General features: G+C 46.2%; 124 protein-coding genes, 1 pseudogene, 2 riboswitches and 1 other annotated feature (1 of these 128 cut by a window edge). Of the genes and pseudogenes, 92 read left to right on the top strand and 33 right to left on the bottom strand.

Going from position 1 to position 111,941, the window contains the following annotated elements:
• From motB to flgL, 7 genes are all read left to right on the top strand, one after another.
• Positions 1-116, top strand: partial view of a flagellar motor protein MotB gene (gene motB, locus ACRC6Q_RS15520; protein ID WP_431467004.1) — the end only. Its footprint begins 649 nt before the window's first position; only the last 116 of its 765 coding nucleotides appear in the window; its start codon lies off the left edge, out of view; the stop codon is at positions 114-116.
• 10 nt (positions 117-126) lie between these two features.
• Positions 127-561: a flagellar basal body-associated FliL family protein gene (locus ACRC6Q_RS15515; protein WP_431466976.1), complete on the top strand. Its 435-nt coding sequence runs from the start codon at positions 127-129 to the stop codon at positions 559-561.
• A gap of 71 nt (positions 562-632) precedes the next feature.
• Positions 633-1,058, top strand: coding sequence for a flagellar protein (locus ACRC6Q_RS15510; RefSeq protein ID WP_431466975.1), 426 nt, complete (start codon positions 633-635; stop codon positions 1,056-1,058).
• A 33-nt stretch (positions 1,059-1,091) separates the two neighbouring features.
• Positions 1,092-1,361 (top strand): flagellar biosynthesis anti-sigma factor FlgM, encoded by a 270-nt coding sequence (locus tag ACRC6Q_RS15505; protein WP_431466974.1) that lies wholly within the window; start codon positions 1,092-1,094, stop codon positions 1,359-1,361.
• Positions 1,362-1,391: 30 nt separating this feature from the next.
• The gene (locus ACRC6Q_RS15500; RefSeq protein ID WP_431466973.1) at positions 1,392-1,877 is read left to right on the top strand and encodes a flagellar protein FlgN; all 486 of its coding nucleotides are present in this window, start codon (positions 1,392-1,394) and stop codon (positions 1,875-1,877) included.
• 25 nt (positions 1,878-1,902) lie between these two features.
• On the top strand, positions 1,903-3,165 hold the full coding sequence (gene flgK, locus ACRC6Q_RS15495) for a flagellar hook-associated protein FlgK (protein ID WP_431466972.1): 1,263 nt from the start codon (positions 1,903-1,905) through the stop codon (positions 3,163-3,165).
• A gap of 17 nt (positions 3,166-3,182) precedes the next feature.
• Complete coding sequence (gene flgL, locus ACRC6Q_RS15490; RefSeq protein ID WP_431466971.1) at positions 3,183-4,064, top strand: flagellar hook-associated protein FlgL; 882 nt, start codon at positions 3,183-3,185, stop codon at positions 4,062-4,064.
• Positions 4,065-4,459: 395 nt separating this feature from the next.
• Here flgL and ACRC6Q_RS15485 read toward each other — a convergent pair whose 3' ends face one another.
• Both ACRC6Q_RS15485 and ACRC6Q_RS15480 read right to left on the bottom strand, forming a co-directional pair.
• Positions 4,460-5,302 (bottom strand): flagellar hook-basal body protein, encoded by an 843-nt coding sequence (locus ACRC6Q_RS15485; RefSeq protein WP_431466970.1) that lies wholly within the window; start codon positions 5,300-5,302, stop codon positions 4,460-4,462.
• A 15-nt stretch (positions 5,303-5,317) separates the two neighbouring features.
• Positions 5,318-6,154: a flagellar hook-basal body protein gene (locus tag ACRC6Q_RS15480; RefSeq protein ID WP_431466969.1), complete on the bottom strand. Its 837-nt coding sequence runs from the start codon at positions 6,152-6,154 to the stop codon at positions 5,318-5,320.
• Between the two features lie 222 nt (positions 6,155-6,376).
• A riboswitch (cyclic di-GMP riboswitch) is annotated at positions 6,377-6,463 on the top strand.
• A gap of 82 nt (positions 6,464-6,545) precedes the next feature.
• Between ACRC6Q_RS15480 and flgB the strand changes: the two genes are divergently transcribed.
• From flgB to ACRC6Q_RS15330, 30 genes and pseudogenes are all read left to right on the top strand, one after another.
• A complete protein-coding gene (flgB, locus tag ACRC6Q_RS15475) occupies positions 6,546-6,947 on the top strand; it encodes a flagellar basal body rod protein FlgB (RefSeq protein ID WP_431466968.1) in 402 nt (133 codons plus the stop codon).
• Positions 6,948-6,952: 5 nt separating this feature from the next.
• Positions 6,953-7,408: a flagellar basal body rod protein FlgC gene (gene flgC / locus ACRC6Q_RS15470; protein WP_394121069.1), complete on the top strand. Its 456-nt coding sequence runs from the start codon at positions 6,953-6,955 to the stop codon at positions 7,406-7,408.
• Between the two features lie 105 nt (positions 7,409-7,513).
• Positions 7,514-7,810, top strand: a complete 297-nt coding sequence (gene fliE, locus ACRC6Q_RS15465) for a flagellar hook-basal body complex protein FliE (RefSeq protein WP_223642457.1) — start codon at positions 7,514-7,516, stop codon at positions 7,808-7,810.
• 25 nt (positions 7,811-7,835) lie between these two features.
• Complete coding sequence (gene fliF / locus ACRC6Q_RS15460) at positions 7,836-9,476, top strand: flagellar basal-body MS-ring/collar protein FliF (protein WP_431466967.1); 1,641 nt, start codon at positions 7,836-7,838, stop codon at positions 9,474-9,476.
• Between the two features lie 11 nt (positions 9,477-9,487).
• A complete protein-coding gene (gene fliG, locus ACRC6Q_RS15455) occupies positions 9,488-10,501 on the top strand; it encodes a flagellar motor switch protein FliG (protein WP_431466966.1) in 1,014 nt (337 codons plus the stop codon).
• Positions 10,494-11,291: a FliH/SctL family protein gene (locus tag ACRC6Q_RS15450; RefSeq protein WP_431466965.1), complete on the top strand. Its 798-nt coding sequence runs from the start codon at positions 10,494-10,496 to the stop codon at positions 11,289-11,291. Before fliG ends, ACRC6Q_RS15450 begins: the two co-directional genes overlap by 8 nt.
• Positions 11,272-12,588 (top strand): flagellar protein export ATPase FliI, encoded by a 1,317-nt coding sequence (gene fliI, locus ACRC6Q_RS15445; RefSeq protein ID WP_431466964.1) that lies wholly within the window; start codon positions 11,272-11,274, stop codon positions 12,586-12,588. Before ACRC6Q_RS15450 ends, fliI begins: the two co-directional genes overlap by 20 nt.
• On the top strand, positions 12,527-13,060 hold the full coding sequence (fliJ, locus tag ACRC6Q_RS15440) for a flagellar export protein FliJ (RefSeq protein ID WP_431466963.1): 534 nt from the start codon (positions 12,527-12,529) through the stop codon (positions 13,058-13,060). The genes fliI and fliJ overlap by 62 nt, the downstream gene beginning before the upstream one ends.
• Before the next feature lie 4 nt (positions 13,061-13,064).
• Positions 13,065-14,414 carry a flagellar hook-length control protein FliK gene (locus ACRC6Q_RS15435; RefSeq protein ID WP_431466962.1) on the top strand — a complete coding sequence of 450 codons (1,350 nt, stop codon included), beginning with the start codon at positions 13,065-13,067 and terminating at the stop codon, positions 14,412-14,414.
• A 16-nt stretch (positions 14,415-14,430) separates the two neighbouring features.
• Complete coding sequence (locus ACRC6Q_RS15430) at positions 14,431-14,892, top strand: flagellar hook capping FlgD N-terminal domain-containing protein (protein ID WP_431466961.1); 462 nt, start codon at positions 14,431-14,433, stop codon at positions 14,890-14,892.
• Between the two features lie 42 nt (positions 14,893-14,934).
• Positions 14,935-15,714, top strand: a complete 780-nt coding sequence (locus ACRC6Q_RS15425; RefSeq protein WP_431466960.1) for a flagellar hook-basal body complex protein — start codon at positions 14,935-14,937, stop codon at positions 15,712-15,714.
• Between the two features lie 50 nt (positions 15,715-15,764).
• The gene (locus ACRC6Q_RS15420) at positions 15,765-15,980 is read left to right on the top strand and encodes a flagellar FlbD family protein (protein ID WP_431466959.1); all 216 of its coding nucleotides are present in this window, start codon (positions 15,765-15,767) and stop codon (positions 15,978-15,980) included.
• 13 nt (positions 15,981-15,993) lie between these two features.
• On the top strand, positions 15,994-16,983 hold the full coding sequence (gene fliM / locus ACRC6Q_RS15415; RefSeq protein WP_431466958.1) for a flagellar motor switch protein FliM: 990 nt from the start codon (positions 15,994-15,996) through the stop codon (positions 16,981-16,983).
• Positions 16,973-18,016, top strand: coding sequence for a flagellar motor switch phosphatase FliY (gene fliY, locus ACRC6Q_RS15410; protein WP_431466957.1), 1,044 nt, complete (start codon positions 16,973-16,975; stop codon positions 18,014-18,016). Before fliM ends, fliY begins: the two co-directional genes overlap by 11 nt.
• Positions 18,017-18,042: 26 nt before the next feature.
• Positions 18,043-18,687, top strand: coding sequence for a flagellar biosynthetic protein FliO (locus ACRC6Q_RS15405; protein ID WP_431466956.1), 645 nt, complete (start codon positions 18,043-18,045; stop codon positions 18,685-18,687).
• A complete protein-coding gene (gene fliP / locus ACRC6Q_RS15400; RefSeq protein WP_298829702.1) occupies positions 18,684-19,373 on the top strand; it encodes a flagellar type III secretion system pore protein FliP in 690 nt (229 codons plus the stop codon). The genes ACRC6Q_RS15405 and fliP overlap by 4 nt, the downstream gene beginning before the upstream one ends.
• Positions 19,374-19,389: 16 nt before the next feature.
• Positions 19,390-19,659, top strand: a complete 270-nt coding sequence (gene fliQ / locus ACRC6Q_RS15395) for a flagellar biosynthesis protein FliQ (protein ID WP_142827577.1) — start codon at positions 19,390-19,392, stop codon at positions 19,657-19,659.
• A 6-nt stretch (positions 19,660-19,665) separates the two neighbouring features.
• Positions 19,666-20,445: a flagellar biosynthetic protein FliR gene (fliR, locus tag ACRC6Q_RS15390; RefSeq protein WP_298829697.1), complete on the top strand. Its 780-nt coding sequence runs from the start codon at positions 19,666-19,668 to the stop codon at positions 20,443-20,445.
• Entirely contained in the window at positions 20,446-21,534 is a 1,089-nt protein-coding gene (gene flhB / locus ACRC6Q_RS15385) for a flagellar biosynthesis protein FlhB (RefSeq protein WP_431466955.1), read from the top strand.
• A 22-nt stretch (positions 21,535-21,556) separates the two neighbouring features.
• Positions 21,557-23,596: a flagellar biosynthesis protein FlhA gene (gene flhA / locus ACRC6Q_RS15380; protein WP_431466954.1), complete on the top strand. Its 2,040-nt coding sequence runs from the start codon at positions 21,557-21,559 to the stop codon at positions 23,594-23,596.
• Entirely contained in the window at positions 23,593-24,702 is a 1,110-nt protein-coding gene (flhF, locus tag ACRC6Q_RS15375) for a flagellar biosynthesis protein FlhF (protein WP_431466953.1), read from the top strand. Before flhA ends, flhF begins: the two co-directional genes overlap by 4 nt.
• Complete coding sequence (locus tag ACRC6Q_RS15370; protein WP_431466952.1) at positions 24,695-25,564, top strand: MinD/ParA family protein; 870 nt, start codon at positions 24,695-24,697, stop codon at positions 25,562-25,564. The genes flhF and ACRC6Q_RS15370 overlap by 8 nt, the downstream gene beginning before the upstream one ends.
• Before the next feature lie 35 nt (positions 25,565-25,599).
• The gene (locus tag ACRC6Q_RS15365) at positions 25,600-26,358 is read left to right on the top strand and encodes a FliA/WhiG family RNA polymerase sigma factor (RefSeq protein WP_431466951.1); all 759 of its coding nucleotides are present in this window, start codon (positions 25,600-25,602) and stop codon (positions 26,356-26,358) included.
• Between the two features lie 30 nt (positions 26,359-26,388).
• On the top strand, positions 26,389-26,820 hold the full coding sequence (locus tag ACRC6Q_RS15360) for a DUF6115 domain-containing protein (RefSeq protein WP_431466950.1): 432 nt from the start codon (positions 26,389-26,391) through the stop codon (positions 26,818-26,820).
• Positions 26,821-27,258, top strand: a complete 438-nt coding sequence (locus ACRC6Q_RS15355) for a YaaR family protein (protein WP_431466949.1) — start codon at positions 26,821-26,823, stop codon at positions 27,256-27,258. It abuts the gene before it with no gap.
• A 20-nt stretch (positions 27,259-27,278) separates the two neighbouring features.
• Positions 27,279-27,629: a PilZ domain-containing protein gene (locus tag ACRC6Q_RS15350; RefSeq protein ID WP_431466948.1), complete on the top strand. Its 351-nt coding sequence runs from the start codon at positions 27,279-27,281 to the stop codon at positions 27,627-27,629.
• A gap of 152 nt (positions 27,630-27,781) precedes the next feature.
• Positions 27,782-28,555, top strand: coding sequence for a hypothetical protein (locus ACRC6Q_RS15345; protein ID WP_431466947.1), 774 nt, complete (start codon positions 27,782-27,784; stop codon positions 28,553-28,555).
• An 18-nt stretch (positions 28,556-28,573) separates the two neighbouring features.
• Positions 28,574-29,187 (top strand): annotated as a pseudogene (locus ACRC6Q_RS15340) (HAD family hydrolase).
• Between the two features lie 56 nt (positions 29,188-29,243).
• Positions 29,244-29,708: a hypothetical protein gene (locus ACRC6Q_RS15335; RefSeq protein ID WP_431466946.1), complete on the top strand. Its 465-nt coding sequence runs from the start codon at positions 29,244-29,246 to the stop codon at positions 29,706-29,708.
• Positions 29,709-29,809: 101 nt separating this feature from the next.
• A complete protein-coding gene (locus ACRC6Q_RS15330) occupies positions 29,810-30,439 on the top strand; it encodes an NUDIX hydrolase (protein ID WP_431466945.1) in 630 nt (209 codons plus the stop codon).
• 97 nt (positions 30,440-30,536) lie between these two features.
• Here the strand turns inward: ACRC6Q_RS15330 and ACRC6Q_RS15325 are convergent, their stop codons facing one another.
• Complete coding sequence (locus ACRC6Q_RS15325; RefSeq protein ID WP_298829670.1) at positions 30,537-30,908, bottom strand: DUF3899 domain-containing protein; 372 nt, start codon at positions 30,906-30,908, stop codon at positions 30,537-30,539.
• Positions 30,909-31,044: 136 nt separating this feature from the next.
• Between ACRC6Q_RS15325 and ACRC6Q_RS15320 the strand changes: the two genes are divergently transcribed.
• From ACRC6Q_RS15320 to ACRC6Q_RS15305, 4 genes are all read left to right on the top strand, one after another.
• Positions 31,045-32,688 carry a peptide ABC transporter substrate-binding protein gene (locus ACRC6Q_RS15320; RefSeq protein ID WP_431466944.1) on the top strand — a complete coding sequence of 548 codons (1,644 nt, stop codon included), beginning with the start codon at positions 31,045-31,047 and terminating at the stop codon, positions 32,686-32,688.
• Positions 32,689-32,958: 270 nt separating this feature from the next.
• Entirely contained in the window at positions 32,959-33,888 is a 930-nt protein-coding gene (locus tag ACRC6Q_RS15315; RefSeq protein ID WP_431466943.1) for an ABC transporter permease, read from the top strand.
• Entirely contained in the window at positions 33,885-34,943 is a 1,059-nt protein-coding gene (opp3C, locus tag ACRC6Q_RS15310) for an oligopeptide ABC transporter permease (RefSeq protein WP_431466942.1), read from the top strand. Before ACRC6Q_RS15315 ends, opp3C begins: the two co-directional genes overlap by 4 nt.
• A 13-nt stretch (positions 34,944-34,956) precedes the next feature.
• Positions 34,957-35,979 carry an ABC transporter ATP-binding protein gene (locus ACRC6Q_RS15305; protein WP_431466941.1) on the top strand — a complete coding sequence of 341 codons (1,023 nt, stop codon included), beginning with the start codon at positions 34,957-34,959 and terminating at the stop codon, positions 35,977-35,979.
• Positions 35,980-36,071: 92 nt separating this feature from the next.
• On the opposite strand, the gene ACRC6Q_RS15300 is transcribed toward ACRC6Q_RS15305, so the two are convergent.
• From ACRC6Q_RS15300 to ACRC6Q_RS15285, 4 genes are all read right to left on the bottom strand, one after another.
• A complete protein-coding gene (locus tag ACRC6Q_RS15300) occupies positions 36,072-36,842 on the bottom strand; it encodes a LamB/YcsF family protein (RefSeq protein WP_431466940.1) in 771 nt (256 codons plus the stop codon).
• A complete protein-coding gene (locus ACRC6Q_RS15295; RefSeq protein WP_431466939.1) occupies positions 36,839-37,819 on the bottom strand; it encodes a biotin-dependent carboxyltransferase family protein in 981 nt (326 codons plus the stop codon). Before ACRC6Q_RS15295 ends, ACRC6Q_RS15300 begins: the two co-directional genes overlap by 4 nt.
• A complete protein-coding gene (pxpB, locus tag ACRC6Q_RS15290; protein WP_431466938.1) occupies positions 37,803-38,501 on the bottom strand; it encodes a 5-oxoprolinase subunit PxpB in 699 nt (232 codons plus the stop codon). The genes ACRC6Q_RS15295 and pxpB overlap by 17 nt, the downstream gene beginning before the upstream one ends.
• A 265-nt stretch (positions 38,502-38,766) precedes the next feature.
• Positions 38,767-39,615, bottom strand: coding sequence for a transporter substrate-binding domain-containing protein (locus tag ACRC6Q_RS15285; RefSeq protein WP_223642534.1), 849 nt, complete (start codon positions 39,613-39,615; stop codon positions 38,767-38,769).
• A gap of 181 nt (positions 39,616-39,796) precedes the next feature.
• Between ACRC6Q_RS15285 and ACRC6Q_RS15280 the strand changes: the two genes are divergently transcribed.
• The 3 genes from ACRC6Q_RS15280 to ACRC6Q_RS15270 are packed head-to-tail and all read left to right on the top strand — an operon-like array spanning position 39,797 to position 42,954.
• The gene (locus ACRC6Q_RS15280) at positions 39,797-40,420 is read left to right on the top strand and encodes a TetR/AcrR family transcriptional regulator (protein ID WP_431466937.1); all 624 of its coding nucleotides are present in this window, start codon (positions 39,797-39,799) and stop codon (positions 40,418-40,420) included.
• Positions 40,421-40,432: 12 nt separating this feature from the next.
• Positions 40,433-41,350: an ABC transporter ATP-binding protein gene (locus tag ACRC6Q_RS15275; protein ID WP_431466936.1), complete on the top strand. Its 918-nt coding sequence runs from the start codon at positions 40,433-40,435 to the stop codon at positions 41,348-41,350.
• Positions 41,350-42,954, top strand: coding sequence for an ABC transporter permease (locus tag ACRC6Q_RS15270; protein WP_223642545.1), 1,605 nt, complete (start codon positions 41,350-41,352; stop codon positions 42,952-42,954). Before ACRC6Q_RS15275 ends, ACRC6Q_RS15270 begins: the two co-directional genes overlap by 1 nt.
• 570 nt (positions 42,955-43,524) lie before the next feature.
• On the opposite strand, the gene ACRC6Q_RS15265 is transcribed toward ACRC6Q_RS15270, so the two are convergent.
• Both ACRC6Q_RS15265 and ACRC6Q_RS15260 read right to left on the bottom strand, forming a co-directional pair.
• Positions 43,525-44,217 (bottom strand): LrgB family protein, encoded by a 693-nt coding sequence (locus ACRC6Q_RS15265; protein ID WP_223642548.1) that lies wholly within the window; start codon positions 44,215-44,217, stop codon positions 43,525-43,527.
• 2 nt (positions 44,218-44,219) lie between these two features.
• Positions 44,220-44,594: a CidA/LrgA family protein gene (locus tag ACRC6Q_RS15260; RefSeq protein ID WP_223642550.1), complete on the bottom strand. Its 375-nt coding sequence runs from the start codon at positions 44,592-44,594 to the stop codon at positions 44,220-44,222.
• Positions 44,595-45,068: 474 nt separating this feature from the next.
• Here ACRC6Q_RS15260 and brnQ point away from each other — a divergent pair, with 474 nt between their 5' ends.
• Positions 45,069-46,439, top strand: coding sequence for a branched-chain amino acid transport system II carrier protein (gene brnQ / locus ACRC6Q_RS15255; protein WP_223642551.1), 1,371 nt, complete (start codon positions 45,069-45,071; stop codon positions 46,437-46,439).
• 106 nt (positions 46,440-46,545) lie between these two features.
• Here the strand turns inward: brnQ and ACRC6Q_RS15250 are convergent, their stop codons facing one another.
• Positions 46,546-47,199 carry a GntR family transcriptional regulator gene (locus tag ACRC6Q_RS15250; protein WP_223642553.1) on the bottom strand — a complete coding sequence of 218 codons (654 nt, stop codon included), beginning with the start codon at positions 47,197-47,199 and terminating at the stop codon, positions 46,546-46,548.
• Between the two features lie 242 nt (positions 47,200-47,441).
• Here ACRC6Q_RS15250 and ACRC6Q_RS15245 point away from each other — a divergent pair, with 242 nt between their 5' ends.
• The gene (locus ACRC6Q_RS15245) at positions 47,442-47,798 is read left to right on the top strand and encodes an STAS/SEC14 domain-containing protein (RefSeq protein WP_223642555.1); all 357 of its coding nucleotides are present in this window, start codon (positions 47,442-47,444) and stop codon (positions 47,796-47,798) included.
• A 33-nt stretch (positions 47,799-47,831) separates the two neighbouring features.
• A complete protein-coding gene (locus tag ACRC6Q_RS15240) occupies positions 47,832-48,188 on the top strand; it encodes an STAS/SEC14 domain-containing protein (protein WP_223642557.1) in 357 nt (118 codons plus the stop codon).
• A gap of 214 nt (positions 48,189-48,402) precedes the next feature.
• On the opposite strand, the gene ACRC6Q_RS15235 is transcribed toward ACRC6Q_RS15240, so the two are convergent.
• Positions 48,403-48,603 (bottom strand): hypothetical protein, encoded by a 201-nt coding sequence (locus ACRC6Q_RS15235; RefSeq protein ID WP_223642559.1) that lies wholly within the window; start codon positions 48,601-48,603, stop codon positions 48,403-48,405.
• Between the two features lie 118 nt (positions 48,604-48,721).
• Between ACRC6Q_RS15235 and ACRC6Q_RS15230 the strand changes: the two genes are divergently transcribed.
• From ACRC6Q_RS15230 to ACRC6Q_RS15200, 7 genes are all read left to right on the top strand, one after another.
• Positions 48,722-49,915 carry a class I SAM-dependent rRNA methyltransferase gene (locus ACRC6Q_RS15230; RefSeq protein WP_431466935.1) on the top strand — a complete coding sequence of 398 codons (1,194 nt, stop codon included), beginning with the start codon at positions 48,722-48,724 and terminating at the stop codon, positions 49,913-49,915.
• 134 nt (positions 49,916-50,049) lie between these two features.
• Positions 50,050-50,361 carry a DUF3817 domain-containing protein gene (locus tag ACRC6Q_RS15225; protein ID WP_223642567.1) on the top strand — a complete coding sequence of 104 codons (312 nt, stop codon included), beginning with the start codon at positions 50,050-50,052 and terminating at the stop codon, positions 50,359-50,361.
• A gap of 132 nt (positions 50,362-50,493) precedes the next feature.
• Positions 50,494-51,711 carry an MFS transporter gene (locus ACRC6Q_RS15220; RefSeq protein WP_223642568.1) on the top strand — a complete coding sequence of 406 codons (1,218 nt, stop codon included), beginning with the start codon at positions 50,494-50,496 and terminating at the stop codon, positions 51,709-51,711.
• Between the two features lie 50 nt (positions 51,712-51,761).
• Positions 51,762-52,322 carry a GNAT family N-acetyltransferase gene (locus ACRC6Q_RS15215; protein ID WP_431466934.1) on the top strand — a complete coding sequence of 187 codons (561 nt, stop codon included), beginning with the start codon at positions 51,762-51,764 and terminating at the stop codon, positions 52,320-52,322.
• A 28-nt stretch (positions 52,323-52,350) separates the two neighbouring features.
• On the top strand, positions 52,351-54,096 hold the full coding sequence (locus ACRC6Q_RS15210; protein ID WP_431466933.1) for an ABC transporter ATP-binding protein: 1,746 nt from the start codon (positions 52,351-52,353) through the stop codon (positions 54,094-54,096).
• A gap of 62 nt (positions 54,097-54,158) precedes the next feature.
• Positions 54,159-54,920: a MerR family transcriptional regulator gene (locus tag ACRC6Q_RS15205; RefSeq protein WP_431466932.1), complete on the top strand. Its 762-nt coding sequence runs from the start codon at positions 54,159-54,161 to the stop codon at positions 54,918-54,920.
• A 744-nt stretch (positions 54,921-55,664) separates the two neighbouring features.
• Positions 55,665-56,504, top strand: coding sequence for an endonuclease/exonuclease/phosphatase family protein (locus tag ACRC6Q_RS15200; RefSeq protein WP_223642585.1), 840 nt, complete (start codon positions 55,665-55,667; stop codon positions 56,502-56,504).
• Between the two features lie 45 nt (positions 56,505-56,549).
• Here ACRC6Q_RS15200 and ACRC6Q_RS15195 read toward each other — a convergent pair whose 3' ends face one another.
• Complete coding sequence (locus ACRC6Q_RS15195) at positions 56,550-57,203, bottom strand: queuosine precursor transporter (RefSeq protein ID WP_431466931.1); 654 nt, start codon at positions 57,201-57,203, stop codon at positions 56,550-56,552.
• A gap of 12 nt (positions 57,204-57,215) precedes the next feature.
• Positions 57,216-57,710, bottom strand: coding sequence for a preQ(1) synthase (gene queF / locus ACRC6Q_RS15190; protein ID WP_298829616.1), 495 nt, complete (start codon positions 57,708-57,710; stop codon positions 57,216-57,218).
• A 97-nt stretch (positions 57,711-57,807) separates the two neighbouring features.
• Positions 57,808-57,855: riboswitch (PreQ1 riboswitch) on the bottom strand.
• A gap of 105 nt (positions 57,856-57,960) precedes the next feature.
• Here queF and ACRC6Q_RS15185 point away from each other — a divergent pair.
• The 5 genes from ACRC6Q_RS15185 to ACRC6Q_RS15165 all read left to right on the top strand — a co-directional run bounded on the left by ACRC6Q_RS15185 (position 57,961) and on the right by ACRC6Q_RS15165 (position 61,466).
• Positions 57,961-58,869: a cation diffusion facilitator family transporter gene (locus ACRC6Q_RS15185; RefSeq protein WP_431466930.1), complete on the top strand. Its 909-nt coding sequence runs from the start codon at positions 57,961-57,963 to the stop codon at positions 58,867-58,869.
• 151 nt (positions 58,870-59,020) lie between these two features.
• Positions 59,021-59,956 carry a phosphotransferase family protein gene (locus ACRC6Q_RS15180; RefSeq protein ID WP_431466929.1) on the top strand — a complete coding sequence of 312 codons (936 nt, stop codon included), beginning with the start codon at positions 59,021-59,023 and terminating at the stop codon, positions 59,954-59,956.
• A gap of 84 nt (positions 59,957-60,040) precedes the next feature.
• Positions 60,041-60,568, top strand: coding sequence for a TraR/DksA C4-type zinc finger protein (locus ACRC6Q_RS15175; RefSeq protein WP_431466928.1), 528 nt, complete (start codon positions 60,041-60,043; stop codon positions 60,566-60,568).
• A gap of 80 nt (positions 60,569-60,648) precedes the next feature.
• Positions 60,649-61,011: a DUF4440 domain-containing protein gene (locus ACRC6Q_RS15170; RefSeq protein ID WP_223642611.1), complete on the top strand. Its 363-nt coding sequence runs from the start codon at positions 60,649-60,651 to the stop codon at positions 61,009-61,011.
• Between the two features lie 56 nt (positions 61,012-61,067).
• The gene (locus ACRC6Q_RS15165; RefSeq protein WP_146558663.1) at positions 61,068-61,466 is read left to right on the top strand and encodes a thiol-disulfide oxidoreductase DCC family protein; all 399 of its coding nucleotides are present in this window, start codon (positions 61,068-61,070) and stop codon (positions 61,464-61,466) included.
• A gap of 136 nt (positions 61,467-61,602) precedes the next feature.
• Here the strand turns inward: ACRC6Q_RS15165 and ACRC6Q_RS15160 are convergent, their stop codons facing one another.
• Positions 61,603-62,793, bottom strand: coding sequence for a DUF3238 domain-containing protein (locus tag ACRC6Q_RS15160; protein WP_431466927.1), 1,191 nt, complete (start codon positions 62,791-62,793; stop codon positions 61,603-61,605).
• Between the two features lie 305 nt (positions 62,794-63,098).
• Here ACRC6Q_RS15160 and ACRC6Q_RS15155 point away from each other — a divergent pair, with 305 nt between their 5' ends.
• Positions 63,099-63,968 (top strand): STAS domain-containing protein, encoded by an 870-nt coding sequence (locus tag ACRC6Q_RS15155; RefSeq protein ID WP_223642627.1) that lies wholly within the window; start codon positions 63,099-63,101, stop codon positions 63,966-63,968.
• 68 nt (positions 63,969-64,036) lie between these two features.
• Here the strand turns inward: ACRC6Q_RS15155 and ACRC6Q_RS15150 are convergent, their stop codons facing one another.
• Positions 64,037-64,537, bottom strand: coding sequence for a metallophosphoesterase family protein (locus tag ACRC6Q_RS15150; RefSeq protein WP_223642630.1), 501 nt, complete (start codon positions 64,535-64,537; stop codon positions 64,037-64,039).
• Between the two features lie 139 nt (positions 64,538-64,676).
• Here ACRC6Q_RS15150 and ACRC6Q_RS15145 point away from each other — a divergent pair, with 139 nt between their 5' ends.
• From ACRC6Q_RS15145 to ACRC6Q_RS15125, 5 genes are all read left to right on the top strand, one after another.
• Positions 64,677-64,970 (top strand): hypothetical protein, encoded by a 294-nt coding sequence (locus ACRC6Q_RS15145; protein ID WP_431466926.1) that lies wholly within the window; start codon positions 64,677-64,679, stop codon positions 64,968-64,970.
• A 76-nt stretch (positions 64,971-65,046) separates the two neighbouring features.
• The gene (locus ACRC6Q_RS15140; RefSeq protein WP_431466925.1) at positions 65,047-65,583 is read left to right on the top strand and encodes a dihydrofolate reductase family protein; all 537 of its coding nucleotides are present in this window, start codon (positions 65,047-65,049) and stop codon (positions 65,581-65,583) included.
• Between the two features lie 269 nt (positions 65,584-65,852).
• A complete protein-coding gene (locus tag ACRC6Q_RS15135; RefSeq protein ID WP_431466924.1) occupies positions 65,853-66,476 on the top strand; it encodes a cell wall hydrolase in 624 nt (207 codons plus the stop codon).
• A 101-nt stretch (positions 66,477-66,577) separates the two neighbouring features.
• Entirely contained in the window at positions 66,578-66,925 is a 348-nt protein-coding gene (locus ACRC6Q_RS15130; RefSeq protein ID WP_431466923.1) for an ASCH domain-containing protein, read from the top strand.
• A gap of 7 nt (positions 66,926-66,932) precedes the next feature.
• Positions 66,933-67,364, top strand: coding sequence for a hypothetical protein (locus ACRC6Q_RS15125; protein ID WP_431466922.1), 432 nt, complete (start codon positions 66,933-66,935; stop codon positions 67,362-67,364).
• Positions 67,365-67,410: 46 nt separating this feature from the next.
• Here ACRC6Q_RS15125 and ACRC6Q_RS15120 read toward each other — a convergent pair whose 3' ends face one another.
• From ACRC6Q_RS15120 to ACRC6Q_RS15110, 3 genes are all read right to left on the bottom strand, one after another.
• The gene (locus tag ACRC6Q_RS15120) at positions 67,411-68,220 is read right to left on the bottom strand and encodes a carbohydrate ABC transporter permease (protein ID WP_431466921.1); all 810 of its coding nucleotides are present in this window, start codon (positions 68,218-68,220) and stop codon (positions 67,411-67,413) included.
• A gap of 484 nt (positions 68,221-68,704) precedes the next feature.
• Complete coding sequence (locus ACRC6Q_RS15115) at positions 68,705-69,580, bottom strand: carbohydrate ABC transporter permease (RefSeq protein WP_223642644.1); 876 nt, start codon at positions 69,578-69,580, stop codon at positions 68,705-68,707.
• 4 nt (positions 69,581-69,584) lie between these two features.
• Complete coding sequence (locus ACRC6Q_RS15110) at positions 69,585-70,844, bottom strand: ABC transporter substrate-binding protein (RefSeq protein ID WP_431466920.1); 1,260 nt, start codon at positions 70,842-70,844, stop codon at positions 69,585-69,587.
• Between the two features lie 214 nt (positions 70,845-71,058).
• Positions 71,059-71,271: a binding site (T-box leader), on the top strand.
• A 213-nt stretch (positions 71,272-71,484) separates the two neighbouring features.
• Here ACRC6Q_RS15110 and trpE point away from each other — a divergent pair.
• Together trpE and ACRC6Q_RS15100 are read left to right on the top strand one after the other, a co-directional pair.
• Positions 71,485-72,837, top strand: coding sequence for an anthranilate synthase component I (gene trpE / locus ACRC6Q_RS15105; protein WP_431466919.1), 1,353 nt, complete (start codon positions 71,485-71,487; stop codon positions 72,835-72,837).
• Entirely contained in the window at positions 72,834-73,427 is a 594-nt protein-coding gene (locus ACRC6Q_RS15100; RefSeq protein WP_223642650.1) for an anthranilate synthase component II, read from the top strand. Before trpE ends, ACRC6Q_RS15100 begins: the two co-directional genes overlap by 4 nt.
• An 83-nt stretch (positions 73,428-73,510) precedes the next feature.
• Here the strand turns inward: ACRC6Q_RS15100 and ACRC6Q_RS15095 are convergent, their stop codons facing one another.
• Positions 73,511-74,365, bottom strand: coding sequence for a dimethylarginine dimethylaminohydrolase family protein (locus tag ACRC6Q_RS15095; RefSeq protein ID WP_223642652.1), 855 nt, complete (start codon positions 74,363-74,365; stop codon positions 73,511-73,513).
• Positions 74,366-74,512: 147 nt separating this feature from the next.
• Here ACRC6Q_RS15095 and ACRC6Q_RS15090 point away from each other — a divergent pair, with 147 nt between their 5' ends.
• Positions 74,513-74,953, top strand: a complete 441-nt coding sequence (locus ACRC6Q_RS15090) for a GNAT family N-acetyltransferase (RefSeq protein WP_223642654.1) — start codon at positions 74,513-74,515, stop codon at positions 74,951-74,953.
• 43 nt (positions 74,954-74,996) lie between these two features.
• On the opposite strand, the gene ACRC6Q_RS15085 is transcribed toward ACRC6Q_RS15090, so the two are convergent.
• Complete coding sequence (locus ACRC6Q_RS15085; RefSeq protein WP_263298718.1) at positions 74,997-75,377, bottom strand: nucleotide excision repair endonuclease; 381 nt, start codon at positions 75,375-75,377, stop codon at positions 74,997-74,999.
• A gap of 94 nt (positions 75,378-75,471) precedes the next feature.
• The gene (locus ACRC6Q_RS15080) at positions 75,472-76,119 is read right to left on the bottom strand and encodes an SDR family oxidoreductase (protein WP_223642663.1); all 648 of its coding nucleotides are present in this window, start codon (positions 76,117-76,119) and stop codon (positions 75,472-75,474) included.
• A gap of 132 nt (positions 76,120-76,251) precedes the next feature.
• Here ACRC6Q_RS15080 and ACRC6Q_RS15075 point away from each other — a divergent pair, with 132 nt between their 5' ends.
• Entirely contained in the window at positions 76,252-76,533 is a 282-nt protein-coding gene (locus ACRC6Q_RS15075; protein ID WP_223642665.1) for a DUF6509 family protein, read from the top strand.
• Between the two features lie 43 nt (positions 76,534-76,576).
• Here ACRC6Q_RS15075 and ACRC6Q_RS15070 read toward each other — a convergent pair whose 3' ends face one another.
• Positions 76,577-77,311 (bottom strand): SurA N-terminal domain-containing protein, encoded by a 735-nt coding sequence (locus ACRC6Q_RS15070; RefSeq protein ID WP_223642667.1) that lies wholly within the window; start codon positions 77,309-77,311, stop codon positions 76,577-76,579.
• A 321-nt stretch (positions 77,312-77,632) separates the two neighbouring features.
• On the opposite strand from ACRC6Q_RS15070, the gene hisC reads away from it, so the two are divergent.
• Both hisC and ACRC6Q_RS15060 read left to right on the top strand, forming a co-directional pair.
• Entirely contained in the window at positions 77,633-78,742 is a 1,110-nt protein-coding gene (gene hisC, locus ACRC6Q_RS15065; protein ID WP_223642668.1) for a histidinol-phosphate transaminase, read from the top strand.
• A 183-nt stretch (positions 78,743-78,925) separates the two neighbouring features.
• Positions 78,926-79,834, top strand: a complete 909-nt coding sequence (locus tag ACRC6Q_RS15060; protein WP_223642670.1) for an NAD(P)/FAD-dependent oxidoreductase — start codon at positions 78,926-78,928, stop codon at positions 79,832-79,834.
• Between the two features lie 4 nt (positions 79,835-79,838).
• On the opposite strand, the gene ACRC6Q_RS15055 is transcribed toward ACRC6Q_RS15060, so the two are convergent.
• Positions 79,839-80,558: a TIGR02206 family membrane protein gene (locus ACRC6Q_RS15055; RefSeq protein WP_431466918.1), complete on the bottom strand. Its 720-nt coding sequence runs from the start codon at positions 80,556-80,558 to the stop codon at positions 79,839-79,841.
• A 170-nt stretch (positions 80,559-80,728) separates the two neighbouring features.
• On the opposite strand from ACRC6Q_RS15055, the gene ACRC6Q_RS15050 reads away from it, so the two are divergent.
• From ACRC6Q_RS15050 to ACRC6Q_RS15000, 11 genes are all read left to right on the top strand, one after another.
• Positions 80,729-81,028 (top strand): hypothetical protein, encoded by a 300-nt coding sequence (locus tag ACRC6Q_RS15050; protein WP_223642682.1) that lies wholly within the window; start codon positions 80,729-80,731, stop codon positions 81,026-81,028.
• A gap of 90 nt (positions 81,029-81,118) precedes the next feature.
• Entirely contained in the window at positions 81,119-81,487 is a 369-nt protein-coding gene (locus tag ACRC6Q_RS15045) for a nuclear transport factor 2 family protein (RefSeq protein ID WP_223642684.1), read from the top strand.
• 211 nt (positions 81,488-81,698) lie between these two features.
• Complete coding sequence (locus tag ACRC6Q_RS15040) at positions 81,699-82,703, top strand: LacI family DNA-binding transcriptional regulator (RefSeq protein ID WP_223642686.1); 1,005 nt, start codon at positions 81,699-81,701, stop codon at positions 82,701-82,703.
• A gap of 67 nt (positions 82,704-82,770) precedes the next feature.
• On the top strand, positions 82,771-83,811 hold the full coding sequence (gene allD / locus ACRC6Q_RS15035; RefSeq protein ID WP_223642688.1) for an ureidoglycolate dehydrogenase: 1,041 nt from the start codon (positions 82,771-82,773) through the stop codon (positions 83,809-83,811).
• Positions 83,808-84,809: a TRAP transporter substrate-binding protein gene (locus ACRC6Q_RS15030; RefSeq protein ID WP_223642690.1), complete on the top strand. Its 1,002-nt coding sequence runs from the start codon at positions 83,808-83,810 to the stop codon at positions 84,807-84,809. Before allD ends, ACRC6Q_RS15030 begins: the two co-directional genes overlap by 4 nt.
• Before the next feature lie 69 nt (positions 84,810-84,878).
• On the top strand, positions 84,879-85,376 hold the full coding sequence (locus tag ACRC6Q_RS15025) for a TRAP transporter small permease (RefSeq protein ID WP_223642692.1): 498 nt from the start codon (positions 84,879-84,881) through the stop codon (positions 85,374-85,376).
• Positions 85,373-86,647, top strand: coding sequence for a TRAP transporter large permease (locus tag ACRC6Q_RS15020; RefSeq protein WP_223642716.1), 1,275 nt, complete (start codon positions 85,373-85,375; stop codon positions 86,645-86,647). Before ACRC6Q_RS15025 ends, ACRC6Q_RS15020 begins: the two co-directional genes overlap by 4 nt.
• Before the next feature lie 12 nt (positions 86,648-86,659).
• Complete coding sequence (locus ACRC6Q_RS15015; RefSeq protein ID WP_223642694.1) at positions 86,660-87,679, top strand: zinc-binding alcohol dehydrogenase family protein; 1,020 nt, start codon at positions 86,660-86,662, stop codon at positions 87,677-87,679.
• Between the two features lie 12 nt (positions 87,680-87,691).
• On the top strand, positions 87,692-88,312 hold the full coding sequence (locus tag ACRC6Q_RS15010; RefSeq protein ID WP_223642696.1) for a bifunctional 2-keto-4-hydroxyglutarate aldolase/2-keto-3-deoxy-6-phosphogluconate aldolase: 621 nt from the start codon (positions 87,692-87,694) through the stop codon (positions 88,310-88,312).
• A gap of 14 nt (positions 88,313-88,326) precedes the next feature.
• The gene (gene uxuA, locus ACRC6Q_RS15005) at positions 88,327-89,385 is read left to right on the top strand and encodes a mannonate dehydratase (protein WP_223642698.1); all 1,059 of its coding nucleotides are present in this window, start codon (positions 88,327-88,329) and stop codon (positions 89,383-89,385) included.
• Between the two features lie 11 nt (positions 89,386-89,396).
• Positions 89,397-90,233, top strand: coding sequence for an SDR family oxidoreductase (locus tag ACRC6Q_RS15000; protein WP_223642700.1), 837 nt, complete (start codon positions 89,397-89,399; stop codon positions 90,231-90,233).
• A gap of 594 nt (positions 90,234-90,827) precedes the next feature.
• On the opposite strand, the gene ACRC6Q_RS14995 is transcribed toward ACRC6Q_RS15000, so the two are convergent.
• Genes ACRC6Q_RS14995 through ACRC6Q_RS14985 form a run of 3 tightly spaced genes read right to left on the bottom strand, consistent with a single transcriptional unit; the run spans position 90,828 to position 93,245 of the window.
• The gene (locus tag ACRC6Q_RS14995) at positions 90,828-91,400 is read right to left on the bottom strand and encodes a 5' nucleotidase, NT5C type (RefSeq protein ID WP_223637657.1); all 573 of its coding nucleotides are present in this window, start codon (positions 91,398-91,400) and stop codon (positions 90,828-90,830) included.
• Positions 91,397-92,497: a bifunctional diaminohydroxyphosphoribosylaminopyrimidine deaminase/5-amino-6-(5-phosphoribosylamino)uracil reductase RibD gene (ribD, locus tag ACRC6Q_RS14990; protein ID WP_223637654.1), complete on the bottom strand. Its 1,101-nt coding sequence runs from the start codon at positions 92,495-92,497 to the stop codon at positions 91,397-91,399. The genes ACRC6Q_RS14995 and ribD overlap by 4 nt, the downstream gene beginning before the upstream one ends.
• Positions 92,484-93,245, bottom strand: a complete 762-nt coding sequence (locus ACRC6Q_RS14985; protein WP_223637653.1) for a GTP cyclohydrolase II — start codon at positions 93,243-93,245, stop codon at positions 92,484-92,486. The genes ribD and ACRC6Q_RS14985 overlap by 14 nt, the downstream gene beginning before the upstream one ends.
• 250 nt (positions 93,246-93,495) lie before the next feature.
• Between ACRC6Q_RS14985 and ACRC6Q_RS14980 the strand changes: the two genes are divergently transcribed.
• From ACRC6Q_RS14980 to ACRC6Q_RS14970, 3 genes are all read left to right on the top strand, one after another.
• Positions 93,496-93,993: a ferritin gene (locus ACRC6Q_RS14980; RefSeq protein ID WP_146558589.1), complete on the top strand. Its 498-nt coding sequence runs from the start codon at positions 93,496-93,498 to the stop codon at positions 93,991-93,993.
• Positions 93,994-94,057: 64 nt separating this feature from the next.
• Entirely contained in the window at positions 94,058-94,789 is a 732-nt protein-coding gene (locus ACRC6Q_RS14975; protein ID WP_431466917.1) for an ABC transporter ATP-binding protein, read from the top strand.
• Positions 94,786-95,544, top strand: coding sequence for an ABC transporter permease (locus tag ACRC6Q_RS14970; protein ID WP_223637649.1), 759 nt, complete (start codon positions 94,786-94,788; stop codon positions 95,542-95,544). The genes ACRC6Q_RS14975 and ACRC6Q_RS14970 overlap by 4 nt, the downstream gene beginning before the upstream one ends.
• Positions 95,545-95,676: 132 nt before the next feature.
• Here ACRC6Q_RS14970 and ACRC6Q_RS14965 read toward each other — a convergent pair whose 3' ends face one another.
• Entirely contained in the window at positions 95,677-96,735 is a 1,059-nt protein-coding gene (locus tag ACRC6Q_RS14965) for a saccharopine dehydrogenase family protein (protein ID WP_223637646.1), read from the bottom strand.
• Positions 96,736-96,956: 221 nt separating this feature from the next.
• Between ACRC6Q_RS14965 and ACRC6Q_RS14960 the strand changes: the two genes are divergently transcribed.
• On the top strand, positions 96,957-97,958 hold the full coding sequence (locus ACRC6Q_RS14960; protein WP_223637644.1) for a S8 family peptidase: 1,002 nt from the start codon (positions 96,957-96,959) through the stop codon (positions 97,956-97,958).
• 162 nt (positions 97,959-98,120) lie between these two features.
• On the opposite strand, the gene ACRC6Q_RS14955 is transcribed toward ACRC6Q_RS14960, so the two are convergent.
• Positions 98,121-98,876: an alpha/beta fold hydrolase gene (locus tag ACRC6Q_RS14955; protein WP_223637627.1), complete on the bottom strand. Its 756-nt coding sequence runs from the start codon at positions 98,874-98,876 to the stop codon at positions 98,121-98,123.
• Between the two features lie 289 nt (positions 98,877-99,165).
• Between ACRC6Q_RS14955 and ACRC6Q_RS14950 the strand changes: the two genes are divergently transcribed.
• The 3 genes from ACRC6Q_RS14950 (at position 99,166) to coaW (ending at position 101,983) form a co-directional block, all read left to right on the top strand.
• Positions 99,166-99,348, top strand: a complete 183-nt coding sequence (locus tag ACRC6Q_RS14950; RefSeq protein ID WP_223637624.1) for a hypothetical protein — start codon at positions 99,166-99,168, stop codon at positions 99,346-99,348.
• Between the two features lie 116 nt (positions 99,349-99,464).
• Positions 99,465-100,895, top strand: coding sequence for a cardiolipin synthase (gene cls / locus ACRC6Q_RS14945; protein ID WP_431466916.1), 1,431 nt, complete (start codon positions 99,465-99,467; stop codon positions 100,893-100,895).
• A gap of 272 nt (positions 100,896-101,167) precedes the next feature.
• Complete coding sequence (gene coaW / locus ACRC6Q_RS14940) at positions 101,168-101,983, top strand: type II pantothenate kinase (protein WP_223637618.1); 816 nt, start codon at positions 101,168-101,170, stop codon at positions 101,981-101,983.
• Between the two features lie 71 nt (positions 101,984-102,054).
• Here the strand turns inward: coaW and ACRC6Q_RS14935 are convergent, their stop codons facing one another.
• The 3 genes from ACRC6Q_RS14935 to ACRC6Q_RS14925 all read right to left on the bottom strand — a co-directional run bounded on the left by ACRC6Q_RS14935 (position 102,055) and on the right by ACRC6Q_RS14925 (position 104,770).
• Positions 102,055-102,597: an MFS transporter gene (locus tag ACRC6Q_RS14935; protein ID WP_223637614.1), complete on the bottom strand. Its 543-nt coding sequence runs from the start codon at positions 102,595-102,597 to the stop codon at positions 102,055-102,057.
• Complete coding sequence (locus ACRC6Q_RS14930; protein ID WP_431467003.1) at positions 102,594-104,045, bottom strand: FAD-binding oxidoreductase; 1,452 nt, start codon at positions 104,043-104,045, stop codon at positions 102,594-102,596. The genes ACRC6Q_RS14935 and ACRC6Q_RS14930 overlap by 4 nt, the downstream gene beginning before the upstream one ends.
• Positions 104,046-104,212: 167 nt before the next feature.
• Complete coding sequence (locus ACRC6Q_RS14925; protein ID WP_431467002.1) at positions 104,213-104,770, bottom strand: nitroreductase family protein; 558 nt, start codon at positions 104,768-104,770, stop codon at positions 104,213-104,215.
• A gap of 156 nt (positions 104,771-104,926) precedes the next feature.
• On the opposite strand from ACRC6Q_RS14925, the gene ACRC6Q_RS14920 reads away from it, so the two are divergent.
• Positions 104,927-106,330 carry a protoporphyrinogen oxidase gene (locus tag ACRC6Q_RS14920; protein WP_223637608.1) on the top strand — a complete coding sequence of 468 codons (1,404 nt, stop codon included), beginning with the start codon at positions 104,927-104,929 and terminating at the stop codon, positions 106,328-106,330.
• A 104-nt stretch (positions 106,331-106,434) separates the two neighbouring features.
• Here ACRC6Q_RS14920 and katA read toward each other — a convergent pair whose 3' ends face one another.
• Complete coding sequence (katA, locus tag ACRC6Q_RS14915) at positions 106,435-107,901, bottom strand: catalase KatA (RefSeq protein ID WP_223637605.1); 1,467 nt, start codon at positions 107,899-107,901, stop codon at positions 106,435-106,437.
• Positions 107,902-108,371: 470 nt separating this feature from the next.
• A complete protein-coding gene (locus tag ACRC6Q_RS14910) occupies positions 108,372-109,421 on the bottom strand; it encodes a LysM peptidoglycan-binding domain-containing protein (RefSeq protein WP_223637602.1) in 1,050 nt (349 codons plus the stop codon).
• Positions 109,422-109,890: 469 nt separating this feature from the next.
• Here ACRC6Q_RS14910 and ACRC6Q_RS14905 point away from each other — a divergent pair, with 469 nt between their 5' ends.
• Together ACRC6Q_RS14905 and ACRC6Q_RS14900 are read left to right on the top strand one after the other, a co-directional pair.
• Positions 109,891-111,447 (top strand): fatty acid--CoA ligase, encoded by a 1,557-nt coding sequence (locus tag ACRC6Q_RS14905; protein ID WP_431466915.1) that lies wholly within the window; start codon positions 109,891-109,893, stop codon positions 111,445-111,447.
• Positions 111,448-111,522: 75 nt separating this feature from the next.
• Entirely contained in the window at positions 111,523-111,918 is a 396-nt protein-coding gene (locus ACRC6Q_RS14900; protein ID WP_223637706.1) for a hotdog fold thioesterase, read from the top strand.
• The last annotated feature ends 23 nt before the right edge of the window (positions 111,919-111,941 follow it).

Raw genomic sequence — 111,941 nt, 5'->3', positions numbered from 1 at the left:
CAACAGGCTATAGCGAGTACCATCCGATTGCGACGAACGACACACCTGAAGGGCGTGCGGAAAACCGCCGCGTCGAAGTGCTGATTTCACCTTACGAAAAAGAAACTGACGAATAAGAGGTGCACCATGCGAAAGATGGGGAAATTAGAGAAAATAATCAGCGTCATCATTATTGCAACAGTCATCGGCGGAGGAGCCGCATTTTATGTGGGGCAAAAAGATGCTGAAGCAGAAGAAGAAAAGCCGCTTAGCGCCGAAGAAATAGCGGAAATGAGTATTGATACCGATATCATTACAACTAATCTGGCGTCTCCCGGAAATTTCGGGATCGTCCAGTTCAATATCCTGTTAAGCGATAAGGATACAAAGGAAGAAGCTGAAAAGCGGACGGCTGAAGTGCGAGCCGCTGTCATTGCAACAGTTGCGAGCTTCAAGAAAGAAGAATTGGTAGGCGAAAGTGGGATCATAACACTTGAAGAAGAGCTTGCTGCACGCTTAGCCGAAGTTTTTGAAAAAGGTACGGTTAAACGGGTGCTCGTAACAGAATTTAAAGTACAATAATATGAAATTCCGCTAAACATTTTGGCGAAGTTGCCGATATAAATCTATAAGAGAAGATCAGGTGAGTGAATATGGGAGCAAATCAGCTGGATAATTGCCGGATTTGCGGTACATTATTCCTTAAGGACTACACTGACTATTGTTTGGACTGCTACAAAAAAATCGAGCAGGATTTCAAGGTAGTGAATGATTTTCTGAGAATCGAAAGCAATCGCTTTGCGGATATACAGGAAATCAGCCGAGGCACAACGATCTCCGTCAAACAGATTTCCGATTTTATTCGCGATGGGCGCATTTACGCGGACGACTTTCCGAATTTGGGTTACCCGTGCAAGCGTTGTGGTAAAGTGATCAAAAGACAGATATTGTGCGATGACTGCTACGAAGAGTTTTCGGCGGAAATCAATGTGACAATGAAAACCGATGAATTTATAGAAGCAACTGGAAGAAAACGGGAAAGACCGAAGATCAATGCGCAATACTGGAAAACACGTTAGTCGACTAAAACTAAACTAGAGGGCGGTGAAGGAATGAATATTGATAAAACGAATGGTTCTTCCTTTATTCAAGCTTATCAAAAATTGCAGGTGGCGCCGGTCGCTAAGATAAAGCCGCTGCAAAAAGAAGACGGGCTGGAAATCTCAAACCAGGCAAAGGCGATGTTCGAAAAAAATGCCAATGTCGATATTGAACGGCAGGAAAAGATCAAGCTTCTGAAAGCTCAGGTCCAATCGGGCGAATACGAAGTGAACAGCGACAAGGTAGCAGAACAAGTTTATAAATTCTGGTTTGAAAAATAGCATAGAGCACATGAAAAGGGAGGGTATCGGATGCTGAATTTAGTAGTAAACACGCTGGATGAATTGATCAGCATACAAAAACAGCTTATCCGTTATGCCGAACGCAAGCAGACGGTGTTGATCGAACGAAAAGTCGATGAACTGACAGAGCTTGTGAAAGAAGAAACGAAGCTGGTCAAACAGCTTGGCCAATTGGAAGACGAACGGCAGCAACTCGTGGCCGACGTACTGGAAGAGCATCCCGGCCTGACGTTCAGCCAGTTTGCAGAACAGATTCCGGATGAACAAGTAAAACAAGAGCTCCACTTACAATTGAAAACCTTACAAATGCTTTTGACCGAGCTTCAGGTGAAAAATAAAGTCAATGAAAAAATCCTGGAAGACTCGATGAGCTTTGTTCAACATATGATTACGCAAGTCACCAAATCGAAGCAGCAGCAGTTCAATTACCAGTCGCCGGCAGGGCAGCAAAAACCACAAACGAATAACCAGGGCTTTTTCGATACAAGAGCTTAAGGATTGTCAGAAAGTAGGGGAAATAATGGTTTCATCATTTCACGGATTAGAATTAGGGAAACGCGGATTATCCGTCGGCCAGGCAAGCATCGCCACGACTGGTCAGAACATTGCCAACGTCAATACGAAAGGCTATTCACGCCAGCAAGTGAACTCAAGTGCTTCGCCGTCTTTGGACGTCTGGACAAGCCAGGGCGCGAACACTGGCCAGCTCGGAACCGGCGTCAATCTCGATTCGATCACCCGTGTAAGAGACCGTTTTCTCGATCAGCAATTCCGGGACCATTCGGAAACACTCGGACAATGGCAGGCGAAACAGACCACATTGGACCGTTTGGAAACCATCGTCAACGAACCGAGCGACAGTGGATTGAACAGTGCAATGGACGGGTTGAAGAATGCGTGGCAGGATTTAGCCAACGAGCCGGATAGCTTGTCAGCGCAAGCAGTCGTCAAAGAACGCGCCCAAGGCTTTATCGAAGTGGCACAGTCCATGAACAAATCGATGGACAGCCTGAAAACGGAATTGGCGCAGCAGTCGGAAGCGGCAGTTGCAGAAGTGAACGGCTATTTAAAGCAAATTGCAGATTTGAATAAAAGCATCGTCCGTGACGGCAGCCAGTCAAACGACTTGAAGGATAAACGCGATGTGCTGGTGGAAGAGCTTTCAACCTTAATGTCCATTAAAGTCGAGGAGAAATCGAACGGCAGCTACACCATCAGCCTGTCTTCAAACAACCAGCCATTGGTCAGCGGCGAAAAAGTTTTTGAGATCGACCATAAAACCGGAGCTGGTGAAAATGAAATCTACGGCGGCAAATTGGCTGGGTTAAGTGAGTCGATGGATATCGCCAAAGATTATCAGGCAAACCTGAACAAAGTGGTTGCTGATTTTGCGGGAGCTAACAGCATGTCTACAACGGGTGGTAAAGATCAGGCTTTATTCATCGGCAATGCAGCTGACTTCAAGCTTTCAGAGCTGAAGGTCAATTACGAAGCGAGTCCTTTGGAGCAGCCGAAAGCAACAGGTGAAGCGGCGCAGAGTGATTTCCGGAAACTCGTCAGTCAGCTGGGTGCGCAAAGTCAGGCAGCGATCAACTCCGTTACGAATCACGGAGCAACTCTTCAAGCGACAGAAAACCGCAGACAATCAGTGACCGGTGTTTCCTTGGATGAGGAAATGGCCAATCTGATCAAATATCAGCATTCATACAATGCGGCAGCACGGTTAGTATCGATGACAGATCAAATGCTTGATACCATCATCAACCGTATGGCCGCCCGGTAAGTAGAGGGGGAAGCAAAATGAGAGTCACACAGCAGATGCTCAACCAAAATTCCATACGCAATATGAATCAGAACTTGAGCCGCTTTGAAAAAATCAACAACCAGGTGTCGACAGGGAAATTGCTTCACCGGCCATCGGATGATCCGAACGGCGTCAGCAAGGCGATGAACCTGAAAAGTACGATTGCAGCCAACGCTCAGTTCGAACGGAACACCAGCGAAGCGAAGTTGTGGATGGATGAAACAGACCAGCATATCGGCTCGATGACCGATGTTATGCAACGGGTTCGTGAGCTTGCGGTACAAGGCAATAACGGCAGCTTATCCGAGCATGACCGAACGTCGATTTCCGCTGAAGTGGAAGAATTGACCGAGCAGATGCGCCAATTAGCGAATGCCAAGGTCAATGGAAAGTCGTTGTTCAATGGCCAAAAAACAGGCGAAATTCCTTTCCCTGAAAAAGGAAGCTACGCTTTCAACAGCAGCGAACTGGCTGCGAGAACTTTCAATATCGGAGAAGGCATCAGCATTCAATCGAGTGTCTTACCGGATGAATTGTTCGGAACGGCAACAGATGACGAAAATCTGTTCAAAACCCTGCAAAGCATCTCCGTAAATTTGAAGGCTGGGACTTCCATCGATTTGGAAAAAATCGATGCCGGAATGGAGCGGCTGCTGAAAGTTTCAGCTGAAAACGGCGCACGCCAAAATCGTGTGGAAGCCGTCGAAAATCGTCTGCTCGACAGCAACCTGCAACTGAAAACGATGCTGTCGAAAGTTGAAGACATCGACTACGCAGAAGCGATCATCAAACTGACCAGCGAAGAAAGCGTCTACCAGGCAAGCCTCGCTGCATCCTCAAAAATAATTCAGCCAAGTTTGATGGACTTTTTGAGATAAGAAGCAAGTAAGTTTTAATATTCATTTGTTGCTGAAATTCCGCAAACCAGCTCCGCTTTCCTACGGCCTTGCGCCGAACTAACTCGGGCTAAACGCCCGAGTGGATTTCTTGTATGTCGTTGCACTGCTCCCGCGGGAGTCTCCGCTGGTTTGCTCCATATCTTAGTGATAATGTGAAAACTAAAATGTCCATTTAAGATAATAATACTTAGAAGAATGAGCGTAAGGCGGCGACTCCTGCGGAAAAGCGGAGTGATGAGACCCCGCAGGAGCTTGTGACGAGGAGGCTCAGCGCTTCGTCCGCGGAAAGCGTCCGCCTGAAGCGATTTCTTCAACATAGAAAAAGTTACATATCCTAAAAAAGCAGGCACCCCGCGGGGTGCCTGCTTTTTTCGTTATCCTTTGATTGTGTTGACCAAGCCCATCATGTCGTCTGCGTAGGAGATGGCTCTTCCTTGTGATTGAAACAAGCGCTGCGTCGCAATCAATTCGGTCATTTCATCTGATAACTCGACGTTGGATGCTTCGAGTGCACCTTGCTTAATGGCGATCGTTCCATCATTTGGCTGCGCCAAATTGATGAACTGCAAATTGCCATTGGCGAGTTGTTCAGCTTCCGTGCCCGTAAGGCGGAAAAGATTGCCGCCTATTTTTTCAAGTGAGTTCGGGCGGTTTACCTGAGCGATGCCAAGTGGGATTTCAGTCGCTTGTTTAGCGGGATCTTTGTAGGAGATTTCCAATGTTCCATTTCCAGTCAATTGGAAGCTGTCATAGTCATTGTCAAAAACGATCGGCTGGCTATCGGCTCCAAGAACTACATCGCCGTTAGCGGTAACCAAGCTCATTTGGTTTGAATTCGGGACCGGTTGCACCTGGAAAGAACCGTCTTTTGTGTAAAATGTATTGTTGTCAGACTCCACCCGGAAGTAAGCCGACTCGCCTTGAATCATAAAATCGAGGGGCCGGTCTGTTTGCCGGATAGAACCTTGCTCATTGCGTGTTGCTGTCTGCGACAGAATCGCTCCAGCGCCGATGCGCAAACCATACGGGGTCGTTCGTCCGACCTCATTTTGCGGACCAACTTGTTTTTCGATCGATTGCACTAGGGCATCCGAGAAACTGGCTTCCTGGCGTTTATAGCCGTTGGTGTTCACATTGGCGATATTATTGGCGATCAAATCGATTTTTTTCTGCAATTCACCCATGGTGTTGCTTGCAGTGTTCATCTGGATATTCACTTTTACACTTCCTCCTTACACGCGCCCGATTTCATTGACGGCTTTTTCCATGCTGCGATCGTAAGCTTGAATCACTTTTTGGTTTGATTCGAAGCCCCGGTAGGTCGTCATCATATCTGTCATGGTCTTAGTCAAGTCAACATTCGATTGTTCAATGAACCCCTGCTTGATAAAGCTATCGGTAGTATTCAGCAAGGCTACAGTATCAATGAATTGAGGCGTTTCTGCTGGATTCCCAGCCCACCGCAAAAGATTCTGTCCTTCTTTGACGAATTGTTCCGGACTTTCGGTGTGTCCAATCCAAAGGCGGGCTCCTTGCGTGCCATCTGCTAGAATGATTTGGCCATTGTCCTGTACGGTGAATTCTGTTGAGCCGACTTGAATGGGTTGCTGATTTTCACCTAAGACAGGAAAACCTTCACTGGTCGTCAGGACACCTTCAGCATTTACGGCGAAAGATCCATTTTTTGTATAGCGTACTTCATCATTACCGGCAGCTACTGCAAAAACCATGCTGCCTTTCTGTTGAGTTTCAGGATTCGTTGGAAGCAGTTCATCCAATAAGACCATATCCGTCAGATTTCCAGTTTCCTTCAAAGGACCTTGAAAAAAAGAGGGGATGCCTTCCTGAGCATATACTCCTGTGGTCAAAGTCCCAATATTATGTGGTACTATTGAACCTTTTTTACCGGCTTCAATCGCTTTAACCAACTGCTCCGGAAAAGCACGTAAGACCGTTTGATCTCCTTTAAATCCAGGGGTATTGGCGTTTGATAGGTTATTTGTCAATATTTGTTGCATCCTATTATTAGCCATCATCCCTGATGTAGCAGTGTATAATCCGCGAAACATGGGCTTTTCTCCTTCTTAGTAGCTTAATGGTAGTTATCGCGTAGCATAACATTTTAAATAGAATAAAAATAGAGACTTTTATATTAATATGGAAATAATATGATATTTTATTTTAAAAAAGAAAAATATACAAAATTGTATAAACATGATACTATCACTTTGTTATTATTTTTTGAATATAGTACGAAATGACGAGTTTAAAAATAGAATAGAGAATTATCATTGTGAAAACGGCAAATTTAATCGAAAGATAAAGACGCAAAGCCACGGGCCTAAATACATAGCGTACATGGCAGCCGGGTTACCAAAAATGGTAGATTTGATAAAAATCCACCTTTTTTAAGGGTGGGTTTTTATTAACTAATAATATGTTAAAAAAAGGAGTTTATTGATGAATATATTCCCTAAATCACTTGAGTCAATGCAGCAGGCTTTATCAGCTTCTACCTTAAGCCAGCGTGTCCATTCAGCGAATATCGCGAATGTCGATACCGCTAATTACAAAAGCAAAAAAGTCGATTTCCAAGCGGCTTTAGATACAGCAATGAACAACCAAAGTCTTTCCAGCTATAAGACAGATCCTCGCCATCTTTCGTTCAGTAATGAACTTTCCGCGACTAAAACTGAAGTTTTGACGAATAACTCCACCAAGTATAATAACAATGGCAATAATGTGGACATGGATGTAGAAATGGCAGAGTTGGCAAAAAATCAATTGTGGTATAACGCTGTAACTGAGCGGGTCAATGGCAAACTCAACAGTCTCAGCTCCGTTATTAATGGAGGGAGATAAAAAAGATGAGTTTATTCAATGGATTTAATATCAGTTCTTCGGGCCTGACAGCCAACCGGTTGCGCATGGACGTCGTATCTGCCAATATCGCAAATGCCAATACTAACCGCGCCGAATTGGTGGACGGCGAATGGATGCCATACCGCCGGAAAACAGTGGAACTGTCACAAAGTGGTGCCTCGCCTTTTGCCAATCAGCTGCAATCGGTAATCAATAAAGGAAATACGACAGTATCGGGCGTCAAGGTATCAGAAATCAGGGAAGACGAGACGCCATTCACGATGACTTATGATCCGGAGCATCCGGATGCCGGAGAAGACGGTTATGTCCGTTCATCCAATGTCGATCCATTGAAAGAAATGGTGGATTTGATGTCCGCTACCCGCTCCTACGAAGCCAACGTCACAGCGTTGAATGCTTCGAAAAGCATGTTCATGAAAGCGTTAGAGATTGGGAAGTAAATTAGTAATTCTCTTTTTGATATTCCGCAAAACAACTCCGCCTAAAACGGTAATTGAAAGTGAATACACCAATACAAAATTATATAGTTCATCAAGGAGGTCCCTATGGAAAAAATTAGCCAGATTCAGACGCCTTTCATCCAAAATCAATTGTTCGATAAAGTGAAACCCGAAACCAAAGTGGAAGGGTTCGGGGAAATATTCAAGGATGCGTTAAAAGAAGTAAGCAAAGCACAAAATGAATCAGATAAATTGACCAACCAATTGGTGACAGGAGAAGTTCAGGATGTACATGAAGTCATGATCGCTTCGCAAAAAGCCAGCTTGTCTTTGCAGATGACGATGCAGGTCCGCAACAAGGTTGTCGAGGCTTATCAAGAAGTGATGAGAATGCAAGTATGATGAGAACCGGCGGGATGATGAATAGATGAAAGAAAAGTTTTCGACATATAAAACAAAGTTGCGTGAGTCATGGACCAGTTTTTCTCCTGTAACAAAATGGTCTGTTATCGGCTCTTTTTTTATCACTTTGCTGATTTTGATCGTCTTCGTATATTTGAGCAATCGCTCCGATTTTTCGGTGCTGTATTCGAATTTGACGGCAGCAGAAGCGGGCGAAATCAAGACCGCGATCGAAGAACAGGCCATTCCGGTGGAAGTATCGGCCGACGGCAAAACAATCAGTGTACCGCAAGAGCACTTGGCTAATTTGAAAGTCAGTTTGGCTGCGGAAGGCATTCCGAAAAACGGCAACGTGAATTACGGCATATTCAGTGAAAACATGGGTCTCGGAATGACTGATCGCCATTTTGATGTGGTGGAGCGGGACGCTATGCAAAATGAGCTGGCGTATTTGATTGAACAGATTGATGGCGTGACGGAAGCGAATGTCATGATTACGCTCCCGAAGGAAAATGTTTGGATTACCGATGAAGAACAGACATCTACAGCTTCCATCGTCGTTAAAGGTGATCCGACATTCCAATTGGATCAGAAACAGATAAACGGACTGTATCACCTGATCAGCAAATCCGTTCCAAGTTTACCGGCTGAGCAGATTGTCATCATGGATCAGAATGGCCAGGTGTTTGAAGTACAGGATGCCAACCAGGCAGATACCAATCTGTCGGTTTACCAACAGCATCGTGAAATTCAAAAAGGCATCGAACAGGATATTCAGCGGGAGCTGCAACAAATGCTCGGTTTGCTTCTCGGCCAGGATAAAGTGGTCGTCTCTGTTATGACGAACATCGATTTCACGAAAGAAAAACGGGAAGAACAGTTGGTTGAACCCGTCGATATCGAGAACAATGAAGGCTTGGATATCAGTGTGGAACGGATTATCGAAACGTATTCAAGCGAAGGTACCATCATCGAAGATGCAGCAGGAACCGGTGAAACGGAAGTCGCCAATTACCCAGGGGTGGACGGCGCCGGCAACAGTGAGTCTGAACGGACGGAAGAACGGATCAACAGCGAAGTGAACCGGATCAACCGCCAAATTGAAATGAGTCCATACGTGATTGATGATATTACGATCAATGTCGGGGTGGAACCGCCAGTTCCTGAAAATCCAGCCAGTTTGACTCAGGAAAACGTTACGGATATCAGCAACCTATTGAAGAATGCAGTGAGTACTTCATTGAGTATGAATGAATTTGCTGCAACTGAGGCAGAACTGGAAGACCGGATTTCTGTTTTTGCAACAGAGTTCCAAGGACGTCCGGCAATTGAAGATGAAGAGCCGGAAACAACATTCTTTGCAGGAATACCGAATAATCTTCTGCTCGTAATCTGCGCAGCGATTGTACTCATCCTCATCATTATTGTTACAGTCCTATTGCTTCGCAGAAAGAAAAAAGAAGAAATTTTTGAGGAAGAATATGATTTTGGAGGGTTTGAGCAGGCGTTGGCCAAGTCAAACCAAGTAGATCTTGAAGAAGCGGAAATTGATTTGTCCGAATTCAGCAATCGATCGAATCCGAAACGAAAAACGATTGAGAAGCTTGCCAAAGGAAGACCAGAAGACTTCACTAAATTGTTGCGGTCATGGATGGCAGATGACTAGGAGAGTGGCCAATGGTTAAGAGTATGAAAGAGTTAACTGGAATTCAAAAAGTGGCTATCTTATTAGTCGGTTTAGGGCCGGATGTCTCGATTGAAATATTCAAGCAGCTGACAGAGCCGGAAATCGACCAATTGACGATGGAGATTTCCAATGTCCGACAGTTGAAGAACAGTCAAACGGAAAGTGTAATTGATGAATTTTATGAAATGATCCTAGCGCAGGATTATATGAATGAGGGCGGTTTAGGCTACGCGCGCAATATTCTTGAGCAGGCCTTGGGAAAAGAGAAAGCGATGGACACCATTAGCCGATTATCAAATAGGCTTCAGGTAAAACCATTCAGCTTTGCACGAAAAGCCGATCCAACCCAGATATTGAATATTCTCCAGCATGAACAGGCTCAGACGATTGCGTTGGTGCTTTCTTATCTGGATGCCAAGCAATCTTCTCAGATCCTGTCCCAGCTGCCGAGCGAAAAGCAAGCCGAAGTGGCGAGGCGGATTGCCTTGATGGAAAGTACTTCTCCAGACGTGATCCATCAAGTGGAGCAGATTCTGGAACGTAAGTTGACTGCCACAGGTACGCAGGACTATACGGCTACAGGCGGAGTGGAAGCGATTGTGCGTGTGTTGAGCAATGTCGACCGCGGAACGGAAAAATCCATTTTGACCGAACTTGAAAGCGGCAGCCCAGAGTTGGTTGCAGAAATCAAGAAGCGCATGTTCGTCTTCGAAGACATCGTCAATTTGGAAACCCGTTCTGTTCAGCGAATTGTCCGTGAAGTGAGCGACGCTGATCTGACATTCGCATTGAAAGTGGCGAGCGATGAAGTGAAAGACAGCATTTACCGCAATATGTCGACGCGAAGAGCGGAAGTTATCCGAGAAGAAATTGAAGTTTTGGGTCCAGTGAAGTTGAAAGATGTGGAAAATGCGCAAACCAATATTGTTGGGTTGATTCGCAGTCTGGAAGAAAAAGGGGAGATCAATGTATCCCGTGGAGAAGGGGATGAAATGATTGTCTAATATCATTCGTCTTCCACAGTTGCGCTCCACCGAAACGAAAGTTATCCGTACCCGGAAAATCGAGGCGAAAAAACCTGTTTTCAATGATCATGAATCGGATCCGAGACAGCAGCGTCAGCAGCTGATGGCAGAAATCACCCAATTGGAATCCCAGCGTGAGCAATTGCAGGCACAAATTTTAAACGACCAGCAGAATGCGCAGCGGGAAATCAGCGAGTGGTGGCAGGAAAAACAGCAGGAAGCGCAGCAGCATGCTGATGATTTGAGACAGGATTCAGAGCAGCAAGGCTTCCAAACCGGATTTGCGGAAGGTCTTCAACAGGCAGAACAGGCCAGTATTGAAAAACGCCTGGAAGTGACGCGTCTTTTGGAAATGGCCTATGAAGAAAAAGCGAAAATCATTCAGCAGGCAGAACCGTTTCTCTTATCGTTAAGTGTGACGATTGCCGAAAAAGTGATTCACAACGAACTAACCCAGGATACGCAGCAGTTGTTGCATATCATTCAACATGCATTAAAGCAGGTGGAGGAATCGGAAGACGTCACGATGCAGGTTTCTTCTGAAGACTACCCGGTCATCATTCCATTTCTGGAAGAACTGAAGACCTATATTAAAGCGGATTCGGAATTGAAACTGCTTCCGGTTGCCAACCTGACATCAGGCGGCTGCAGGATTCACACCGTGAGTGGCTCCTACGATGCAATGGTCGACAATCAACTGGATGAAATCAAAAATCAATTGCTCGCTTACTGTGAGGAGAAGACCAACGATGAACCTGTGGGAAGATGAATATTTGGAGTTATTGAGTGAAATCGAACCGATCCAAAAACACGGAAAAGTGATTCAGGTCATCGGTTTGACGATTGAGTCAAGAGGTCCAAATGCGAAAATCGGCGAGCTTTGTCTTCTTTATCCAAATCGCAACGAGCCACCGATTGAAGCGGAAGTGGTCGGCTTTAGAGAAAACCGGATTATGCTCATGCCACTGCAGGATCTTTCACAGGTCGGACCGGGATGTCTGGTAGTAGCAACAGGCGGACCACTCCAAATTAAAGTCGGTCCTTCGATTTTAGGGAAAGTCCTTGATGGCACCGGCATGCCGCTTGATGAAAGTTTATTGCCGCGTGGATTGAAAAAGTATTCGACCAATAATGCACCGCCCAATCCGTTGAAACGCCCACGGATCAATAAACCGCTTGAAGTCGGCGTCCGTGCGATTGACGGGTTGCTGACGGTGGGGCAAGGCCAGCGGGTCGGTGTCTTTGCCGGAAGCGGCGTCGGAAAAAGCACGTTGATGGGCATGATCGCCCGCAACACGGAAGCCGATATCAATGTCATTGCCTTAGTGGGTGAACGTGGCCGGGAAGTGCGTGATTTCATTGAACGCGACCTCGGTCCTGAAGGCTTGAAAAAATCGGTGGTAGTGGCTGCGACGTCGGACCAGACGCCGATGCAGCGCATTAAAGCGGCACTTACTGCAACAGCGATCGCCGAGTATTTCCGTGATCAAGGCAAGAATGTCATGTTGATGATGGATTCGGTCACGCGCTTTGCCATGGCACAGCGGGAAGTCGGGCTGGCGGTGGGGGAACCGCCGACCAGTAAAGGCTATACGCCGAGTGTATTTGCGCTGCTGCCCAAATTACTGGAACGCTCAGGCACCTCAAGCAAAGGCTCCATCACCGCTTTCTACACGGTGTTGGTGGACGGTGACGATATGAACGAACCGATTGCCGACGCGGTGCGCGGAATCTTGGATGGCCATATTGTATTGGACCGCAAGATTGCCCAAAAAGGACAATTTCCTGCCATCAATGTCATGGCCAGTGTCAGCCGCGTCATGCATGAAGTCGTCTCAGAAGAACACCAGCAGGCAGCCCGGGAATTTAAGCGCTTATTGGCGGCTTATGAAACTTCGGAAGACCTCATCAATATCGGGGCCTATAAAAGTGGTGCCAACAAAGAGATTGATGATGCCATACGGGCGTATCCGGTGATCAAGGAATACCTGCAGCAGGACGTATATGAAAAAGCCGAACTGGACCAAAGTATCGAACGGTTATCAGCACAATTTGGAGGCGTTTAAACTGACACAATTCAACTTTCGATTTCAAAAGATTTTGGATTTAAAAGAAAATGAAAAGGGCTTTGCGCAGATCCAAGTGGCTGAAGCCATTAAACAGCATGAAGTGGGGCACGAACGGAACAAAGCCATCCAAAACAAAATCAGTGATGTGGAACAATTGAAAAACGCCAAACAGCAGAGTGGCGTCAATATTTCGGAATTGAGGATGCTGGAAGAATATATCCATCAGCTTCAGGACCAGTCGCTTTCTTCTAAACGGGAACTGGAATATTTGCAGAAAAATGTTTCTGCGTCTCAGGGTGTATTGCAAAAGAAAGCGCAGGAAGAAAAGACCTGGGAAAACTTAAAGCAACAGAAGCTGGACCATTTTCAGGAAGAAAGCAAAGCGGCAGAACAAAGCTTTTTCGACGAAATGGCCAGCACACGCTTTTATCGCTTAGCCAAAGCAAATAGTTTAGCTGAAGGGAGTTAAGCGGATGGAGGCCTTGAAACTCTCGTTTCCAAAAACCATCAGCTTCATCGGAAAAACAGCTGTTTCACCGGTTCCAGACCAAGCCTTGTTTGCTTCTTTGATGAATTCATTAAGCGCAGAAGCAGAATTGGCGAGTGAAGAGCAGCCACCGGAATTGCTGGATAGCCTGGACAGTTTGTTGGCCCTTTTACAGGAATTGCCGGTTGAAGAGCAAACGGCTGAACAGCAGGAGCTTCAATATGCGGTCCTTCAATTGCAGGGAATCCAAGTCGAAAGTGAACAAGCTGGTTTTACAGCACGAAGTTTAACAGTTGGAACTGAAAAATTATTGACTGAAGCTGCGGACAAACTGATTGGGCTGTTGGAGAATATCCAACAGAAACTGCAGATTCTCTCCGGCAAATTTACTACAGAATTCGCAGACAGCCCTGTTTTTAAGGGGGCAGCAGAAAAGAATAGTCCAAATTTCAGCACCTTAACCCAAATTTCTAAACAGTTGGGTGAGTTGATCGGGATTCTTGAAAAGCAGGTACAAGCAACTTCGGGTCTTCAACAAGGAAAAGCGATCAGCCAAGAGCTGCCACCTTTGCCCCGGGTAGAAGAAGTCAAGCCTGTAAAGGAGTTGCCGAGATTTTTGGATGAAACGCTGAAACCGGTCAAGGAGCTTGTAAAAGTTCCTGTTGAAATCCAGGGGACGCCGCTAAGAACAGAGCCGGCAGAACTTCAGGCATCCCGGAATCTTGTGAACATGGAAGAACCTCAGTCTCCAAAAGCCCCGGTCGAAAGCAAAGCTCCTCAAGAGCCGACTCTGCAGCCCACTGTCAGCTTGATGGCTGAAGCTGGAAAAGCTGCTGGCAGTCAGGTCCGGACAGAAGCGAATGCATCACCTGTCACATTTGTCCGTCTCGCCAATCTTCTGGAGGACTTGGGTGGTATGCTGAAAAGTTCGATGCGTATGGCTGAGACCGCAGAAGGCATGAAAATGCGTGTGAATATTTTTCCTGAACATCTCGGCCATTTGGAAATCCTCCTGACATCAACGAACGGAAAACTAGCCGCTCAAATTATGGCGAGTACACCAATGGCAAAAGAAGCGCTCGAGCTTCAGCTGAATCAATTAAGGATTTCATTGGTCCAGCAAGGTGTGGCAGTCGAGAAAATCGAAGTGCTCCAGCAAAGTTCGCAGCAAGCTTTCAATCAGCAGCAGTCCAATACGGAACAACGATTTACTCAGCAACATAGAAATGGAAGCACAAAACAAGATAAAAATGGTTATTTGCAACAGGAAGAAGAAAAGACCGCTGAACGGCAGCCTTCAGTGGGCCGATTGATGAAAGTGGATTACACAGTTTAACAGAGAGGGTGTTTGGATGAACATCTCGACAGCAACAACCGGAACGGCTTCGACTTCGGCACAAGCGCCAGCCGCTAAAACAGGAGCAGCAAATGCACTTGGACAAGATGCGTTCCTGAAAATCCTGGTGACTCAAATGAAGCATCAGGATCCAATGGAACCGCTGAAAGACACAGAATTCATTGGCCAGATGGCTCAGTTTACGAGCCTGGAGCAATTAACCAACTTAAACAAAACCATGACACAATTCGTCAACAACCAAGGAACAGCTTCGCTGGCGGATTATGCACACTTAATCGGTACTTCGGTTAAATGGGAGTCGGAAACTGGCTCAGGTGAAGGAGTCGTCAAAGCCTTGTCCAGCAAGAACGGCGAATTGCTAGCGGAGCTTGAAGGGTCGGATATAAAAGTGCCGATCGAGTCGATTCAACGGATTGAAAAACAAACAGCAAGCGCAAATGAACAGGAAATCATCTGATCCATTACGGATAGCAGAAGATTCTTGAAAGGGGAAAATTAAATGTTACGTTCAATGTACTCGGGTGTGTCAGGTATGAAAAATTTCCAAACGAAATTGGATGTCATCGGGAATAATATTTCCAATGTCAATACCATCGGCTATAAGAAAAGCACGATCAACTTCCAGGATTTGCTTAGTCAAAACATGTCGAACAGCGGAAATAACCCAATGCAAGTTGGATTAGGATCCTCTACGTCATCCATCAACGTAGTCCATACACCAGGTTCATCGATGTCAACGGGTGTCGGAACGGACTTGACGATTATGGGCAAAGGATTCTTTGTAGTTGAAAACAATGGGGAACAGTATTTGACTCGTTCTGGAAATTTCATTGTTGATGATTCTGGAGAATTGATGACACCGCAAGGCTACAATGTTTTGAATAGCACAGGGCAGCCGATCAATATTCCAGCTGATACGTATTCTTCATTTGTCATTAACCGTGAAGGGCAGATTGTCGGGAAACGTGCAGATGATGGAAGTGAAGAAACAATTGCTGGAGGAACAGTAGGCATAGCAGCTCCAGCCAATCCAGAAGGACTTCGTAAATTTGGTGGGTCATTGTATCAGATGACTGCCAGCGCAGGTGAAAATTTGAATTTGGGCACAGCGACAGATGCCAAATCGGAAATCGGGTCCGGCATGCTTGAAATGTCCAACGTTGACTTAACGGAAGAGTTCACTGAAATGATTATTGCACAGCGCGGATTCCAAGCGAACTCACGGACGATTACTACTTCAGACGAAATTCTGCAGGAAGTCGTCAACCTGAAACGCTAATAGAGGGGGCTTAGGCTGAAGCAAAGCTGCTGCTTTGCCCGGCAACCGATATGATTCAATTAACCAGGTTAAACCAATCAGCTATCGTATTGAATGCAATTTATATCGAACGGTTGGAATCGACACCGGATACAGTGGTGACGTTAACGACCGGCAAGAAAGTCCATGTACTGGAAACCGTAGGGGAAGTTATGGACAAAGTGACCGGCTATTACCGGAAGCTGAACATTTTACCTCGTTTGCATGAGCCGAACTTGGACGAATGAGGGGGCAATCAAGTTGACAGATGTTTTATCAGAAGAAAATATTGAAACCATTCTTTCGGCGATGGGCCAGCAAGAGCCGAAAGCGAAAGCCATCGAAAAGAAAAAGAATGTCCAAACATACGACTTTAAAAAAGCTTTGCGTTTTTCGCAGGATCAAATCCGTACATTAACCCGAATTCACGAAAACTTTGCCCGCTTATTGACTTCCTATTTTTCAGCACAGCTTCGGACTTTTGTGCAGATTACGGTTACGGCGGTTGAGCAGGTTTCCTATCAGGAATTTATTCAAAACGTCGAAAAAAAATCGATTATGGGAATTTTCGAAGCAACACCGCTTCAAGGCAGTATGGTTATGGAATTTTCTCCGGAGGTTGCTTATGTGATGTTCGACCGTCTTCTCGGGGGACAAGGCAATATTCTGGAAAAAAACAGTGATTTGACTGAAATCGAAATCAGCGTCATCGAGCGTGTATTTGCAAAGTCCTTGGACTGCTTTCAGGAAGCTTGGTCGTCAGTGTTAAAGCTGTATCCGGAACTCAAGGAAATTGAAGTGAATCCCCAATTCCTGACCATGTCGCCGCCGAACGAAACAGTCATCCTGGTCAGTCTGCACACAAAAATCGGCAAGGGGGAAGGCATCATCAACATCTGTCTGCCCCATGTCGTACTGGAACAGATTTTGCCGAAGCTGTCAGCGAAGCATTGGCTGGCAAATCAAAAAAAATCCATTGAGACCCATGAAGTTGAGGCTCTTGAAGAAAAACTTCATGGCACCAAAATGGAAATCAAAGCGGTGCTTGGAAAATCAATGATTGAACTTGGAGATTTTCTGAACTTAAAAAGTGGAGACGTCATTCGCCTGAACGAGTCGTACGAAACGCAGGTTACACTTCAAGTGGATGATAAGCTGAAATTCTATGCACAGCCTGGGGTTTCAAAAGGCCGGATGGCTGTACAGGTTACAGAAGTATTAGCTCAAGGAGCCATACTCGATGACAACTAATCAACCATCTCCGGAAGAACTTGCAGGCTTACTGAATCATAAGAAGACAGGGGGAAAGGTGATGTCTGAAAGTTCATTATCCAAAATGGAAACAGAAGCATTCACGGAATTGCTGAACGCCTCATTGGGTGGGTCGGCAGTTGTGCTGTCCGCACTGCTGTCGGAACAGGTTTTCGTAACTGCCCCAGCTGTGGCTGTCATTGACAGAGAGAATATGTTTGCTTCGATCGCAACACCTTTTTACGTGGCACTGAGTGAATATGCGGGAGCGGCCAGTGGAATACAGGTCCTGGGCATTTCGAAGAAAGAGATAGATGCGGCACTTTTGACTGTATTGGACGATGCAACAGCAGAAAAAGAGTTTCAAGCTGTTCAGGAAATGATCGGCAAGATGTTCGACTCAGTGGCACAATCGATGTCGGCGCTTCTGGAAATGGATATCGCCCATTCCTTGTCCGGTATGGACATTGTTGAACAGGAGGACGTTTTCCCATTAGCCAACTTCACGAAAGAGCAAAGGTTCGCCGCAGCCGAATTCCAACTGAATATCGGGGGCAAGCAAACTGTCCGTTTTCAACTATGCGTTCCAGTTCAGCTGGCCAAACAACTGGCAGGTATACTGACCGAACCGTTGGACGAAGAAGAAATAGAGGAGATACGCGAAATGCCAAAGCAATCAGATAATCAGCCAACTGAATCTACAGCAACAACACCGACAGTACAGAATGTCCAGTTTTCAAGTTTTGATAATACCGAAACAGCGAAGTCAGAACCGAATAACCTGAACATGCTGTTGGACATTCCGCTTCAAGTAACCGTGGAGTTGGGCCGGACAAAACGCATGGTTAAAGATATATTGGAGATCTCACAGGGGTCCATCATTGAACTGGATAAATTAGCTGGGGAACCGGTCGATATTCTGATCAATAACAAGCTGATTGCAGTTGGGGAAGTCGTGGTTATCGATGAGAACTTCGGCGTTCGCGTAACGGATGTGCTGAGCACTGCCGAACGCATCTCGAAACTGCGTTAATGCCTGATAGAAGGAGTTTACCGAAATTGAACAAATCAATGTATGGAACCATCGCACTGCTTCTGGCAGTCCTGTTTTTCGGTGCACTGTCGGCGCCATCGCCTGTCCAAGCCAATCCGAATGTCGTGGAATGGCTGAACAATGAAGAACCGGCAGAAGAAACACCGGCAGATCCAGTGGAAGCTGCGCCCATAGAAGAAAAAAGCCTGGCTGGCATCATCGTTCAATTGGTGCTTTATACACTATTGATCGTAGCGATGATCTACGGCCTGATCAAATTCTTGGCAGCACGCCAGAAAAACCTCCAGCCCAACCAGGCAGTCAAACTGATGGGCGGAACACCACTTGGCAACAACAAGTCGCTGCAGCTCGTAAAAGTTGGAGGACAGATGTACCTGATCGGTGTCGGCGATGAAGTAACATTGATCAAAGAGTTTTCGGATGAAGCGGAAATCAGCGGCATTGAAAAAGACTTTGAACAGCAGCCGGCACTTTCCAAAAACCTGCTGGACTTTACGAAAAAGAAAATCGGCAGTTTTTCGAAAAGCCCACAAAAAAATGGGTTTGATCAGCTTTTCAAACAAAGCTTGAACAAACAAAAAGCCAAACAGCAAGCGATTGAAAATGAGCTTGGGCAAGAACAAAAAGATCAGGAAGGACGTCCGCTATGATTCCGGAAATTCTATCATCCATTAATATTCCGGGCATTGATTTTGGTGGGGAATCGCCTGAAGATGTTTCGACGACCCTGCAATTGTTCTTCCTGTTGACGGTCTTGTCACTGGCTCCGGGAATCCTGATCATGATGACCAGTTTTACACGGATCATCATCGTCCTGTCATTTGTCCGGACCGGGCTTGGCACACAGTCGATGCCGCCGAACCAGGTATTGGTCGGACTGGCACTGTTCCTGACATTTTTCATCATGTCGCCGATTGCGATGGAGATGAATGAAACGGCTTTGCAGCCCTATCTGGACGGTGAGCTGGAACAGCAGGAAGCTCTGGATACAGCCATCGTCCCATTAAAGGAATTTATGGCACAGAACACACGGGAAAAGGATTTGGCCTTGTTCTTCAAATATGCGGAACTCGAAAAGCCTGACAGCATTGAAGAAATTCCGTTGACTTCATTGATTCCGGCATTTGCCATCAGTGAACTGAAAACCGCTTTCCAAATCGGCTTTGTCATTTTTATTCCCTTTTTGATCATCGATATGGTCGTAGCCAGCACGCTCATGGCGATGGGGATGATGATGCTGCCGCCGGTCATGATCTCACTGCCGTTTAAAATTTTGCTGTTCGTCCTGGTGGATGGCTGGTATTTAATAATCGAATCGCTGCTTGTCAGCTTTTGACGAAGGGAAGAAAACGATGACTCCAGATATGGTGATCAAACTAGCAGAACAATCGATTTTTACCATTATCCTCATATCCGCTCCGATGCTGCTGATTGCATTAGCGGTCGGATTATTGGTCAGCGTCTTCCAGGCAATGACGCAAATCCAGGAGCAGACCTTGGCGTTCATCCCGAAAATACTGGCAGTCTTCATCTCGCTGGTGGTCTTTGGGCCGTGGATGCTGACCTTGCTGCTGGATTATACGAGAGATTTGTTTCAGCAGCTGCCAAGAATCATCGGGTAAGCGGGCATGGAAACGATTTTTGATATCCTGCCTTATTTTCTGCTGATGCTCATCCGTTTAACCAGTTTTTTCTTGATTGCACCGATTTTTTCGATGCGGGGCGTTCCAGCGCAATTCAAAATCGGTATCGCGGCTTTTCTGGCATTTGTCGCCGTATCGACTTTGCCGATGGGCGACACGATCCCGTTGGACTCTTCCTATCTGTTATTAATCATCAAAGAACTTGGCACCGGTTTGGCGCTCGGCTTTACAGCGGCCTTATTATTATATGCAGTTCAGATTGCCGGTGCTTTCATCGACTTTCAAATGGGTTTTTCCATGGCCAACGTCCTGGATCCGCAGACGGGGGCGCAAGTGCCGATTATCGGCCATTTCAAGTACATGATGGCGCTGTTGTTCCTGCTGACAGCCAACGGCCACCATTTGATGCTGGACGGCGTCATGCAGAGCCTCCGCGTGTTTCCAGTGGAGCGCTTGGCGATTTCGGTGAAAGCTGAAGACATCGCCCAGTTTATGACCGGCCTGTTTACGGAGATGTTCCTGATCGCCCTCCAGATTGCGTTGCCGATTGTGGGCGCTTTGTTCTTGGTGGACATTGCCCTTGGCATCCTGGCGAAAACGGTGCCGCAGCTGAATATTTTTGCTGTCGGCCTGCCATTGAAGATTTTTGTCGGTTTTATCATGCTTTTTCTGACCATGCCCGTGTTCTTCTACATCCTGCAGATTCTCTTCGAGAAAATCCTGGTGAGCATGGCTCAGTTGATCAGTTTATTAGGAGGAACGTAAGTGGTGAAAAGGTATCCGTTGGACCTGCAATTTTTTGCCGGTGAGAAAACCGAAAAAGCGACACCGCAAAAACGCCAGGAATCCAAGCGGAAGGGACAGGTAGCCAAAAGCCCTGAAGTTGCTGCAGCGATGATCATCCTCGGCGGCATCCTGCTGCTGAATTCCTTGGGCGGCTGGATGTTGGATCGGATTTTGGCCATTTACCGAATCCATTTCACTGAATATATTTCCTGGGAAATAACGCCGGCAACCATCCGCACATTGTTTGAACAGATGGCCATGAATGCTTTCTTGCTGATGCTGCCAATCATGCTGATCGGCGTAGTCTTCGGTTTTCTCGGAAACTTCATCCAGGTAGGTGCCATCTTTTCAACGGATCCCATCATGGCAAAGTTGGAGCGGATGGACCCAATCAAAGGGGCGAAGCGAATCTTCTCTGCCCGCGCCCTAGTGGAATTGGGGAAATCACTCTTGAAGATCGCCATTATCGGAGGCGCTGCCTTTGGCGTCCTGTGGCTGGGCAAGGACGAACTGTTTTCCCTGTCCCAGAAAAGCATCAGCCATTCCTTATCTTTTATCGGCTCCTTAGTGTTTCAGATGGGTTTGATTGCTGGACTCATTTTATTGTGTTTATCCATTCTCGATTATATCTATCAGAAGTACGAATTTGAAAAAGGCATACGGATGTCCAAACAGGATATCAAAGATGAATACAAAAAAGCGGAAGGCGATCCGCTGATCAAATCTAAAATAAAAGACAAGCAACGGCAAATGAGCATGAATCGGATGATTCAGGACCTGCCGGGCGCGGATGTGCTGATCACCAATCCGACGCATTATGCAATCGCCATCAAGTACGATGCCGAAACGATGGCGGCTCCGGTCATCATCGCAATGGGCAAAGATCATCTCGCTTTAAAGATTAAAGAAAAAGCAAAAGAACTTGGAATTGTGACGATGGAAAATAAGCCTCTAGCACGTGCGCTGTATGCCCAGGTTGAAATAGGGGATACGGTGCCAGAAGAACTGTTTCTGGCTGTGGCAGAGGTTTTAGCATATATTTACCGATTAAAAGGAAAAATCCGATGAACGGGAAAGAGGAGGGAACCGCGTGAAATTCAGAGATTATGCCATCATGGTAGCCGTCATAATGATTGTTGTGATGATGGTGATCCCTCTTCCGCCGCTCTTATTAGATGTACTGATCATGATCAATATCAGCCTTGCCTTAACAATCCTGTTAGTGGCGATGAATACAAAAGAACCGCTGCAATTCTCTATTTTCCCTACCTTGTTACTACTCACGACTCTATTCCGTTTAGGATTGAACGTCTCGACGACCCGTTCGATCCTGACCAACCAGACCGGCGGACAGGTTATTGAAACATTCGGTTCGTTCGTAGTCGGCGGCAGCGCCATTATCGGGATCCTGGTGTTTCTGATCCTGGTCATCATCCAGTTCCTGGTCATCACGAAAGGATCGGAGCGGGTAGCGGAAGTCGCTGCACGATTTACGCTCGATTCGATGCCCGGCAAGCAGATGAGCATCGACGCCGATCTCGGCGCCGGAATGATCTCGGACCAGGAAGCGAAAAGCCGACGTGAAAAAGTCAGCTCGGAAGCGGATTTCTATGGTGCCATGGATGGTGCCAGCAAATTCGTCAAAGGAGACGCGATTGCCGGCATCATCATCACCATCATCAATATCATCGGCGGCTTGCTGATCGGAGTGATGGTCCACGGATTGCCATTCGGAGAAGCGGCTCAGCTGTTTACCCTGCTGTCGATCGGAGACGGGCTGGTTTCCCAAATTCCAGCGCTGTTGATTTCCACCGCTATGGGTATTGTGGTGACACGTGCGGTATCCGACGGTAATTTAGGGTCGGATATCACCAAGCAGCTATTCGCGTATCCGAAGATGCTGTATATCGTTGCAGCTACGTTAGTGATGTTCGCCGTGTTCACACCGATCAGCCCGATGCTGGTCGTGCCGATTGCCGGGGTCATCGCTTATGGTGCTTTCCAGATGCAGAAAACCTTAAATTCAGAAGAAAAGCAGGATGTTGAAATCAGCAAGGACGTAAAAGAGCTGGAAGGGATGAAAAGCCCGGAAAGCGTCATCGACCTGTTGCATGTCGATGCCATCGAGTTTGAATTCGGTTACGGCCTGATTCCGATTGCCGATAAAAGCCAGGGCGGCGATCTGTTGGACCGCGTCATCATGATTCGCAGGCAATGTGCGATGGAGCTTGGCATCGTGGTGCCGGTCATCCGGATCCGCGACAATATCCAGCTGCAACCGAACGAATACGTCATCAAGATCAAAGGCAACCGGGTGGCCTCAGGAGACATCATGCTCGACCATTACCTGGCCATGAGCCCGGGTGTCGACGATGAAGCCGTGGAAGGTATCGAAACGGTCGAACCCGCTTTCGGCATGCCTGCGTTGTGGGTCAATGAAGACATGAAAGAAGAAGCTGAAATGGCAGGCTATGCCATTGTCGATCCACCGTCTGTCGTTTCGACTCATCTGACGGAAGTCATCAAGCGCCATGCCCATGAACTGATCGGCCGACAGGAAGTCAAGTCGCTGATCGAGAACGTGCGGGAAACTGCACCTGCAGTTGTGGAGGAATTGGTACCGCAGCTGATGACCATCGGCGAAGTGCAAAAAGTATTGATGAAGCTCCTGAAAGAAAAAGTATCGATCCGCAACTTACTGGTCATTTTGGAAACCTTGGCCGATTATTCCTCGCAGACAAAAGATACGGACCTGTTGACGGAATATGTTCGCCAGTCTTTATCACGTCAGATTACGCTGCAATACGCAACGCAAAGAGAGCCGCTTCAGGTCATTACGGCAGGAGCGAGCCTAGAGAAAAAGTTCGCCGACTCGGTACACCGGACGGAGCAGGGCAATTTCCTGTCCATCGATCCGGAATCCTCCCAGACGATTTTCCAGAAAATCACGGAACAGGCAGCACAGCTTCAGCAAACCGGCGTACAGCCGATTCTGCTGACATCTCCCGCCATCCGTATTTACATGAGGCAGTTCGTGGAGCGTTTTGCGCCAGACTTGCCGGTGCTGTCCTATAACGAACTGGAACCGGAAATTGAAATTCAAAGTGTTGGAGTGGTTAATATCTCATGAGGCTGAAAACATATATAGTGGGAACGATGACCGAAGCGATTCCGATGATCAAGCAGGATTTGGGCGCAGATGCCTTGATTCTGAATACGAAAAAAATAAAGACCGGCGGATTTTTAGGGTTCTTCCAAAAAGAAAAATTGGAAGTTACAGCCGCTATCGACCCTGTCGCGGCACCAAAACTGCAACAGGCAGAAGCACCAAAGACACAGCCGATTGCAAAGCCAAACAGAAACACCGATTCCTCAGCTGAACTGATTTCCGAATTAAAGAATATCAAGCAGTTCATGATGCAGCAGGTAAAAGCAGCAGATCTTCCAGAAGCCTTTCAATTGCTGAAAGACCGATTGGGTGCACAGGAAGTCGCACCGGATGTGCAGACAGACTTACTGGCAAAACTGATGGTGAAAGACGAATTGAACACTGACCCAACGTTAGAGAATGTATGGCGGCTGGCACGTGAAGAATTGATTTCCATATTCGAGCAAAATCAGCCGCAGCCAGTGGTGAAGAATCCGGAAGTCATCTGCTTTATCGGTCCGACCGGCGTGGGCAAGACGACAACCATCGCCAAGATTGCGGCGGATTATATGCTGACGAAAGATAAAAAAGTGGGGTTGATCACGGCAGACACGTTCCGTATTGCTGCCGTCGAACAATTGAAGACCTATGGCAGCATCCTGAATATTCCCGTCCGGGTGGTCGAAACCTCGGAAGATCTGACGGTCGCCATCAAGGACTTCCATGACTGCGACATCATTTTGATGGATACAGCAGGACGGAATTATCAGCAGACCCAGTATGTCGATGATTTGACCCGCTTATTGCCTGAAGGCAGCAAAGTCCAGATTCACCTGGTGCTGAGCCTGACTGCCAAATATGAAGACATGAAAAAGATCATCGAAAACTTCCAGTCCATCGCGATGGACGAGCTGTTGTTGACCAAAAAGGATGAAACCAGTTCTTCTGGGGCAATTGTCAATTTGATCCGTCATTACGGTATTCCGATTCGCCACATCGCCAACGGCCAAAACGTACCGGATGATATATTGGCGTTCACGCCTGAATTGGCAGCGGATTTCATTTTGGGGGAAGACCATCATGCTTGATCAGGCAAATCAGCTTCGTGAAAAGATGATGGGCAAGAAATCCGAAAAACCTGAACGGAAACCTGTTAAAAAGACTCGGGTTCTGGCGGTTACCAGTGGCAAAGGCGGAGTCGGGAAATCTAATTTCGCCTTGAATTTCGGATTGAGTCTGATTGAACAGAATAAAAAAGTATTGATTTTCGATGTCGACCTGGGCTTTGCCAATATCGATGTGCTGCTTGGCCGGACGCCTCGGGAAACGATCGCCACAATGATTGAAAAAGATCTGTCTGCACAGGACATCATCGAAGAAGGACCGAATGGGCTACTGTTCATTTCAGGCGGCAACGGCTTTAATGATCTGTTCCAAATGGATGATTTTAAACTGCAGAAGTTTTTCCGTGAGCTGAGTACACTTCAAGGCCAAGTAGATTACATCATCTTGGATACTGGAGCAGGCCTATCTTACGAAAATCTTCGCTTTATCTTGGCTGCTGATGACGTCATTCTCGTAACGACGCCTGAACCGACTTCAATCACGGATGCTTACTCTGTCGTCAAGATGGTCCATGGCAAAGATCCGAATGTCCATATGAAGCTGGTGGTCAATCAATGCATCAGCACAAAAGAAGGCCTGCGGACAGCTGATAACTTCAAGCAGGCAGCTGAGCAATTTTTGGGTAAAGAGATTGGAGCTTTGGGCTATATTCCAAGCGATTCCCATCTTCCAGATGCAGTAAAGCGGCAAAAGCCCCTCTTGCTGGCTTATCCGAACAGCGAAGCGGCAGAGGCAATCCGACGGGCGGCCAATGAGTTTCTCCAGTTGCGGGTGCCGTATAAATTAGGGCTTAAAGGGTTTATCATGAAAATCCTTTTTAAATAAGAGCGGTGTTTCCGCTTGGAAATGGTGGTGGAATCATGCTGAATCATAAATTATCCAAAGAAGAACTTAGCTGCTGGAGCGATTGGCAACAACATCGGGACCCGGAAGCTGGCGAATATCTGGTTGAACAGTATCTTCCTTTGGTGGATTACGTGATTCAACGGTTCATGATCAGTCTGCCCAAAACTGTGGAAAAAGACGATGTGCGCAGCTACGCTTATGAAGGGCTTCTTGATGCCTTGAGCAAGTTCAATATCGAGCGAGATTTGAAATTCGAAACCTATGCTTCCTGGCGTATCAAAGGCGCCATTATTGACGGGTTGCGGCACAGCGACTGGCTTCCGCGCTCTGTCAGGGATAAAGTAAAGAAAATTGAAAAGGCCTATCTTCTGCTCGAACAGGAGAATGATTCCGCGGTATCCGACGAGCAGGTCAGCTCTTACCTGGGCATCACCAAAGCCGAACTCAATAAAACTGTTTCTGAAGCCGCCTTGTCGACGATGATTTCGATGGACGATGAGCATTTTGAAGAACGGGGAACGCTTGGGAACTATTATACGGATTCTCCTGAACGCCACCTTTCAGAACAGATGACTAAAGAATCACTGGTGCGGGCAATTGACCGTCTACCGGAAAAAGAGAAAATCACTGTTTCTTTATGTTATTTCGAAGAAATGAAATTAACGGAAATCGCAGAAATCCTCAACGTCAGTGTATCAAGAGTGTCGCAGCTCCACTCAAAAGCGATGCTTCGACTGCATGCTTCGATTTTAGCTGTTCATGATAATTATTAAGCTTGAAAAAAGAAATAGAAGGCCAGGGTGATGACCATGGAATGGCTATTGATTGTGATCAGTATCGGCCTGTTGCTGCTGAATGTGGTAATGATGCTGACAGCCTCAAAAAAGAAAATGGATGAAGATCCAGCTGGAGTTCATGAAAGTATGGTGGAGTTCGTGGCACAGCTTGAAAAAGAAAATGATGAACTTTACGATAAATTAACCACCTATATAAAAAACAGTGAAGCACAGTTGGCAGAACGAATTGAACGCTTGGAAAAAAATCCTGCTGCTGAAACTGAAGCAGTGTCAGAAAAAGCTTCTGAGAATCAGGAAAAGATACTTCAGCTTTCAAGGCAAGGATTTTCTTCCAAACAAATCGCCAAAGTTCTCCAAACCGATTACGGCAAAGTGGAACTCGTCGTCAACATGAAAAGCAAGCGGCACGGGAATTTTAAAGAAGACGAGGTGCTGTAAGTGCGCATTGACAGTCAAAGTACAATCCAAAACGAGAGAGCATCGGTGCAGGCCACTGGAAACAAGGCCAGTGAACTTTTTTCGAATGCCATGAAAAACTCCCAGTCCAAACTTCATAATGATTCCCTCAACCAGTTAATGGGGCGGGTGGATGCACAGGGACAGAAATTGGCCAACCAACGGACGCTTGAAAATCTGTTGAATTACAAACAGGCGGTTAAGCAATTTGTCGGAGAATCTGTCCGCCATGGTCTGCATTTATCGGACGAGCAGAGCCAAATGCCGGGTGGGGGAATGAAATCCCACCAGATCATCAAAGTGATTGATAAAAAATTGATTGAAATTCAAGACCAGTTATTGAATAATGAAGAAGATGGAATTGGTACTTTAGATCTAGTGGGAGAAATCAAAGGTTTACTTATCAATTTGTATATGTAAAGAGGGATGGAGAGGGCGAAATGTCAGAAAATCGTCGTGAGTTTTTTCGGGTTATTTTCAACAAAGCAGTGAATGGAAAGATTTCAATATACGGCACCAAGTTTTTACCGATTGAAATTTACAACGTCAGCGCTGGAGGTTTGGTGTTTTCTTCCCCGCTTAATATCGGCTTGGGGGAAAGTGTGAATTGCAGCTTTGAAATATTGGACAGTGCTTTCTTATTGGAGGGTTCCATTGTTCGGAAATCAACAGGCAGGGACATGGTGGAGTACGGCGTTGAATTTTCTGTCGATCAAGGAACATCTTCAGAATTATTCAAGCAGCTGAACTACTACCAGATCCGTCAACGTAAAAGTTTTTTAACTGAGTAATTCTATAAGCATACTGAAAAAAAGCAGGCCACGGGGTCTGCTTTTTTTCATATGTAGAAGTATCGAATAGATTAAGTTCTTTTTTCGATAGAAGGAATTTCTATGGAAAAAAGAGAAGTAATAGCCATACGAGAAAAGAGAAGGTGGAGAACATGCAGGCACCGACAGAGATTCTTTCCGTTTGGCGGCAGTTTGATGGCTTTCCGATGGAGACTTTAACCAAAGTCTGGTACTACCAGCGGTCAGGCGAACAGAAACAGCGCAGCGTGGAATTGATGGAAGAGCATCGTGTACAATACGGCATCACCGGTAATTGTTTTGATTTGGCGATTTGGTTGTTGGACGCTTTTGATCGAGCGGGTGTAAAAGCCTATCCGGCAGGCAGTGGACTGGGGACAGAACAGGCGCATGCAGCCATCGTGGCAGAAGACCGGGATGGCCGCAGATTTCTTTGCGATTTAGGGGACCAGTGGATTCAGCCAATCCTGGTGGATATAGACAGGCCGGAATTCAACGGAGACAAGTTGTGGGGATTTTTTCCGGGAGCGGAAGTTCAGGTGAAACCCACTGATAATGGGATTGAGGTTATTTATTTCCGGCCGAACGGCAAACAGTCCAATCAGGTCTATACCATAAAGCCAGTTGAACGGACAGAATTTCTGGCTGCGGCCGAGTATTCTCAGCACCATATTCATCCGGAACCGTTGGTCGAAGTTCGCTTGCAGGAAAAAGGCGAGACCGTCCACTGGGAATTCGATAATTGGAAAAGTTTTTTAAGCACGAGTACCGGCCTGTACCCTGACGAGCAGATTAAGACTTTGGAGGAATGGGTAGAAAGAATACATGGTAAAACGCATTATGATAAGGAATTTCTTACAGAAACTTTAGGGTTTTACCGGCGGCTGAATTTGGGCAGCAGTGAATGAAGGGATAGGGGAGTTGGCATGATCAAAGCCGTTATTTTTGATTTGGATGGGACCTTATTGGATCGGGACCGTTCGCCAAGCGCTTTATCGAATTGGATGCCAAAGGGTATGTCTGGAAAGACCGCGTCTATCAGCAATTGATCGAGGAGTTTGAGATTAAAGGGATTGGCTGGGAGACACTGCTGGATGATTACGTGAAAAATTTCCACGTTCACTGCATCCCGTTTCCGAATTTACTCTCCATGCTGGAAGACTTGGCCGGGAAATCAATTCGGTTAGGCATGATCACCAATGGCAGAGGGCAATTTCAGCTCGACAATATCCTGGCATTTGGAATTCAAGAATATTTTGAAGAGATTCTGATCTCGGAATGGGAAGGGATGTCCAAACCCGATCCGGCTATTTTCCAAAAAGCGTTAGCCCGTTTGGGTATTTCTCCGGATGAGGCGGTCTATATCGGAGATCATCCCCAAAATGACATTCAGGCAGCTCAGGCAATCGGCCTGAAAGCCATTTGGAAAAAAGATCCCCAGTGGAACTGCGTGGATGCAGATGGGGAAATTGATGATTTAAATGAAATCGGCAGATTGGTGGAGCAGTTTAACACCCAAGAATTAAAAGCGCAGCTGTAGTCAAAAAAGTTGTATGATAAAAAGTGATAGGAAGAAAAGGGCAGGTGAAGTACAGCATGGAACTTAAAACGCAATTACAGTTTGAACTGACCGAATTTGCAGCTGGCCGGGAAACGGAACGCATACCGGCAATCGGGAACTATGAGTACTGGCTCCTGCTGATGGAATACTTTCTGGCTAAATCCGATCTCTTTGAAATCCATTGTTTTGATGAAGAAGCGGCGATAATTGAAGAACTCAATTCAAATTTGCCCGGATTGTTCGAGGTCGATAAAAAGCAGGGGATGACCATTTTCTCCGGTCTTCTGACATTGGAAAACGCAGAATACCTCATGACCCGCCATGTCAGCGCGGAGAAAAAGCTGAAGTGGTTTTCAGTTTTCTTAAGCAGAGGCGAGCAGCATATTTTTTCATCGGAGCATTGGGGCACTGAATTTTTCGTTCCGGATGTTACAGAAGAAGACTTGCTGTTCATCAAACATGTCGCACCGGACGATACTCATTTTAACCAATACACGTAAACGGGCTTCACGGAAAATAGGAAATTCAGGAGTACGAACAAGAACCGGCCAAGTAGACAGCCGGTTTTTTGCTATGCTAAAGGAAAAAAAGGGGCATGAGAATGGAAACAGAAAAAATACGCGTATACGATGAAGAGGGAAATCCAAAAGGAATAGCTACCCGGCAGGATGTGCACGAAAAAGGCGATTGGCACGACACCTTTCATTGTTGGCTGGCAGGCCGCCAAGGTGATCGAGATGTTGTTTATCTCCAGTTGCGCAGCGAAACTAAAAAAGACTTCCCAGGACTTTTCGACATTACGGCAGCCGGCCATCTATTGGCGGAGGAGACGGTTGAAGATGGCGTCCGGGAAGTAAGAGAAGAGCTAGGCATTCCAGTGGATTTTGGCGACTTGTGCTCCCTTGGTATGGTCAAGGATCAACTTGCCTTGCCGGGGTTTACGGATAATGAGCGCTGCCATTGCTTCTTATACAAAGAGTTGGAAAACATTGACCTGAGGTTTGAGTTGCAGCTGGAAGAGGTGTCAGGTGTAGCGAAATTGGACTTCGGGGAATTAGCGGCATTATTTATGAGGGAAAAAGAAAGTGTGGAGATCGAAGGCTTTGAAGTAGCACCGGATGGCGGAAAAAGAACTTTTGTAAGGGAAATCAGCTTGCAGGATATGGTGCCGCATAGTGCGGGTTATTTGGAGAAAATCATTGAGTCCATTGCTCAGGAATTAAACAGGTGATTTTTTTGCTTAATCAGGTTAATTTTTGAATGGCTTAAGTTTATTACAGTAAAACGGCAATGCCCTTCCCGGACATTGCCGTTTTATCTAATTCTTTCTAATTCAAATAATACAAAGCGGAGGAAACCAGCAGACTGCTTAGGCAAAAGAGCAGTCCGATTTGTAGAAAAGAGGTTCGGTTCGGGAATTCCTTTCGGTAATCCGCTGACTCAAAAGAACGTTTTTCACTTTCCCGGATCAGCTGGTCTTTTTTATTTACTTTTGCAAAAAAGTTTCGGGTGCTTTTCAAGAAAGCTGTAAAAAATTGGCCCTCAATTAATACCATGATGAAATAGATCATGACCAGCAAAAGCCCGACCAAAAATAACGCATCAAACCAGGTTAGGATTGTCCACTGTCTATATAGGAAGAAAGGCAAAACGAGTGAGCTGCCCAGTGCTGCTAAAAATAAAAACCCTTTGAAATTCATGCATGTCGATCCTTTCCTTATATAATATAGAGATTACCATGTAATTTATATATTTGAAAATTTAAACATCTTGTTGCCATTTTTTGCAATAACAATTATGATTAAAAAGAATAATCAAAAAATTGGGGGTAGGAAAATGGGGAGAACGAGAAAAACACAGATTTTCATGATCATGATTGCATTCGTTTTATTCTTATCGGGTTGTAACTTCAATTCTTCCGAAAGTTCGAATGAGGAGAACGCAGCAGCAGAAGGGGAAGCTGGGCAAGTATTGAACATCTCGACTACGGCAGACATTCCTACTTTAGATTCGACAAAAGCACATGACGGCATTGCGTTTACGGTGCTGAATAATGTCAATGAAGGACTTTACCGACAAGATGAAAACCACGAACCGATTGAAGCATTAGTAACGGAACATACAGAAAACGAGGACCAAAGTGTACATACTTTCACATTGCGCGACTCGAACTGGAGCAATGGGGATCCGGTTACAGCACAGGATTTCGAATATGCCTGGAAACGCGTCATGAAAGACGCAAGCCCGTATAACTTTATGTTCGTAACAGCAGGGATCAAAAATGCTGAAGCGATCATGAACGAAGAAATGGATGCAGAAGAATTAGGCGTTAAAGCAATTGATGAGAAGACATTGGAAGTTACCTTAGAGGCAGCAAATCCATTGTTCCAGTCATTGATGACATTCCCGACTTTCCTGCCTCAAAACCAGAAGTTTGTTGAAGAGCAAGGGGACCAATACGCATTGGAAGCGGAAAACATCCTGTTCAACGGACCATTTACATTGGTTGATTGGACACATGAGCAAGGTTGGAAGTACGAAAAGAACGAAGATTACTGGGATGCAGATACAGTTCAGCTTGATGCAGTGAATGCCTATGTCGTCAAAGACCCGGCAGCTGGTGTCAACTTGTACGAAACAAACAAAGTGGATCGCATTGTCTTAAGTTCAGAGGCCGTTGACCAGAACAAAGACGACGAAAACTTTGACACAATCCTGGAACCGGAAATCATTTTCCTTCGCTTCAATCATAACCATCCGGTACTGGGCAATAAAAACATCCGCCAAGCAGTCAATATGGCGATTGATAAAGAAAGTTTAACAGATGTTATTTTGAAGAACGGTTCTACAGCATTAAACGGTGTGGTTCCGGAAGGGTTCTTTAAATCTCCGTCAGGCGAAGATTTCCGTGACTTGAACGGGGACTTTAACACAGGCACGGTTGAAGAAGCTCAAGCACTTTGGGAAAAGGGCTTGGAAGAAACCGGCGCAACAGAAGTCACAGTCTCCATTAACATCGCGGATTCTGAAGACCATAAAAAAGTGGCTGAGTACATCCAGGCACAATTGGAAGACAATCTTCCAGGATTCAAATTGGATATCAAAGCAGTTCCTTTCGCACAGCGTCTGGAAATCGAAAAGGCAGTCGAGTACGACTTGTCCCTTTCCTCATGGGGACCGGATTACAGCGACCCGATGACGTATTTGGATATGTGGCTGGAAGGCGGATCCGCTAACCGCATGGATTATTCAAATGCCAAGTTGGAAGAATTGGTATCAGCAGCAAGAACGGAAACAGATCTTGAAGCCCGCTACCAAATGCTGTTGGACATTGAGAAAATCCTGTTGGAAGAAGATGCAGCAATCGTGCCGCTTTACCAAGAAGGCGCAGCTGTCTTGATGAGAAGCAAAATCAAAAATCTATTGGTGCATCCAACTGGGGCTTCATTCTCCTACAAATGGGTGACGATCGAAGAATAAAGACAGGTTTACAGCTTATAGATACGAGGGTGTAGCCGATTGACGGGCGCCCTCGTATTTTTTGATGACTTGCGCATTTCGGGTTGTCGGGGCTTAACAGGCGCTTGCGCTTTTCTTCCTTGTCCAGGCTTCAGCGCCCAGCTCTTTGGGTCATAAGCCAACTCAGCTGTGCGGCTGAAAACATGCCACTTCGCTGATTCGTCTTATGCCCGGCAGAGCTACACGGGCGCTTGCGCTTTTCTTATTACCCTACAGAACTGAGGTGTTCGCATGAAACGTTATTTACTGCAGCGGATCGGCTTTATGCTCATTACGCTTTTCATCATTGTGACAGCGACCTTTTTCCTGATGCAGCTGTTGCCGGGTACGCCATTCACCAATCCGGAGAAATTGACCGATAGCCAGTTGGCTATTTTGAACGCTAAATATGGACTGGATCAGCCGGTCGCCATCCAATACATCCAGTACATCGGCAACCTGGTACAAGGCGACTTGGGTTATTCGTTTCAGCATGAAGGACGGACGGTCACCAGCATGATCAGTGACCGGATCGGCCCATCCGCCTTTATCGGCTTGCAGGCTTTAGTTATTGGGGCCATCATCGGGCTGGTTTTAGGGATCGTTTCCGCCTTAAAGCACAATTCCATCTTGGATTACGGCTCGGTGACTTTAGCCGTTCTGGGAATGTCGATTCCTTCTTTCGTTTTCGCGGCATTACTGCAATACTACGTAGGCGTTAAATTGGAATGGTTGCCTGTCGCTTTATGGGAAGGCTATTCCAGTACGCTGCTGCCGTCCATCGCTTTGTCGGTGACGGTGACGGCTACAGTTGCCCGGTTTATCCGCAGTGAAATGCTCGAAGTAATCGGGCAGGATTACATCATTACCGCGAGAGCGAAAGGCTTGAAAGAAAACCAGGTCATTGTGAAGCACGTCATCCGCAATGCACTGATTCCGGTAGTCACGATGCTCGGGCCGCTTGCGGTGTCGATTATGACGGGAACCTTGGTCATCGAAAAGATATTCGCAGTGCCCGGACTTGGTGAACAATTCACCTTGTCGATTCTGGTATTGGATTATAGCGTAATCATGGGAATCACCATTTTCTATAGCGCTTTGTTCATTTTTGTGGTCTTTGTTGTAGACATTATCTACAGCTTCCTGGATCCACGCATTAATTATAAGGGGGAATCAGCATGACGAAAAACACACCACACCTTCCCCCGCATCAGGACCTGCAGGCACAAAATCAATATGCCTACGATGACATTCCATCAGACTTATTTGTGAAAGCGCCGCTGGATCAGCGAAAAAGCGAAGAAATCGGAACGCCGTCGGTATCTTTCTGGAAAGAAGCTTTTCAGCGTCTCGTCAAAAATAAAGGGGCCATGATTTCGCTCGTACTGCTCATTTTCTTGATTGTGCTGGCGTTGATTGGGCCAAGCATGAATGAGTTTTCCTACCGCGAACAAAATCTGGTGCATTCCAACATGCCACCGAAAGTTCAAGGCTTGGAATGGCTGGGCTTCAATGGTCAAAATTCCCAGGGCGTGGATGAGTACGCTGAGCGGGATGTCCAGATCAATTACTGGTTCGGAACAGATGAATTCGGCCGCGATCTTTGGACGCGGGTATGGAAAGGGACGCAAATTTCCTTGTTCATCGCTTTAGTGGCCGCCTTTCTCGATTTGGTGATCGGCGTCATTTATGGCGGCATCTCTTCATTTTATGGAGGGCGCATCGATAATGTCATGCAGCGGATCATCGAAATCCTGATGGGAATTCCGAACTTGATTGTCATCATCCTCTTCATCCTGGTCCTGGAGCCGGGCATTACCTCTATTATTCTCGCGATGGTCATCACTGGCTGGGTCGGCATGGCACGTGTGGTGCGTGGCCAGGTGCTGCAGTTGAAAGGGCAGGAATTTGTACTGGCGTCACGGACGCTTGGTGCCTCGAATCCACGGCTGATTTCAAAGCATCTTCTGCCGAATGTCATGGGACCGATCATCGTAACAGTCATGTTCACGATTCCGACCGCTATTTTCTTTGAAGCGTTTTTGAGTTTTATCGGCCTTGGGCTGCAGGCGCCTCTCGCATCGCTTGGTGTATTGATTGAAGACGGCTACAAATCAATGCGGTATTTTCCGTATAAATTGATTTTCCCGGCCTTGGTCATCAGCATCATCATGATTTCGTTCAACTTGCTTGGCGACGGTCTGCGTGATGCATTAGATCCGAAAATGAGAAAATAGGGGAGGGTTCACCATGAGCAATACTATTCTGACAGTCGATAACCTGCATGTGGCATTTAAAACCCAAACCGGTAAACTGACAGCGGTGCGGGGAGTCAACTTTGAATTGAAAAAAGGCGAGACGCTGGCGATTGTCGGTGAATCCGGTTCAGGCAAGTCGGTCACCGCCAAATCTATTATGCAGCTGTTGCCGGCAGCCACTACCGAAGTGACCAAAGGCGACATTGTCTATAACGGCAACAGTTTGTTGAAGATGTCCAAACGACAAATCACCGACTTGCGTGGCTCTGAAATTTCGATGGTTTTCCAGGATCCGATGACTTCGCTGAATCCGACAATGAAAGTCGGCAAACAGATCATGGAAGGCGTTCAACGTCATGAGCGGCTGACAAAAGCGCAGGCACGTGAGCGGGCGCTGGAAATGCTCAAGCTGGTCGGGATTCCGCAAGCGGAAAGCCGGCTCGACAATTACCCGCATCAATTTTCGGGCGGTATGAGGCAGCGCGTGGTCATTGCATTGGCGCTTGCCTGCAACCCGAAAGTGCTGATTGCGGACGAACCGACAACGGCACTTGATGTCACCATTCAGGCGCAGATTCTGGATTTGATGAAGGATCTGCAAAAGAAAACGGAAACTGCCATCATTTTGATCACCCATGATTTGGGCGTGGTCGCCAATATGGCCGATCGGGTCGCTGTCATGTATGGCGGCAAAATTGTGGAGCAGGGAACGCTGGATGAAATCTTTTACAATCCGCAGCATCCCTATACATTGGGCCTGCTGCAATCCATGCCGAAGCTCAATGAAGACCGATCGCAGCCGCTTATGCCGATCGCAGGCTCACCGCCCAATCTGGCAACGCTTGGAGAAGGCTGTGCATTTGCTGCACGGTGTCCGCATACGATGTCGGTATGCCATACCTATACACCGCGCGATACGGTGACGGAAACAGGCCATTCTGTGGCTTGCTGGCTACAGGATGATCGGGTATCGGCATCACGTGATCTTGTAGAGACAGGCAGTTCTTCTTCGTAAACTAGACAGTCAAAAAACCAGTAAGGCCAATTGGCCTTACTGGTTTTTTTTGCTGTGGGCAAGAGGCTTAAAAAAGTCTGTTGTTGCCGTTATTAAACGAATTCGCCTACTTTTGCGATGTCGATCCCGGCCTCTTTCAAGGATTTTGAAATCCGGATGGCAAAATCTAGTGCGTGGATACCGTCACCGTGAATGCAGATAGTATCCGCCTGTAGCTCAGTATCGGTCTGGTCAACGGTCGCCACTTTGTTTTCCTTGACCATCCGAATGACTTGGTCGATGGCAACCTGCGAATCGGTGATCAACGCGTTGCTTTGTGTCCTCGGTGTCAACGAGCCGTCCCTTTGATAAGTTCGGTCGGAAAACACTTCATTGGCCGTCCGCAATCCTATTTTCTCTCCGGCTTTGATGATTTCACTGCCGGATAATCCGAACAGCACCAGCTCCGGATCGATTTTGTAGACAGCTTTCGCAATGGCTTCAGACAAGGCAGCATCTTTAACTGCCATATTGTATAAGGCGCCATGCGCTTTGACATGCTGCAGCTGTCCGCCTTCGGCTTTGACAAAGCCCGACAAGGCACCAATCTGATACACGGTCAAATCGTAGGCTTCCTGAGGCGACAAGGCGATGTTCCGGCGGCCAAAGCCAACCAGGTCCTGCAAACCGGGATGGGCACCAATCCCGACGTTCTTATCGAGAGCCAGTTGAACCGTTTTTCGCATCGTCGACGGATCTCCGGCGTGGAAGCCGCAGGCGATATTCGCTGATGTTATGTAATCGAGTATTTCTTCATCATTGCCCATACGGTAGGCTCCGAAACTTTCTCCCATATCGCAATTCAAATCCACTTTATTGATCATGTCCATTCCTCCCATTTTAATTGGATGGCGGCTTTCAATTCCCGGATCGATTGTTCCTGCTCGATCAACCGCTGCTGGGCATTGGCCAGGGAAATCTCCTTGAAGCGCAACTGCTGGCCAGGCTTTAATTGGCTGATGAGCGGCAAATCGACAGAAGCGGCCTGTCCGATTTTTGGATAGCCTCCTGTCGTTTGTCGGTCTGCCAGCAATACAATCGGATTGCCGTCTGCTGGTACTTGGACAGAGCCGAAAGCCACCGCTTCCGAAATCAGTTCTGCAGGGGTTTCGAGTGCTAGGCGAGGACCTTCCAACCGGTAGCCCATGCGGTCTGAGTTGGAAGAAACGGCAAAAGCTTCACTGAAAATCCGCTTTTTGCTGTCTGCATCGAATACATCGAATTGCCGTCCCGACATCATGCGAATCACCGGTTCACTAAAATAACGGACAGGGGGCACGAGCCAATCAAACTCGTTTTCGGTCTTCTGTTGTAATGCTTTTTGCTGCTGCAGTGTCATTTGGCCAACTGCAAGCAAGTCTCCTTTTTCCAGCGCGCGCCCTTGAAAACCACCAATTCCAGCACGCAGGTAAGTGGATCTGCTGCCCATAACTAGCGGAACATCGATGCCGCCCGCAATTGCCAAGTAACAGCGGGCGCCTATTCGAGGCTCACCAAACGTCAGGGTGCTGCCTTTGGCGACAGTGAGCATCCGCCACATTTTAACGGCCACGCCATCTATCTCAGGTTCCAGGTCTCCACCGCATAAAGCGATGATGGCATCTTCGGCGAATTCGATCACCGGCCCCATCAAGGTGATTTCAAGTGTGGCATCCTTTTCCTCATTGCCGACCAACAAATTGGCTAGCCGGTGTGCAATAGGGTCCATAGCGCCGCTGGCAATGACGCCATATTTCTGGAAGCCGGTCCGACCCAGATCCTGTACAGTGGTCTGCAGGCCGCTTTTACGGATTTTCAGCATCTGGCTCTTCCTCCCATGTATGATAGTCTTCTTCTGAAATTTCCCGGAAAATAACTTTGTCTCCTGCCCGAAGCAGGCTGGGAATTTCGTTTTCAGGCCGAAACAGGCGAAGCGGCGTTCTGCCGATTAATTGCCAGCCGCCCGGTGTTTCGATCGGATAGACGCCGGTCTGCATACCGGCAATGCCTACTGTCCGTTCGGGAATGCGGAGACGCGGCGAATCGCGCCTTGGTGCTGAAATTTGTTCGGACATCCCGCTGAGAAAAGGAAAACCGGGGGCGAAACCGATCATGTTGACCGAATAAGTGCCTGCGGTATGGATGTCGATGACTTCGCGTGGAGTCAGTCCATTATGCTGCGCTACGAACTCCAGATCAGGACCGAACTCACCGCTATAACAGACGGGAATTTCAACAGTGCTGAATTCGACAGCCAGATCATCGCCGGGATGCATCAGTAGTTCCGCCAGTTCCATTTGGACATTCTCGTATAGAGCCACGCAAGGATTATAGAAGACTGTAACGGTCACGAATGCGGGAATAAATTCAATCATCCATTCCGGCTGCTGGCTTTCCAGCAGAGCCGAGACTTTTCTGACCAGCTGTTCTGTGTGTGCATTGATGTCATTGCCGAGTTCAATGACAATCGCCTGATCACCGAGCGGCGAAAAAGAAGGGTTCATCTACTCATCTCCATTTACAGACTATTCGTGCTTATTCCATTTAGTATAAAGCTTTTGGGAGAACAGGGAAAGATGGTGCAGGTGCAGCTTTCCTGTCGACTGAAAGTATCTGGGCGGTATTGGTAAGTATTCCGGCTCAATTGAAAAGTATGTTGGGTGAAATGGAAAGTATTTTTGCCCAATCAGAAAGTATCCCCAATTAATTGGAAGAAGCCACCCGGCAACAGAAAAAGAAGCCACTCCATCAAGAGCGGCTTCTTTTGTCTCATTCTTCAATATCAACTTGTTCTGTCACATCAGCGCCGTTAAAGAACTCTGCTGAAATTTCGGCGATTGTGCCGTCTTCCAGCATTTCTTCGATTACGCGATTAACGTTTTCGGCCAGCTCTTCGTTGTTTTCATTCATAACAACGCCAACCTCGGATGGACTGTACTTCAAATCCGGATGGATAGTGATCTCCAGTTCCGGAAATGCAGCAATCGCTAATGTCTGCAGGTAATAATCGTTCAAGATGACATCCGTGCGGCCGATGGCAACATCACGCAAATAGGTTTCATTGGTCGCATTGTCGTAGACCACTTCTTCAGCGCCATATTCACGTGCGGTCTCCATATAGACGGAAGTTGAAGCACCAGCAGCTTTTTTGCCTTCCAGGTCCTCCAATGTCTCGATGCCGGACAAGTCACCTGAACGGACGATTGCCGTGCCGTAAGAATATTTGAACGGTGTAGAGAAAATAAAGTTATCTTGGCGGTCTTCCGTAATTTCAATATCGTTGGCCGCAATGTCCACTTGGCCAGTTTGGACGGACGTCAGCATTTCATCAAATCCGAGTTCCGTGAATTCGACTTCCAATTCAAGGCGTTCCCCGATTGCGCGAACCACTTCCACTTCGAAGCCGGTCAATTCGTCCGATCCTTCTTCGCGGTAGGAGGTAGGGTACAAGGTACCTGATGTCGCGACAGTCAGGCTCCCTTCTTCCTGGATTTCATCCCAGGCGGTTGTTGTTTCTTCAGAAGCTGTATCGTCGTTGTTTCCACAAGCGCCCACGAGCAATAACGTCATCAGGCCGGCAACTGCTGCAGCATTTTTACGGGAAAATAATGTTTTCAATGAGTCTTCCTCCTCTAATATGATTGCACCTAAAAGATAGCATTCTATGAGAGCGGGAGCAACGGTTTAATCTGCAAATTAAGAAATCAGATTATTTAGATGAATGTATTGACCCGTATGGTCGAAAGGTGTATTCTGTAGTCGACCACGTTGGTCTAAAGTTCAGAAAGAGGGCATGGATATGGAGAAATTTGAGAATCTCGATCCTCAAAAGCAGCAGAAAATCCTTGAATCGGCATTGATGGAATTTGCCGAAAATGGTTATGGGAAAGCTTCGACCAATCGCATCGTCAAACAGGCGGGTATTGGGAAAGGGATGCTGTTCTACTACTTTAAAAATAAAAAAGACTTATATGAATACCTCATTGAATACAGTTTGAATTTCATCATCGATGAATACTTGAGTTTGGTGGATATCAATGAAACCGATTTTATCAAGCGGCTGAAAGGAGCAGCTCAAATAAAAATGAAAGCGCAGTTGGAAAACGAGCAAGTCTTCAACTTTATGGGGACCTTCATGCTGACGAAAGATCTGGATCTGCCTCCACATCTGCAGAAGCGCTATGAAAAATTGCAACAGCAGGGATATGCATTGCTGTACGAAGGCATCGATAAAAAGCTTTTTAGAAAAGACGTGGACGTGGACAAGGCGTTCAATTTAATCCGTTGGGGAGTTGATGGCTATCAGCGAGATCTCCTGCAAAGGTTGCAGGGGAAAAAGATGACCGAACTGGATTTCGAACCGTACTGGGATGAATTTTATGAATACCTCGATATTTTGAAGAAAAGTTTCTATACGAATTGAGGAGGGTTAGCCATGACAGTTTTGAGAACGATCGATCTGACGAAGAAGTTTGGGGATTTTGCGGCGTTGGACGGAGTGAACATTGAAGTGGGCGAAGGAGAGATCTACGGCTTCATCGGACCGAACGGGGCAGGAAAGTCAACGACGCTGCGTGTTCTTCTCGGTATTTTGAAAGCTACTGACGGCCGTGCTGAAATTTTCGGAAAGGATTCCTGGAAAGACGCCGTGGAAATCCACAAACGGGTGGCTTATGTGCCGGGGGATATCAGTCTATGGCCAAACCTCACAGGGGGAGAGGTCATTGACCTGTTCGTCAAATTGCGTGGGGGCAATAATTTGGACCGGCGGCAGGAATTGATCCAGAGATTCGATTTGGATCCGACAAAGAAATGCCGCACCTATTCCAAAGGAAATCGGCAGAAAGTGGCTTTGATTGCAGCATTCTCGTCCGATGTGGATCTGTATGTCCTGGACGAGCCGACTTCTGGACTCGATCCCCTCATGGAACGGGTTTTCCAGGAATATGCGATGGAAGCGAAAAAACAAGGGAAAAGTATTTTGTTATCCAGCCACATCTTGTCGGAAGTTGAAAAGCTCTGTGACAAAGTGGCGATTATCCGCGAAGGGAAAATCATTGAAACGGGCACGCTGAAAGAACTTCGGCATTTGACGGGAACGATTCTGCTGGTCGAAACCAAAGAGCCGATTGCCGGTCTGGAAGAACTCAAAGGAGTCAGTGGCATCCAGCAGAAAGGTTCGGCCCTGTCCTTTCAGGTCGAAACAAGCGAAGTGGATCATGTCATCCGCTACATCAGCCGGTTTGGCGTGAGCCGAATCGAAAGCTCGCCGCCAACTCTGGAAGAGCTGTTCATGCGCCATTATGAGGGAACCGGCAAAGCGGTGGAATCAGGAGCAGGAGGCGAATCATAATGACCAGACATCTTTTTGATGGCACCGGAACACTGATTCGTTTTGTCTTGCGCCGCGACCGTCTGCGCTTGCCGATCTGGCTGGTGTCATTTGCGGCTGTTTCTGCAATCATCGCCTTAGCTTTTGTTGGACTGTATCAGAACCAAGAAGAACGGCAGGCGATGGCTGAAACGATGCGCAATCCAGCCATGACTGCGATGGTGGGGCCAGGCTATGGGCTTGATAATTATACGGTCGGAGCCATGACAGCCCACGAGATGCTGTTGATGACTGCAGTGGTGGTCGGCTTGATGAGCATTTTGCTGGTGACCCGCCATACGCGGACAGACGAAGAAGATGGGCGCATTGAAATGGTCCGTTCGTTGCCTGTAGGGCGCTTGTCGAATCTCCTGTCGATTTTGCTGGTATTGACCGGCGCCAATATTGTTCTGGCGCTGTTGACTGCTTTTTCCTTAACCGCTTTAGGCATTGACAGTGTAGATTTGGAGGGGTCTCTTGTGTACGGTGCTGCTTTGGGAGCCACCGGAATGGTCTTTGCCGGCATTGCGGCTGTTTGTGCACAGCTGTCGCCGAATGCCAGAACTGCGCTTGGCTTGTCGATCACCGTTTTGCTGCTGGCCTATATGATCCGGGCCATCGGGGACGTAACAAACGAAACCTTGTCCTGGTTTTCACCGCTTGGCTGGATTTTACGGTCTGAAGCGTATGTGAATAATTATTGGTGGCCGATTTTATTGACGGTGGCGGGAGCGGTGCTGTTGATGGCACTGGCTTTGTATCTCAATTCCATTCGTGATCTCGGCTCCGGTTTTCTACCTTCACGGGCTGGAAAGGCAAATGCCTCCAGGTCACTGTTAAGCCCATTCGGACTTGTCTTCCGGCTACAGCGGACCGGACTGATCGCCTGGGCAGTGGGATTGCTGCTGATCGGTGCTTCGTATGGTTCGGTTCTTGGAGACCTGGAGTTGTTTTTTGAAGACATTGACCTGATGCAGCAAATGATTGTTCAAGCAGAAGGATTTTCACTGACAGAACAATTTATTCCGGTGCTGATGGCTGTCATGGCTATTTTAGGGACCATTCCTGTGTTGTTGGCTGTTCTTAAACTGAAGACTGAGGAAAAGAACGACCGGCTTGAACATGTCGTAAGCCGATCGGTTTCCAGAAACCACGTGATGGGCAGTTACCTTGGGATGTCTGTGTTGACCGGGTTCATCATGCTGTCTTTAGCAGCGCTTGGCCTTGGATTGGTGGGGAATGCCATGATGGATGAGCAGCTGTCGCTGGGCATGTACTACGGCTCCGCAATGGCTTACTTGCCTGCGATGCTTGCCATGATCGGCTTGGCTGTGGTGCTTCTTGGCTGGGCTCCGAATCTGGCCAGTGCCATGTGGCTGTATCTGGCTTTCTCATTTTTCGTCATTTATTTGGGCGGCCTGTTCCAGTTTCCGGAATGGGTAGGGAAATTGACACCTTTCGGCTATGTATCTGAAATACCGATTGAAGAAATGAATTACCTCAACGCGGTCATGTTGACGGTAGTGGCAGTGATTCTGACGGCAATTGGCTTCGTTGGATTCAATCGCAGGGATATTGGAAGGTGATGATAGGTTTGAACAACATGAAAAGGATATTTATATTATTTAAGTAATGAAGATTCATTTCATCATTTTTAAACCGGATGCTGCGCTTCAGGCGGACGCTTTCCGCGGGTTCGCGCCGAACTAACTCGGACTGGCGCCCGAGTGGATTTCGGCACTTCACTGTTCCCGCAGGAGTCGCCGCCTGGCGCTCCGGATCCTTGAGTGAAGGATTTACCAGGTTTGTAGAGACTACATTTCCTGATATTGACTAGCAAGCTTCTCTCTTTGATTGAAGCAACACGCCCCCAACCGGGCTGGCCACGAAGACTCCTGTGGGAGCAGCGCAGCGACGAAAGCTGAAGACCCCGCAGGAAAGGCATTGGCCGAAACTTGTAAGGCCAAGCCTTTGCGACGAAGCTAGCGCAGCGATGCAGGAGCATGGTTTTCAGTGACGAGGAGGCTGAAGCTGAGCCCACGGAAAGCGAAGTGGCTGGACCGGTTGGGAATTGTGTACCGCTGTTTATTTTGGATAAATTTTGTCTACAGTAAAAGAGCCCTCTTTCCGGTTTGGAAAGAGGGCTCTTTTAGGTTTTACAAAAGCAGCAGCCAAGCAGCTACCGGGCCTAATAAAGCGCCGAATACTGCACTCAAGGTCATCGCAACCGAGCTCATCGAGGCTTCCTGTTGGCCATATTCAAATGCTTTTGCAGTTCCCATGCCATGTGCCGAAGTACCAAGGCCGATGCCGCGGCCGATCGCCGAGTCAATATGCAGCCAGTTGAGCAGGGCAGGCCCGACGATATAGCCCGTGAATCCCGCCACCATCACGAAAACTGCGGCTAGTGAAGGGATGCCGCCAAGGTTGCCGGCAACCTGCATGGCGACTGGTGTCGTTAGTGATTTCGGCAATACCGTCAGAATCAGCTCTTCTGAAAAGCGGAACAGCTGAGTAAACAGAATACCGCTTGCCATCCCAACAACTACGCCTGTCGCAATACCCGAAACAATGGGCAGCAGGTTAGTGAAAAGCAACTTCCTTTGTTTGTAGAGCGGTACCGCCAAGGCGACAACTGCAGGGCCGAGGAGTGTGCCGATCCAGCTTCCGCCCATCATATAAGTATCGTAAGGAATGTTTCCCACTACTAAAATAACGGCGATGATCGCTGTAGAAGCAAGTACCGGATTCAGTAAGGTCTTTCTGTACTTTAGATACAAGGAGTTGGTCAGCAAGTAGATCGCAACGGTCAGAACTGCGAAAAAAGCGGCCAGCAGATTGAATTCCATAATCAGGATCGCTCCTTTCGTTCGGGACTTGCTTTCGCTGTATATTGGCTGACCCACCCCGCAGCCGCCATTGTGAGGAATGTACTGATTATCACGATCGGAATCAGCAGCATGCCTTTCCCTGAAAACAACTCCCCGTATTCAACAACGCCAACGGTAGCCGGGATAAAGTAAAGGGAAAGGAATGCCAGCAGGAAATGCGCTCCGGAATCGATCCATTGGAGTGGATAGATTTTCAGCATAAGTGCAGCAAACAACAAAAGGAACCCGACGATGCTTCCTGGCAACGGAATGTTGAAAAAGTCCTGTACCCCTTCTCCGATCAAATAAAATCCGGTGATGGCGAGAAGCTGAAGAATGATGTGAATGATTTTCAAAGGGAACGCCACCTTCCGGTTAGTTATGAAATGAAAGCCAAATTGTTTCCATAATGAGTTATTTTACAGCATTTCATTTGAAAAGCGAGGACAGATTCCATGCTTCTTCAATTGAATCAGAAATTTCAATGAAAAGTCGGTGAATGTATTTTTAGTGGATAGCTGCATGTCTAGGAGAGTCTTGCAACCTTATGGAATGCTGTCTTAAACTGCATCAGTTTATCTCCCGCAATCGAGTTTTTATGCAGCTCAAAGTATATATACTATATTAAAAAAATGAAGATAAAATTCCGATTCCCGAAATAGACAGAATTTAAGAAAACTTTGAATTATAAAGCTTGCTTTTTAAACGATTTGTTGTATTATTACTTTATGCAATATATCGCATACATTTTTTAAAACGAAAATGTATTATTTCAAGATTATGGATAAGATGATTCAAGCCACCGGCTTTAAATTTAGGAGGAAATGGAAATGGATAGTAAGTTGTCATTTAAATCGTATGCAATAGTAGGGATGATGTTGTTTGCATTGTTCTTTGGAGCAGGAAACTTAATTTTCCCCGCTCAGCTAGGGCAATACGCAGGAACGAATGTCTGGATAGCGATATTCGGATTCTTGATTACCGGTGTCGGTTTGCCTTTGCTTGGAATATTGGCAATCGGTTATTCGAAAAGCAACGACTTGCAGGATTTATCGAGCCGTGTACATCCGGTATATGGACTGATCTTTACAGCCATGCTGTATTTGACAATCGGACCCTTCTTCGCATTGCCAAGAACAGGCGCAGTTTCATATGAAGTGGGGATTGCACCATTTGTTGGGGAAGGGAATGCCGTAATCGGTCTTCTTGTATTCTCCCTCATCTTCTTTGCAGTGTCGTTGGTTGTATCACTGAATCCATCAAAAATGGTGGACAGCATCGGGAAGATTCTTTCACCGGCAATTCTTCTTACGTTGGGAGCGTTACTGGTTACAGCCTTTGTCAATCCAATGGGCAAGCAGGAAGCACCACAGCCTGCTTATGCAAATGATGCGTTCTTTACGGGCTTCACGGAAGGCTATAACACGATGGATGCACTCGCTTCATTGGTTTTCGGGATTATCGTCATTTCAGCCGTCCGCAAACTGGGTGTGAATTCGCCTAAAGGCGTCTTAGCTGCTACGTTGAAAAGTGGAGTGGTGGCAGCGGCAATTTTAGCAATCGTCTACACGGGAATTGCTTTACTCGGATCAACAAGTACAGGAACTTTGGGCCTTTTGGACACAGGCGGACCTGTTTTAAGTGGAGCTTCCAATCATTACTTTGGAACTTTCGGTGCCACTTTATTGGCGGTCATCATCATCTTGGCTTGTTTAACAACTGCAATCGGCTTAACAGTGGCCAATGCTGAATTTTTCCATAAACTGACGCCGAAAATCAGTTACAAGACTTATGTGGTCATTTTCTCTGTCTTTTCGCTGGTTGTCACCAATGCCGGCCTTTCGAATATCATTACGTATTCGATTCCTGTCCTGATGTTCCTTTACCCATTGGCGATCGTGCTGATCATTCTGGCTTTCTTGTCGCCATTGTTCAGACACGCTCAGTTGGTTTACGTATCGACAATCGTCGTTACGTTCTTCATCAGCATCATCGACGGATTAAAGACCTTGACTTCTTCGCTGGGTGTCGCTAATCCGACTTGGCTGCAGGCAGTTGTCGATTTTTACACAGCTTCCTTGCCGCTCTACAACAACGGTCTTGGATGGCTTTTGCCTGCATTGATCGTCATTGCAATTACGACTGTCATTGCCCGCAGCAAGAAACATGTGAAGGTCCAAACGGCTCAACACAACGCTTAATCATCGGCAACAATGGCTGGTCCGGAAAACCGGATCAGCTGCAAAATAAAAAGCTGTATCAAAAGCCCCCTCGCTTTTGATACAGCTTTTTCAATTGTTTAAACACTTATACAGCCGTAAGCTCTTCTATGGTGCGTACCCAATTGGATTTCATGATCTGTGACACTTTTTCCGGATCTCTTTCCTTCAGCGTTTGAATGATCTGGACATGCTCGTCGTAGGAGCTTTTGGTCAACATCAGTGAATGATGGAAAAATTGTCTTCTGACATGGGATTGAAGGCTGCCGAGCATTGAATGGATATAAGAATTATTTGCAGCATCAACGATGATCTGATGGAACTCCTGATCAATTTTTAAAGCTGAAAAACCGTCCTGGCTATCAATCGCTTTGATGAACCGCTCATTGGTTTCATGCATTAATTGGAACGTCTGATCATCGAGATTGGGAATGGCCAGCTCCGCTGCAAGTGCCTGCAGAACAGCAAGTGGCGGCAGAAGATTCTTGAGATCATCTTTTTTTATGTTCGTGACACGAGTGGCTTTGCCAGGAAACATCTCGACAAATCCCTGAACTTCCAATAATTGAAGTGCTTCACGGATAGGGGTTCTGCTTAAGCTCAAAGCTTGTGCCAGTTCCGTATCGATTAATTTTTCTTCTGGTTGCAGAGTGCCGTCAATGATCCATTGCTGCAATTGAAGATAAGCGCTTTCTTTTGCTGAGACACGAACGGGCTTCGAATGATCGACTGGAATAGGCATTGAAAGCTCTCCTTTTTTACTGCTTTTTTTATCAAGCTCCGAGGAACAGCGGGATTGAAAAGTTCCTGCTAAATTGAAGTTGTTGTTTGTCCCATTATACACCAATTCAGACTACCAATGAAATATTTTATGCAATATATCAGTGAATAGCATCAATATGTCTATAGGCTGCCGTTTGCTGACTGCCAAATAGGGAATAGGAAAAGTAACATCAGACCTATAACGGATGGGGAGGAATAGAAATGCTGTCATTTATTCCGAGTCAGGATCCACAGACCCTCGCTTTTGAAGTGAGTGGGACGGTGACAAAAGAAGACCTGCAAAAGCTGGAGCAGTCGATTGAAGAGAACTTTTCAAAAGATCAGCCGTTTAATGCCTATGCCATCATGCAGGAAGTGAAGATGCCGACAGCCAAAGCACTTATGGAAGAAGCCAAAATCGATATGAAGCGCTGGAGCCAATACAATAAGCTAGCTGTCGTCAGCGAAAAGAAATCACTTGAAACGATGACCACTATCAGTGATTTTCTCCCAGGCATCAAAGCCAAACATTTCAATATGGATGAAATGGAGCAGGCATGGAGCTGGATTAAAGAATGAGCAGTTTAGACAATGAACCGGAGGAGGGGACATATGCTATCTTTTGTGCCAAGTAAAGACACAGAAACCATCGCGATTGAATTTGAAGGAACAGCGACGCGTGAAGATGCATTGAAGATCGACAAGATTATCCAGGAGAAGTTTGAAGACAAAGGAAAGTTCAATATTTATGCCGTGATAAATGGCGTTGAAGACGCTGTTTTTACGGGTCTTGGAGAAAGCATGCAGGTGAATATGGATGCATGGAACCAATTCCATAAATTCGCCGTCATCAGCTCCACTCATTTGAATGAGCAGCTGACGGAAATGGAAAGCCTGCTGCCGAAGCTTGAAGTCAAGCATTTCCAAATGGATGAAATGAATGAAGCCTGGGAATGGATCCAGGAGTAGGAAAAGCGCAAGCGCCCGTGTAGATTCGACGGGCATAAGACGCGCTGGCGAAGCGGCGTTTTTTCAGCCGCCCAGCTAGAGTGGCTTATGACCCCAGAATCTGGGCGCTGGAGCCTGGCCACTAAATGGAAAAGCTGAAAAGTTTATTTTATAAGCATTGAAAAAGCGTTTCGCAGATAGCATGCGAAACGCTTTTTTTTTGCAGATAAAGGATTTATCCCTCCACTTTAATCAAATCCGCTTTGACGATATGAAAAATGCTCAGGACAATCGTTTTTCCTTCCATATCCTCGACAGGGAACAGACTTACCGCGACACCGGAGAAATGGTCTTCCAAAGGCCCTTCAATCCGGATATTCTCCAGGTGTTCCCCGGTCGTCAAGAGAATGTTGTAGACATGGAACTTCTGCTTCATGGCAATTCCTCCTATGGGCAGTCTTGGAAAATTCACATGGCCAGGGTGGGAATAAGGACAGCTATCGTATACACTAATTATAAAGCAAAATGGTGTTTTACAGATAGGATGAGAAACGATGAAATCGGAAATTTCAATTAAACTAACAGATAAATTCAAGGCGGAATATGCCAAGGGCTACCCGTTGATCACCAAAGAGGCGTTGGACAATCCGGAGGTTCTGCAAACCGAGGGCAGCATCCTGAAGCTGACAGACAAGCAGGGACGGTTCTTGGCAAAAGGCTATTATGGCCAGCAAAACAAAGGCTTTGGCTGGATTTTGACGCGCGATGAACAGGAAGCCATTGATCAGGCGTTTATTGAGCGCAAGCTGGCAACAGCTATTGCCCATAGAAAATCGTTTTTCAACAACCCAGAAACGACGGCCTTCCGCGTCTTTAACGGGGAAGGCGATGGTTTCGGAGGATTGATCATCGACTATTACGACGGCTTCTATCTGCTCAGCTGGTACAGTGAAGGGGTATATACCTTTAAAGACCAGGTGATTGCGGCGCTTCAGAATGTTGCTGAATGCAAAGGCATCTACCAGAAAAAACGCTTTGATACAAAAGGGCAGTATATTGAAGAAGACGATTTCGTTACAGGCGAGCGCGGTGAATTCCCATTGATCGTCAAAGAAAACGGTGTGAATTTTGCTGTTTACTTAAACGACGGAGCCATGACGGGGATTTTCCTGGATCAGCGGGATGTCCGTAATGCCATTAAACAGAAGTATGCCAAAGGCAAAACCGTACTCAATACCTTCTCGTATACAGGTGCTTTTTCAGTAGCGGCAACACTTGGTGGAGCGGTGAAGACGACGAGTGTCGACCTGGCGAAAAGAAGCTCCAGCAAGACAATCGAGCAATTCAGCGTCAATGGCATCGATTACGAGACCCAGGATATCCTGGTGATGGACGTCTTCAATTATTTTAAATACGCCAAGCGGAAAGAATTGAAGTTCGACGTGGTCATTTTAGATCCGCCAAGCTTTGCGCGTTCAAAAAAATACACGTTCAGCACTTCTAAGGACTATACGAATCTGATGAAAGAAGCGATTGCCATTACGGAAAAAAATGGCGTCATTGTCGCTTCGACCAACAGTGCCTCTTTTGGCATGAAAAAGTTTAAAGGGTTTATCGATAAAGCCTTTAAAGATCTTGGCGGAAAATACAGCATTGTTGAGGAATTCACATTGCCGAGTGATTTTCGCGTACAAAAGGAATTTAAAGAAGGCGATTACCTGAAAGTTCTTTTCGTGAAATTGGGCTGAAGGAGTAAGTGTTGGATCGGCGTTTGTGACGAAAAATTGCAGAGGGAGCCAAATGCTTCTCCATTTCTATTGCTAATCCCTGTACAGCAATCTGCTGTGCTTCTATAATGGAAGCAGATTGTGAGGGATAGTGGATGTTTAAGAATGCATTGGGAACATTTCGTTTCATGGGCTTGCTTGAAGGCGGTTCGTTATTGATCCTGCTTTTTGTTGCGATGCCATTAAAATATTTTGTTGGATTTCCGGAAGCGGTCAGCGTGATCGGACCGATTCACGGAGCACTGTTCACTGTCTATATCTTAGTGACTGTCTACATGACATTCATCTTCAGATGGCCGTTCCGTTTCTCCATCGGAGCCGTTGCTTCGGCGTTCCTGCCGTTCGGCAATTTCGTTTTAGATAAACGGCTTGAAAATTGGCAGCAGCTGAAAACTTCTGCTGCATAAATGCCTCAAAATTGATGAATCAGACACCTGCAGGCTTTCCTGCAGGTGTTTTTATTTGGGGTTATCGAAAGGTGCCGAACTCCTCTATAATGGAACTATTGTAATTTACAGATTTGTATTGGGGGTAACACCATGGCGAAAGCGATAAGTTCTTCTTCTTTAGCCGGAAATCCAGTTTATCCGGTAATGTTTGCGATTGGCGGCTGCCATTTGCTGAATGATTCTTTACAGGCAGTAATTCCGGCGATGTTCCCGATACTTGAAGCGGATCTCGGATTAACGTTCACTCAGTTGGGCTTGATCGCTTTTGTGCTGAATATCGTAGCATCTTTGCTGCAGCCGGTTGTGGGATTCATCAGTGATAAAAAGCCGATGCCTTATGCACTTCCGCTCGGCATGACAAGCTCATTTTTTGGCATTGCAGGATTGGCGTTTGCCCCTGAATATTGGATGATTCTCGTTTCGGTCATATTCCTGGGTCTGGGTTCTGCTGTTTTCCATCCGGAAGGCTCGCGTGTCTCCTATATGGCGGCTGGGTCCAAGCGAGGCTTATCCCAGTCGATTTACCAGGTAGGGGGGAACTCGGGCCAGGCGCTTGCTCCACTGATCAGTGCTTTCATCCTCGTGCCGCTCGGCCAGATAGGCGCTGCCTTGTTCCTGTTTGTCGCTGCGCTCGGTATTTTTATCCTGACGAAAATCTCCATCTGGTACAAGCGGCAGCTGGAGCAGGAAAAGCTTCAGAAAGTGAAGAAAGTGTTATTGTCTTCTCTGCCGGAAATGACGAAAAAACAAGTAGGTATTGCATTGGCCCTCCTGATGATTATTATTTTTGCCCGTTCTTTCTACGTCACCAATATGACAAGCTTTTATATTTTCCACTTGATTGAATCTTATGGCCTGACAATTCAGCAGGGCCAGCTGTATGTGTTCCTGTTTCTTGGCGTCGGAGCGGCCGGTACCTTTTTCGGAGGGCCTATGGCGGATAAAATCGGCCGGAAGAACGTTATTCTTCTTTCCATCATCGTCCCGATTCCGCTTGCCGCTTTATTGCCGTACCTGCCGCTTTACGCTGTGCTGATTTTCCTGGCATTGATCGGATTTTTCATTATGCTGAGTTTTTCCGTCACGGTCGTCTATGCCCAGGAACTCGTGCCAAGCAAAATCGGCACGATGGCTGGATTGACCGTTGGCCTGGCTTTTGGCATGGGTGCGATCGGTGCTGTTGTCATCGGTATTTTAATGGATGCCATCGGTGTCTACGAAACGATGGTGGTTGTATCCTTCCTGCCGATTATCGGCTTGGTCGGCCTTTGGCTGCCGCGTGACCGGAAAATAGTCGCCGCTTCTTAAAGGGGAGTGTGGCCGTTGGAATGAGTTAAACGAGTAGAGGAGAATGCTGGATGACGAAAAATTTGCCGGAAGTGCCAACAGAAATAACAACGGAGCGTTTGCTGCTGCGGATGCCGATGCCTGGAGATGGAAAGGTGGTGAATGCAGCGATTCAAGCTTCACTTGAAGACTTAAAACCATGGCTCGGATTTGCGCAGGAAGAGCCGTCTCCAGAGGAAACGGAAATCAATCAACTGGAGTCGCATTTGAATTTCCTGAAACGGGAATCCCTTCGTTACCTGGTTTTTGATAAAGAGACAGGAAACTTTATCGGCTCTACTGGCTTCCACGCCATTGAATGGGATGTGCCGAAGATGGAAATCGGCTATTGGCTGGATTCGAGAGCGACCGGAAAAGGATACATGGCAGAGGCCGTTTCGGCATTGACCGATCTGGCTTTCACCACACTGAAATGCAATCGCCTTGAAATTCAATGCGACGCTGAAAACCTCAAAAGCCGCGCCATTCCTGAAAAGCTTGGGTTTATCCTGGAAGGGACGCTGAAGAATGACGAGCGCTCTGTGGACGGAAAACGCTTGACCGATACATGCATTTACGCAAAATTCGCTTGATGCGACCCAAAGAACAGGGGCTTTTATTATGAAGAAGCAAGACAAAGACAAAGATGCAGGTCTGAAGCCGTTCATTTCGCTGTTATTGACACTGAAGATTCCGAAGCTCGCACTTGCAGTGGGGTTGCTTGCCAGTTTAATTACGACGCTCGTCGGCCTGGTGGTCCCATTGTTGACGAAAAACCTGGTCGATGGTTTTTCACTCGACTCGCTCAGTGTTCCGTTGATTGCTGGAATCGGCGTTGCTTTTATCGTGCAGGCCATCATCAACGGGGTTTCGATTTACTTGCTGAGCATGGTGGGGCAGCGGGTAGTAGCAGGCTTACGGGAACGGATGTGGGCTCAGTTGATCCGGCTGCGCGTCAGCTATTTCGATCAGCACTCCAGCGGTGAAACGGTGAGCCGGGTCGTCAACGACACGGGCATTGTCCGGAATCTGATTACGGACCATTTTCCATCCTTTGTCACGGGCATCATCTCCATTATCGGGGCCGTGATCATTTTGGTCATTCTGGACTGGAAGATGACACTGGTCATGATGTTGGCGGTCCCGCTGACGATTGCGGTGATGATCCCTTTAGGGCGCCAAATGGCCAAGATTTCCCGGAATCTGCAGGATGAGACTGCGCATTTTACAGGCCATGTCCAACAGACGTTAGGGGAAATCCGTCTGATGAAATCCTCGACAGCTGAAGATACGGAAGAAACCAAAGGCGTACAAGGCATCCATAAATTGTTTGCGCTCGGCATGAAAGAGGCGAAAATCTATGCCTTGATTGCTCCGCTGATGTACTTGGTGGTCATGGTCGTCATCGTATCGATCATCGGCTACGGCGGAATCCGCGTGGCGAATGGGGAAATGTCCACAGGATCGCTGGTCGCTTTTCTATTGTATCTATTTCAAATCATCGTCCCGATGGCGACTTTTGCCCGATTTTTTACAGAACTTCAAAAAGTCAAAGGCGCCACAGAACGCATCATCGGCATTTTGGAACTGTCCTTGGAAGATCGGGAGCAGAAGCCGGACATGGATATTGCCGGTAAGGTGCTGAGAGTAAGAGGATTGAGCTTCGCCTATGAAAAAGGGGAGCAAGTCCTTGAAGATGTAAGTTTTGAAGCGCAGCCTGGGGAAATGATTGCATTTGCGGGACCGAGTGGCGGCGGGAAAACAACGGTTTTCGGCTTGATTGAGCGATTTTATGAGCCGTCATCCGGTGAAATCTCGATTGGAAATATCCCGATCAATGAAATTTCAATCGCTTCCTGGCGCGATCAGATCGGTTATGTCTCCCAGGAAAGTGCCATGATGGGCGGTACGATCCGTGCCAATCTGACCTATGGCTTGCCGGATCCTGAAACAATTTCAACCGAAGAGCTTTGGCGCGTGGCGCGTATGGCTTATGCGGAAGATTTTATCCGTGGCTTCGCTGATGGATTGGATACGGAAGTAGGAGAACGCGGCGTCAAATTGTCAGGTGGCCAACGTCAGCGGATCGCGATTGCCCGGGCTTTTCTGCGCGATCCGAAAATCCTGATGATGGACGAAGCGACTGCAAGCCTGGACAGCCAGTCAGAAGGCATTGTTCAGCAGGCGTTAAGCCGTTTGATGGAAGGGCGAACCACTTTGGTGATCGCCCATCGATTGTCGACGATTGTGGATGCGGATAAAATCGTCTTTATTGAAAAAGGGCGCGTCACGGGCATTGGCACACACCGGGAACTGACAGCTTCCCACTCCCTTTACCGTGAGTTTGCTGAACAGCAATTAACTTGACTGGATCACTTGACCTTGACGCAACGTCAAGGTGTAAGCTGGGTTTATCAGGAGGTGGTGAGATGGAATACACCGTACAAAAACTAGGGAATTTGGCTGGAATCAGTACAAGGACATTGCGCTATTACGATGAGATCGGGCTCTTGAAGCCGGCAAGAAAGAGCTCGTCAGGGTATCGGATCTATGGCCAGCAGGAAGTGGACAAGCTGCAGCAAATCCTTTTCTATCGTGAACTAGGCCTGGATTTGGAACACATAAAGAACATCGTCAACGATCCCGGTTTCAGCAGCTCCCAAGCTTTAGAAGAGCACCGGGAAAAACTTCACGCCAAACGACTGCAATTGGACCTCTTGATAAGCAATGTGGAAAAAACCATTTCTGCAACAGAAGGAGAGAGCATCATGGCTGATAAAGAGAAATTCCAGGGCTTTAAACAACAGCTGGTGGAGGATAACGAAAAGCAATATGGAGATGAAATTCGCGGCAAATACGGCGATGATCTAGTCGACCGATCCAACGTGAAAATGCTGAACATGAGCGAAGAGAAATACCAGGAGTTCATACGCCTGGAGCAGCAGGTACTGGACCAGTTGGCAAAGGCCCTCAGAACAGGCGACCCATCGAGCGAAGCGGCGCAGCAAACGGCTGATCTGCATCGCCGGTGGCTGGGCTTTACGTGGCCGACCTATAGCAAGGACGCGCATATGGGGCTTGCCGAGATGTATGTGGCAGACGATCGCTTTGCTGCCTACTATGACAAAGTAGAGCCGGGAGCTGCACAATTCCTGCGGGATGCGATTGAGGTCTATACGGCACAGCAATAACAGAAGGGAATTTTAACTGCGGACAACTCCGAAAACGGGTTGTCTGCATTTTTTTATGTCTGGATTGATTGTGGGTGGAGGTGTACTGGATTTAGATTTCAATGAACGTGCATAAATTCTAATAAGCGTGCGTAAGCTTTCCGGAACGTGCATAAAGCTGAAATCAGCCACAGAAATAGACTGTTGTATGGATCAAAGATGAAGTTATTGCAGCGGGAAGCCTCATTTTTAGCTTATCCGTCTCCACTTTTCGTGTTGTCCAGTTGCAAGTGCCTAGCTCTTCGGGTCATAAGCCAACCCGACTGCGTGGCAAAGAGCGCCACACTGCCGGTCTGTCGTATGCCTTTCAGAGCTGATCAGGCACTTTCACTTTTCGTGTTGTCCAGCTCCACCGGCCAACTCCTTGGGATGTAAGCCACGCTGGCTGTGCGGCTGAAAACATGCGGCTTCGCCAGAGCGTCTTACACCTGTCGGAGCTGAACGGCGTCTCCGCTTTTCGTGTTGTCCAGCTCCAGCAGCCAGCCTCTCGAGTCGCTTCAGCCTGACCGGCAATGGCAAAGAGTGCCATTACCGGTCAGGCTTCCAGCGCTTGTCGAGGCTTAACGGCCGCTTCCGCTTTTCGTGTTTACAAATTCATAACAATCATTTACACCCTTGTTATAGCAATTTTTTTTCAACTTGGTATACTGAAACCAATTAAAGCAGCTGCCAACGATTCGTTTTATTCGAAAAGGAGAGGTTTGCATGCACGGGAAGAAAAAGAAGGCGCCAATTGTAAAAGTCATGTCGTTCAATATTGCTCATGGTCTTGGGATGGATGGAATAGTTGATTTGGAGAAGACAGCTGAAGTCGTGGAAGATTCCTGTGCCACAATTATCGCCCTGCAGGAGGTTGACCGTTATTTTTCTGCCCGCAGTTCATTTGTCGACCAGGTGGAATGGCTGAGCCAAAGACTTGGCATGTATGCGGCTTATGGCGCCAATATGAATTTTGTGCCTGAGGATTCAGAGCGGCCGAATCGGCAGTACGGCAATGTGGTGCTAAGTAAATACCCGATCAAGTACGTAGAGAATCATTTGTTGACCCAGGTCTATTGCCCTTTCGGCAATAACGAGCAACGTGGAATTTTGGAAACCGTCATTGAAGTGGATGGCAATTACTTAAGCGTCTTCAATACGCATTTGGCGCTGAAGGATAGCGAACTCGCCGTCAGCATCGATGAAATTCTGGGGATTACAGGGAAAAGCCGTTTCCCGCGCATCATTGCAGGTGATTTCAATGCTTCTTCTTCAAACGTTCACATGCAAAAACTGACAAGCCATTTTGAAGATGCCTTCCTGCAAATGAAAAGAGGAGATGCCTATACGTATCCTTCTCCTTATGTGAACAACGAAACGGAAGAAGTTTTTTGGCCGGCGACCCGGATCGACTATATTTTTTCAGACAGTGAAGTTGAAGTTGTTCAGACAGCGGTTATTGAAACATCGGTTTCCGATCATTTGCCGATTGTGGCAGATCTGGTACTTGCTGGTGTTAAAGCGGGCAGTAAAGAGCGCGCACAGAAAGCACGCGCGAGAGTATAAGCAATTGCTCTTATAATCTACTATAACCATAAAAAACCGGAAGCTCTATTGGAGAGCTTCCGGTTTTTGGTGTCCGAAAATTTGTTTGCCGGATTGCATTTCACGTCTGCATACTTTGACCAACAAATAAACCAGCGGTGTATCCGCAGCAGCGACCAGTAATTTAAACAGGTATTGTGTGAAAATCATCCCGAGTAATGCGCTGGCGGGCATGGTTCCGTAAAAAGCAATGGAGATGAAAATGCTGGTATCGACCAATTGGCTGGTCATTGTAGAAGCATTATTGCGTACCCACAGCTTGGAATTGCCATGGCGCTGTTTCAGCTTGTGGAAAATGCTGACGTCCAGGTTCTGGCTGATGAAATAAGAGACAAGGCTGGCCAACGTCACCCGGAAGCCTGCGGAAAAAATCGTTTCAAAAGACTGCTGATCTGCAAAGAAGGGTGCAGACGGCAGATGGATGGCGAAGAAAATGAAAGCCAATGCGCAAAGCTGGGTGACAAATCCTGCTGTAACAGTTTGTCGCGCAGCTTCTTTGCCGTATACTTCCGCAATTGTATCTGTAATGGGGAAGGTAAAGACATAGACGATGACAGCCGCCGGCAAAACAGCCCATTCACCGATGCTGAACAACTTGACTGCTAAAATATTCGATAGGATCAATAGGCCGACAAATGCGCCGTTCAAGTAAAGTAACATTTGTTCGGCCCCTTAGCGATTGGTAATCGTTTCCGGATTCATGTCGTGGTTCATCATCCGGTACGATGCCATTTCTTCGTATTTTGTGCCTGGTTTGCCGTAATTTGTATAAGGGTCGATGGACAATCCGCCGCGCGGCGTGAATTTCCCCCATACTTCGATATAACGCGGGTCCATCAACTTGATCAAATCATTCATAATGATATTGACTACATCTTCATGGAAGTCTCCATGATTGCGGAAGCTGAACAGATAAAGTTTCAACGATTTGCTTTCCACCAGTTTTTTGTCTGGAATAAAGCTCAAGTAAATGGTTGCGAAGTCAGGCTGTCCTGTCTGCGGACAAAGCGATGTGAATTCAGGACAATTGAATTTCACGAAGTAGTCCCGGCTGTGCAGATTGTCGATCGGCTCCAAAATCTCCGGGTCGTATTCAAATTTATACTTGGTGTTCTGATTGCCGAGCAATGATAAATGATCGAGTGTATCTTCGTTTCTTCCTGCCATGAAAAACGGCCTCCTTTAGATGGCCGGCTTGAAAGAGGGCTATAAAAAACGGACAAAAGAAAAAGCCAAATCGCATGTGGATTTGGCTGAGTTTCGACAATCCATAGTTTTTTATAGAGGGTGAAATGCTATGAACCTCTCCCGTTGCCGGGTTATTTACTTTTCCTCATCTATCGTATAAGACTTGCTATTCGTTGTCAATCGGCCAATTTTGGTAAAATAACAGCAAGAAGATGGAGGCGATTGCGGCATGGGACATCATCATGAACATAATCATTTTGAAGCGGCAAGGGCCGGCAATAAAAAAGCATTGGTTCTGGCGCTCGCCATAACCGCCGGCATCATGGTGCTGGAATTTTTCGGCGGCCTATTTACGAATAGCCTTGCCTTGATTGCGGACAGCGGCCATATGTTATCGGATACCGTTTCACTTGCACTCAGCCTATCAGCGATCTGGTTTGCTGGAAAAGCAGCTTCTGCGAAAAAAACCTATGGCTATTTCCGCTTTGAAATCATAACCGCCTTCATCAATGGCGCGACCTTATTTGTCATTGCGGGCTTTATTGTTTATGAAGCCATCGAACGCTTTTATGAACCGCCGGAAGTACAAGGTGGCTGGATGCTGATGATTGCGGCAATCGGTCTCGCAGCTAATGGTTTAAGTGCGTGGGTGCTCAACCGCAACGCAGATGTCCAGGGCAACTTGAATATGAAAAGTGCCTATATGCATGTTATTGGGGATGCGCTTGGTTCAGTCGGTGCCATAGTGGCTGGTCTGTTAATTCTCTTATTTGACTGGACGCTGGCGGATCCCATCATTTCCGTATTGGTTGCTTTGCTGATTTTGCGGAGTGCCTGGGGGATTCTCAGAAATAGCCTCCATATATTGATGGAAGGCACGCCCCATACAATCGATGCACCAGAAGTGAAGAAACGGCTTCTTGGAATTGAAGGGGTATTGGATGTCCACGATCTTCACATTTGGACCATTACGTCCGGACTCAACCTGTTTACCTGCCATATCGATGTGACAGTCGAAGCAGATGAGCAAATAGTTCTTCAGGATGCGTTAAAGCTGGTTCATGACTATTGTGGAATCGAACATGCGACCATTCAGATTGAAAAACCGGAAACTGTGCACCACTCACTGGAAGTGTAACTTCGTGTACTCCAAGGCAACTGGATTTCGGCTATTCTATAGAAGAACAATCAGTATGTTTACCAGCAGTCAAACACGTTACTAAATTATAGAATCCTTATTTGTTCATGGTACACTAAAGCTAAAAGATAGGCAGAAAGGAGTGTCCAGGATGGCAGGAAATGAACAGCCCGGCTTGCAGGCGCAATCACTGAAATGGATAAAGGCACAGCTTGGAGAAACGGTAGAAATAACAAGCGTTAAGCCATTTAAAGGCGGAACGTCCTCCACCTTGTTTGAATTAGCTGTTCAAGAGAATGGAAATGTCCTCTCGTACGTTCTCCGATTTTTCCATAAAGCTGATTGGTTGGAAAAAGAACCTGATCTGGCAAAACACGAAGCAGATAGTCTTCAGTTCGCTGAACAAGCCGGCTTCCCTGTTCCTCACTTAATTGCTTATGATGAAACAGGAGAGGAGAGCGGGATGCCTGCCGTCTTGATGACGAAGGTGCCTGGTTCTGTGGTACTTCAGCCAGCAAATGATGAAAAGTGGCTGGAAGGCTTGGCAGCAGCTTTGGCTGAATTGCATCAAACACAGGCAGAAGGCTTTCCTTACGAATACTTTTCCTACAATAATGCGTTTTTATTGGAAAAACCCAAATGGTCGAAAAGACAGAACGATTGGATGCGTGCTTTTTACATTGTAGCCGGCAGCCGTCCCGCAGCTGAGGAATGTTTCATTCATCGTGATTTCCATCCAGCTAATGTGTTGTGGGAAAATGGGGAAATCAGTGCCATCGTGGACTGGGTGAATGCTTGTCGGGGGCCTGCAGGAATTGATGTCGGACATTGCCGGGTCAATTTGGCCCAGATGTACGGAATTTCTGTAGCCAATGATTTTTTGGCAGCTTATCAGCGCAATGCCGGCAGTCTATTCACATATGATCCTTACTGGGATCTGGTTTCGCTGACGGATATATTGGATGGTTCGCCAGTAGTGTATCCGGGATGGGAAGCTTTTGGCATGAAAGGCTTGTCTGATGAGTTGATGCGTCACCGTTTGGATGATTATTTATTGAGTTTGCTGGACCGTTTTGACGATTTTTAAGCGGAGTACGACGATACTTTCAGGTTTGATTTCCCCGATAAAGGCAATATATAGGATAAGTGAGTTTTTTGAGGAGGAAATCGGATGAAAGATCAACAACTGAAACAATTGAAAAAGCAATTGGAAGAACAAGTGGAATCTCTGGAAGAGCGTGTGGAGAATACAGAAGAGTTCGAGACTACTGAGCTTTCAAATTATGATAACCATCCTGCTGACAATGCTACCGATTTATACGATCAGGAGCGCGGCATGGCGTTGACACAGTTTAAAGAAGAAGAACTGGAGGAAGCGAAAGCAGCTTTGGCAGCAATCGAAGACGGCACATACGGCAAGTGCCCAGTTTGCGGAAAAGACATTCCGTTTGAGCGGCTGGAAGCGTTGCCGACTGCATTGACTTGCATCGATCACGCGGATCAAGTACCTGATCTGGAAAGCCGGCCGCCAGAAGAAGATGTGCTCCAAGCTTCCACAGCCCAGCCGGTTGAGAAGGAAGACAGTGCTGTTCGCGATTACCAGGACAGCTTTGAAGACGTCGAAGATTTCGGGTCATCTGATACGCCTCAAGATCAGCCAAATGAAGATCCAGAGGACTTCTTTAAAGATGATAAATGATATGGCCCCCTGCCGTTAGGCAAGGGGTTATTTATATACTGAGTTCATTTCCCGGGAAATAATAGGTGAGGAGAATAGGAATGGATAAATTGACAGAAGAGATTTATGAGTTGGAATGCAGTCACTTGAAGCCTGAGTTCCGAGTTTCAACAGAAAAGCTGGGCCAAGTGCTGGACGATGAGTTTTACGAATTTGGCAGTTCGGGCGGCATCATCAAGCGCTCGCATTATAATGGGAATCATCCGTTGAATCCGGATTCTATGGAAATAAAGTCTTTCGTTATGCACGAATTGGGTCCGGATGCGGTCCTGACCACCTATCAAGTCCATAATCACAAGACTGGAAAATTAACGAATCGAAGTTCAATTTGGAAAAAAAGACAACATGGCTGGAAATTATTTTTTCATCAAGGGACAGTTTCAACCGGTAAGGTGTTTCAATAAAGGCAAAAGAGGATATTTAGATAACAGAACTATTTTCGGCAAAGGAGGAAACCAATATGGAACATGCCATTGTTTTATTTGATGGAGATTGTAATTTTTGCGATTCAAGTGTTCAATTCATTATAAATCACGATCCGGCCGGCTATTATCAATTTGCTTCGCTGCAAAGTGAAGTCGGACAGGAACTTTCAAAAAAATATAAGGTGCCTGAGGATGTCGACAGTGTGGTTTTGATAAAAGATGGACAGGCATATGTGAAATCTGAAGGTGCTTTAATGATTTCAAATCATTTAACCGGTCTTTGGAAGCTGGCCTATTACCTGAAACCATTCCCACGCGCGATCCGTGACGGAGCGTATGATATAGTAGCCAAAAACCGTTACAAGGTATTTGGCAAGCTGGACAGCTGCATGCTGCCGCCGCCTCATATCCGTAAACGTTTTTTAGATAAGTAAGAGAGTAAAGGTGGAAGCGCCTCTGTAGATTTGAGAGATATTAAACAAACTAGTGAAGTTTGAATAACTAAAATAAACAAAGCCCGAATCCGGAGTCAGTTCCGGTTCGGGCTTTGTTTAATGAATGAAACAGTGCTCAATAGAAATTAGAGATCCGCCAATACTGGCTGGCAATCGGTCCGGCCATATAGGCCAAGCCTTCACTTTCGGTCTGATGAATTTCCATCCATTCACCATCATCGAGCTTTAAGTACACTTCATGATTTGGTGATTGGTCATGTATTCCGATAATGTCATAACTGCCGTCCCGGTAAAAGGCAGCAGATACTTCATAATCGATATTCGGCGAAGTGGTGATCGGGTTTCCGATACTGTGCTTTAATGTGACGGAAACTTTATGGCCTGTTTCTTCAATCTTTTCCAATTCGATTCCTTCAGAAGAAGCTACGTCCGCCTTACTGAATTTTTTTCGCCAATTGTATCCGATGGTGGGACCGACATCCTTATCGTACTCGAATGACGACTCTTCTTCTTTCAAGTCAACAGTGAAACTCACTTGTGTACGGTAATGCAGTGAGTCCGGATCGAACTCCCGGCCGTCACCTTGGAAATAAGGGAAAGGCGATAAGAGATTCGGATTTTTTAATATCAGCTCAGGCAAGAAGGTGTTGTAGCGGAACTGCCAGACTGGATAGATTTTTGGTTTTTCCTCATCAGACAATAATGAATCCAAAGGAGCGATTTTTTTAGTCAGCCAAAACTCTTCCATGGCCGCTTTCTCCTTTGACGAATTCCAATTCAGCGTGCCAAAAATTTTGGCCAGAGTGAATTTTTCTTCACTGAAACGCTCTTCGGATTTTGCTACAGGACGTTTTCCGCGAATCCAGTAGGTGAATTCTTCATTCATGGGCACTTGGCGGTCGGTGTATTGATTTCTTTCGACAGTTTCAATAAATTTTCCGTTGCAGTAAATATCGAATTGGGTAATGCCTTCAATTTCTCCCCATGCTAAAGAAATCCGGCTTTTAGAAACGATGGTTGTCAGCACAATTTCTTCCAAGCGGTTAATGCTGTCTTTTTTTCGGTTTTCCGTTCCCGTATGCAGCTTGATCTTATCTGTCCAACTTCCTGAAGCGTCCAACCGTTCAAGGGTATAGGTATACAATTCGCCTTTTTTTAATCCTTCATCTTTAAACAGATTTTGAGTGCCGGTATAAACAATCTGTTCATCTCTTTTTACCCGGCAGACATCTTCTGTATCAGTCCATCTAAAATAAATCATTGTTTCGGATTGTTCCAATACCAAAATATCCATTTCGTTTGCCATTTCCCCACCTCCACATGCTATTGTTATGCATATACCCTTTTTAACAAAAGAATGAACCCGTTATTGAAGGAGCGAAATATTTGTTACACAAATTAAATGTAGATTTAAGTATTTTAACTGTATAATTAAGGTAGTAATATAGGCATATTCGGTTTTTATTTATTTTCCAAGCGGATAACATGCAGCTTGCATACCTTTTTTTCTATTGCGTATCTTTACATAATAATTATTTACTCATCGATTTGAATCTTATCAAGAAAATATAGAGAACAAAGAGATTGAACAAAAGGGATGGGGGAATGGCAATGGATACTATTCAGAAGGCAAGAGCTTTCAGCAACTTTGATGAGGCGGCGGCTTATATTCTACAGCTGCTGAGTAAGCAAATTGGGATCAATTCCTTATTTATCGCCAGAAATGATGGGACAACAAACCACATTATTAAAGTTCGCAACTCAGAAAAAGAATTGGTCGAAGAAGGCAGTTCCATGCCTCTTCCTCACTCCTTTTGCAGCTTGAGCATCAACCATGGTCCGAAAGCATTGGTTATTGAGGATGTCTCTAAAAATGAGATGACCCGTTCTATGGACATTGCAGCAGATTATGGACAAGGCACCTTTGTCGGCGTTCCGGTTTATTATAACGATGGCACTGTTTACGGCACTATTTGCGGATTGGATGATCAATACTATCGGCTTTCTGAAGATCAGCTCTACACATTTGAAATGATGTCGACATTATTGACTTATGTGCTGGAACTCGAGAAAGCCAATCATCAGATTCAAACATTGACTGCTCCGATTGTCCCCGTCACTAAAGGGGTGGCCATCGTTCCGGTAATCGGAGAAATTACGGCACCGCGTGCACAGGTGATCATCGAGCACGTTCTGGAACAATGCGGCAAAGAGCCGATGGAGTATTTGATCATCGATGTTTCAGGGGTTTTGCAGATCAACACTGTCGTTGGGGAATACTTGCTGAAGCTCGTGAATATCCTTAAAATAATTGGCGTAACACCGGTCATCACAGGAATTCAGCCTTTTATGGCGTTGAAGGTTCCTCATTTTGCGGCTGCACTGAAAGGTGTATTAATTGAAGCCAATTTGGAATCGGCATTAAAGCAGCTGGGCTTTGTATTAATAAAAGACTGCAAAGAAAAATCAGACTCCCTGTGAAGGGAGTCTGATTTTTTATTGGATAAGATTAGTAGTCCAATTTATTGTGGCTTTACCCTTCGGGGCGACTAGCTTTCCTTATCAAAAAAGACATGCTTGAGTTCCCAGGAATCGCCGATTTCGAGTAAACCGAAGGAATACTGTTCCTGCCTGCGCTTGTCGGTTGGGGAGCCGGGATTGAACAGGGTGACCCCTTCGACTTCCCGCATAACCGGGGTATGGGAATGTCCGAATACGATGATGTCGACATCATCATTACTGAAGCTGTCAAAAGCCTGCTTCTCAGTAGGTTTTCGGTCACTGTCGCCATGGACCACACCGATGGTTAAATCTCCGAACGTGAGAATCTTTTTCCGGCCAAACTTTTCGAGGATGTCCCATGGATCGACATTGCCGGTGACGCCATCAATTTCTGCATATGCCGCCAGTTCATGGTAAACATCCATCGTCTGCCAATCGCCGGCATGGATGATGAAGTCAGCTTCCTGACATGCATCCACTAGCTGTTGGGGCAATTTCTTGGCGCGGAATGGAATATGTGTATCTGAAACAATAACAATCTTCTTCATCTGAACGCCTCCAGTCAAATTCTTTCTTTCACTTTACCAAATAAACCCTCTGACGTCGAAAGCCAACTGTCAGGATTACATTTCCAATAAACAGGGAAGTAAAGAGTATAGGACGACGAAGATAATCGGAGGGATATTCATGAAAAAGAATACTACCAAAAAATTTGTTTATACAGGAGCCGCAATGGCGGGCAGCCTTCTTTTGTTGACTGCCTATAAAAAGAACCAAGCAAAAAAGGTCTGGGTTTATGAAGATAATGACATGAGAAACAGTGTAACGGTCGATCAGGAAGAAAGCGTCAATGCTGATATGGATGAAGCGGAAATCGGGTTGACCCAATTGGATTCTGCTTATCGCTCTGAATGGCAGGCAAATGGCTTTCCTCAAACCCATAAAGCAATGAAAGAACTGAAAGAACTGGAAAGCAAATAAAAACAAGGTCTCAGTTTTGATGCTGGGGCCATTTTTTTGATAGCTTCATTGAAAAAATCGTTAAGGAGGAAGTCGTATGGTGAATGAAAGAAAAATTGTTTGTTACATCGCGGCTAGCTTGGACGGGTATATCGCAACTGAAGACGATTCCCTCGAATGGCTTTTCAAGACAGCGGGGGAAGAAGAAGGAGGCGCTGGATACGACGAATTCATGGAGACCATCGATACAGTGGTTATGGGACGCAGAACCTATGATTGGGTAATGGAAGCTGAAAAAGGGAAATTCCCTTATCAAGACATGGAAAGTTATGTCTTTACTTCTTCTTCCGCAGAAGAAAACCCTTATGTGAATTTCACGAATCAGGACATCTCCAGCTTCGTAAAAGATCTCAGAGAGAAACCTGGAAAGGATATTTGGGTGATTGGTGGGAGCAAGCTGCTTCATAGTTTTTTGAAAGAAGATTTGATTGATGAATGGATCATTTCGCTCGCTCCTGTCCTTATCGGAAAAGGAATACCATTGTTTCAAGAGCAGGACGTTGAGCGCCGCTTGAAGCTTAAGTCGGTAAAATCATATGGGCAATTTGCGCAGCTGCATTACGGAAGATTATAGGGAAAGACAACAGGCGGTCGAGGATTTCTCGGCCGTCTTTTGCTTTGCTTCAATCAGGACATTCACCTCTTTTTATAATAATAAGAGAAAGTACCTAATTTCTAGAGATAAAAAACCCTTATTTTTTGCATAAAGACAATAAACTATTACTTTTGGTCATTTTATCGACAGAATTTGAGTAGTTACGAGGGATTGAATTCTTATAATTCCAATTATATACTATTAAGAAGAATCATTTGTAGATTCTTGGAATAGAAGGGAGAGAAAGCATGAAGAAATTAAAAGTATTGGTATTCGCTTTATTTACAGTTCTATTCTTAGGGTTTTCTCAAACCTCCGCAGAAGCACATTCTCCAGATTTGTATGAAGGGGTAGCTGGACAGGATGTGTCAGAACTTCAAGCAACCTTGAAAAAACTGGGCTACTTCCAGACGGCACCTACAGGTTATTATGGATCTATCACTAAAAATGCAGTCATTCAGTTCCAGCGTGATTTCAATGTTCCTGCTACTGGTTTTACAGGTCCGTTGACACGAGCGAAACTTTCGGATGTTGATATGATGGCACGTGTCGTACACGGAGAAGCACGTGGAGAAAACCATACAGGTCAAGTAGCGGTAGCAGCTGTTATCCTGAATCGTATCGATTCTTCCCTATTTCCCAATAGTACATACAATGTCATTTTTCAGCGTAACGCGTTTACTGCTGTAAATGACGGGCAGTACAAATTCAAGCCGAACGCTTCAGCTTATCAGGCTGTGAAAGAAGCTGTAAAGGGCTCAGATCCATCACTTGGTGCAACGTATTATTACAATCCAAGCGGCGTGACGGATACGTGGATTTTCTCGCGTACAACTATCACGAAAATCGGCAAACATGTATTTGCAAAATGATTTCAAGCATCGCCCTGAAAAAACAGGGCGTTTTTTTATGGAATGAAACAGAGCGCTGAAAAGAGTTATACTGAGAAGGAATAAAGAGAGGTGGAGTAGAAATGTCAGAAAAAAATGCGCAGCAAATGCCGCCGAAAACCTGCAGTGTCGAAAAACTGGTGACCAATAAGCAGGACGTAGAAAAAGTTTTGGCTGGCACGAAGTCAGCAACTCGAAGAAATGGACGCTATGCAGACATAGGGGAAATCATGGTACTCAAAGACAAGAGATTTGTGGTGAATCAGGTATATCAGCAAACACTTGGTGAATTAACAGATGAAAACATCACTCGGGAAGGTTACGCGTCTGTAGAAGATTATAAACAATCGATCTTGTCGTTTCACCCAGGTATGCCCTGGTTGCCTGAGATGACTGTTTGGGTCCATGAATTCCATTTGGCAACAGAGTAAGTAAACAATGTATACATTTATTCTATACGCCCATATTTTAAGCGCTGTGTTATCCATCGGTCCTTTTTTTGTGCTGCTTCCTTTAATCAAACGAATGGAAACAGCAGCCGGCATTCTATTGGACTCGCATATCACGACGTTCAGATCGGCGACACGTCTTGTAAAACATGCAGGGCATGTGCTGGTAACGACAGGCATCCTGTTGATTTGGCAGGGGCCGTGGGAATGGGGTACTTCTTGGATAGTGTGTACGCTGGCCGTGATGATCGCTTCTGTCTTTTTCTTAGCGCGTGCATTTACACCGACTCTTCGCCAATTTGGGGAAGAAGAAGCCGACCAATTGCGGCTGGTTAAGAAGTTAAACCGTTCTTTATGGATTTATATTATATTATTATTGCTGATGCTATGGTTCATGGTCGATAAACCGATGTTTTGGTGATGAAAAAGGACGACACCCTCTGTAATGAGCGGTGTCGTCCTTTTGCTTATCCTTTGACAGCGCCTGCTGTCATACCGGCAACAAAATAGCGTTGCAGGAAAATGTAGGCGATGACCATCGGTGCTGAGGCGATGATGACGCCTGTAAAGAGCATTGGATAGTTGGTCGAATATTCACCCTGGAACTCCAGCAAAGCGAGAGGCAGGGTCTTGTAGGCATTATCCGTAATGAACAGCAAAGGATACAGCAAATCATTCCAATGCATCACAAACAGGAAAATGGCTGTAGCTGATAGGGAAGGAAGTGACAGCGGAATAGCCACTTTGGTGTAAATCTTCCAATTGCCTGCCCCGTCTATTGTAGAAGCTTCAAACAATTCTTTCGGCAAGGTCTTCATGAAACCGGTCAGAATAAAAACAGCGATCGGCATGGTTGTAGAGATGTTGACGAGAATGAGCCCCACTAAGCTATTGGTCAGGTTGAGATCGAGCATCAGCGAATAGAGGGGAATCATACTGACTTGCGCCGGCACCATCATGCCGAGTGTGAACAGGATGAATAAGGAATTGCCAATCCAATTGTTGAGACGGGTAATGCCATAAGCAATCAACGAAGCAAAGAACAATGTCAACGACACGGAAAACAAAGTGACGATTGTGCTGTTAACAAAATAGCCGGCCATCGTCTGCTCCTGGAAAATCGCCGTATAGTTCTCAAATTGAAGACCAGCTTCCGGAAAACCGAGTGGGTTTCTGAACGTTTCCTGAATGGTTTTCATGGAAGTCAAAACCACAATCAATAACGGAACCAAAATCAGCAGCGCATAGGTGATAAGGGAAAATCTGCGGAAGAACAAGCTGTTGTCCTCCTTTCCTTAGGCTTGAAAAATCAAAATTTCCTCGGTTTGTTTTCTGTTGTCCAGCTCCAGCGCCCAGCTCTTCGGGGTCATAAGCCACTCTGTTGTCCAGTTGCAAGTGCCTAGCTCTTCGGGTCATAAGCCAACCCAGCTGTGCGGCAAAGAACGCCACTCTGCTGGTCTGCCTTATGCCGGTCAGAGCTGACCAGGCACTTTCACTTTTCGTGCTGAACGGCCGTTTCCGCTTTTCTATTGTCCAGCTCTTCGGGGTCATAAGCCCGCCCAGCTATGTGGCTGAAAACATGCCACTTCGCCGATCTGTCTTATGTCCGTCAGAGCTACATGGGCGCTTGCGCTTTTCTAGTGATCCAGACTCCGGCAGCCAGCCCCTCGAGTCGCTTCAGCTTTACCAAGAATGGAAAAGAACGCCATTCCCGGTAAAGCTTCCAGCGCTTGTCGGGACTAAACGGCTGCCTTCGCTTTTCTAATAAGAAATTCTATCAGAACGCAAAGCTTTGAATTGCAGGAATGTAATAATCGCGATGATGATCATGAAAATAACGGAAATGGCGCTGGCATAGCCGAATTGGTAGCTTCTGAAAGCGATGTCGAAAATATAAGTAGCCACAATCTGCGTTGAATTATTGGGTCCGCCGCCAGTCATTGCAAAGACCAGATCGAATGCTTTGAACGATTGGATTGTGGTATACGCAACGACGATCGTAGCGGAAGGTGCCAGCAGCGGCCACGTTACACGGCGGAAGGTCTGCCATTTGTTGGCTCCTTCTATTTTTGCAACTTCATAGAGTTCATCCGGAATGGCCTGCAATCCTGCAACGAATATGATGAGCATTTGTCCGGCATGGAACCAGATTTGGGTTACAGCTAACGAATAGATGGCAATGTTCGCATTGCCAAGCCAGTTTTGCGTCAGGAATCCAAGTCCGACCAGCTCCAATACCTGATTCAGGATACCAAGTGACGGATCGTAGATGAATGACCAAATAAAGGCTACTGATACAGATGACAAGATGGTCGGGAAAAAATAAAGCGCGCGCAAAAAAATCGTGGTCTTTGTGTTTTTTAAGACAATCATCGCAAAAGCAAGGGCGACGAGTGTCTGGAAGACAACAACGACAAGCATGAATTTCAGGTTATTGCCGATTGTCTTACGGAAAATTGTGTCCCCGGTAAAGGCACGTTCGTAATTGGCGATTCCCACAAACTGAAAACTTGAGCTGAGGCCGTCCCAATCCGTAAACGAATAAAACAGGGCGCTGATTGTCGGGTAAACAAAGAAAATCGCGTACAATAGCAACCCTGGCAAAAAGAATAAGTAGATGGATTTAGAAACTCTCATCCCGTTATTCCCTGTTTTCTTCTACGAGCTGCTGAGCTTCTTCAGCAGCTGTCATCGGATCTGCTCCGCCCAACACGTTTTCGATGGAGCTAAGGACTGCGGCCTCGATTTGAGCATTTGTAATCAGGAAACGCGGCTGGAACCGGGTTTTTCTTTCATCGATCCAATAAGCTGTATTCTGCAATACTTCTGATTCATATTCAACATCATTGACCGTTAGATGCTGACCAGTTTCATTAGCGTATTGGGAAGCGATTTCAGGCTGGCTCAGAAACGTGATAAATTCTTTTGCCTGTTCTTTTTTCTCGGACTGGCTATTGACTGCCAGCATGAAGGTGGCTGTATTGATGCCTTCATAGATAGCTTCGCTTTCTTCAACAGTGATCGGGGCCATTAAATCCAGCTGAAGATCAGGATTCAGATCCAGCAAAGCAGACATATGGTAGGATCCTGTCGCCAGCATAGCGGCTTCTTCATTGGCCACCATCGCCATTGCGGAATCTTGGGAAGTCCCCAGAGCATCAGCCTGGATATAGCCTTTTTGCTCAAGCAATTGGAAATCTTCCAAGGTCTTAACCCACCATTCGTTGGTCAGGGATTCTTCACCGTTCTGAAGTTTCTCGAAAACGTCTTCATCCGGCGCATTGTTCATCATCATGCTGTTCATGAATTGGTTAGGGCCGATGTCTGCCCCAGGAAAGGCGATGGGTGTAATGCCATTCTCAAGGAGTGCATCTGCCATTTCCTGGAATCCACTCCAACTCTTCGGCACTTCCAGTCCAAGCTCTTCGAACATGCCTTTATTATAGACAGGCATATTGAAGACCAGCTGATAAGGAAGTGCAAGCTGAGTTCCATCTTTTTGTCCGACGCTGATGAGTTCCTGATCAAAATTGGAGACAAAATCCTCGCCGCTCAGATCTTCAAACAGACCGGCACTGGCGATGGCTTCGAATTGTGCGCCCGGGAAGGATGTAAAGACGTCGCCCGTCGACCCGTCCTGCAGCAGACGTTGTCCGGTAGCCTGGTATTGCTCAGATGGATAAATGGTCATTTCTACGGAAATGTCAGGATTTTCATCTTCAAACTGGGCAATGATATCATCCAGTACTGCTTTGTCTTCGCCTCTCCAATGGATAAAGCTGATCTGGGTGCTGTCTTCTGCACCTTCATTGCCTGTATCGCTTGGGCTGTCACCTGCGCATCCGGCAAGCAGTAAACTTGAGGCCAAAACTCCTGATGATAAATATGCAAACTTTTTCATCCTCTGTCTCCTCCCTCTATTTAAAAAATTGAAATGCTTACTTTATTTATACCCCAATCTTTCTCTTAAATACAGAATTATCTAAATAAGTCATGTTATCAGTTGACAAATGGGCGGAAATTGAATAAAATTGGCACAACCTTTTTTGTACGGATTGCGGTTGAAGGGGTCGAAAGCGACACCGCCGAATTCCAGTTGAGCAGAGCATAGCAGAGCTAAATCGATGAATAAGAAGAGTAGCGCAGATCAACCTCTCAAAGAGAGCCAGTGGCAGGTGGAAACTGGTGGGGTATCTGAGTGAATGGGCTTATGAGTGGTTCTTTGAACAAGCAGTAGAAGAATCCGTTTTTCCCTACGTTATCGGGGTTCAAGTGAAAGCTGTTTCAGCTTTAACACGAGGTGGTACCGCGGTCAATCCGTCCTCTGCAAGGAACAATTCTGTTCCTGCAGGGGGCTTTTTTGTTTTCAAATAAGGTAAATACATTAAAAAGCATAAGCCGGATAATTTCATTTGCATGTGGTATCCAGCTTTGGCGATCAGACTCTCGAAGGCACCAAACCATGCCGCTTCGCCGGACTGTTTTGTGCTTGTCGAGTCTGGCTGATCGCTTCCGCTTTTAAGAATAGGAGATGAGCCGAGATGAGCAAGGAAATGAAGATGAGAAAAATTGATGGGGATTCTTTGACGCCGATTGCGGTGTTTAATCGATTGACTGGAGAACGCAAATGCCTGCTCGAAAGTTCATTGAAGACCAGTGTGACAGGCCGCTATTCCTTTATTGGAGCGGACCCCTCAACGGGTTATATAGGCCACGGCCAACAATTACAGGAAATCGATTACCGGACAGGCGCCGAAAGAACACATGAAGGCAAACCGTTGGAGCTGATTAAAAAACTGATGCCCCGTTATGAAGCGGAAGTGGAAGGCCTGCCTTTTACAGGCGGTGCACTTGGGTATATCGGTTACGACGCGATCCAGGCCTATGAACCGATCAAGGCTCCGAAAAAAGACAGCCTCCAGATGCCTGATATCCACCTGCAGGTTTATGAAACCATCGTGGTTTTCGACCATGTGAAAAACGACGTGACGATTTTATCGTTTGAAGACAAGTTGGATGACATTGAACAGCAATTGTCGGTGCCGGAAAACCCAGCCGCAGCAGTGGGGCAGGAATCGCTGCAATTCGCTTCCAAAACCACTGATGCTTTTTTTCGGAAACAGGTCGAGCAGGCAAAAGACCATATCCGCAAAGGAGATGTCTTCCAGTTGGTGCTGTCGCAGCGCTTGTCTGCCAGCTATCAAGGAGATGCTTTCGCATTGTACCGGAAATTACGCAAGCAAAATCCGTCTCCTTATCAATTCTTCATCGATTTTGACGGCTATGCCATCGTAGGCGCTTCACCGGAGAGCTTGTTGACGATCCGGGACAGCCATATGGTGACCAATCCGATTGCTGGAACACGCAAGCGCGGCAGAACAGTTGCCGAAGACAATCAGTTGGCCGAAGAATTGGCGGGTGATGAGAAGGAGCAGGCGGAACATAAGATGCTGGTCGACCTCAGCCGCAACGATGTGGGGCGCGTAGCGCAAATTGGCACCGTGGAAGTGCCGAAGTATATGGTCATCGAAAAATACCAGCACGTTATGCACCTGGTTTCGGAAGTGACTGGTGAGCTTGATGGGAAAATGCATCCACTCGATGCATTGGTGTCCTGCTTGCCTGCTGGAACTGTCTCAGGAGCTCCCAAAGTGCGGGCGATGCAATTGATACAGGAATTTGAAGAAGAGCGCAGAGGCGTCTATGGAGGAGCTATCGGGTACTTGGGATTCAATGGCAATCTGGATGTCGCACTGGCCATCCGCACTTTTGTCGTCAAAGACGGCATGGTTCATGTCCAGGCGGGCGCCGGTATCGTCTTCGATTCGGATCCACAGGCAGAATACGAAGAAACGCTGCATAAAGCGCGTTCACTAACGGAGGTGTTCGGATGATTCTTTTAATCGATCATTACGATTCGTTTACCTATAATATTTACCAGGCCATCGCCGCGATGGACGTTGAAGTTGAAGTGGTCCGGTACGGCGTTTTGACACTTGATGAAATCAAAGCGAAAAATCCGCAGGCCATCATCCTTTCGCCAGGGCCCGGTCATCCCTTGGAATTGCCTGAATCGATCGAGCTGATTCAGGAGCTGTATCAATCCATTCCAATTCTGGGTATTTGTCTGGGGCAGCAATTGATTGGAGCGGCGTTCGGCGGAAATATTGTTCAAGCGCCCTTTATCCGACACGGCAAGGTCTCGCAAGTTTCGCATGATCAGCAAGGTTTGTTCCAAAACATGCCGATGCCACTGCCGGTCATGCGTTATCACTCGCTGGTATTGGAACCGGAGACCTTGGCTGATTGTCTGGAAGTCCAATCCCGGGCACTTGACGATGACACAATTATGGCCGTAAAGCATCGGCAATATCCCGTTTACGGAATCCAATTCCATCCTGAGTCCATCGGTACTCCAGATGGTGTGGAATTGATGAAGGAATTCATTGTGCAGGTACAGCAGGAAAAAGCTGGAATACGATAGACAGAAAGAAAATCCCAAGCCATATCGGCTTGGGATTTTTAGGGTGTTAAAAAAGTTATCATACTTTCATTTCGCTGGGAAATCTATTCACGGATCAATGGCATCGTGCAGCAGCGGAAAGCTCCGCCTGATTTGATGATTTCGGAATAATCAACTTCAATCACATGGAATCCGCGAGACGTCAATTGCTTATTGACCTGCCGGTTCTGTGGTTGGCTGAAGACTTTCCGGTCGCCGATGGACAGTACATTGGTGCCGAGCGCAAACTGCTCTTTTTCGTTGACGCGAATTAAGGTATAGCGTTCTGCGAGCATCTTGACCGTCTCCATATCGAGTGCTTCAGGGAAGATGAGGGCTTCCGTGGGCGACAGGATATTGAAGACACAATCAAGGTGCAGGTATTTCTCGTTAAATGAAACAGGGATGACTTCGAAATCCGGTAATTCCAGCTGCAGATCACGGATGGCTTTTTTGGAAGTCCGGCTGCTGACTCCGACAAAGACAGTATCGCGGTCGATGATGACATCGCCGCCTTCTATGCGATGGCCGGCCAATTCCTTAACGTTCACATCATGTGCCTCCATCCATTTTTGGAGTTCCTGTTCCTCTCCCTGACGGATTTCAGAAGCCATTTCGCTGATGAAAACTGTGTCTCCGATAGTGAATCCGATATCGCGTGTAAAAACCTGTTCAGGATAGTTTTCAGAGGGCTCGATCAAATCGGTTTGAACACCTTGCTCTATCAATGCCTGGACGAATTCATTGTGCTGGTGAAGTGCTTTGTCCACATTGATATTTTCATCTTTGTATCTTTTCTGGACATCGTTGATGACATCTTTTATTTCCATATAGCGTGGCGGGCAAAGCAGGACGCGCCGGAGTGGATCGTATTCGCTTTGGCAACGGGCAGATGGGCTTTCTTTGATATATGACGACATATGGTTTCCTCCAAAAAACATAGTTATTAATTGTATATTCCTTTTAGATGGAAACTTAAAACATTGCAAGAGAAGAAGATGCACAAAATATCCAAAGAGTGAGAAGATGGAGGAAGACTATGAAATCAATTGAAAAAGGGGATTCCAATGAAAATCATTCAACAGGAAGTAGCGGAGGACCGTGACTTTATCCGTAAAAAGGTTATTGAACACAATAATGCGAGTTTACCCAGAGAAAAAACATCTCCATTTGAACAAATGAGCTTTATCGTCCGCAATGAGGAGGGAGAAATCGTAGGGGGATTGACGGCCACCGGTTTTTGGCGGCATCTGCACATTGATTTCCTCTGGGTGGACCCGGCAGCCAGAGGCCAACGGATTGCCGCAAAGCTGATGGCTCAAGCGGAAGTTTATGCGCGCGGCAAAGGTCATCGATTGATGATTGTCGATACGTTAAGCTTTCAAGCTCCTGAGTTTTATAAAAAGCAGGGCTTCTCGGAATTTGGCAGAGTCAATGATTTTCCGGAAGGCCATAGTCACTATTACTTTGAAAAAAGGCTGACGAATCTATCTGAAGATGGAAACTGAACCAATAAAAAAACGGAAGCCTTTTGGGCTTCCGTTTTTTTGATTATTGCTCTTGGTAGAATACTTTATCTACATTGTATTTAGCTTTTTGCGTATTGATCAAATACGTTTCGTAGATATCGCGCTCCATTGGATCTTCCACAATGGAAATGGTGATGCGGTATACTTCTTCGCGGTGATTTTTCAATGGTGATACCGAATCTTCGAAATGCTTTTTCACACGTTGGCGAAGCTTGCGGGCTTTTCCGACAAACAGCAATTCTCCACTATGGTTGAAAAACTGGATGATGCCGCCTTTATCGCGTGGAATTTCATGCAGATCGATAAAGCCGTATAGTGGTTTGATGACGGCTTCGTCACCTGTAATTTCCTGTTTGCGTTGTGTAATCGTCACGTCCGCTTTTGGTGGTTGGATATTAATCATGCTTATCACGTCCTCAAATTATCGTATTGCCTATTTTAACATAAAAAAGAGCGGAAATCCATCCGCTCTTTTTTGCTCGCTCTTCCAGTCTTTTCTATAAGGTCTTCAATTGTTCACTTGCCGGCTGATCGCCTTGCAGCACTTCAAATACTTTGTTATAGGTATTGCTGCGGTCAAGCACATCGACCAGGACATGTGCGACGTCCGCTCTTGGAATGGATCTTCCTTCCATAGAAGAAAAGCCTTCGAGCGATACTTCGATCTTCTCGGACTTGTCTTCGTCTGAAAGTGCACCGGGACGGACAATCGTATAATCCAAATTGGTTGCCTGCAGCAATTCGTCTGCTGTCCGTTTGGCGACAAGATAAGGCTTCATCGCCTCACCGCCGGCATCCGGATCATTCGATCCCATCGAACCTAATTGGACAAAGCGTTTAATGCCTTTATCCTGCGCGTATTGAGCCGCTTTGACAGAGCCCCATAAATCGATGGTCAAGGTCTTGTCAGCTCCTGTCGACGGGCCGGAACCTGCTGCGAAAATAACAGCATCGACCCCTTCAAAGGCATCACTGAAGTCTTTTTCCAGGTCTGCAAGTACGACCTTGGACGCGCCAAGTTCTTTCAACTTATCTATTTGTTCCTCTTTACGGACCATAGCGGTCGCTTCATGTTTTGATTCGGCTAATTCTTTGACAACGTTGCGGCCGACTTGACCGTTTGCTCCAATAACTAATACGTTCATTCGATTTCCACTCCTTTAATTGTCTTCACCTTCCTTATCTTCCCTTTTGTGAATGCATTAAACGTTTTATTTCGCCGTGCAACTGTCCAAAAAGGCACAGACAAGCTAGAATAGAAGAACGGAGGTGTTACAATGCAAATTACAGATTACGTGTTTCACAAAATCAACGACCCTACAGGCATCATGGTGGGCGATCGTTACGAATTCTTGTTGAATGTCGAAGTTGATGAAGATGATGAACTATATACCGATGGTGGCCTGGAACTGCGCGTCATTATTGCTGCAGAAGAAACCGGCGCCCGCATAGCGCATTACAATTTTATCGATAAGCAGACAAGAGGCGCACTTGAGTTTGGACTTGAAGAAGAGGAAGAAGAAGAAATCCTCGCTTACTGTTCAGAAAAGCTGGCATAACAAAAAACATCCTGCTCATTGTGAGCAGGATGTTTCTCTTTGTTTACAGTTTAATGTCAATTTCCGCGTTTTCTTTCAGCTCTTCGATGCGGGCAAATACCGCTTCCTGGGTTTTTTGCTCTTCCAGTGACTTCCGTATAGTCGGTTCCATTTCTTCAAAGGCGGGTGCTTCCTCTTCGGAACTCTCGACAAAACCATCATAAGCTTCTTTCACGTCTTCATCCGTGACTTCGCCACGTTGGACTTCCTCTGCAATATACTGTTCATAGATTAACTGTTCACGAAGCTGGTTTTCCATATCATCCAGTGTAAAGCCGGTTTCCTTCAATGCTTTGTCCATTGCTTCTTCCGTCTCAAACTGGCCTTTCAACTCTTCCAAACGTTCTTCGACTGCTGGTTCATCAGCTTCATAGCCTTTTTCTTTAGCATCCTGCATAATGACCTTATTTCCGATCAATACAGACATCGCCTGCTCTTTTACAAGTTCGTTCGTTTCAACCGATGTCGTGTGACCTTGTGCAGCTAATGTGGTTTCCAATTGGCGTGCCACGCTATTATAGACATTCCCTAAAATTTCATCTCCATTGACTACGACGACAACCTCTTCTTGATCCGGCAATTCCATAGAAGATTCTGCAGGAGTAGCATCTGCTGCCGCTTCTTCCGTGGTTTCAGGTTCTGCGCTTTCTTCAGGTGCAGTTTCTTCATTATCAGAGCACGCGCCCAAGGTCAGCAATAAAAGTAAAGGGACGAATGCGAACTTCATTTTCTTGATCATGTTAAAACTCCTCTTTCAATCTGTCTCTTAAAAGTAAACCATATTTTATTATCCGATACAAATAGTTGGTTAAACGTGTTTAAATAATGTCGCAATTCTGTATAATGAAAGAAGCAGAACTTGTTTTTTCCCTCAGCTCTTACGGCAACCCCAATCGCTACTTTGTACATAAGCTCCACAGCCTTGGAATGAAATCAAAAAAGTTCATGACAAGCCAGGCCATCTGGTTAGTTTGTTCGATTGAACGATAGGAGTTAGATGGTATAATTATAAGAATATATTAATGATGATACAACACTTACATCTTTTGGAGGAATCACTATGACGAGTTCAAACCATATTCAAGCACGTAAAACCCTGGATAAAATTCAACCCTATTCGCCTGGAAAGCCGATTTGGGAAGTACAAAAGGAATTGGGATTGGACCGCGTCATTAAATTGGCATCCAACGAAAATCCACTTGGCCCATCACCTAAAGCCGTAGCTGCCATCCAACAGGGACTGGCGGAATTGAACCGTTATCCCGATGCAGATGCCAGCGCATTGAAAAAAGCCATTGCCGCGGAATTCAATGTAAGCCCGCAGCAGGTCATTCCGACAAACGGCGCGGATGAGCTGATCACGCTGATTTCCGAAGCTTTCCTTGAAGAGGGGGACGAAGTGATCGTTCCTTCGCCATCGTTCAGTGAATATGATTTTGGTGCACATATCATGGGTGCCACAGTCGTACCGGTCAAGTTCATCGAAGGCTTTGAGTTTGATGTGGACGCAATGATTGCGGCTGTGACCGACAAAACCAAGATCATTTACATCTGTACACCGAACAACCCGACAGGCACCTATATGTCCAAACCGGATTTGGACAAATTAGTGGAAGCGATTGATGGGGTATTAGTGGTTATCGACGCTGCCTATAGCCATTTCGCAGATGCCGCTGATTACACCCATGGCATCGAATACATCAATGCCGGCTATCCGGTGCTGACCCTGCAGACCTTCTCGAAGATCTACGGCATTGCCGGAGTGCGGGTCGGATTCGGCATTGCTTCCGAGCCGATCATCCAGTCGATCCTAAAAGTGAAGGAACCGTTCAACGTCAATACCTTAGCGCAGATTGCTGCAACGGCTGCCATTGAAGATATTGAACACGTGAAGACCTCTCAAGATGCCAATAAAGCCGGCCGGGAACAATTGTACAAGGCTTTTGAGGAGCTGGGATTAGCGTATATCGAAAGTATGGCCAATTTCGTATTGGTGCAGATCGGTGAAGATGGTGAAAAGCTGTACAAGGAATTAATGGCGAAAGGTGTCATTGTCCGCTACGGAAAAATCTGGGGCTTGCCTGATTACGTACGGGTTTCTGTTGGAACGCCGGAAGAAAATCAATTCTTCATCGATACATTAAAAGCATTATTAGTGAAACAAGCTTAGAAGAGAGGCTCCTGAAACTGGGAGTCTCTTTTTTTTATTGTGATACTCACAGTAAGCCAAACGGCTTTCCATCATTCCATAAGCAAAGATTATCAGGACAACAAAATATAAATGAAACGTTTGTTTAGTAAAGGGAAAAAACGGGAATTTTCGGGGAAATGACATTAATGAGGGATGGATGCTATGATTTATGATTGCGCAATAATAGGAGGCGGACCTGCGGGCCTCAATGCTGCATTGGTACTGGGCAGATCCAGAAGGAATACATTGCTTTTTGACGACGACAACGGACGCAATTTAGTGACGAGGGAATCGCATGGCTTCATTACACGGGATGGCATTGAACCGGAGGAACTCAAACGCCTGGGCCGTGAAGATATCGCAAAGTACGGTTGCGTGGAGATTAAAGAGCAGCGGATCACCAGTGTCAACCGGATCTCTAAAACCCATTATGAATTGGTGACAGAAGATGGAGATGTATTCCACAGCATTAAAATCATCATCGCGGCAGGCCTGAAAGAAGAGCAGCCGAACATTCCCGATATTGAGAGGTTTTATGGCACCAGTTTATTCAGTTGCCCCTACTGCGATGGCTGGGAATTGCGTGATCAGCCGCTGGCAGTGATTGCGGATAAACAGGTATTCGAACTGGCGAAGAAAATCTATACATGGAGCCATGACTTGATTGTCTTTACAAACGGTGAAGGCCGTTTGGAGGAAGAGGAAAAGCAAAAACTGCTTCGGAAAGGCATAAACGTAGTGGAGGATCTCATTGGCGGCTTGGAAGGTGAAAACGGACAGTTACGCAGCGTGAGGCTTGAAGATGGTACATTAATCGATCGGACAGGTGGCTTTGTAACCCCTTTATGGAGTCATGCGACTCCATTTGCGGAGCAACTTGGCTGCAAGCAAAACGAACATGGCGGAATTTTGACGGACGATTACGGACGGACGAATGTCTGGAACGTCTATGCAGCGGGCGATGCTTCATTGATTGTACCTTCCCAGCTGGTCATTGCAGCCGGCGAAGGCAGTGCGGCAGCCATCGGCGTCAATGGGGATTTGATCAACGAATACTTCGATACGGAGTAGCAGGTCACGGGTTTTTAATGAATTTTTGAAACAGCAGGTATTGGACAAAAAACAAAGCCAAAGTTGTCAGGCACAAATTGAAGTAATACCACAGCCCATCGCCGAAGAAGTCAAGCGGAGAGGCAGTATTCGGGCGCTGCCTCAAATAAAGAAAATTGGAATCTGTCATTGGGTTGACGAAAAAACCGATGACGGCGGCATAAGCAAGCAGCAAGGCGTAGACTGAAAAAACTGAGTGCATCGTAAGGGCTTTCGGCTGGCATAAAGCTAAAAATAGGCAGGCCCAGGAAATTGCCGTGTGATGGACAAAGAATTTCCAGAAGCGGAAATGGTGATAATCATAGGGCAGTTCAGGGGTGATCAAAGCAAGGAAAGCTGGAAGTATGCCGATATAAAAAGAAAGTTGGATCCAGAAAGGCCGCATCGTCAACAAACCAATCATAGCAGTGATCGATGCCACTCCGCATAGGTGAAGCGGCATTTGTCCATTAAAGCTCCAGACGTCATTCGTGATGGCCCAGTAATGATAGGAGAACTCTGAAGTGAAAAGGATAGCCAGCAATGGCCAGCGCAGCCATTGAAAAAGATGTTTGCTTTCCTTCAATCGCCTCTTTGCTGAGATTAGGGCAATAATTCCAGCCACAGCAATCGCGAGTGCCAGCAGATGGCTTGGAGAAAAAGGATTGAAAGAATAAGTGGATGTCGCAGCAAACCAGTTTTCCATGACAGCCCTCCTGATCGAGAAGTTATTTTGTGTGTAGTTTATCATTTATTCAGTCAACTGGTCCATTTACTTGAAAACGGCTATTTTACCCTGACATAAACGTATGCTTTGCGTAAAACCCTCTCTATACGATAAACTTCTAGAAAAGGATCCGTAGGAGGAATGCCCGCGTGGACCAACTGAATTTACTGTCGTCCATCACTTACATCGACACGGAGCGTTCCATCGAGGCTGGTGAAATGAAAATCGTTGAAACTGAATGTAATATTCAGCTATACGAAGATACATTGGTGACTTCTGCGACAAAGTTCCATGTAGCGAATGTCTGGGATATCTCCTATAAATCATTTTCTTCTGAAGCCAGCTTATTATATCTTCACACACATCGCGGAGTATTGACTTATAAAGTCTATACAGATCCCGATAAATTTGTGGAGACGTTTAAAAAATTGAAAAACGAGAATTACTAAAGAAGATAGGTTTTTTTCCTATCTTCTTTTTTCAACCTTATAGAGCTGCAGCAAAAGCAGGGCTACGTCTGGAGGAAGGGAGATAAGAAAATGGAGGACAATATCAAAATTGCGGATCAGTGGACAAAGAAAGTAAACGAGCGGGATATCAAAGGCGTTTTGGAAGTGTCAGATCCCCATATTGAATTGGTAGGCCCAAGGGGGATGGCAGAAGGTCATGATATCCTGGAGCAATGGATCAAAGAGTCAGGCGTCAAACTGGAAACGCAGAGCTACTACGCCAAAGGCGACGAAGTGATTTGCGTCCAACAAGCTACATGGGAAAACCAAAACGGCCATGTAACGATTTACACTTTCATGGAAATCAAAAACGGGAAAGTCCACCGCTTGGGCAGGTATGATACCCTGGATGATGCTTTAGGGCAGTGCCAGTTAAATGAAGAAGATAAAGTTGAATAAGAAAGGGGGGCGGGGAAAATTTTCTCGTCCCTTTTTGGAATTGCCTTTCATTTATTAGACGGCGGCTGACCGTCTTCCGAAAGTATAAGACTTTCGAAGTGTTTTGAGAGGTAAACCAAATTTTCTGAAAAAAAGTATTGATTTTAAAAAATCTTTCAATTATACTTTCCTAAAATGACTTACTAAACCGGTTTAGTGCAAGGAGAAAAAAATGAAGAAAATCACAATGCAAGATGTAGCATCGAAAGCGGGAGTTTCCAAAAGCACGGTTTCCCAGTATATAAATAATCGTTTTGAATTTATGGGAGCCTCGACAAAACTGAGAGTAGAAGCAGCTATCAAAGAATTGGGCTATATTCCAAACCAGGTAGCCAAAAGTCTGAAACAGAAAAAGACTGGAACAATCGGAGTGATCGTAGCAAATATTCTGCACGCATTTTCTACAGAGATTATTCGGGCGATTGAAGACGAGTGCGAAAGAAACGGCTTTCATTTATTTGTTTGCAATGCAGACGATCAGCCGGAAAAAGAGCGTTCCTATATTGATATGCTAGTGGCCAAACAAGTTGACGGGTTAGTCATTTTCCCGACAAACGGCAATAACGATTACTACAAGCAATTGAAGAATGCAGAATTTCCGATTGTCTTTGTGGACCGGATGATCAATGAACCAATTTTCCCGACACTTTTGCTCGACAATGAAAGCGCTTCACGGATTGCAGTAGAACAACTGGCGAAAAAAGGACGGAAAAAAATAGGTTTGGTGTCGACTTCCATTGCCCAAAACGTGACGCCAAGAATCGAGCGCATCAGGGGTTACAAAAAGGCATTGGCATCCCACGGACTGTCAGTCGAAGAAGATTGGATTGTGGCAGAGGAGCGTCAGGAAATCGGGAAGAAGCTTCAAAATATATGGGATACCGGCAGTCGCCCAGAGGCATTTTTTGCCACGAATGATTTGGCTTTGATTGAATTGTTGAAGTTCATCAAAAAAAACAAACTGGCTATTCCAGAGGATATTGGTGTGATTGCAATCGACGATTCACCATTTCTTGAGACGGCTACCACACCGATTTCCGTCATTAAGCAACCGACTTTTGAGATCGGGCAAAACGCGGCGGAGACCTTGCTGAAATTGATTGTCAGCAAAGATTTCAAGGAAGTATATGAAGAGCGACGGTATCCACCGATTTTGGTGGAACGGGAATCCATCTGAAGCAAATGAGTTGGAGTCGAAAATTTTCTCGGCGATAAAAAAGCCGTTGAACGAGAGGAGAAACGCCATGGCAACTGTTACTGCAGCTTTTATGGAAGTTCAAACATTAATCGCAGAGAAATTGGAAAGTGCTGGCGTCAACAAAGAACATGCAGCAAAAGTGGCTGAAATTCTTATCCATGCCGATCTGCGCGGAGTGAATTCCCATGGGGCCCTTCGTACGGAACATTATATGAACCGGCTCGAAGCTGGAGGCATTAACCCGGCACCTGAGATTTCATTCACTCAAACCGGTCCGGTGACTGGCGTGGTTGATGGGGATGATGGCTTTGGCCATGTCGTAGCGGATATCGCCATGAATCACGCCATCGGGATGGCTAAGGAAAATGGAGTCGGCATGGTGACAGCTATGAACAGCAGTCATTGTGGAGCACTCAGCTATTTTGTTGAAACCGCAACAAAACACAATTTGATTGGCATCGGAATGACCCACACTGATAAAATCGTTGTTCCTTTCGGCGGGAGAGAATCTTTCCTCGGGACGAACCCTATCGCTTATGGAATCCCTGCTAAATCTGAGAAGCCCTTCATTTTGGATATGGCAACGTCGAATGTGGCGCTGGGTAAGATTCTTCAACACAAAGAAGAAGGCAAAGGGATTCCTGAAGGCTGGGGAGTGGATCGTGACGGATCCCCAGTGACTGACCCCGCGGAAGTGGTGTCTTTAATGCCATTCGGCGGCCCGAAAGGATCTGGGTTATCGATGATTGTCGATATTTTCTCAGGTTTGCTTGCAGGTATGGCGTTTGGTCCTCACATCAATCCCATGTATGAGGACTTGGACAAAAAACGGAAGTTGGGACATTATTTCTGCGCCATTAACCCATCTTACTTTACTGATACCGAAAACTTTCTGGAACAGATGGATCGAATGATCAAGGAGATCCATGAGGTTCCGGCAGCTGAAGGGTTCAGCCGTGTCCTGGTTCCGGGAGAAATCGAACAGGAAAACGAAGAGCGCAATCGAAAAGAAGGCGTCCAGATTGCAGCAACTACCTATGAATATTTGAAAACACCAATAAAAAACAAAGGGGAGAATAAAAAATGAAAAAGAAATGGTTAACAGGTATTTTTGCATCCGTATTGGTATTGGGAGCTTGTGGTTCAAATGGAGGAACAGAAGAAGGCGGTTCAGAGTCAGGCGAAACAATTGAATGGAGATTCGGCCATTTAGCTGATGAAAACCATATCTGGCACCAGACAGCCATGAAATTTGAAGAACTGGTGGAAGAAAACTCAGATGGGCAAATGGAAATCACCATCTATCCGAATAACTCACTGGGCGGAGAAACCGATACCATCAACTCGATTCAAGCAGGAACAGCCGACATGGTTATTTCAGGGGAAACTTTGCAAAACTGGGCTCCGAATGCTGCACTGATGGCAGTTCCTTACGCTTTCCGTGATTTGGATCATGTGAAGTCAGTGGTTGAAGGTGAAATTGGTGAACAGATCAAGCAGGAAGTCAGCGATCAAGCAGGCTTAACGGCTCTTTACTACCATACACGAGCTCCACGTAACTTAACGTCAAACGAGCCGATTACATCTCCAGATGACTTGAGCGGATTCAGTATGCGTGTACCGAACGTACCATTATTCCTGGACGTATGGCAGGCTGCCGGCGCATCTCCACAAGTAATGGATTTCAATGAAGTATTTACAGGCTTGCAGCAAGGCGTAATCGATGGCCAGGAAAACCCGGTTGACTTGATTCAAAGCGGTGGATTGGCTGAAGTACAGGATTACGTAAACCGCACTGAGCATGTCTATTCATGGATCTACATTCTAGTCGGCAACGATCAATACAATGAACTTTCTGATGACTTGAAACAAGTTGTCCAAGATGCAGCAGCAGAAGCACAAACTTTCGGTGATGAGCTTTATGAAACGGAAATTGCTGAAATCGAACAGGAATTGATGGATGCTGGAATGGAATTTGTAGACGTTGACCAGGATGCATTCCGTGAAGCGATGACACCGGCTGTCGAAGCTTCGTTATCCCCGGAGCAATTGGAATTGTACGAACAGATCCTTGCAGTTGAATAATATGTGAGTAGGGCATATTTGGCTGTCATGGTCAAATGTGCCTTTCCATTGGGAAGGGAATGAATTCGGATGTCAAAGTTCCGGAAATTGATTGATAGTACACTCGCTTTTTTGACAGTCCTTAGCTTTGCCGGCGTTATCCTTATCGTCACGGTTCAGATTGTTTCACGTTTTGCTCCATTTTCCTTCATATGGACTGAAGAATTGACACGCTATCTTTTCTTGTACGGCATTGCTTTCGGAGCTCCGCTTGCTTTGATGCGCAATGAATTTATCAACGTGGACATGCTTCTTAATCGAATGTCCAATAATTTCAGAAGATATTACGAAGTGATCATTTACCTGGCCATCATCGTGTTAAGTTTGGTGATGGTTATTGAAGGATACAATTTCACTTTGCTCGGTGATAATCAACGATCGGCAACGATGCCTTTCCAAATGTCAGTTGTCCATGCTTCTTTATTGATCATGAGTGTTTTCCTGGTATTTTACGCAGTCATCAAAATTGTCGACCTCATCAAACACAAACAAGATTACAGTCAGACTTACGGAGGTGACGATCACTGATGGCTACTCTTCTCTTTGTATCCTTTATCGTATTGATTTTCCTGGGCGTTCCGGTTGCCTTCAGTTTGGGGCTGGCTTCCTTTATCTACCTGATGTTGGCTGGAATTCCGCTCAACATCATCCCGCAGCGGATGTTCGGAGGATTAAACTCATTTGTGCTGCTTTGTATTCCGGGCTTTATCCTTGCTGGAAACTTAATGAATGCAGGCGGAATCACCGGGCGGATCATCCAGTTTGCCAATGATCTTTTTGGACATATCCGCGGCGGGCTGGGGCTTGCAAACGTTGGTGCTTCAATGGGCTTCGCGGGAATTTCAGGGACCGCGCTTGCTGATACCGCAAGTATTGGCTCTATTTTGATACCGGCCATGAAAAAAGAAGGATACGGCGCAGGGTTCTCAGCTGCTGTAACAGCATCTTCTTCTACAGTTGGGCCGATCATTCCACCTTCTTTGCCGATGATCATTGTAGGTACGTTGGCCTCTCTCTCTATTGGAGATCTCTTTTTAGCCGGAGCACTTCCAGGTATTCTTCTGGGAGTCGGCTTAATGATCCCTGTGTACATCATTTCGGTCAAACGGAACTACCCGAAAGGTGAACGTCAACCGATAAAGGCCATATGGAAAAGCTTCACGGGTGCTTTTTGGGCATTGTTGATGACATTCATCATTCTTTACGGAATTTTAGGTGGGTTCTTTACGCCGACGGAAGCGTCAATTATTGCCGTTCTTTATGCCTTTGTCATCGGTATTTTTGTTTACAAAGAATTGCCGGTTAAAAAAATACCGGAAATTATGCTGTCTTCGATGACAGCTACTGCATCCATTATGTTGCTTGTCGGGTTTGCCAACCTATTTGGCTGGATTATGGTGCGTGAACAGATTCCACAGCTGGTTGCAGAATCAATTCTTGGCATTTCGACCAATACCATTATCGTTATTTTGTTGATCAACCTACTTTTGCTTTTTGTCGGGACCTTTATGGAAACGATTGCGGCATTGGTTATCCTGTTTCCTGTACTATTGCCGGTTGCCTTGACAGTCGGAATGGATCCTATCCAATTCGGAGTCATGATGGTCTTGAATCTGGTAATCGGATTGGTCACTCCACCGGTGGGCGTCTGTCTCTTTGTGGCTTCCCAAATCGGGAAAGTCTCCATTGGAAAAACAGCAAGAGAGTTGTTGCCGTTTTTAGGTGTCAGTTTAGTGGTGCTTATGCTGGTTGCATTTGTTCCTCAGATTACATTGTTCTTACCAAGTCTATTTGAATAGGTGGTTGTAAAAATGAAAGCAGTTCAAGTTCCAAAAGCGCATGATATGCAAATTATCGAGCAGGAAACTCCGGAAATTCAACAAGGGGATGGAGTCTTAGTTAAAGTGAAGCGTGTCGGCATTTGCGGTTCAGATATGCACATTTACCACGGTACAAACCCTTTAGCTACCTATCCCCGCGTAGTCGGGCATGAAGTGGCTGGAGAAGTGGTGGAAGTGGGAAGCTCCGTAAAGCAACTGAAGGTCGGTGACCATGTGGTTGTAGAACCCATCAATTATTGCGGCGAATGCTATGCATGCCGAAAAGGCCGCCCGAATGTCTGTGAAAAATTATCGGTCTTCGGTGTCCATGAAGATGGAGGCATGCGTGAGTTTATTGTATTACCCGAAAAGCAGCTTCACGCTGTTGATAAAAAGTTGAGCTGGGACGAAGTCGTTTTGGCTGAACCATACACAATCGGTGCACAGGCGGTCTGGCGTGGAAATGTTGAAAAAGGGGATACGGTTCTGATACAGGGATGTGGTCCTATCGGCATCTGTATTCTGAAGTTGGCCAAAGTTGCAGGAGCCACCGTTTATATGACTGATCTCAATGAAGAACGGCTTGCCTTTGCAAAAGAAAGTGGAGCCGACGAAGTGATCAATGCAGGCAATGAATCCGTAAAAGAACGCATATTGGAGCTGACTTCAAACGAAGGGGCGAATGTGGTCATTGATGCGGTCTGCCTTCCTGCTACGGTAGAGCTGAGCATTGATGTGGTTTCACCAGCAGGCAGTGTTGTCGTTCTTGGATTTGACGAGCGGCCATCAGCGATTCCGCAATTGCCGATCACCAAAAAAGAAATCACCATTGTCGGTTCAAGGCTGCAAACCAATCAATTTGGAAAAGTAGTGAGCCTGTTGGACAGTGGAGAGCTGAAATCAGCTGGACTGATTACGCATAAGTTCTCACTAGACGAAGTAAAGGAAGCATTTACATTTGTTGAAAACAATCCCGATAAAGTGAGAAAAGCATTAATTGTCTTTGAATGAGGAGAGATGCAGATGATTCCTAAAATGGAAGTATACCAACAGATCCTGGATGCCCGAATTGTTGCGGTCATACGCGGGAAAGATGCGGATGAAGCAATAGCCGTTGCAGAAGCTGCGGTGGCAGGTGGCTTGAAGGCCATCGAATTGACCTATACGACGCCGAATATTTCGCGGGTTTTCGATAAATTGGCTGATTCGAAGGCATTGATCGGCGCTGGAACAGTTCTTGATGCAGAGACTGCCCGGCACGCCTTATTGCATGGCGCTGAATTTGTTGTCAGCCCAAATTTCAATCCAGAAATCGCCAAGGTTTGTAATCGCTATAATGTCCCTTATTTGCCGGGCTGTATGACGATCAAAGAAATGGTCGAAGCGACGGAATGGGGTTGCGATATCTTGAAGTTGTTTCCTGCCAATGGATTTGAGCCTTCTTTTATCGGTTCGGTCAATGGTCCGTTGCCGAAAGTACGCATCATGCCGACAGGCGGCATCAATATCAAAAACATGAACGTATGGCTGGCTGCAGGAGCTGTAGCAGTCGGGATCGGCAGTGATTTGACTAAAGCTTACCGGTCAGCTGGAGAACAAGGTGTTACTGAATTGGTTAAGGATTATCTTGAAGAACTAGTTTGAAGAGGAGGACTTTCATGAATATCACATTTCGCTGGTATGGCCGCGGCAATGATAGCGTGCAATTAGAACAAATCAAACAGATTCCAGGAACCAAAGGGATTGTCTGGGCGCTCCATCAGAAACCGGCAGGAGAAGTTTGGACGAAGGAAGAAATCGGTTCTGAAGTGGACTACATCAAATCTCACGGGTTCCACGCCGACGTAGTGGAAAGCGTCAATGTCCATGAATCCATTAAGCTGGGCAACAAAGAGCGCGACCAGTATATTGAAAATTACAAGGAGACCATCCGTAACTTAGGTGAAGCCGGTGTCAAAGTGATCTGCTACAATTTCATGCCGATCTTCGATTGGACCCGCACCTCCCTGTATCACCCACTTCCGGATGGCTCGACTGCTTTGTTCTTTGAAAAGGAAAAGATTGAAGCCCTGGAGCCTGCTGAACTGATCGAAACGGTTGCTTCTGCTTCTGATTTGACACTTCCGGGATGGGAGCCGGAGAAGATGGCACGCATTCAAGAACTTTTTGCAGAATACGAAGGAATGGACGAAGAACAGCTATGGGAAAACCTCACTTACTTCTTGAAGGCGATTTTGCCGACAGCTGAAGCGAGCGGTATTCAAATGGCCATCCATCCGGATGATCCACCGTGGTCAATTTTCGGCCTGCCGCGCATCATGACGGGCGAGAAGAGCTGGGAACGGTTGATTTCCATATCGGATTCACCTGCCAACGGCATTACCTTCTGTACCGGATCCATGGGTGCCAATCCGGAAAACGACATGGTGGATCTGGCTTCAAAATACGCCAAGCATTCACCTTTCGCTCACTTGCGCAATGTTAAGATTTTCGACAACGGCGACTTTATCGAAACGTCCCATTACACACAGGACGGCTCTATCGACTTGAATGGTGTGGTCCGTGAATTGTCGAACCAAAACTACACAGGGTATGCCCGTCCAGATCATGGCCGCCATATTTGGAACGAGGAATGCAGACCTGGATATGGTCTATACGACCGGGCGCTTGGAATCATGTATCTCCTCGGATTATGGGATGCACATCAAACAAAGTAAAGGAGGATCCTATGTTTTCAACTCATGAAACTATTGCAGGACGGACCGCCGTCATCACTGGCGGAAGCGGCGTCCTTTGTTCAGAAATGGCTCGACAGCTGGCTGCTCAGAAAGTAAACGTAGCCATCTTGAATCGGACAGCCGAAAAAGGGCAAGGCGTGGCAGATGAAATCAATGGATCAGGCGGCAAAGCAATTGCCGTGGCTGCCGATGTGTTGGACCGGGTATCTTTGGAAAAAGCCAAAGAGCAGATTCTTGAAGCATACGGACGGATTGATATTCTGATCAACGGTGCGGGAGGCAATCACCCTGATGCCATTACAGATATTGAACTCCATGAAGAAGGCGCAACCGGAAAGTCCTTTTTCGAATTAGGAGAAGACGGATTTTCCCGCGTTTTCGCGAGCAACTTCACCGGTTCTTTCTTAGCCAGCCAAGTATTCGGCAAAGAATTGCTGAAACAAGAATCACCGGTTATTTTGAATATCTCTTCTATGAGCGCTTATTCACCGATGACCAAAGTGCCGGCGTACAGTGCGGCCAAAGCAGCCATCAACAACTTTACGATGTGGATGGCAGTCCATTTTGCAGAGGAAAATCTGCGTGTCAATGCAATTGCACCAGGATTTTTCCTGACAGCGCAGAACAAGGATCTGCTGACCAATGCAGATGGTTCGCTGACTCCCCGTTCAGGCAAAATCATGGCCAGCACGCCGATGAAGCGTTTTGGCAAACCGGCAGATTTAGTGGGAACCATGCTGTGGCTCCTTGATGAAAACTATTCCGGCTTTGTCACAGGCATTACGGTTCCTGTAGATGGCGGCTTTCTGGCTTACTCAGGCGTATAGAACAAAAAACCACATTCCTTGGAATGTGGTTTGAGCTTGTAGACAAAAGAATATTGATGTCATTTAAAGAATGAACACACACTTCATCATGTTTATACCGGATCCTGCACTTCAGGCGGACGCTTTCCGCGGGCTCGCGCCGAACTAACTCGGACTGGCGCCCGAGTGGATTTCGGCACTTCGTCGCTTCGCTGCTCCCGCAGGAGTCGCCGCCTGGCGCTCCGGATCCTTGAGTGAAGGATTCGCTAGATTTGTTAGGATTATTTTTTACTAGCAGGCTTCTCTCTTTGATTGAAGCAACACGCTTCCAAGCGGGCTGGCCACGAAGACTCCTGTGGGAGCAGCGCAGCGATGAAAGCTGAAGACCCCGCAGGAACGCAGTGACGAGGAGGCTGAAGCTGAGCCCACGGAAAGCGAAGTGGCCGGACCGGTTGGGGATTATGCACCGCTATACATTTTTGTCAGACTTTGTCTACAGTCTGAAGCGGCATGCTGCCGCTTTTGTTCTTCAAAGAAATAGACAGCATGACCACTCCTCAAAAAGAAAAGAAGGTACGGCAATCGGGTTCCCTACGATTGCCGTACCTTCTTTTTTCATTTCATTTCACTGTTGATCAAATCACCTAATTGGTCCCAGTCTTTAACACGCGGCAAGTCTAGGTGGCGGTTATACGATTGGTCTTTGACAATGACTTTCACAGGATCATTCATTAAGGTATCCAGGACTGCCGGCTTGTCATCGAAATAATAATCCAGTTGCAGGTCTTTGATGATGCCTGCCTTTTCCGAATCCTTCATGCCGCAGAAGAAGTTTCCACGCTCCACCGGGAAACCTTGTTCAATCAGCCAATTGAATGTGTTTTCCGTATGTTCTGGAGGCCGGGATGTAATATAGAAAATCTCGTGCCCATCCGACTCGAGCTGCTTCAGCAATTGGAGCGCACCGGGGTAGAGGGGGCAGTCAGTGAAATACAAAAACTCCAACGAGCGGTTCCACATATTCTTTCCTTCTTCATCACTCAATCCGAATGCCTCGTGTATTTCCACACGATTCAAGGCATGGAAGATGTCGATATCCACTTCCTGATCCAATTGCTTCTGATAATAATGGAAGGCGTATTCACGCAAATTAATCAATGTATCGTCTATATCAAAACCGAATCTCATATACTGCCTCGCTTTTCGGGATACCCCGTAAATTTGAAATCCTTGCCGACTTTGCTGAATTCACCGTCACGCAGATCGATGGCGTCTTTCATCCATTCAACGCCTGTTCCCTCGATGAATGTCGGTGCGATTTTGCCGCCGACAATTTTAGGTGCAAAGTAAAATATCACTTTATCGATCAAGCCATTCTCCAGGAATGCGGCATTGATGGTGCCGCCGCCTTCAATAAAGAGCGAAGAAATGCCTTTTTCACCGAGCACGCGAACCACATCAAGTACATCGACCTGGGTTTCATTGCTGGTTTCGTAGATGGTAATCCCCAAATCCTCTAATGCCTTCCGTTTATCAGCATCATGATTTTGGCTTGTAAAGATCCACGTATCCACTACTCCATCCGTAACAAGTTTTGAATGGAGCGGAATGCGCAAAGTGGAATCAAGAACAATGCGAAGTGGATGGCGGCCATTTGGAATACGCGCCGTCAATTCAGGGTCATCTGCAATGACAGTGCCAACACCCACCAGGATGGCCATGTGCTGGCTGCGCAGAAGATGAACATCCAACCGCGCTTCCTCAGAAGTGATCCACTTGCTGTCCAGGGTATGGGTAGCGATTTTTCCATCTAAGGTGGAGGCTGCTTTCAAAGTCACGAAAGGGGTCTTTTCAACGATGAATTTGTTGAATACCTCATTCATCTTCCGGGATTCCTCTTCACGGACTCCGACAATCACTTCAATGCCCGCTTCTTCCAGCATGCGGACACCGTTTCCGGCAACAATCGGATTTGGATCCAGCGTTGCCACGATCACCTTTTTGATGCCGGCATCAATGATGGCTTGGGCACAAGGTCCGGTCCGTCCGACATGGGAGCATGGCTCGAGCGTTACATAAATGGTCGCACCGCGGCTCAGTTTGCCAGCCATGCGAAGCGCATGGACTTCGGCATGGGGTTCGCCCGCTCTCAAATGGGCACCGATGCCGACAATGCGGTTGTCTTTAACGATGACGGAACCGACCAAAGGGTTCGGGTCTGTCTGGCCTTTTAAGCTGTTCGCATTGCTGAGTGCGAGGTCCATATAAAATTCATGGTTTGACATGAACAATGTCCTCCCCGTCTTTAAGATGCCCTGAGCGATCGATTTTAGTCTGGAGGTAGTTGGCGTTGTATTCGGATTCATCTCCCCAAAGAGAGGTTCTTGAAGCGATCTGGAGTCCGGCTTTTTCGATGGCGGCCACTTTCTTTGGATTGTTGGTCATCAAGGTCACCGGCTTGGTGCGAAGTGCCTGCAGCACAGCAATCGCATCCCCGTAATTTCTGGAATCGTCCACGTATCCCAATTGTTCATTGGCTTCAACTGTATCGTATCCATTTTCCTGCAGGACGTAAGCCATTGCTTTACTGAAGAGTCCGATGCCGCGGCCTTCATGGTTTGCTAAATAAAACAGGGCGCCGGTGCCGTGGTCCGTGATCCGTTTCATGGACTGTTTCAGCTGGTAGCCGCAGTCGCAGCGTTTGCTGCCGAAAATATCGCCGGTGTGGCAGATGGAGTGCATCCGGATCAATGCTTCTGCGTCGTTTTCGAAATCTCCATAGACAAGGACGCTCGATTGCTGATACTCGGCAAGGTTGGCTGAGCTCAATTTTTCGATGATGCTCTCGTAATCTTCGGTGACTTCGTCGAGGCTCAACCAACAATACCAGTTGAATATATAGGTTTCCTCATATAAGTTTACAGGCAGCCGAATGGGGCCGACCAGATACACGGCACCTTCTTCTGTCTGGATCATTTGAATTTTCTCTTTTAATATGGAAAAGACCTTTGGGTCTAGCTTCATGTCTGTCATTTCAGTTTCCCCCTATATGAACACTATCTATATGATATCTTACTACATCTTGTTACTAAAAGTAAGTTATATGTCTTCAATAATCTATAAACAATAATCATTATCGTTTAGGAAAAGAAAAAATCCGTTTTAAATGATATTTATTCTCAATTAAATATTAATATTCTCATTTGATTTGATTATCTGATGAGGCTGTGGTATATTATCTACATTATAATAATTCTAAATAAGAAAACAGGAGGAATAAATTATGTTATCAGAAAAACTAACGAACGCATTAAACGATCAATTCAACAATGAATTGCAGGCAGCTCATGCGTATACCGCAATGGCAGCGTACTTTTCCAAAAAAGGTTATCACGGTTTTGCGAACTTCTATTTAATCCAATCGAGAGAAGAGCATTATCATGCGATGAAATTCTATCATTATTTAGTGACGATGGATGAAAAGCCGGTTCTTCAGGCGTTGACTGAACCGAAGAACCATTTTGTCAGTGCATTGGATGTGTTGGAAAACTCATTGTCGCAGGAAAAAAGCGTGACCAGCAACATTTATGCATTGGTGACATTGGCGGATGAGCTGCAGGAACATGCGACACTTTCCTTCCTGGACTGGTTCATCGAAGAACAGATGGAAGAAGAAAAATCGTTCCGCGATATCATTGCAAGAGTGAGAGCTATTGAAGAAGGCGGCGAATACTTCCTGAAAATGGACGATGAATTTGCACAGCGCAAACTGGAAGAGTAATAGCACTGCAAGCAGCACATAGTAAAATATGTGCTGTTTTTCTGCCCGAAAGGAAGTGGGATCCATGTCTGTAAACTATAAACCGGCTATCCATTTCAATCATGTAGATTTTTCATTTGGGGAAACTCCGGTTTTAAAAGGCATTACCGGCTCTTTTCCTGAAGGGAAAATCACGACATTGGTGGGACCTTCGGGAGCTGGTAAAACAACCCTATTGAAGCTATGCAATGGATTGCTGTCAGCCCAATCAGGGGAAGTCTATATAAAAGACAAGCCAATTGAAGACTATGAACCGGTTGAACTGCGTCGTTTAGTCGGCATTGCGCTCCAAAGCGCTCCGATGGTTGGCGGCAGCATCTACAACAATTTAAGCCTGCCGTTGGAGCTGCAGGGACAAACGCTGTCTAAAGCTGAAGCTGTGGATCTGCTGCAGGATGTCGGGCTGGATGGGGAACTATTGGACCGGAAAGTTAAAGACTTGTCCGGCGGCCAACGCCAAAAAGTTTCCATTGCCCGGACCCTCGTCAATAAACCTGAAGTTCTTTTGCTCGATGAAATCACATCTTCTTTAGACCGGACCTCTTTAAAGGAAATCGAGGAATTGATCATTAAAATCAATCGGAAGTATGGCACAACGATTATCTGGATTACCCATAATCTTCAACAAGCGTTGGAAATCGGTGATTTCACCTGGGTGATGATGGATGGCGAAGTGGTGGAAACGGGCGAAAGCGACTTGCTCAATGACCCATCGAATGAAAAGGTCAGACGGTTTGTCAGGGGGGAAGCGGAATGAGCTACTTAACTTTATCGATCACCTTGATCTTTGTGGTGATCCCTCTTCTTTTATCCAAAACCCTGAATCTTGGTCTGGAACGGGATACGATTGTCGCCACATTGCGTTCAATCGTCCAATTATTGGCGGTCGGCTATGTATTGAAATTCGTTTTTGATTCGGAAAGCTTGATCTATATTTTCCTGATGGTTGCTTTGATGATTGTGGCAGCTACGCATAACGCCCAGAAAAAAGGAGCAGCCATTCAAGGCATCACCTCGAAAGTGGCGGTCACCTTGATCTTTGTGGAAGTATTGACGCAGGGCATCCTGCTTGGCTTCAATATCACACCGGCAACCGCCCAATACATCATTCCCATCAGCGGGATGGTCATCGGAAATTCCATGGTCCTGTCGATTCTCTTCCTCAATCGTTTTACGGCGGAGGTAGAGTCGCATCAGGATGAAACCGAGCTGATCCTGTCGCTTGGCGGTACACCTAAACAGGCCATCCACACGCAATTGATCAATTCGATCAAAGCCAGCATGATTCCGACCATCGAAAGCCAGAAAACCGTGGGGCTCGTGCAATTGCCCGGAATGATGAGCGGACAGATCATTGCGGGAGCAGACCCGATCCAAGCGGTTCAATTCCAGCTGCTGATCATGTTCCTGTTGCTGACGACAGCCGCTGTGACCAGCGTCATGCTTGGTTTCCTGTCATATCCGACTTTGTTCAATCAACGGATGCAATTAATGAAGAAAGAATTTACTTAAAGCTTGAAGACAAATCCAGGTATCCTGGATTTGTCTTTTTTTATGGAAAATGGTGTTCAGGAATGTGATTCATATGGCGTTTAGAGCATCGCACCAGTAGAACTGTTTAGAAATAGTCTCCAGCTCTGTATATTAAAGATAAAAAGTATCGACTTCAAAGGTGCCAGAACCTGGTAGGCTTTCCACTAAGCTTGAACCAAACAGGCCTGCAGGTGTATAGTATCCGCCTTCGACTTTTAGCTTCAGGAGACGGCGGACAACCTCCAGCGAACCATAGACCGTCAGATCATAGACATTCGCTGTTTGGATTCGGGCGACTTTGACGACGCCTTGCTGATTTCTTGCCTCTCCCCATATATAAGCCGGTGAATTAGCACGGAGCTCGCTGTCCGGCCCCTGTACGCGTTTCTCCACCTGCTTCTCGAGCTTATCTCTTACCCAATCTGTTGCCAGTAATGGCCCCGCGGCTCCCATCAGACGCGCCCCGTATAGTTGCGGTTTTGCCATGGGGATCCAAGCGGAAATATTCGGAATACCGGTCGTATAGAAGGCAGTTGAAACATCGCCCCACGGGATTCCCATTGCGGAACGCGAACCGCGCCCAAAATCGATGGTCCGGTGCTGGCTGCCAATCGGGACAGTGGTCAAAACGCCAGCTTTTCTGTGCATGCTGCCCGAACCCAATCCTTGGATCATGGTTTTGAAAGTGCCCGGTGAGATGCCGGAATCCGAATCAAAGCCGAGCGATAATTCGATTGCTTCCGGCATTTCCTCTTTCAGTTTTAAGGCGACGCAGTCTGTGGGTACGACATCAAAGCCGACTCCCGAACAGAGAATGATTCCTTTTTCTGCAGCTTCAGCATGCAGTGAGTGAGTATGTTCAAATACGGAAACTTCTCCTGTAATGTCCAAATAATGTGTTTTTGCTGATAGACAAGCATGGATCATGGGTTCGCTGGTTACTTGAAAAGGACCTGCACAGTGGAGGACCAAATCAATATCGTCCAATTGCGCTGCTGCATATTCATCCAATGCAAAGGCACGGAATTCCAGTGATAGTTCTGTGGCAAGCGGTCGGATTTTATCGGCATTGCGTCCTCCAAGTACAGGTGACATTCCTCTGGAAACAGCTTCGCGGGCGATCAATTCACCCGTGTAGCCATTGGCACCGTAAATCATCCATTTGTTCATTTTATCGGCTCCTCATTTTCGCTCTCCTGTTACTATTCTGTAAAAACTAGTGAATCCCTTTGTTCATTTTTGCCAGACATTAAAAAGCCTCTGTAGAAATGGCTGTTCAACGATCTTATCGTGAGGTGCAGAATGAAACAGGGAGTAAATAAAGGATTCGGTGCGATGATGCCGAATTAGGAAAGTAAGAAAATAGTTGGAAATTATGAGGAGTGATTTAAATGGCGAATCTACATTTAATTCCTTATCGGGTAGAAGAAATTGCTGAGCAGGCACCGCAGATTCCCGAAGGCGTGCGGATGATTCAGGCACCGGAAATATGGGCAGAGGCGGAAAGAGGGAAAGGAAATATTGTGGCCATCCTGGATACGGGATGCCAGATGGACCACCCTGATCTTCAGGATCGGATCATTGACGGCAAAAATTTCACAGCCGATTTTAGCGGGGATGCAGCAAATTTCGATGATAATAATGGGCATGGCACGCATGTAGCCGGAACGGTTGCCGCCTCTTACAGAGAAGATGGCGGGATAGCGGGTGTTGCCCCTGAAGCCCAGCTGCTCATTTTGAAAGTATTGACGGGAGAAGGCAGTGGCGAATATCAGGGAATCATTGATGGCATCCATTTTGCGATTGATTGGAGAGGGCCGGAAGGTGAGACGGTAAGCGTCATCTCCATGTCGCTGGGAGGCCCTGAAGATATGGCTGAGCTCTATGCAGCGATTAAACGGGCAGTGGACGCAGGCATTCCAGTTGTCTGTGCTGCAGGCAATGAAGGGGATGACAGCCACGATACCGATGAATTCGCTTATCCGGGAGCATATGGAGAAGTGATTCAAGTCGGGGCAGTGGATTTTGACCGACGGATTGCCAATTTCAGCAATACTAACGATGAAATCGATTTAGTGGCCCCTGGCATCGATATCTATTCGACCTTTCCAGGAGGGAAATACGCCAGTCTGTCAGGCACTTCGATGGCAGCGCCGCATGTTTCCGGCGCGCTGGCTCTGATAAAAAACATCGCAGAAAAAGAATTCGTCCGTAAACTGACGGAAGCGGAATTATATGCCCAATTGGTGCGTCGTACCATGCCTATCGGCTACCCGAAAACCGCGGAAGGGAACGGTTTGTTGGCGCTGGATATTTTGAATAAGTTTGAACAATTATTAATGCTGGTTAACCCTTCCCATGGGGCAGATACCCATAGAAGTGAAAGAAGATAAGACAAGTAAAACCATTCCGGTCAGAGCGACCGGAATGGTTTTTGAGGTGGTAAAAATTATGCCGTTATTTATTACAGGTTCAGTGCTCATACAGTGAACGTAAATGGTTCGTTCTTTTACGTATGCGGTGCCAGAAACTATCGGTAGTGAAGGCTGGTTAGCTCAACTTCTATTGCTTCTGCTAGTTTGTAATTGCAAAAATTGATGGACAACCTGGTTAAATTCCGGGAAATGCCGTGGGGGAACTTCGTGGCTGGCGCCTTCAATGTAGACCACCTTCACATTGGAAGCGTATTGCTGGAAAGGCAAACGGTAATGGTGCATTGATTTTTCCTGTGAGCCATAACCCAATAATACCGGGACCTTTAAACGGTAAAGCGAATGAGTGGAATTGTAGCTAAGACCAGCTTTGCAAAATTCGTAAACACTTTGAGAATCAGCCAGCTTGCCATATTGATAAAACTCCGTTTCATCTTCTTTAAAGTATTTATGCGACTTAGCCTGCATCTTGGCGACTATTGGAACTTTTCGGATTTTAGCCATCGCCATACCGAATCTGAGCATGCTCTTTAAGTTGAAACTGTCCACTCTTGAATAACCACCGCTTAAAATAAGTGCCTCTGTACGCTCAGGATATAGTAATGCAAATTCCTGAGCAACGGTGCCCCCATTTGAAAATCCACAGATGACAGCTTTTTGGATATTCAATTGATCCAACAAACAGTTTATATCCTTAGCTAACAGCTCTATTGATAAGGGGGTGTTTCCTTTTGAACTCCGTCCGTGGCCGCGAAGATCATAAAAAATGGTCTGATAATCTGCGGCAAGCCTTTTTTGATGTTTAAAAACCAGATGGCCCATAATGGGAGGATGGATAAACACAATAGGGGTTCCTTGGCCAGTAATTTCATAATACAAAGCTGTAGCATCTTCCATTAAAGCGTATGGCATACAAATTCTCCTTTTCTAAAATATGAGATTAGTCGATATAGATGTGAAAATATTATGAAGCATAAGAACCCTATACCCTATACAGAAGAAAGATGTGCATTTTTACGCATCTTTTTTGCCGTATTATGTATGCATGGATTGAATTATCAAAAAAACCGAAAGTGTCGTCAGTAGGTGTTTAAGATAATCAGAAAGGGAAAAGAGGTAGCAGAAGATTAAACCGCTACTATTTTAAGAAATGAAAAGAGGAACTTTAATGGCCCATTCCAAATGGTTGAAACTGGGGACAGCTGTATTTTTGTCCATTGGAATGCTGTCAGCTTGTGGGGATGCAGAAGACGAGCAACCTGTGGATGAAGATATCGATGTAACACCGGAAGAAGGGGAAGAAGAGATTATCCCAGAAGAACCGAAAGAAGGCGAAGAAGAGGAAGATTAAGCTTTAAGAAGCCGATTGCGGAATGACGGGATGCGATTGGTTTTTTACTTTTTGCATCTTTTTAAACTGGGAAAGCCGAAGGAGGGGTTGAAATTTCATTCGAATGGATAAGCACCTTGAGCAATCTGTTCATCATTTTAAATGTGGTACTGGCATTTTTCATTTTATTCTTTGAACGGAAGTCGGCTTCTTCAGCGTGGGCCTGGATATTGATCCTTTTCTTTATCCCCATTCTCGGCTTTATCCTCTACTTGCTATTTGGCAAGCCGCTAAGGCGCAAGCGATTGAATCGGCCGGTTGCTTATGAAAATCAGGATTTTAAAGAGTTGATGGATCGCCAGCTGAGCGCAATGAAAGATAATGGCTTCAGTCCTTCTTCAAGGTGTGCGGAAGAATGGACGGATCTCATCCAAATGAATCTGGCAAGAACCGACGCACCATTGTCGACAGCTAGTGATATACAGCTATTCAACGACGGGAAAAAGAAATTCGATGCCTTGTTTGAAGATATACAACACGCAAAAGACCATGTCCATTTACAGTATTTCATCTTGAATAATGATGACCTTGGGCGTCGTCTTCTATCACTGCTCACTGAAAAAGCACAGCAAGGGGTAAAAGTGCTGTTTTTATATGACGACCTGGGATCTAAAAATCTGCCGAAACGCTTTTTTGATGAGTTTGAAGCAGCCGGCGGGAAGTCTGCTGCCTTTCTGCCGGCGATGCTGACCACTATAAATCCACGGCTGAATCACCGGAATCACCGGAAACTGGTAGTTGTGGATGGTGCGATCGGCTACCTCGGAGGATTTAATGTCGGTGACGAATATCTTGGAAAGAAGGAGGAGTTCGGCTACTGGCGCGACACGCACCTCCGGCTTGAAGGGGAGTCGGTACACTCTCTGCAAAACCGTTTTTTTATCGACTGGAATCAGGCGGCAGAAAAATATCCGATAAAGTATGCGGAAAAATATTTCCCGAAGATGCACAATACAACAGGGATTGCCATGCAGATTGTCGCGAGCGGACCTTTGGATATGCACGAAAACATAAAGAAAGCTTATTTGAAGATGATTTATCATGCACGCCATTCCATTTACCTGCAGACACCCTATTTTATACCGGATAAGTCCATCATGGATGCCCTTCAGGCAGCTGCACTTAGTGGCGTCGATGTTCAGGTCATGATTCCCCATCAAGCGGATCATCTGTTTGTCCATTCTGCGACCCTGTCGTTTATCCGTGAATTGCTGCCGGCCGGTGTCAAAGTTTACAGCTACAAAAATGGATTTCTGCATGCAAAGACATTGATTGTGGATGATAAAGCTTATTCAGTGGGATCGGCCAATATGGATATCCGCAGCTTCGCCCTGAATTTTGAATTGAACGCCTTCGTCTACGATTCCCAGTCAGCATCGAAAATGGCAGCACTCTTTGTCCAGGACAAAAAGCTATCGGTCCCATTGAAGGAAGAGACATTTGAAAATCAGTCATGGGAAGAAAAGGTGAAACAAGCCATTGCAAAGCTCGTTTCACCGGTATTGTAAGGAGATTCTTCTTTGGGTAATTGATCAGCTCCCCCCTTTTTTTATGTTATATACCCAACTGTCTAGTGAATATGGGGAAGAAATGAAAAAAGATGGATTTTGTTGGACGATATAGATTAATTGCAAATAAGGAATAAAATATAGCAGGAAAGCTTTTTGAATCAGCCTGCAAACCTCTCCCATAAAATAATCGAGTATGGTAGAATTTCATCATATGTGTATTTATTATCTGGCATTTTTCTAGAGGGATGCGAGAAAGAGCAGGTGCGGAAATGATTGTCGGAATAGATGCGGGGGGTACGTTGATTAAAGTGGCGTATACCGAAAATGAAGAGGTCCATTTTAAAAAGTACCCAATTGCTGAAATTGAGCGCGTTGCCGACTGGGTCAATGGTCTAGATGACTGTAAAGTATGTGTCACGGGAGGAAAGTCAGGCGTTTTGGTTTCCTTGCTCGACCAGCCAGCACAGGAAATGGTGGAATTCGAAGCGACACACCTTGGTGTGCAGGTTCTTCTCGAGGAGATGGACCTGCTTGAAGATGCTTATTTGGTGACGAATGTCGGAACCGGAACTTCCATCCATTGCATCCAGGACAATGTTCAGGAGCGTTTGGGCGGCACCGGAGTGGGTGGGGGCACCTTGATCGGCTTAAGCCATCTGTTGACAGGCGTAACCCGTTACGATGAAATTGTCGCCTTGGCAAGCCAGGGATCCCGGGACCGGATCGATTTGAAGGTCAAGCATATTTATGAAGGCAAAGAACCGCCGATTTCCGGAGAATTGACAGCCAGTAACTTTGGCCAGGACTTGTTTTCAATTTCGGGCGATTTGACGAAGGAAGAATTGTTGGCGACGGTCATCGGCTTAGTAGGCGAGACGGTCAGTACAGTGAGTGTACAAGCAGCCAGTCAGTGCAGAAGCTCGACCATCGTCTACATCGGCTCTTCCTTCATTGATAATCCTTTGTTGAAAGAAGTGGTAACAAGCTATACCATTCTGCGTGGCTCGGTTCCTGTGTTCCCTGATAATGGAGAATTTTCCGGTGCGATGGGCGCCATGTCGGTATTAACTAAAAAGACTGTGTAGTTTCCCTAGAAAAAAGGCGTCTTCTGACCGGCCATTGCGATGGCTGATGGAAGACGTCTTTTTACAAGTGGTTATGCTTCGGCAGCCTTTACTTTCGCCAGTTGCAGACCGCTCCAGGCAAAAACGGCAGAAGCGATATAAAAGATGCTGGCAATCGTCAGGAAATCGACGAGATAACCGGTGGCGATGACGGCTATGGCTGCGGCGACAGAAGTCCAGAAGTGGTAGCGGCCAATTTGTGAGCCGGCGATTTCTTTTGTGACGTAGCGGGCCAATACCGTTTTTTCCGAGTTTTTCTGGACAGCGCCGAGCACGCCCATAAGAACCTGCAGAATATAGACATGCCACACTTCTGAAGCCAAGGGAAAGAACAGCAGAAGAATCGCCATTCCCCACGAATAGACAGCAAGAAAGGTTTTATCCCCCACACGGTCAGCGTACTTACCAATCAGCGGGTAGCACAGTGCGGCCGTCAAGGCGAACAGACCGTAGGCCCAGCCAAACTGGGCGTAGCTGTCCCCGACATTCCTGATGAGCAGAATATAGAACGGGAAAATCATGCTCGATGCCATGCCGATGGTGCCTTGGTAATAGATAAAGCGTTTATAGTTCATGGCCGATACTCCTCGTAAAAGAGATTCATAAAGCGGTGCTCCGGATCAAAGCGGTCTTTCAAGTCGAAGAATTCTTCGGTTCTTGGATAAGCTTCCTTCATTTGAGCTTTTGTCGGATAGCCAAAATACGGCAGGTAATAACTGCCGTTATGTGCGAGGGTCACATCGATCATCTGCCGGACGACGTCCTGTGTCGCTTGGATACTTTCCGCATCGGTTCCCTGATTGATCAACAGCACAAGTGAAAACATGTCTTCTTTGGCATAGGACAGAACCGCATTATCGTTTTGCTCAACGTAGCGGATGGTGACATTCAATAAATTAAAATCAGGGTTGGCTTCCAGTACGGTTTTCAACGCTGGGATATAGTCTTCGAATTGATCTACCGGAACAAAATATTCCTGAAGAATTTCAGTTTTTCGGCTATTGTCATACTCCATGAATTCTGAATCCGACCGCATGACATTATTCCGTGAAACAAGGTTTCCATTGATTTGTTTAGTGTAGGTTTTTTGTGCCTTCCAAAAGTTGTCTTTTCCAGCATCGTTGATCCGCGACAGTCCGAGGAAAAATTTCGGCACCGCCACCAGGTTTTCGGTTTTCAGCTTCTGATGCTCAGGGAGCAGGTTCTGATCTTTAGCGGACTTGTATGTAATGGCATACATGTCTTCCATGAAAGAATCAGGTGCAATTGAAATACGGGCCAAATGCATTTTGGCATCCGGATCATTTTGTACCTGCTGCTTGAAATAAGAAGGGTAGGCGCTGTATGGCATGCTAGCCGTTTGGGTTTCATATAATTCGTCATCGGTCAGCTGCAGCGTAACGTCCAAAATGATGCCGAATAAACCATAGCCGCCAAGCACCGCAGAAAACAACTCGCTGTTTTCCGAAGTGCTTAATTGAAGGATCTCCCCGTCAGCGTTCATTAAGCGCATGGAGAGGACCGTATCCGATAAGCCGCCATTTCGGATATCCAGGCCATGGGCATTGACGCTCAATGAGCCGCCGACAGTGAAAATGTTCTGCGACTGGCTAACTTTCAGCGATAAACCATAGGGATTGATGGCTTCCTGGATATCGGCCCACCTGGCCCCGCTTTGCACAGTCACTGTTTTTGCATCTTCATCAACTTCGATGATTTGGTTGTACGGCTTCATATCAATCATGATGCCATTCGGATACATCGTCTGCCCGCCCTGGCTATGTTGCATGCCGGCAATGGAAAGCACGTCACCGTCTTTTCCGGCATCCAGCACGATTTCCTGAAGCTCATTTTTGCTTGTGCCGGCCTTCACCGTTTTGATTTCGACGGGCAAGAGGCGCTGATGCAGATCGGCATCCGGTCCATTCAATTGTGTGGAATACACATAAATGGATAAACCAAAAAGGCACACGTATAAAAGAGCGATCCAAACTGCTTTCATGACACCGCCACCCTTTTTCAGCAAACTTCTGAGTTCTTTCTCTATTAGACAGAAGTCAGGTGAAATAGTTCCTGTAAATTCAAAAAAATTACAGTGGGGTTTTGGTTTCCTAATGATAGCCATGCGTTCAAAATTACTTCCCGCCATTAAAAGAGATGACGCAATCTGCGCCATCTCTTTTATCTTTATTAGTCGCTGATAATGGTCAATTTCTCGCGGATGTCTGTCCGTTCCTGTTTTGCAGGGACGTGCGCTGGATAGCCGATCATCATGGTAGCCACAATTTTTTCGCCAGGCTTTACGCCGATGGCTTCACGGAACACCGGATTATAGATCCAATCGTTGGAGCGCCAGATCATGCCGATGCCGCGTTCCCAAGCAGCCAGCTGAAAGTTCTGCAGCATGGAGGAAACCGCGCCATAATCTTCGTCCCATCTTCTTTGTCTTGGATCTTCCGGCATAATGACGACCAGGTGCAGTGGAATGCTGCGGAAATAATCAGCCTTGTTGAGCACTTTTGAAGGGATTTCCCCGTCTGGTGTGCGCATGGATTCAATAAATGCATGGACAAATTTCTCTTTTCCGGCGTCCGTGTACAACTGGAAACGCCACGGTTCATTGACTTTGTGGTTCGGTGCCCATTTGGCTATATTCAACAGCTCGATGATTTCCTCGACATTGACTGCATCAACCTTGAATTTCTTGATTGAACGTCTTTCTATGATATTCTGATCAATAGCATTCATCATTGAACGTCTCTCCTTTTCGCAAAGAAAATGCGGTTATCTACCCTTTATCCTAACATGGGGAGGAGAGAAAAGCGTATCAAAAAAGACAAAAAGATCCCTGCCGGCAGGCAGAAATATTGGTAGAATAGAAGCATAGGCAAGGAGTGGATAAAGTTGAAAAAGGCTGTAGTCATCGGCGGAGGCATCACTGGTCTTTCCGCTATGTATTATTTACAGAAGCTGAACCTGCAGGAAAACCTCAATCTGGAATTGGTGTTGATTGAGCGGGAGCCAGAGTTAGGCGGTAAGATCAAAACGGCAGTAGACAATGAATTCATCATGGAAGTTGGAGCGGATTCGATCGTTGCACGCCATGCCAGCGTCATGCCGCTGATCGAAGACCTTGGGCTTAAGGACCGGGTTGTCTACAACGGCACAGGGATTTCCTATTTGTATGCCAATAATGTGCTGCATGCCATTCCGAAAGATACAGTGTTCGGTATTCCTATGAACAGGGAAGCGCTATTCAGTTCGACACTTGTTTCTGAAGAAGGCAAGCAAGCTGCGTTAAAGGATTTTGACAGTGTCAATGAAAGCTTTACACGTGATAGCTCAATTGGAGAGTTTCTTGAGGCATTTCTTGGCAAGGAATTGGTTGAAAACCAGATTGCGCCTGTCTTGTCCGGCGTCTACTCAGGAAATCTCCATGAATTGACCCTGGCCTCGACACTGCCATACCTGGTTGATTATAAAAATAAATACGGCAGCATCATGAAGGGATTCGAAGCGAACAAAGAATTCTTCCAAGGTGCGGCCAATAAGAAATTCATTTCGTTTGATCAAGGCATGCAAGTATTGATTGATGAAATGGAAAGCAAGCTTGACCATGTGCGGATATTGAAAGGCATAGGAACCAAGTCGGTCAAAAGAGACGAAGAACGCTACCAGGTTGAGCTTGAAGACGGCGAGGCGATAGAGGCGGATTTCGTGATTCTGGCCACCCCTCACCAAGTTGCCCAGCAGCTTTTAGGGATAGCGGAACTGAATGCCGAATTCGATCAATTCCTGAATTCCTCATTGATCAGTGTTTATCTTGGATTTGATATTCCGGATGAACAGTTGCCTGAAGACGGAACCGGCTTTATCGTATCCCAGGAAAGTGACCTGCATTGCAACGCCTGTACCTGGACCAGCCGGAAGTGGAGCCATACATCAAAAAGCCATAAATTGCTGGTTCGGCTGTTCTACAAGAGTTCACATCCCTCTTATGGCATGTTGAAGGATTTGTCTGAAGAAGAGTTGGCGAAGGTAGCGATGGAGGATGTACGAAAGAGTTTAGGGATTGAAGAAGAGCCTTTGACTGTTGAAGTGACCGGTTGGAAAAATCTGATGCCCAACTACCACATGCAGCATAAAACCGCTATTAGCGAGCTGGAACTGAAAATGGAAAAAATGGTTCCAGGCGTGAAACTGGCAGGGTCTTCTTATTTTGGAGTGGGAATCGGTGCCTGTATTCAAAATGGTGCGGATTTGGCGAAAATCATCACCAATCAATTAGTGGATGTAGAAGAATCGTAGAAAAAGAGACCGTAGCTGGTCTCTTTTTTATTTACAAAAAAGCCGTTTATCCAAATTTCGGATAAACGGCTAATTGAGAATATGAGTAATATATTATCAATTAATTATTTTGTTTCAGTAAGGTCAGGAACTGAAAGGCCAAGGCCTTCAGCAACACGCGTACCGAACTCAGCATCCGCTTTGTACAAATGGCTGATTTGGCGAAGTTTGATGTCTTCTTTGTCAACAGCGCTTAAGCCGCCGACGAAAGTTGCAACAAGACGCTCTTGTTCTTCAGCACTTTGCAGACGGTAAAGGTCGCCCGGTTGTGTGTAATGATCATCTTTGAAGTAGGGTACGGAATCCGTAACGCCGGATACTTCAAGTGGAGCCGGTTTAGCAGCTTCAGTTTCAGTAGGGCCGCCGTAGCTGTTCGGCTCGTAATAGACAGAACCGCCGCCGTTATTGCCGAAGTTCATCTGGCCGTCACGCTGGTAGTTATTGACTTGGTTTTTCGCTGCGTTGATCGGCAGCATCTGGTGGTTAGCGCCTACGCGGTAACGGTGAGCATCATGGTATGCGAACAAGCGGCCTTGCAGCATTTTGTCCGGTGAAACGTCGATGCCAGGAACCAATGTACCAGGAGAAAAAGTAGCTTGCTCAACTTCAGCAAAATAGTTTTCAGGGTTGCGGTTAAGCACCATACGGCCAACTTCCATTAATGGATAGTCTTTGTGCGACCACGTTTTTGTTACATCGAATGGGTCGAAGCGATATGTGTTCGCATCTTCCAAAGGCATAACCTGTACATATACTTTCCATGCTGGGAAATCACCTTCTTCAATTGCATTGAAAAGGTCTTCCGTGTGGAAATCAGGGTTTTCGCCAGCAATTTTATCAGCTACGTCCTGAGTGATGTTCTGGATGCCTTGTTCAGTAAGGATGTGGTATTTGATCCAAACCGATTCGCCTTCAGCGTTTGTCCATTTGAATGTGTGGCTTCCGAATCCGTGCATGTGGCGAAGTGTTGCAGGAATTCCGCGATCGCCCATCAGGTAAGTAACCTGGTGCAATGATTCCGGTGACAATGACCAGAAGTCCCACACTGCGTTAGGGTTTTTCAAGTGGGTGCGTGGATCGCGTTTTTGTGTATGGATAAAATCAGGGAACTTGATCGCATCTTGGATGAAGAAGATTGGCGTATTATTGCCGACTAAATCGTAGTTTCCTTCTTCTGTATAGAATTTTAGAGAGAAGCCGCGCGGATCACGGACAGTATCGGCAGACCCCAGTTCACCGGCAACCGTTGAGAAACGGGCGAATAAATCTGTTTTCTTGCCGACTTCCGATAGGAAAGCAGCTTTCGTATATTTAGATACATCATTAGTTACTTCGAAATAACCGTGAGCACCTGCGCCTTTAGCATGTACTACACGCTCAGGAACACGTTCTCTATTGAAATGTGCAAGCTTCTCAAGAAGGTGGACATCTTGTAATAGGACAGGACCGCGTTGTCCGGCTGTCTGCGAGTTTTGGTTGTCTCCGACTGGGGCACCCCAGCTGGTTGTTAAACCTGTTTTGTTTGTACTCATGAATCGAACACCTCATTCTCTTTTTTTATGTAAAACACTACATATCCAATGATAACATTTTTTAAATTAAAATCAATTCTAAGTGATAATGATTATAATTAATGGAAATCTTGTTGTGTCAAATGATTGATTTAAAACAGAAAAAACACCAAAAGAAAAGCAGTACCGGCTTAACCGATGCTGCTTTTTTTTTCCTCTATTGAAAGGCGCTTGCGCTTTTCTTGTTGTCCAGCTCCAGCGCCCAAAACCTCGGGGTCTTAAGTTCGCTTGCCTGTGCGGCACAAAACGCCGCTTCGGCAAACTGCCTTAAGCCTGTCGGTTCTATACGGGCACCTCCGCTTTTCCTGTTGTCCAGTTGCAAGTGCCTAGCTCTTCGGATCATAAGTCAACCCACCGACGTGGCAAAGAACGCCACTCTGCTGGTCTGCCTTATGCCTTTCAGAGCTGACCAGGCACTTTCACTTTTCTTGTTACCTCATTACATTTAAACGCTGGTAACTGTCGAAGTGTTTGCTCCAGTAGCTGTCGCTCAGGCTGGTGATTTGGACGCGGTCGCCCCCGGCATGGATAAAGCTGTTATTACCGATGAAAATACCCATATGTGAAATTCCTGGGCGGTATGTATCTTTAAAGAATACAAAATCACCGACCTGTGGTGAACTTACATTGGAAGAGATAGCATCGAGTCCGGTCGTATTCGTACGCGGCACGCTGATTCCTGCCTGATTGTATACATAATAGATGAAGCCGCTGCAATCAAATCCACCGGGTGCTGCGCCGCCCCATTTGTAAGGTGTACCCAAGAAAGAGTTGGCGATCGATACGAGTGATGAAACTTTTCCGGAAGTCGATGGTGCCGCAACTGGGTTTGAAACCGTCACTGGTTTCTTGCTGACCGATTCGCCGGTTACTTTCAATACTTGGCCGATACGGATCGAGCTTGTTTTCATACCGTTTAAGCTCATCAGTTGGGAAACGGAAGTGCCATGGCGCTGAGCGATATTGGTCAATGTATCGCCGCTGACCACGCGGTATGTACTTGTTTTAGAGATAACTGGTGCGGCTGGCGTTTTAACGATTACAGCCGGTGCAGCTGGCTGTAATTTTCCACTGACCGTCAATTTTTGCCCTGGCTGGATGTTGCTCCCGGATAGTTTGTTCAATTGTTGAATGGAGCTGACGCTGGTGCTGTGAACCCGTGCGATATGTGATAACGTGTCACCGGCTTTTACGGTATAAGTAGTTGCAGAGTTCGTTGGTGTTTTAGGGATGCTGGTTTTCTGTGGAGGAGCCGCTGGAGTTGAAACAGCTGCGACTTTGATGGTCTGGTTCGGATGAATCGAATTGGACGAAAGTTTATTCCAAGTCAGCAATTGATCCACTGATACCTTATTACTTGAAGCGATTTTCCATAATGTATCTCCTGGTTTCACTGTGTAAGTGCTGGCTTCTGTATCGGAAGCCCCGATTGCAAATGTTAATGCAGTAGCTGCAAATAATGTAAAAATAATTTTTCGCATTCCCAAACCCCTTTTTCTTTGTCTATTTATAGATAATTCAATCTATTATCTGTGGATTCCTTAATTCTATATAATTACTAAGGTGTAGGCAATAAGTTTCGATATTACATTTGTGTTACAAAGATAAAGGTAATAAAAAACCATTTTGCTAATTCGCTTTTACTTCAGTTTTCTCCATCTGATAAAAAAACTATTGCATACCTATAGATATCGGTCTTATTAGAAAAAACTTAAGAGCAGATGCAAAATAATCCTAATTATTTTATGGAACTATGTTTTAAAGACTCCTAAAATACTAATGAGGGATCCTTAAAAAATACTTGAATGAAATTGATTGGTTTGGATGAATGTTTATAAGAAAGGGGACTAATCTCCTGCTACAAAATGAGACTTTGAATTGTTGCAATATTGCGTTTTTTCTGACATCATGAAAGGGGTGAAACCGATTCATTATAAGGAGGAAGAAAAAATGTATGCGACACTTGGCAAAATCTTTGATCAAACGGTAAGCAGATACCCGGATAAAGAAGCCTTGGTTGATTTGAGAAGAGAGGAAAGATGGACCTATTCGCAATGGAGCGAGGAAGTTCATCGCCTGGCGAATGCTCTAACAACGGCGGGCGTCAGTAAAGGGGACCGTGTTTCAAGTTTTTTGTTCAATAATAGTGAACTGCCTACTGCATTATTTGCCTGTGCGAAAATCGGTGCTGTGTTCAATCCCATCAATTTCCGTTTAAAGCCTGAAGAACTGGCGTATATCTTAAATGATGCAACACCCGAAGTCGTTTTGTTTGAAGAAGCTTTAAAAGAGACGATTGAGGGAGTTGCTGCGCATTTTCCAAGTATTCAATTCTGGTATATAGATGAAAAAGTTCCAGACTATGCAGTTAGCTACCGGGAGCGGCTCAGCGAAGCATCTGTGACAGATCCATGTGTGCAGGTCGATGAGATGGATACGTATGCCATTATGTATACAAGTGGGACTACAGGAAGGCCGAAAGGTGTCATTCACCGCCATCGCGACATGGCTGAACAAAGCATGACATGCATTGCGATATTGAAATATACGAAAAATGATGTAGGTCTGGTTATTGCGCCGATGTTTCATTGCGCAGAACTGCATTGCTGCATCATTCCGCGTGTCCAGGCTGGAGCTTCCAGTGTGATCATGCACCAATTCAATCCTCAAGAAGCTCTGGACACAGTCGAAAAAGAAAAAGTTACCGTCATGTTCGCGGTACCAACCATGTGGAGCATGATGACTGAATTGGACGGAGCGGATGCGAAAGTCAAAACTTTGCAGCGGGGATTATATGGAGCGGCTCCAATGGCACCTGTGCTGGTCAAACGTGTAAAGGAAGTATTGGGAATCGATTTGATTCAGGCATACGGCCAGACGGAAATGGGTCCGGCGATTACATTTCTGGCTGAAGATGAGCAGCTGACCAAAGCGGGGTCTGCCGGCAAACCCGCCTTTAACCATGAAATTCGAATCGTTCGGCCAAATGAAAAAGGTCCATCAGAGCCGGACGAAAGATTAGAGGCATTTGAAGTCGGTGAAATCATCGTTCGTGGGCCGAGCATGATGGCCGGATACTTCCACCGCCCACAAGCCACTTCTCGTGTTTTATATAAAGGCTGGTATCATACAAGTGATTTAGGGTATTTGGATGAAGACGGCTATCTGTTCGTGGCCGATCGGGTGGACGATATGATCATCAGCGGCGGTGAGAATATCTATCCACGAGAAGTGGAAGACGTGCTGCATGAGCATGAGCTCATTCAGGATGTGGCGGTGCTTGGAATTCCTGATGAAAAATGGGGCGAAGCGGTAATGGCGTTTGTTGTCGTTAAGGATGCAGGGCTGACCGAACAACACCTAGAAGAATTCTGTCTCAATAATGATAAGCTTGCCCGCTTTAAACGACCCAGAACCTATTGCTTTGTTGATGAGCTGCCGCGCAATGCCAGCGGGAAGATCCAAAAATTCCTCTTGCGTGAACTCTATGCAAAAAGTAATGTATAAGAAATGGGATATGGCTCCTCAGCCGAATACAAGCAAAGGCTGAGGGGTTTTAAAATGGAAAAGGAGAGTGCCATGATGCAAATGAAACCGGTGGAAGAAACGATTGTAGGTGTTCTAGGAATTGAATACGTTGAAATCACCCCGGATAAAGTAGTAGCGACCATGCCCGTTCATGCAGCAACCCACCAGCCTTTTGGACAGCTCCACGGAGGAGCTTCCGTCGTATTAGCTGAATCGGTCGCCAGTGTGGGAACCTGGCATTTAATCGACCAGGAGAACGAAATTGCCGTCGGCTTAGAAATCAACGCCAATCACCTTCGCGGCAAACAGGATGGCCTAGTGAAGGCTACCGGCACACCCTTACATAAAGGAAGAACAACGATGGTCTGGGACATCAAGATTGTAGATGAAGAGGAAAAGCTTATTTGCATTTCACGATGCACCGTAGCGATTGTCAAAAAGAAAAAATAATCAGCAGCAATCCATTACTGTCG

It is taken from the genome of Planococcus sp. SE5232 (assembly GCF_050686535.1).
GTDB lineage: Bacteria > Bacillota > Bacilli > Bacillales_A > Planococcaceae > Planococcus.
Note: the sequence above shows the minus strand (reverse complement) of the source record. Positions and strands in the feature narration are given on the sequence as shown.

Excerpts from the sequence above, each read along its gene's own strand:
- ACRC6Q_RS15030 (WP_223642690.1), top strand. The coding sequence starts at position 83,808 with ATGAAAAAGAAATGGTTAACAGGTATTTTTGCATCCGTATTGGTATTG.
- fliF (WP_431466967.1), top strand. The coding sequence starts at position 7,836 with ATGAAAGAAAAGTTTTCGACATATAAAACAAAGTTGCGTGAGTCATGG.
- ACRC6Q_RS15110 (WP_431466920.1), bottom strand. The coding sequence starts at position 70,844 with ATGAAAAAGTTTGCATATTTATCATCAGGAGTTTTGGCCTCAAGTTTA.
- ACRC6Q_RS15330 (WP_431466945.1), top strand. The coding sequence starts at position 29,810 with ATGGAAACAGAAAAAATACGCGTATACGATGAAGAGGGAAATCCAAAA.
- ACRC6Q_RS15155 (WP_223642627.1), top strand. The coding sequence starts at position 63,099 with ATGGATACTATTCAGAAGGCAAGAGCTTTCAGCAACTTTGATGAGGCG.
- ACRC6Q_RS14900 (WP_223637706.1), top strand. The coding sequence starts at position 111,523 with ATGCAAATGAAACCGGTGGAAGAAACGATTGTAGGTGTTCTAGGAATT.
- ACRC6Q_RS15505 (WP_431466974.1), top strand. The coding sequence starts at position 1,092 with ATGAATATTGATAAAACGAATGGTTCTTCCTTTATTCAAGCTTATCAA.
- ACRC6Q_RS15365 (WP_431466951.1), top strand. The coding sequence starts at position 25,600 with ATGCTGAATCATAAATTATCCAAAGAAGAACTTAGCTGCTGGAGCGAT.
- ACRC6Q_RS15300 (WP_431466940.1), bottom strand. The coding sequence starts at position 36,842 with ATGATCAATAAAGTGGATTTGAATTGCGATATGGGAGAAAGTTTCGGA.
- flgK (WP_431466972.1), top strand. The coding sequence starts at position 1,903 with ATGGTTTCATCATTTCACGGATTAGAATTAGGGAAACGCGGATTATCC.
- ribD (WP_223637654.1), bottom strand. The coding sequence starts at position 92,497 with ATGTCAAACCATGAATTTTATATGGACCTCGCACTCAGCAATGCGAAC.
- ACRC6Q_RS15430 (WP_431466961.1), top strand. The coding sequence starts at position 14,431 with ATGAACATCTCGACAGCAACAACCGGAACGGCTTCGACTTCGGCACAA.
- ACRC6Q_RS15230 (WP_431466935.1), top strand. The coding sequence starts at position 48,722 with ATGAAATCGGAAATTTCAATTAAACTAACAGATAAATTCAAGGCGGAA.
- ACRC6Q_RS15095 (WP_223642652.1), bottom strand. The coding sequence starts at position 74,365 with ATGTCGTCATATATCAAAGAAAGCCCATCTGCCCGTTGCCAAAGCGAA.
- fliP (WP_298829702.1), top strand. The coding sequence starts at position 18,684 with ATGATTCCGGAAATTCTATCATCCATTAATATTCCGGGCATTGATTTT.
- ACRC6Q_RS14965 (WP_223637646.1), bottom strand. The coding sequence starts at position 96,735 with ATGAACAAATGGATGATTTACGGTGCCAATGGCTACACGGGTGAATTG.
- ACRC6Q_RS15435 (WP_431466962.1), top strand. The coding sequence starts at position 13,065 with ATGGAGGCCTTGAAACTCTCGTTTCCAAAAACCATCAGCTTCATCGGA.
- ACRC6Q_RS15215 (WP_431466934.1), top strand. The coding sequence starts at position 51,762 with ATGACGAAAAATTTGCCGGAAGTGCCAACAGAAATAACAACGGAGCGT.
- ACRC6Q_RS15280 (WP_431466937.1), top strand. The coding sequence starts at position 39,797 with ATGGAGAAATTTGAGAATCTCGATCCTCAAAAGCAGCAGAAAATCCTT.
- ACRC6Q_RS15180 (WP_431466929.1), top strand. The coding sequence starts at position 59,021 with ATGGCAGGAAATGAACAGCCCGGCTTGCAGGCGCAATCACTGAAATGG.
- ACRC6Q_RS15055 (WP_431466918.1), bottom strand. The coding sequence starts at position 80,558 with ATGGAAAACTGGTTTGCTGCGACATCCACTTATTCTTTCAATCCTTTT.
- ACRC6Q_RS15325 (WP_298829670.1), bottom strand. The coding sequence starts at position 30,908 with ATGAATTTCAAAGGGTTTTTATTTTTAGCAGCACTGGGCAGCTCACTC.
- coaW (WP_223637618.1), top strand. The coding sequence starts at position 101,168 with ATGATTGTCGGAATAGATGCGGGGGGTACGTTGATTAAAGTGGCGTAT.
- fliG (WP_431466966.1), top strand. The coding sequence starts at position 9,488 with ATGGTTAAGAGTATGAAAGAGTTAACTGGAATTCAAAAAGTGGCTATC.
- ACRC6Q_RS15320 (WP_431466944.1), top strand. The coding sequence starts at position 31,045 with ATGGGGAGAACGAGAAAAACACAGATTTTCATGATCATGATTGCATTC.
- fliQ (WP_142827577.1), top strand. The coding sequence starts at position 19,390 with ATGACTCCAGATATGGTGATCAAACTAGCAGAACAATCGATTTTTACC.
- ACRC6Q_RS15265 (WP_223642548.1), bottom strand. The coding sequence starts at position 44,217 with ATGGAATTCAATCTGCTGGCCGCTTTTTTCGCAGTTCTGACCGTTGCG.
- ACRC6Q_RS15080 (WP_223642663.1), bottom strand. The coding sequence starts at position 76,119 with ATGAACGTATTAGTTATTGGAGCAAACGGTCAAGTCGGCCGCAACGTT.
- fliR (WP_298829697.1), top strand. The coding sequence starts at position 19,666 with ATGGAAACGATTTTTGATATCCTGCCTTATTTTCTGCTGATGCTCATC.
- ACRC6Q_RS15195 (WP_431466931.1), bottom strand. The coding sequence starts at position 57,203 with ATGTTACTTTACTTGAACGGCGCATTTGTCGGCCTATTGATCCTATCG.
- ACRC6Q_RS15175 (WP_431466928.1), top strand. The coding sequence starts at position 60,041 with ATGAAAGATCAACAACTGAAACAATTGAAAAAGCAATTGGAAGAACAA.
- ACRC6Q_RS15070 (WP_223642667.1), bottom strand. The coding sequence starts at position 77,311 with ATGATCAAGAAAATGAAGTTCGCATTCGTCCCTTTACTTTTATTGCTG.
- ACRC6Q_RS15045 (WP_223642684.1), top strand. The coding sequence starts at position 81,119 with ATGGAGGACAATATCAAAATTGCGGATCAGTGGACAAAGAAAGTAAAC.
- ACRC6Q_RS15370 (WP_431466952.1), top strand. The coding sequence starts at position 24,695 with ATGCTTGATCAGGCAAATCAGCTTCGTGAAAAGATGATGGGCAAGAAA.
- ACRC6Q_RS15100 (WP_223642650.1), top strand. The coding sequence starts at position 72,834 with ATGATTCTTTTAATCGATCATTACGATTCGTTTACCTATAATATTTAC.
- ACRC6Q_RS15220 (WP_223642568.1), top strand. The coding sequence starts at position 50,494 with ATGGCGAAAGCGATAAGTTCTTCTTCTTTAGCCGGAAATCCAGTTTAT.
- ACRC6Q_RS15350 (WP_431466948.1), top strand. The coding sequence starts at position 27,279 with ATGTCAGAAAATCGTCGTGAGTTTTTTCGGGTTATTTTCAACAAAGCA.
- ACRC6Q_RS15085 (WP_263298718.1), bottom strand. The coding sequence starts at position 75,377 with ATGATTAATATCCAACCACCAAAAGCGGACGTGACGATTACACAACGC.
- ACRC6Q_RS15115 (WP_223642644.1), bottom strand. The coding sequence starts at position 69,580 with ATGAGAGTTTCTAAATCCATCTACTTATTCTTTTTGCCAGGGTTGCTA.
- ACRC6Q_RS15090 (WP_223642654.1), top strand. The coding sequence starts at position 74,513 with ATGAAAATCATTCAACAGGAAGTAGCGGAGGACCGTGACTTTATCCGT.
- ACRC6Q_RS15420 (WP_431466959.1), top strand. The coding sequence starts at position 15,765 with ATGATTCAATTAACCAGGTTAAACCAATCAGCTATCGTATTGAATGCA.
- ACRC6Q_RS15150 (WP_223642630.1), bottom strand. The coding sequence starts at position 64,537 with ATGAAGAAGATTGTTATTGTTTCAGATACACATATTCCATTCCGCGCC.
- ACRC6Q_RS15125 (WP_431466922.1), top strand. The coding sequence starts at position 66,933 with ATGTATACATTTATTCTATACGCCCATATTTTAAGCGCTGTGTTATCC.
- ACRC6Q_RS15270 (WP_223642545.1), top strand. The coding sequence starts at position 41,350 with ATGACCAGACATCTTTTTGATGGCACCGGAACACTGATTCGTTTTGTC.
- ACRC6Q_RS15145 (WP_431466926.1), top strand. The coding sequence starts at position 64,677 with ATGAAAAAGAATACTACCAAAAAATTTGTTTATACAGGAGCCGCAATG.
- ACRC6Q_RS15205 (WP_431466932.1), top strand. The coding sequence starts at position 54,159 with ATGGAATACACCGTACAAAAACTAGGGAATTTGGCTGGAATCAGTACA.
- ACRC6Q_RS15500 (WP_431466973.1), top strand. The coding sequence starts at position 1,392 with ATGCTGAATTTAGTAGTAAACACGCTGGATGAATTGATCAGCATACAA.
- ACRC6Q_RS15010 (WP_223642696.1), top strand. The coding sequence starts at position 87,692 with ATGATTCCTAAAATGGAAGTATACCAACAGATCCTGGATGCCCGAATT.
- queF (WP_298829616.1), bottom strand. The coding sequence starts at position 57,710 with ATGGCAGGAAGAAACGAAGATACACTCGATCATTTATCATTGCTCGGC.
- uxuA (WP_223642698.1), top strand. The coding sequence starts at position 88,327 with ATGAATATCACATTTCGCTGGTATGGCCGCGGCAATGATAGCGTGCAA.
- ACRC6Q_RS15075 (WP_223642665.1), top strand. The coding sequence starts at position 76,252 with ATGCAAATTACAGATTACGTGTTTCACAAAATCAACGACCCTACAGGC.
- ACRC6Q_RS14935 (WP_223637614.1), bottom strand. The coding sequence starts at position 102,597 with ATGAACTATAAACGCTTTATCTATTACCAAGGCACCATCGGCATGGCA.
- ACRC6Q_RS15250 (WP_223642553.1), bottom strand. The coding sequence starts at position 47,199 with ATGCCTATTCCAGTCGATCATTCGAAGCCCGTTCGTGTCTCAGCAAAA.
- flgC (WP_394121069.1), top strand. The coding sequence starts at position 6,953 with ATGAGTTTATTCAATGGATTTAATATCAGTTCTTCGGGCCTGACAGCC.
- flgB (WP_431466968.1), top strand. The coding sequence starts at position 6,546 with ATGAATATATTCCCTAAATCACTTGAGTCAATGCAGCAGGCTTTATCA.
- ACRC6Q_RS15040 (WP_223642686.1), top strand. The coding sequence starts at position 81,699 with ATGAAGAAAATCACAATGCAAGATGTAGCATCGAAAGCGGGAGTTTCC.
- ACRC6Q_RS15165 (WP_146558663.1), top strand. The coding sequence starts at position 61,068 with ATGGAACATGCCATTGTTTTATTTGATGGAGATTGTAATTTTTGCGAT.
- ACRC6Q_RS15515 (WP_431466976.1), top strand. The coding sequence starts at position 127 with ATGCGAAAGATGGGGAAATTAGAGAAAATAATCAGCGTCATCATTATT.
- ACRC6Q_RS15245 (WP_223642555.1), top strand. The coding sequence starts at position 47,442 with ATGCTGTCATTTATTCCGAGTCAGGATCCACAGACCCTCGCTTTTGAA.
- ACRC6Q_RS14970 (WP_223637649.1), top strand. The coding sequence starts at position 94,786 with ATGAGCTACTTAACTTTATCGATCACCTTGATCTTTGTGGTGATCCCT.
- fliI (WP_431466964.1), top strand. The coding sequence starts at position 11,272 with ATGAACCTGTGGGAAGATGAATATTTGGAGTTATTGAGTGAAATCGAA.
- ACRC6Q_RS15305 (WP_431466941.1), top strand. The coding sequence starts at position 34,957 with ATGAGCAATACTATTCTGACAGTCGATAACCTGCATGTGGCATTTAAA.
- ACRC6Q_RS15360 (WP_431466950.1), top strand. The coding sequence starts at position 26,389 with ATGACCATGGAATGGCTATTGATTGTGATCAGTATCGGCCTGTTGCTG.
- ACRC6Q_RS15185 (WP_431466930.1), top strand. The coding sequence starts at position 57,961 with ATGGGACATCATCATGAACATAATCATTTTGAAGCGGCAAGGGCCGGC.
- flgL (WP_431466971.1), top strand. The coding sequence starts at position 3,183 with ATGAGAGTCACACAGCAGATGCTCAACCAAAATTCCATACGCAATATG.
- ACRC6Q_RS15480 (WP_431466969.1), bottom strand. The coding sequence starts at position 6,154 with ATGTTTCGCGGATTATACACTGCTACATCAGGGATGATGGCTAATAAT.
- ACRC6Q_RS15295 (WP_431466939.1), bottom strand. The coding sequence starts at position 37,819 with ATGCTGAAAATCCGTAAAAGCGGCCTGCAGACCACTGTACAGGATCTG.
- ACRC6Q_RS14950 (WP_223637624.1), top strand. The coding sequence starts at position 99,166 with ATGGCCCATTCCAAATGGTTGAAACTGGGGACAGCTGTATTTTTGTCC.
- ACRC6Q_RS14980 (WP_146558589.1), top strand. The coding sequence starts at position 93,496 with ATGTTATCAGAAAAACTAACGAACGCATTAAACGATCAATTCAACAAT.
- ACRC6Q_RS15315 (WP_431466943.1), top strand. The coding sequence starts at position 32,959 with ATGAAACGTTATTTACTGCAGCGGATCGGCTTTATGCTCATTACGCTT.
- flhF (WP_431466953.1), top strand. The coding sequence starts at position 23,593 with ATGAGGCTGAAAACATATATAGTGGGAACGATGACCGAAGCGATTCCG.
- ACRC6Q_RS14925 (WP_431467002.1), bottom strand. The coding sequence starts at position 104,770 with ATGAATGCTATTGATCAGAATATCATAGAAAGACGTTCAATCAAGAAA.
- fliY (WP_431466957.1), top strand. The coding sequence starts at position 16,973 with ATGACAACTAATCAACCATCTCCGGAAGAACTTGCAGGCTTACTGAAT.
- hisC (WP_223642668.1), top strand. The coding sequence starts at position 77,633 with ATGACGAGTTCAAACCATATTCAAGCACGTAAAACCCTGGATAAAATT.
- opp3C (WP_431466942.1), top strand. The coding sequence starts at position 33,885 with ATGACGAAAAACACACCACACCTTCCCCCGCATCAGGACCTGCAGGCA.
- ACRC6Q_RS15210 (WP_431466933.1), top strand. The coding sequence starts at position 52,351 with ATGAAGAAGCAAGACAAAGACAAAGATGCAGGTCTGAAGCCGTTCATT.
- ACRC6Q_RS15000 (WP_223642700.1), top strand. The coding sequence starts at position 89,397 with ATGTTTTCAACTCATGAAACTATTGCAGGACGGACCGCCGTCATCACT.
- fliE (WP_223642457.1), top strand. The coding sequence starts at position 7,514 with ATGGAAAAAATTAGCCAGATTCAGACGCCTTTCATCCAAAATCAATTG.
- ACRC6Q_RS15425 (WP_431466960.1), top strand. The coding sequence starts at position 14,935 with ATGTTACGTTCAATGTACTCGGGTGTGTCAGGTATGAAAAATTTCCAA.
- fliJ (WP_431466963.1), top strand. The coding sequence starts at position 12,527 with ATGAAAAAGCCGAACTGGACCAAAGTATCGAACGGTTATCAGCACAAT.
- ACRC6Q_RS15240 (WP_223642557.1), top strand. The coding sequence starts at position 47,832 with ATGCTATCTTTTGTGCCAAGTAAAGACACAGAAACCATCGCGATTGAA.
- ACRC6Q_RS15060 (WP_223642670.1), top strand. The coding sequence starts at position 78,926 with ATGATTTATGATTGCGCAATAATAGGAGGCGGACCTGCGGGCCTCAAT.
- ACRC6Q_RS14995 (WP_223637657.1), bottom strand. The coding sequence starts at position 91,400 with ATGAGATTCGGTTTTGATATAGACGATACATTGATTAATTTGCGTGAA.
- ACRC6Q_RS14960 (WP_223637644.1), top strand. The coding sequence starts at position 96,957 with ATGGCGAATCTACATTTAATTCCTTATCGGGTAGAAGAAATTGCTGAG.
- trpE (WP_431466919.1), top strand. The coding sequence starts at position 71,485 with ATGAGCAAGGAAATGAAGATGAGAAAAATTGATGGGGATTCTTTGACG.
- allD (WP_223642688.1), top strand. The coding sequence starts at position 82,771 with ATGGCAACTGTTACTGCAGCTTTTATGGAAGTTCAAACATTAATCGCA.
- brnQ (WP_223642551.1), top strand. The coding sequence starts at position 45,069 with ATGGATAGTAAGTTGTCATTTAAATCGTATGCAATAGTAGGGATGATG.
- ACRC6Q_RS15160 (WP_431466927.1), bottom strand. The coding sequence starts at position 62,793 with ATGGCAAACGAAATGGATATTTTGGTATTGGAACAATCCGAAACAATG.
- ACRC6Q_RS14975 (WP_431466917.1), top strand. The coding sequence starts at position 94,058 with ATGTCTGTAAACTATAAACCGGCTATCCATTTCAATCATGTAGATTTT.
- pxpB (WP_431466938.1), bottom strand. The coding sequence starts at position 38,501 with ATGAACCCTTCTTTTTCGCCGCTCGGTGATCAGGCGATTGTCATTGAA.
- ACRC6Q_RS15235 (WP_223642559.1), bottom strand. The coding sequence starts at position 48,603 with ATGAAGCAGAAGTTCCATGTCTACAACATTCTCTTGACGACCGGGGAA.
- ACRC6Q_RS14910 (WP_223637602.1), bottom strand. The coding sequence starts at position 109,421 with ATGCGAAAAATTATTTTTACATTATTTGCAGCTACTGCATTAACATTT.
- ACRC6Q_RS15275 (WP_431466936.1), top strand. The coding sequence starts at position 40,433 with ATGACAGTTTTGAGAACGATCGATCTGACGAAGAAGTTTGGGGATTTT.
- ACRC6Q_RS15130 (WP_431466923.1), top strand. The coding sequence starts at position 66,578 with ATGTCAGAAAAAAATGCGCAGCAAATGCCGCCGAAAACCTGCAGTGTC.
- ACRC6Q_RS14985 (WP_223637653.1), bottom strand. The coding sequence starts at position 93,245 with ATGACAGACATGAAGCTAGACCCAAAGGTCTTTTCCATATTAAAAGAG.
- ACRC6Q_RS15140 (WP_431466925.1), top strand. The coding sequence starts at position 65,047 with ATGGTGAATGAAAGAAAAATTGTTTGTTACATCGCGGCTAGCTTGGAC.
- ACRC6Q_RS15200 (WP_223642585.1), top strand. The coding sequence starts at position 55,665 with ATGCACGGGAAGAAAAAGAAGGCGCCAATTGTAAAAGTCATGTCGTTC.
- ACRC6Q_RS15510 (WP_431466975.1), top strand. The coding sequence starts at position 633 with ATGGGAGCAAATCAGCTGGATAATTGCCGGATTTGCGGTACATTATTC.
- ACRC6Q_RS15015 (WP_223642694.1), top strand. The coding sequence starts at position 86,660 with ATGAAAGCAGTTCAAGTTCCAAAAGCGCATGATATGCAAATTATCGAG.
- ACRC6Q_RS15025 (WP_223642692.1), top strand. The coding sequence starts at position 84,879 with ATGTCAAAGTTCCGGAAATTGATTGATAGTACACTCGCTTTTTTGACA.
- ACRC6Q_RS15335 (WP_431466946.1), top strand. The coding sequence starts at position 29,244 with ATGGAACTTAAAACGCAATTACAGTTTGAACTGACCGAATTTGCAGCT.
- ACRC6Q_RS15345 (WP_431466947.1), top strand. The coding sequence starts at position 27,782 with ATGCAGGCACCGACAGAGATTCTTTCCGTTTGGCGGCAGTTTGATGGC.
- ACRC6Q_RS15135 (WP_431466924.1), top strand. The coding sequence starts at position 65,853 with ATGAAGAAATTAAAAGTATTGGTATTCGCTTTATTTACAGTTCTATTC.
- ACRC6Q_RS14905 (WP_431466915.1), top strand. The coding sequence starts at position 109,891 with ATGTATGCGACACTTGGCAAAATCTTTGATCAAACGGTAAGCAGATAC.
- katA (WP_223637605.1), bottom strand. The coding sequence starts at position 107,901 with ATGAGTACAAACAAAACAGGTTTAACAACCAGCTGGGGTGCCCCAGTC.
- ACRC6Q_RS15225 (WP_223642567.1), top strand. The coding sequence starts at position 50,050 with ATGTTTAAGAATGCATTGGGAACATTTCGTTTCATGGGCTTGCTTGAA.
- ACRC6Q_RS15170 (WP_223642611.1), top strand. The coding sequence starts at position 60,649 with ATGGATAAATTGACAGAAGAGATTTATGAGTTGGAATGCAGTCACTTG.